The sequence below is a fragment of the Limnohabitans sp. genome (assembly GCF_046052825.1).
GTDB lineage: Bacteria > Pseudomonadota > Gammaproteobacteria > Burkholderiales > Burkholderiaceae_C > Limnohabitans.
The window spans coordinates 1-105,890 of record NZ_JAVLFP010000064.1 but is presented as its reverse complement, the minus strand read 5'-3'; the positions used below and the strand labels follow the sequence as shown (position 1 = coordinate 105,890).

General features: G+C 60.9%; 104 protein-coding genes, 1 pseudogene and 1 riboswitch. Of the genes and pseudogenes, 55 read left to right on the top strand and 50 right to left on the bottom strand.

Annotated features, from left to right (window positions below; genetic code table 11):
- Positions 1 to 213: 213 nt before the first annotated feature.
- The 6 genes from rpsL to ACKWJN_RS11315 form a co-directional block, all read right to left on the bottom strand.
- Positions 214 to 591 carry a 30S ribosomal protein S12 gene (gene rpsL, locus ACKWJN_RS11340; RefSeq protein ID WP_017759704.1) on the bottom strand — a complete coding sequence of 126 codons (378 nt, stop codon included), beginning with the start codon at positions 589 to 591 and terminating at the stop codon, positions 214 to 216.
- A gap of 212 nt (positions 592 to 803) precedes the next feature.
- The gene (locus ACKWJN_RS11335) at positions 804 to 1,946 is read right to left on the bottom strand and encodes a D-alanyl-D-alanine carboxypeptidase family protein (RefSeq protein ID WP_408596967.1); all 1,143 of its coding nucleotides are present in this window, start codon (positions 1,944 to 1,946) and stop codon (positions 804 to 806) included.
- Positions 1,947 to 1,978: 32 nt separating this feature from the next.
- Positions 1,979 to 2,617: an alpha/beta hydrolase gene (locus tag ACKWJN_RS11330; RefSeq protein ID WP_408596965.1), complete on the bottom strand. Its 639-nt coding sequence runs from the start codon at positions 2,615 to 2,617 to the stop codon at positions 1,979 to 1,981.
- 5 nt (positions 2,618 to 2,622) lie between these two features.
- Positions 2,623 to 2,982: a (2Fe-2S) ferredoxin domain-containing protein gene (locus ACKWJN_RS11325; RefSeq protein WP_408596964.1), complete on the bottom strand. Its 360-nt coding sequence runs from the start codon at positions 2,980 to 2,982 to the stop codon at positions 2,623 to 2,625.
- 9 nt (positions 2,983 to 2,991) lie between these two features.
- The gene (locus ACKWJN_RS11320; protein WP_408596962.1) at positions 2,992 to 4,065 is read right to left on the bottom strand and encodes a VanZ family protein; all 1,074 of its coding nucleotides are present in this window, start codon (positions 4,063 to 4,065) and stop codon (positions 2,992 to 2,994) included.
- Between the two features lie 43 nt (positions 4,066 to 4,108).
- Positions 4,109 to 4,537 (bottom strand): CopD family protein, encoded by a 429-nt coding sequence (locus tag ACKWJN_RS11315; RefSeq protein ID WP_408596978.1) that lies wholly within the window; start codon positions 4,535 to 4,537, stop codon positions 4,109 to 4,111.
- A gap of 287 nt (positions 4,538 to 4,824) precedes the next feature.
- On the opposite strand from ACKWJN_RS11315, the gene hemB reads away from it, so the two are divergent.
- Positions 4,825 to 5,826 carry a porphobilinogen synthase gene (gene hemB, locus ACKWJN_RS11310; protein WP_408596961.1) on the top strand — a complete coding sequence of 334 codons (1,002 nt, stop codon included), beginning with the start codon at positions 4,825 to 4,827 and terminating at the stop codon, positions 5,824 to 5,826.
- Between the two features lie 4 nt (positions 5,827 to 5,830).
- On the top strand, positions 5,831 to 6,919 hold the full coding sequence (locus ACKWJN_RS11305; RefSeq protein ID WP_408596959.1) for a magnesium transporter CorA family protein: 1,089 nt from the start codon (positions 5,831 to 5,833) through the stop codon (positions 6,917 to 6,919).
- 33 nt (positions 6,920 to 6,952) lie between these two features.
- Here the strand turns inward: ACKWJN_RS11305 and ACKWJN_RS11300 are convergent, their stop codons facing one another.
- Entirely contained in the window at positions 6,953 to 7,795 is an 843-nt protein-coding gene (locus ACKWJN_RS11300) for an amidohydrolase family protein (RefSeq protein WP_408596976.1), read from the bottom strand.
- A gap of 67 nt (positions 7,796 to 7,862) precedes the next feature.
- Positions 7,863 to 8,546, bottom strand: coding sequence for a dienelactone hydrolase family protein (locus tag ACKWJN_RS11295; RefSeq protein WP_408596958.1), 684 nt, complete (start codon positions 8,544 to 8,546; stop codon positions 7,863 to 7,865).
- On the opposite strand from ACKWJN_RS11295, the gene ACKWJN_RS11290 reads away from it, so the two are divergent.
- The 4 genes from ACKWJN_RS11290 to ACKWJN_RS11275 are packed head-to-tail and all read left to right on the top strand — an operon-like array spanning position 8,545 to position 10,608.
- Positions 8,545 to 8,685 (top strand): hypothetical protein, encoded by a 141-nt coding sequence (locus ACKWJN_RS11290; RefSeq protein ID WP_408596956.1) that lies wholly within the window; start codon positions 8,545 to 8,547, stop codon positions 8,683 to 8,685. The genes ACKWJN_RS11295 and ACKWJN_RS11290 overlap by 2 nt on opposite strands.
- A 41-nt stretch (positions 8,686 to 8,726) precedes the next feature.
- Positions 8,727 to 9,473, top strand: a complete 747-nt coding sequence (locus ACKWJN_RS11285; RefSeq protein ID WP_408596954.1) for an SDR family oxidoreductase — start codon at positions 8,727 to 8,729, stop codon at positions 9,471 to 9,473.
- Positions 9,474 to 9,497: 24 nt separating this feature from the next.
- Positions 9,498 to 9,977 (top strand): MaoC family dehydratase, encoded by a 480-nt coding sequence (locus ACKWJN_RS11280; RefSeq protein ID WP_408596952.1) that lies wholly within the window; start codon positions 9,498 to 9,500, stop codon positions 9,975 to 9,977.
- A gap of 7 nt (positions 9,978 to 9,984) precedes the next feature.
- The gene (locus ACKWJN_RS11275) at positions 9,985 to 10,608 is read left to right on the top strand and encodes a MarC family protein (RefSeq protein WP_408596951.1); all 624 of its coding nucleotides are present in this window, start codon (positions 9,985 to 9,987) and stop codon (positions 10,606 to 10,608) included.
- A 12-nt stretch (positions 10,609 to 10,620) separates the two neighbouring features.
- Here ACKWJN_RS11275 and ACKWJN_RS11270 read toward each other — a convergent pair whose 3' ends face one another.
- From ACKWJN_RS11270 to ACKWJN_RS11250, 5 genes are read right to left on the bottom strand one after another with little or no spacing between them, the layout of a single operon-like run.
- Positions 10,621 to 11,175, bottom strand: a complete 555-nt coding sequence (locus ACKWJN_RS11270; RefSeq protein ID WP_408596949.1) for a Crp/Fnr family transcriptional regulator — start codon at positions 11,173 to 11,175, stop codon at positions 10,621 to 10,623.
- Between the two features lie 16 nt (positions 11,176 to 11,191).
- Positions 11,192 to 11,836 carry an ABC-type transport auxiliary lipoprotein family protein gene (locus ACKWJN_RS11265; protein WP_408596947.1) on the bottom strand — a complete coding sequence of 215 codons (645 nt, stop codon included), beginning with the start codon at positions 11,834 to 11,836 and terminating at the stop codon, positions 11,192 to 11,194.
- Positions 11,833 to 12,810, bottom strand: a complete 978-nt coding sequence (locus tag ACKWJN_RS11260; RefSeq protein WP_408596945.1) for an MlaD family protein — start codon at positions 12,808 to 12,810, stop codon at positions 11,833 to 11,835. Before ACKWJN_RS11260 ends, ACKWJN_RS11265 begins: the two co-directional genes overlap by 4 nt.
- 12 nt (positions 12,811 to 12,822) lie before the next feature.
- On the bottom strand, positions 12,823 to 13,638 hold the full coding sequence (locus ACKWJN_RS11255; protein WP_408596943.1) for an ABC transporter ATP-binding protein: 816 nt from the start codon (positions 13,636 to 13,638) through the stop codon (positions 12,823 to 12,825).
- Complete coding sequence (locus ACKWJN_RS11250; RefSeq protein ID WP_408596975.1) at positions 13,635 to 14,753, bottom strand: MlaE family ABC transporter permease; 1,119 nt, start codon at positions 14,751 to 14,753, stop codon at positions 13,635 to 13,637. Before ACKWJN_RS11250 ends, ACKWJN_RS11255 begins: the two co-directional genes overlap by 4 nt.
- 86 nt (positions 14,754 to 14,839) lie before the next feature.
- Here ACKWJN_RS11250 and ACKWJN_RS11245 point away from each other — a divergent pair, with 86 nt between their 5' ends.
- Positions 14,840 to 15,625, top strand: a complete 786-nt coding sequence (locus ACKWJN_RS11245; protein WP_408596941.1) for an enoyl-CoA hydratase/isomerase family protein — start codon at positions 14,840 to 14,842, stop codon at positions 15,623 to 15,625.
- Positions 15,626 to 15,628: 3 nt separating this feature from the next.
- Entirely contained in the window at positions 15,629 to 17,419 is a 1,791-nt protein-coding gene (locus ACKWJN_RS11240) for an acyclic terpene utilization AtuA family protein (RefSeq protein ID WP_408596939.1), read from the top strand.
- A gap of 4 nt (positions 17,420 to 17,423) precedes the next feature.
- Here the strand turns inward: ACKWJN_RS11240 and ACKWJN_RS11235 are convergent, their stop codons facing one another.
- Both ACKWJN_RS11235 and ACKWJN_RS11230 read right to left on the bottom strand, forming a co-directional pair.
- Positions 17,424 to 18,608 (bottom strand): pyridoxal-phosphate-dependent aminotransferase family protein, encoded by a 1,185-nt coding sequence (locus ACKWJN_RS11235; protein WP_408596938.1) that lies wholly within the window; start codon positions 18,606 to 18,608, stop codon positions 17,424 to 17,426.
- A 48-nt stretch (positions 18,609 to 18,656) separates the two neighbouring features.
- Positions 18,657 to 19,292, bottom strand: coding sequence for a DsbA family protein (locus tag ACKWJN_RS11230; protein WP_408596936.1), 636 nt, complete (start codon positions 19,290 to 19,292; stop codon positions 18,657 to 18,659).
- Positions 19,293 to 19,548: 256 nt separating this feature from the next.
- Here ACKWJN_RS11230 and ACKWJN_RS11225 point away from each other — a divergent pair, with 256 nt between their 5' ends.
- From ACKWJN_RS11225 to ACKWJN_RS11215, 3 genes are all read left to right on the top strand, one after another.
- Positions 19,549 to 21,060: a CoA-acylating methylmalonate-semialdehyde dehydrogenase gene (locus ACKWJN_RS11225; protein WP_408596934.1), complete on the top strand. Its 1,512-nt coding sequence runs from the start codon at positions 19,549 to 19,551 to the stop codon at positions 21,058 to 21,060.
- On the top strand, positions 21,057 to 22,778 hold the full coding sequence (locus ACKWJN_RS11220; protein ID WP_408596932.1) for a GMC family oxidoreductase: 1,722 nt from the start codon (positions 21,057 to 21,059) through the stop codon (positions 22,776 to 22,778). The genes ACKWJN_RS11225 and ACKWJN_RS11220 overlap by 4 nt, the downstream gene beginning before the upstream one ends.
- Positions 22,779 to 23,003: 225 nt before the next feature.
- Positions 23,004 to 23,762 carry a sulfite exporter TauE/SafE family protein gene (locus tag ACKWJN_RS11215; RefSeq protein ID WP_408596930.1) on the top strand — a complete coding sequence of 253 codons (759 nt, stop codon included), beginning with the start codon at positions 23,004 to 23,006 and terminating at the stop codon, positions 23,760 to 23,762.
- Between the two features lie 25 nt (positions 23,763 to 23,787).
- Here ACKWJN_RS11215 and mrdA read toward each other — a convergent pair whose 3' ends face one another.
- Genes mrdA through ACKWJN_RS11195 form a run of 4 tightly spaced genes read right to left on the bottom strand, consistent with a single transcriptional unit; the run spans position 23,788 to position 28,333 of the window.
- The gene (gene mrdA, locus ACKWJN_RS11210; protein ID WP_408596928.1) at positions 23,788 to 25,809 is read right to left on the bottom strand and encodes a penicillin-binding protein 2; all 2,022 of its coding nucleotides are present in this window, start codon (positions 25,807 to 25,809) and stop codon (positions 23,788 to 23,790) included.
- The gene (gene mreD / locus ACKWJN_RS11205; RefSeq protein WP_408596926.1) at positions 25,806 to 26,336 is read right to left on the bottom strand and encodes a rod shape-determining protein MreD; all 531 of its coding nucleotides are present in this window, start codon (positions 26,334 to 26,336) and stop codon (positions 25,806 to 25,808) included. Before mreD ends, mrdA begins: the two co-directional genes overlap by 4 nt.
- The gene (mreC, locus tag ACKWJN_RS11200) at positions 26,333 to 27,253 is read right to left on the bottom strand and encodes a rod shape-determining protein MreC (RefSeq protein WP_408596924.1); all 921 of its coding nucleotides are present in this window, start codon (positions 27,251 to 27,253) and stop codon (positions 26,333 to 26,335) included. Before mreC ends, mreD begins: the two co-directional genes overlap by 4 nt.
- Positions 27,254 to 27,289: 36 nt before the next feature.
- On the bottom strand, positions 27,290 to 28,333 hold the full coding sequence (locus ACKWJN_RS11195) for a rod shape-determining protein (protein WP_100146671.1): 1,044 nt from the start codon (positions 28,331 to 28,333) through the stop codon (positions 27,290 to 27,292).
- Between the two features lie 176 nt (positions 28,334 to 28,509).
- Here ACKWJN_RS11195 and gatC point away from each other — a divergent pair, with 176 nt between their 5' ends.
- The 5 genes from gatC to ACKWJN_RS11170 all read left to right on the top strand — a co-directional run bounded on the left by gatC (position 28,510) and on the right by ACKWJN_RS11170 (position 33,652).
- Positions 28,510 to 28,818 (top strand): Asp-tRNA(Asn)/Glu-tRNA(Gln) amidotransferase subunit GatC, encoded by a 309-nt coding sequence (gene gatC, locus ACKWJN_RS11190; RefSeq protein WP_408596922.1) that lies wholly within the window; start codon positions 28,510 to 28,512, stop codon positions 28,816 to 28,818.
- A gap of 3 nt (positions 28,819 to 28,821) precedes the next feature.
- Positions 28,822 to 30,282, top strand: a complete 1,461-nt coding sequence (gene gatA, locus ACKWJN_RS11185) for an Asp-tRNA(Asn)/Glu-tRNA(Gln) amidotransferase subunit GatA (RefSeq protein WP_408596920.1) — start codon at positions 28,822 to 28,824, stop codon at positions 30,280 to 30,282.
- 5 nt (positions 30,283 to 30,287) lie between these two features.
- Positions 30,288 to 31,799, top strand: coding sequence for an Asp-tRNA(Asn)/Glu-tRNA(Gln) amidotransferase subunit GatB (gene gatB / locus ACKWJN_RS11180; RefSeq protein ID WP_408596918.1), 1,512 nt, complete (start codon positions 30,288 to 30,290; stop codon positions 31,797 to 31,799).
- A 68-nt stretch (positions 31,800 to 31,867) separates the two neighbouring features.
- On the top strand, positions 31,868 to 33,013 hold the full coding sequence (locus ACKWJN_RS11175; RefSeq protein ID WP_408596916.1) for an ATP-binding protein: 1,146 nt from the start codon (positions 31,868 to 31,870) through the stop codon (positions 33,011 to 33,013).
- 15 nt (positions 33,014 to 33,028) lie between these two features.
- Positions 33,029 to 33,652 (top strand): YitT family protein, encoded by a 624-nt coding sequence (locus ACKWJN_RS11170; protein ID WP_408596914.1) that lies wholly within the window; start codon positions 33,029 to 33,031, stop codon positions 33,650 to 33,652.
- Between the two features lie 6 nt (positions 33,653 to 33,658).
- Here the strand turns inward: ACKWJN_RS11170 and pyrE are convergent, their stop codons facing one another.
- The gene (pyrE, locus tag ACKWJN_RS11165; RefSeq protein WP_408596912.1) at positions 33,659 to 34,357 is read right to left on the bottom strand and encodes an orotate phosphoribosyltransferase; all 699 of its coding nucleotides are present in this window, start codon (positions 34,355 to 34,357) and stop codon (positions 33,659 to 33,661) included.
- Here pyrE and ACKWJN_RS11160 point away from each other — a divergent pair.
- The 4 genes from ACKWJN_RS11160 to ACKWJN_RS11145 all read left to right on the top strand — a co-directional run bounded on the left by ACKWJN_RS11160 (position 34,356) and on the right by ACKWJN_RS11145 (position 40,197).
- Positions 34,356 to 35,159 (top strand): exodeoxyribonuclease III, encoded by an 804-nt coding sequence (locus ACKWJN_RS11160; RefSeq protein WP_408596910.1) that lies wholly within the window; start codon positions 34,356 to 34,358, stop codon positions 35,157 to 35,159. The two genes, pyrE and ACKWJN_RS11160, sit on opposite strands and share 2 nt — an antisense overlap.
- 59 nt (positions 35,160 to 35,218) lie before the next feature.
- Entirely contained in the window at positions 35,219 to 36,511 is a 1,293-nt protein-coding gene (locus ACKWJN_RS11155; RefSeq protein ID WP_408596973.1) for a TIGR03862 family flavoprotein, read from the top strand.
- A 34-nt stretch (positions 36,512 to 36,545) separates the two neighbouring features.
- Positions 36,546 to 36,950, top strand: a complete 405-nt coding sequence (gene panD, locus ACKWJN_RS11150) for an aspartate 1-decarboxylase (RefSeq protein ID WP_108359579.1) — start codon at positions 36,546 to 36,548, stop codon at positions 36,948 to 36,950.
- Positions 36,951 to 37,107: 157 nt separating this feature from the next.
- Positions 37,108 to 40,197 (top strand): M12 family metallo-peptidase, encoded by a 3,090-nt coding sequence (locus ACKWJN_RS11145; protein ID WP_408596908.1) that lies wholly within the window; start codon positions 37,108 to 37,110, stop codon positions 40,195 to 40,197.
- On the opposite strand, the gene ACKWJN_RS11140 is transcribed toward ACKWJN_RS11145, so the two are convergent.
- Positions 40,186 to 41,127, bottom strand: coding sequence for a polysaccharide deacetylase family protein (locus ACKWJN_RS11140; protein ID WP_408596906.1), 942 nt, complete (start codon positions 41,125 to 41,127; stop codon positions 40,186 to 40,188). The two genes, ACKWJN_RS11145 and ACKWJN_RS11140, sit on opposite strands and share 12 nt — an antisense overlap.
- Before the next feature lie 300 nt (positions 41,128 to 41,427).
- On the opposite strand from ACKWJN_RS11140, the gene ACKWJN_RS11135 reads away from it, so the two are divergent.
- On the top strand, positions 41,428 to 42,414 hold the full coding sequence (locus tag ACKWJN_RS11135; protein ID WP_408596904.1) for a Bug family tripartite tricarboxylate transporter substrate binding protein: 987 nt from the start codon (positions 41,428 to 41,430) through the stop codon (positions 42,412 to 42,414).
- 29 nt (positions 42,415 to 42,443) lie between these two features.
- Here ACKWJN_RS11135 and ACKWJN_RS11130 read toward each other — a convergent pair whose 3' ends face one another.
- A complete protein-coding gene (locus tag ACKWJN_RS11130) occupies positions 42,444 to 42,644 on the bottom strand; it encodes a hypothetical protein (RefSeq protein ID WP_408596902.1) in 201 nt (66 codons plus the stop codon).
- A gap of 296 nt (positions 42,645 to 42,940) precedes the next feature.
- Between ACKWJN_RS11130 and ACKWJN_RS11125 the strand changes: the two genes are divergently transcribed.
- A complete protein-coding gene (locus ACKWJN_RS11125; protein WP_408596900.1) occupies positions 42,941 to 43,579 on the top strand; it encodes an MBL fold metallo-hydrolase in 639 nt (212 codons plus the stop codon).
- Here ACKWJN_RS11125 and ACKWJN_RS11120 read toward each other — a convergent pair whose 3' ends face one another.
- Complete coding sequence (locus ACKWJN_RS11120; protein ID WP_408596898.1) at positions 43,580 to 44,413, bottom strand: M48 family metallopeptidase; 834 nt, start codon at positions 44,411 to 44,413, stop codon at positions 43,580 to 43,582.
- A gap of 36 nt (positions 44,414 to 44,449) precedes the next feature.
- Here ACKWJN_RS11120 and ACKWJN_RS11115 point away from each other — a divergent pair, with 36 nt between their 5' ends.
- The 3 genes from ACKWJN_RS11115 (at position 44,450) to ACKWJN_RS11105 (ending at position 47,864) form a co-directional block, all read left to right on the top strand.
- Positions 44,450 to 45,826: an AmpG family muropeptide MFS transporter gene (locus tag ACKWJN_RS11115; protein ID WP_408596896.1), complete on the top strand. Its 1,377-nt coding sequence runs from the start codon at positions 44,450 to 44,452 to the stop codon at positions 45,824 to 45,826.
- 63 nt (positions 45,827 to 45,889) lie between these two features.
- Positions 45,890 to 46,603: a response regulator transcription factor gene (locus ACKWJN_RS11110; protein ID WP_408596894.1), complete on the top strand. Its 714-nt coding sequence runs from the start codon at positions 45,890 to 45,892 to the stop codon at positions 46,601 to 46,603.
- 7 nt (positions 46,604 to 46,610) lie between these two features.
- The gene (locus tag ACKWJN_RS11105; RefSeq protein WP_408596892.1) at positions 46,611 to 47,864 is read left to right on the top strand and encodes a sensor histidine kinase; all 1,254 of its coding nucleotides are present in this window, start codon (positions 46,611 to 46,613) and stop codon (positions 47,862 to 47,864) included.
- 41 nt (positions 47,865 to 47,905) lie between these two features.
- Here the strand turns inward: ACKWJN_RS11105 and ACKWJN_RS11100 are convergent, their stop codons facing one another.
- On the bottom strand, positions 47,906 to 49,021 hold the full coding sequence (locus tag ACKWJN_RS11100) for an LLM class flavin-dependent oxidoreductase (RefSeq protein ID WP_408596891.1): 1,116 nt from the start codon (positions 49,019 to 49,021) through the stop codon (positions 47,906 to 47,908).
- A 45-nt stretch (positions 49,022 to 49,066) separates the two neighbouring features.
- A complete protein-coding gene (locus tag ACKWJN_RS11095) occupies positions 49,067 to 50,047 on the bottom strand; it encodes a Bug family tripartite tricarboxylate transporter substrate binding protein (RefSeq protein WP_408596889.1) in 981 nt (326 codons plus the stop codon).
- Positions 50,048 to 50,255: 208 nt separating this feature from the next.
- Between ACKWJN_RS11095 and ACKWJN_RS11090 the strand changes: the two genes are divergently transcribed.
- From ACKWJN_RS11090 to ACKWJN_RS11045, 10 genes are all read left to right on the top strand, one after another.
- A complete protein-coding gene (locus ACKWJN_RS11090) occupies positions 50,256 to 51,236 on the top strand; it encodes a Bug family tripartite tricarboxylate transporter substrate binding protein (protein ID WP_408596887.1) in 981 nt (326 codons plus the stop codon).
- Between the two features lie 33 nt (positions 51,237 to 51,269).
- A complete protein-coding gene (locus tag ACKWJN_RS11085; RefSeq protein WP_408596885.1) occupies positions 51,270 to 52,181 on the top strand; it encodes a polysaccharide deacetylase family protein in 912 nt (303 codons plus the stop codon).
- Between the two features lie 8 nt (positions 52,182 to 52,189).
- Positions 52,190 to 53,650 carry an amidase gene (locus ACKWJN_RS11080; RefSeq protein ID WP_408596884.1) on the top strand — a complete coding sequence of 487 codons (1,461 nt, stop codon included), beginning with the start codon at positions 52,190 to 52,192 and terminating at the stop codon, positions 53,648 to 53,650.
- A complete protein-coding gene (locus ACKWJN_RS11075) occupies positions 53,650 to 54,654 on the top strand; it encodes a Bug family tripartite tricarboxylate transporter substrate binding protein (protein ID WP_408596882.1) in 1,005 nt (334 codons plus the stop codon). The genes ACKWJN_RS11080 and ACKWJN_RS11075 overlap by 1 nt, the downstream gene beginning before the upstream one ends.
- Positions 54,655 to 54,676: 22 nt before the next feature.
- A complete protein-coding gene (locus ACKWJN_RS11070) occupies positions 54,677 to 55,804 on the top strand; it encodes a Bug family tripartite tricarboxylate transporter substrate binding protein (protein WP_408596880.1) in 1,128 nt (375 codons plus the stop codon).
- A complete protein-coding gene (locus ACKWJN_RS11065; RefSeq protein WP_408596878.1) occupies positions 55,801 to 56,736 on the top strand; it encodes an NAD(P)-dependent oxidoreductase in 936 nt (311 codons plus the stop codon). The genes ACKWJN_RS11070 and ACKWJN_RS11065 overlap by 4 nt, the downstream gene beginning before the upstream one ends.
- A 17-nt stretch (positions 56,737 to 56,753) precedes the next feature.
- On the top strand, positions 56,754 to 57,662 hold the full coding sequence (locus ACKWJN_RS11060) for an amidohydrolase family protein (RefSeq protein WP_408596876.1): 909 nt from the start codon (positions 56,754 to 56,756) through the stop codon (positions 57,660 to 57,662).
- Between the two features lie 31 nt (positions 57,663 to 57,693).
- Positions 57,694 to 58,725, top strand: a complete 1,032-nt coding sequence (locus ACKWJN_RS11055) for a tripartite tricarboxylate transporter substrate binding protein (RefSeq protein WP_408596971.1) — start codon at positions 57,694 to 57,696, stop codon at positions 58,723 to 58,725.
- A 24-nt stretch (positions 58,726 to 58,749) separates the two neighbouring features.
- Positions 58,750 to 59,607: a TauD/TfdA dioxygenase family protein gene (locus ACKWJN_RS11050; RefSeq protein WP_408596874.1), complete on the top strand. Its 858-nt coding sequence runs from the start codon at positions 58,750 to 58,752 to the stop codon at positions 59,605 to 59,607.
- 169 nt (positions 59,608 to 59,776) lie between these two features.
- Positions 59,777 to 60,931, top strand: a complete 1,155-nt coding sequence (locus tag ACKWJN_RS11045) for an ATP-binding protein (RefSeq protein WP_408596872.1) — start codon at positions 59,777 to 59,779, stop codon at positions 60,929 to 60,931.
- Positions 60,932 to 61,048: 117 nt separating this feature from the next.
- Here ACKWJN_RS11045 and ACKWJN_RS11040 read toward each other — a convergent pair whose 3' ends face one another.
- The 7 genes from ACKWJN_RS11040 to ACKWJN_RS11010 form a co-directional block, all read right to left on the bottom strand.
- On the bottom strand, positions 61,049 to 61,837 hold the full coding sequence (locus tag ACKWJN_RS11040; protein WP_408596870.1) for a class II aldolase/adducin family protein: 789 nt from the start codon (positions 61,835 to 61,837) through the stop codon (positions 61,049 to 61,051).
- A 14-nt stretch (positions 61,838 to 61,851) separates the two neighbouring features.
- Positions 61,852 to 62,850 carry a lipopolysaccharide heptosyltransferase II gene (gene waaF, locus ACKWJN_RS11035; protein ID WP_408596969.1) on the bottom strand — a complete coding sequence of 333 codons (999 nt, stop codon included), beginning with the start codon at positions 62,848 to 62,850 and terminating at the stop codon, positions 61,852 to 61,854.
- A 43-nt stretch (positions 62,851 to 62,893) separates the two neighbouring features.
- Entirely contained in the window at positions 62,894 to 63,097 is a 204-nt protein-coding gene (locus tag ACKWJN_RS11030) for a zinc-finger domain-containing protein (RefSeq protein WP_408596868.1), read from the bottom strand.
- A gap of 17 nt (positions 63,098 to 63,114) precedes the next feature.
- Complete coding sequence (locus ACKWJN_RS11025) at positions 63,115 to 64,065, bottom strand: branched-chain amino acid transaminase (protein ID WP_408596866.1); 951 nt, start codon at positions 64,063 to 64,065, stop codon at positions 63,115 to 63,117.
- Between the two features lie 99 nt (positions 64,066 to 64,164).
- Positions 64,165 to 64,620: a glycerate kinase gene (locus ACKWJN_RS11020; RefSeq protein ID WP_408596864.1), complete on the bottom strand. Its 456-nt coding sequence runs from the start codon at positions 64,618 to 64,620 to the stop codon at positions 64,165 to 64,167.
- Positions 64,621 to 64,699: 79 nt separating this feature from the next.
- Positions 64,700 to 66,079, bottom strand: a complete 1,380-nt coding sequence (radA, locus tag ACKWJN_RS11015; RefSeq protein WP_408596862.1) for a DNA repair protein RadA — start codon at positions 66,077 to 66,079, stop codon at positions 64,700 to 64,702.
- A gap of 40 nt (positions 66,080 to 66,119) precedes the next feature.
- Complete coding sequence (locus ACKWJN_RS11010) at positions 66,120 to 67,169, bottom strand: NAD(P)H-dependent flavin oxidoreductase (RefSeq protein WP_408596860.1); 1,050 nt, start codon at positions 67,167 to 67,169, stop codon at positions 66,120 to 66,122.
- An 87-nt stretch (positions 67,170 to 67,256) separates the two neighbouring features.
- On the opposite strand from ACKWJN_RS11010, the gene hpaR reads away from it, so the two are divergent.
- Genes hpaR through ACKWJN_RS10965 form a run of 9 tightly spaced genes read left to right on the top strand, consistent with a single transcriptional unit; the run spans position 67,257 to position 74,700 of the window.
- A complete protein-coding gene (gene hpaR / locus ACKWJN_RS11005) occupies positions 67,257 to 67,712 on the top strand; it encodes a homoprotocatechuate degradation operon regulator HpaR (RefSeq protein ID WP_408596858.1) in 456 nt (151 codons plus the stop codon).
- Between the two features lie 34 nt (positions 67,713 to 67,746).
- Positions 67,747 to 68,436: a fumarylacetoacetate hydrolase family protein gene (locus ACKWJN_RS11000; RefSeq protein WP_408596856.1), complete on the top strand. Its 690-nt coding sequence runs from the start codon at positions 67,747 to 67,749 to the stop codon at positions 68,434 to 68,436.
- On the top strand, positions 68,433 to 69,212 hold the full coding sequence (locus ACKWJN_RS10995; RefSeq protein WP_408596854.1) for a fumarylacetoacetate hydrolase family protein: 780 nt from the start codon (positions 68,433 to 68,435) through the stop codon (positions 69,210 to 69,212). Before ACKWJN_RS11000 ends, ACKWJN_RS10995 begins: the two co-directional genes overlap by 4 nt.
- 22 nt (positions 69,213 to 69,234) lie before the next feature.
- Positions 69,235 to 70,707 (top strand): 5-carboxymethyl-2-hydroxymuconate semialdehyde dehydrogenase, encoded by a 1,473-nt coding sequence (gene hpaE, locus ACKWJN_RS10990; protein WP_408596852.1) that lies wholly within the window; start codon positions 69,235 to 69,237, stop codon positions 70,705 to 70,707.
- A complete protein-coding gene (gene hpaD, locus ACKWJN_RS10985) occupies positions 70,707 to 71,630 on the top strand; it encodes a 3,4-dihydroxyphenylacetate 2,3-dioxygenase (protein ID WP_408596850.1) in 924 nt (307 codons plus the stop codon). The genes hpaE and hpaD overlap by 1 nt, the downstream gene beginning before the upstream one ends.
- Before the next feature lie 27 nt (positions 71,631 to 71,657).
- Positions 71,658 to 72,065 (top strand): 5-carboxymethyl-2-hydroxymuconate isomerase, encoded by a 408-nt coding sequence (locus tag ACKWJN_RS10980; RefSeq protein ID WP_408596848.1) that lies wholly within the window; start codon positions 71,658 to 71,660, stop codon positions 72,063 to 72,065.
- A 46-nt stretch (positions 72,066 to 72,111) separates the two neighbouring features.
- Positions 72,112 to 72,933 (top strand): aldolase/citrate lyase family protein, encoded by an 822-nt coding sequence (locus tag ACKWJN_RS10975; protein WP_408596846.1) that lies wholly within the window; start codon positions 72,112 to 72,114, stop codon positions 72,931 to 72,933.
- Between the two features lie 10 nt (positions 72,934 to 72,943).
- A complete protein-coding gene (locus ACKWJN_RS10970) occupies positions 72,944 to 73,702 on the top strand; it encodes a class II aldolase/adducin family protein (RefSeq protein WP_408596844.1) in 759 nt (252 codons plus the stop codon).
- The gene (locus ACKWJN_RS10965; protein ID WP_408596842.1) at positions 73,702 to 74,700 is read left to right on the top strand and encodes a 2-dehydropantoate 2-reductase; all 999 of its coding nucleotides are present in this window, start codon (positions 73,702 to 73,704) and stop codon (positions 74,698 to 74,700) included. Before ACKWJN_RS10970 ends, ACKWJN_RS10965 begins: the two co-directional genes overlap by 1 nt.
- Positions 74,701 to 74,813: 113 nt before the next feature.
- Here ACKWJN_RS10965 and alr read toward each other — a convergent pair whose 3' ends face one another.
- On the bottom strand, positions 74,814 to 75,908 hold the full coding sequence (alr, locus tag ACKWJN_RS10960; protein WP_408596840.1) for an alanine racemase: 1,095 nt from the start codon (positions 75,906 to 75,908) through the stop codon (positions 74,814 to 74,816).
- Positions 75,909 to 76,011: 103 nt separating this feature from the next.
- On the opposite strand from alr, the gene lplT reads away from it, so the two are divergent.
- The 3 genes from lplT to ACKWJN_RS10945 are packed head-to-tail and all read left to right on the top strand — an operon-like array spanning position 76,012 to position 78,754.
- Positions 76,012 to 77,319, top strand: a complete 1,308-nt coding sequence (gene lplT / locus ACKWJN_RS10955; RefSeq protein ID WP_408596838.1) for a lysophospholipid transporter LplT — start codon at positions 76,012 to 76,014, stop codon at positions 77,317 to 77,319.
- Position 77,320: 1 nt separating this feature from the next.
- Positions 77,321 to 78,235, top strand: coding sequence for a DMT family transporter (locus ACKWJN_RS10950; RefSeq protein ID WP_408596836.1), 915 nt, complete (start codon positions 77,321 to 77,323; stop codon positions 78,233 to 78,235).
- A gap of 24 nt (positions 78,236 to 78,259) precedes the next feature.
- Complete coding sequence (locus ACKWJN_RS10945; RefSeq protein WP_408596834.1) at positions 78,260 to 78,754, top strand: glutathione peroxidase; 495 nt, start codon at positions 78,260 to 78,262, stop codon at positions 78,752 to 78,754.
- Between the two features lie 12 nt (positions 78,755 to 78,766).
- Here the strand turns inward: ACKWJN_RS10945 and glcF are convergent, their stop codons facing one another.
- From glcF to ACKWJN_RS10930, 3 genes are read right to left on the bottom strand one after another with little or no spacing between them, the layout of a single operon-like run.
- Positions 78,767 to 79,999, bottom strand: a complete 1,233-nt coding sequence (gene glcF / locus ACKWJN_RS10940) for a glycolate oxidase subunit GlcF (RefSeq protein WP_408596833.1) — start codon at positions 79,997 to 79,999, stop codon at positions 78,767 to 78,769.
- A 16-nt stretch (positions 80,000 to 80,015) separates the two neighbouring features.
- A complete protein-coding gene (gene glcE, locus ACKWJN_RS10935; RefSeq protein WP_408596831.1) occupies positions 80,016 to 81,176 on the bottom strand; it encodes a glycolate oxidase subunit GlcE in 1,161 nt (386 codons plus the stop codon).
- 55 nt (positions 81,177 to 81,231) lie between these two features.
- A complete protein-coding gene (locus ACKWJN_RS10930) occupies positions 81,232 to 81,987 on the bottom strand; it encodes an AraC family transcriptional regulator (protein WP_408596829.1) in 756 nt (251 codons plus the stop codon).
- A gap of 71 nt (positions 81,988 to 82,058) precedes the next feature.
- On the opposite strand from ACKWJN_RS10930, the gene ACKWJN_RS10925 reads away from it, so the two are divergent.
- Entirely contained in the window at positions 82,059 to 82,487 is a 429-nt protein-coding gene (locus ACKWJN_RS10925; protein WP_408596827.1) for a gamma-glutamylcyclotransferase family protein, read from the top strand.
- Between the two features lie 114 nt (positions 82,488 to 82,601).
- Here the strand turns inward: ACKWJN_RS10925 and ACKWJN_RS10920 are convergent, their stop codons facing one another.
- The 3 genes from ACKWJN_RS10920 to ACKWJN_RS10910 are packed head-to-tail and all read right to left on the bottom strand — an operon-like array spanning position 82,602 to position 85,264.
- Entirely contained in the window at positions 82,602 to 84,083 is a 1,482-nt protein-coding gene (locus ACKWJN_RS10920; RefSeq protein ID WP_408596825.1) for an ammonium transporter, read from the bottom strand.
- Between the two features lie 37 nt (positions 84,084 to 84,120).
- Positions 84,121 to 84,459 (bottom strand): P-II family nitrogen regulator, encoded by a 339-nt coding sequence (glnK, locus tag ACKWJN_RS10915; RefSeq protein WP_408596824.1) that lies wholly within the window; start codon positions 84,457 to 84,459, stop codon positions 84,121 to 84,123.
- A 31-nt stretch (positions 84,460 to 84,490) separates the two neighbouring features.
- Positions 84,491 to 85,264 carry a TorF family putative porin gene (locus tag ACKWJN_RS10910; RefSeq protein ID WP_408596822.1) on the bottom strand — a complete coding sequence of 258 codons (774 nt, stop codon included), beginning with the start codon at positions 85,262 to 85,264 and terminating at the stop codon, positions 84,491 to 84,493.
- Between the two features lie 208 nt (positions 85,265 to 85,472).
- On the opposite strand from ACKWJN_RS10910, the gene ACKWJN_RS10905 reads away from it, so the two are divergent.
- Complete coding sequence (locus tag ACKWJN_RS10905) at positions 85,473 to 87,020, top strand: YifB family Mg chelatase-like AAA ATPase (RefSeq protein ID WP_408596820.1); 1,548 nt, start codon at positions 85,473 to 85,475, stop codon at positions 87,018 to 87,020.
- 125 nt (positions 87,021 to 87,145) lie between these two features.
- Entirely contained in the window at positions 87,146 to 87,460 is a 315-nt protein-coding gene (locus ACKWJN_RS10900) for a PsiF family protein (protein WP_408596818.1), read from the top strand.
- Positions 87,461 to 87,538: 78 nt separating this feature from the next.
- On the opposite strand, the gene metH is transcribed toward ACKWJN_RS10900, so the two are convergent.
- The 4 genes from metH to ACKWJN_RS10880 form a co-directional block, all read right to left on the bottom strand.
- Positions 87,539 to 90,286: a methionine synthase gene (metH, locus tag ACKWJN_RS10895; RefSeq protein ID WP_408596816.1), complete on the bottom strand. Its 2,748-nt coding sequence runs from the start codon at positions 90,284 to 90,286 to the stop codon at positions 87,539 to 87,541.
- 24 nt (positions 90,287 to 90,310) lie between these two features.
- A riboswitch (S-adenosyl-L-homocysteine riboswitch) is annotated at positions 90,311 to 90,404 on the bottom strand.
- Between the two features lie 72 nt (positions 90,405 to 90,476).
- Positions 90,477 to 91,046: a hypothetical protein gene (locus ACKWJN_RS10890; protein WP_408596814.1), complete on the bottom strand. Its 570-nt coding sequence runs from the start codon at positions 91,044 to 91,046 to the stop codon at positions 90,477 to 90,479.
- A complete protein-coding gene (locus tag ACKWJN_RS10885; RefSeq protein ID WP_408596813.1) occupies positions 91,018 to 92,310 on the bottom strand; it encodes an amidase in 1,293 nt (430 codons plus the stop codon). The genes ACKWJN_RS10890 and ACKWJN_RS10885 overlap by 29 nt, the downstream gene beginning before the upstream one ends.
- Positions 92,311 to 92,320: 10 nt before the next feature.
- Positions 92,321 to 93,394, bottom strand: coding sequence for a homocysteine S-methyltransferase family protein (locus ACKWJN_RS10880; protein ID WP_408596811.1), 1,074 nt, complete (start codon positions 93,392 to 93,394; stop codon positions 92,321 to 92,323).
- A 34-nt stretch (positions 93,395 to 93,428) separates the two neighbouring features.
- Here ACKWJN_RS10880 and ACKWJN_RS10875 point away from each other — a divergent pair, with 34 nt between their 5' ends.
- From ACKWJN_RS10875 to ACKWJN_RS10855, 5 genes are all read left to right on the top strand, one after another.
- Positions 93,429 to 93,821 (top strand): rhodanese-like domain-containing protein, encoded by a 393-nt coding sequence (locus tag ACKWJN_RS10875; protein WP_408596809.1) that lies wholly within the window; start codon positions 93,429 to 93,431, stop codon positions 93,819 to 93,821.
- On the top strand, positions 93,806 to 95,713 hold the full coding sequence (gene recQ / locus ACKWJN_RS10870) for a DNA helicase RecQ (RefSeq protein ID WP_408596807.1): 1,908 nt from the start codon (positions 93,806 to 93,808) through the stop codon (positions 95,711 to 95,713). Before ACKWJN_RS10875 ends, recQ begins: the two co-directional genes overlap by 16 nt.
- A gap of 59 nt (positions 95,714 to 95,772) precedes the next feature.
- Positions 95,773 to 95,913: a hypothetical protein gene (locus ACKWJN_RS10865; RefSeq protein ID WP_408596806.1), complete on the top strand. Its 141-nt coding sequence runs from the start codon at positions 95,773 to 95,775 to the stop codon at positions 95,911 to 95,913.
- 243 nt (positions 95,914 to 96,156) lie between these two features.
- Positions 96,157 to 97,992: a phosphoenolpyruvate carboxykinase (GTP) gene (locus ACKWJN_RS10860; protein ID WP_408596804.1), complete on the top strand. Its 1,836-nt coding sequence runs from the start codon at positions 96,157 to 96,159 to the stop codon at positions 97,990 to 97,992.
- 108 nt (positions 97,993 to 98,100) lie between these two features.
- Positions 98,101 to 99,279: an ATP-binding protein gene (locus ACKWJN_RS10855; protein ID WP_408596802.1), complete on the top strand. Its 1,179-nt coding sequence runs from the start codon at positions 98,101 to 98,103 to the stop codon at positions 99,277 to 99,279.
- Here ACKWJN_RS10855 and ACKWJN_RS10850 read toward each other — a convergent pair.
- From ACKWJN_RS10850 to ACKWJN_RS10820, 7 genes and pseudogenes are all read right to left on the bottom strand, one after another.
- Positions 99,276 to 99,542 carry an HPr family phosphocarrier protein gene (locus ACKWJN_RS10850; RefSeq protein ID WP_408596800.1) on the bottom strand — a complete coding sequence of 89 codons (267 nt, stop codon included), beginning with the start codon at positions 99,540 to 99,542 and terminating at the stop codon, positions 99,276 to 99,278. The two genes, ACKWJN_RS10855 and ACKWJN_RS10850, sit on opposite strands and share 4 nt — an antisense overlap.
- Positions 99,539 to 101,446: a potassium transporter Kup gene (locus ACKWJN_RS10845; protein ID WP_408596798.1), complete on the bottom strand. Its 1,908-nt coding sequence runs from the start codon at positions 101,444 to 101,446 to the stop codon at positions 99,539 to 99,541. Before ACKWJN_RS10845 ends, ACKWJN_RS10850 begins: the two co-directional genes overlap by 4 nt.
- Positions 101,447 to 101,478: 32 nt before the next feature.
- On the bottom strand, positions 101,479 to 102,231 hold the full coding sequence (locus tag ACKWJN_RS10840) for a response regulator (RefSeq protein ID WP_408596796.1): 753 nt from the start codon (positions 102,229 to 102,231) through the stop codon (positions 101,479 to 101,481).
- The gene (locus ACKWJN_RS10835) at positions 102,228 to 103,796 is read right to left on the bottom strand and encodes an ATP-binding protein (RefSeq protein ID WP_408596794.1); all 1,569 of its coding nucleotides are present in this window, start codon (positions 103,794 to 103,796) and stop codon (positions 102,228 to 102,230) included. Before ACKWJN_RS10835 ends, ACKWJN_RS10840 begins: the two co-directional genes overlap by 4 nt.
- A gap of 22 nt (positions 103,797 to 103,818) precedes the next feature.
- Positions 103,819 to 105,009 carry an amidohydrolase family protein gene (locus ACKWJN_RS10830; protein WP_408596792.1) on the bottom strand — a complete coding sequence of 397 codons (1,191 nt, stop codon included), beginning with the start codon at positions 105,007 to 105,009 and terminating at the stop codon, positions 103,819 to 103,821.
- 34 nt (positions 105,010 to 105,043) lie between these two features.
- Positions 105,044 to 105,757 carry a TetR/AcrR family transcriptional regulator gene (locus tag ACKWJN_RS10825; RefSeq protein ID WP_408596790.1) on the bottom strand — a complete coding sequence of 238 codons (714 nt, stop codon included), beginning with the start codon at positions 105,755 to 105,757 and terminating at the stop codon, positions 105,044 to 105,046.
- 2 nt (positions 105,758 to 105,759) lie between these two features.
- Positions 105,760 to 105,890, bottom strand: a pseudogene (locus ACKWJN_RS10820) (ferredoxin--NADP reductase); the annotation flags it as partial.

Here is a 105,890-nt window from a genome sequence, read left to right as displayed (position 1 = left end):
TTAGGGACTTCGCGACGACGTGGCATTTTTCACCTCAATTTGCTTCAGTTGGCACCTTCACAGGCACCGCGAGAACCATTCTTGGCTCTCACTTACTCGACCCGCCACAACCATTTGTGGGTGGGGCCACTACGTTCAAGACAACCTGCCAGGGCTGACAGAACACCGATCTTTCGCAAGCTTGGAGCCCGATGCCCCAGCCCGCAGGCCGCATCAGGCCTTCTTGGGACGCTTGGCGCCGTACTTGGAACGCGACTGCTTGCGGTCTTTCACGCCTTGCAAGTCAAGCGAGCCACGCACAATGTGGTAACGCACACCCGGCAGATCCTTCACACGACCGCCGCGCACCAGCACCACGGAGTGTTCCTGCAGGTTGTGGCCTTCACCACCGATGTAGGAAATGACCTCGAAACCATTGGTCAGGCGCACCTTGGCGACTTTACGCAGGGCCGAGTTCGGCTTTTTCGGCGTCGTGGTGTACACCCGGGTGCACACGCCGCGACGCTGCGGAGAGTTTTGCATCGCGGGGCTTTTGGATTTGGTCTTTTCGACCTCGCGCCCCTGACGCACTAGTTGATTGATGGTTGGCATTTAAAAAACGTCCCTAAACGTTTGAAGAACAAAAACTCCTCGACCGGAGAGTCGAAAAGCCCTCCAGTATATCCCGCGGCAACGGGACGCGCAATCCCCGCCATGAATTTGTCAGTGCCTGCTAACTTTTAAAGACTTTGATCGAATCAGTCACTTCGGCCTGACAAAGCCTCATCGTGACCGGGCGATTTGCCACTCGTCAATGCACTGCTTCACCGAATCCAAAGCCGAACGGCGTCCCAGGCACGGCCCAATACACCCGCCTGCTCTACCGCCTCCAGCGCCACCAGATTCAGGTTGGCCAGCGGCTGATCGGCCAGCGTCACTTTGAGAACGGCCACGTCCTGCCCTTTGGCAAACGGAGCCACCAAGGGATCTGCCCGGACGATCTGGGTCTTGATCTTGGCCGCGCCGCCCGATGGGACGGCCACGACAATGGCGTCTGGTCGGCCAATTTTCAGTATCGCGCTCTTGCCTTTCCAGACACTGGGACTGACCACCGGTTGGTTGGCGTCGAACAACTTGACGGCGTCAAACGCCGTGTAGCCCCAGTTGAGCAGCTTTTGAGACTCATTGGCACGTGCGTTTTCGCTGGCAGCGCCCAGCACGATGGACAACAGCCGGCGATTTCCCACATTGGGAACATCGCGCTTGGCTGTGGCGATCAGGCAGTAGCCGGCGGCGTCGGTATGCCCGGTCTTGAGCCCATCGACGGAGGGGTCGCGAAACAGCAACAGGTTTCGGTTGCTGTCATTGGCTGCCGGTGTGCCTTCGTAACGGTATTTCTTGATGGCGTAGTAGCCAATGTAGTCGGGGAAATCCTGCATCAGCCGAGTCGCCAGGATGCTCAAATCGCGGGCCGTGGTGGTATGTCCCGACTCGGTCAGTCCTTCGGGATTCTTGTAGCCGGTGGATTTCATGCCCAGCAGTTTGGCCTGCTCGTTCATGAGTTGCACAAACCGCTCCACGGTTCCACCGACACCCTCGGCCAGGGCCACCGTGGCATCGTTGCCCGACTGGACGATCATCCCTTTGATCAAATCCTCCACGGGCACCTGCATCTTGGGGTCGATGAACATGCGTGATCCCGGCATCTTCCAGGCCCGCTCGCTGACGGGGAAAGTTTGCTTGAGGTTGATCTTCTTGCTGCGCAGCGCGTCAAAGACCAGGTAGGCCGTCATCAGCTTCGTGAGGGAGGCGGGCTCCACCGCCGAATCCACGTCTTTTTCAGCCAGCACTTGGTGCGCCGTGACGTCCAAAAGCAGATAGGCACGGGCGGCGATTTCCGGCGGTTGCACAGGCTGGGCCCAGAGCAAGAACGGGAAGCAAAGAAGCACAACGATCAAACGTTTCATCAAAAGAACTCAAAAAGGGGAAAGGGAAGCGCTCAACCTGCATGCAGGTGTCTGACGACGAGGCGCTTGAGCAAGGGCAATTGTCCGTGAAAGAAATGACCGCCCCCAGGCACGACCACCACCGGCAGCAGTTGGGGCCGGGCCCAGTCCAGCACGGCAGCCAAGGCGACGGTGTCATCGTGCTCGCCATGAATCACCAGGGTCTTGTCATGCAGGGCATCAGGAACGGCCGCCACATCAAAACGAGACGCAGCTGTCCCCACGAGCACCACATTGGCCAACTCCCGCTCCGTTTGCAGCGTCGCGACGGCATGCGTCGTCACGAATGCACCAAAGGAAAAGCCTGCGAGCGCGAGCGGTCCCTGGGGCGCCAGCTCGCGGACCAGTGCCAGAAGATCCTGACACTCGCCGGTCCCGTTGTCATGCACACCCTGACTCTGACCCACCCCCCGGAAATTGAATCGCACCGCTTTCCAACCGCAGGTCAGGTAGGCGCGTGCCAGGGTCTGTACCACCTTGTTGTCCATGGTCCCGCCAAACAGCGGGTGAGGGTGCGAAATGAAGACCGTGCCCTTCGGCGCCTCTTCTGTGGCCAAAGGGGGATGGTCGCAGACCACCTCGATCTGCCCCGCCGGTCCCGACAAAAGCAAGCGCTGGGTTGCTGAGTTCACGGTGTTCAGCGCCCGACGTTCGGCGGCGTCATGAGCCGAAGAACAGGTTTTCCATTCTTGAGATGGGATTCAACGATTTCATCAATGTCGTGCAGGTCGACGTACGTGTACCAAACCGCCTCTGGATAGACCACCGCCACTGGGCCAGCCGCACATCGGTCCAGGCAACCGGCCTTGTTGACCCGAACCTTGCCGGGCCCGTTCAAGCCAGCAGCCTTGACCAAGGCCTTGCAGTGATCAAACCCAGCCTGTGCATGATGCTGGGCGCAACTGTCCTCTCCAGACGCACGCTGGTTGGTACAAAAGAAGATGTGGCGCTCGTAGTACGAAGGGCCCGGGGCGATCAACGTGTTGTCTGAAGTCATGTAGAGATTCTAGTTTTCCCTCGAATGCCCAGACAGCAGAACGACGACGTACAAAACGGCCGCAAACGGCCAGACCCAACCCAGCCATTGGGCCAGACCATGAAACCGGATGAATTGACCCTGTTCCCAGTTTTGCAAGGTTTGGCTGAAATAGGCACTGGCAGGGGCCTGGTTCAGAATGCTGAGGTGAATCGCCAAAGCCAGCAACAACAACGCCGCACAAACGCGCCGCGGAAGGAACATGAGCAGCGGCAAGACCATCAATGCTCCCAGCAAGCCGAACTGGACCGGCTGAGTCATCCAAGCCCAGGCATGAGCCGGACCGTAGCTCAGAGCCGCAGACAATGCGCTGGCCAGAACTCCAGTGACCACGGTCAGCAAGGCATAGACCCCGCGCTGCCAGTGTTCACGGATGATGCAGAAGCCGAGCAGGCATGGCACCAGCAGCCCCAATGAAACACATGCCAGCTCTGCAGCCGGCACGAGCGGTTGAAAGTCCATTTCCCGCATGGGAAGCCATTCGAGGAACGGTGTGTTCGACAGAGCCTCCGAAACAGCAGCTTCCACCCGCTCGAATACTTGGCCCAGCCCCAGGGGCACCGCAGCCGGAAACAACAAAGCAAAAGGCCACAGGGCGATCAGCACCAACGCGCCGCGCGCCTCGCGGATGAACCAGCGTGCCCGAAACCGGCTCCAGCGAACCAGCATGCCCCAGCGCTCCAGAGCAACGGCCACCCCCGCTCCGGTCAGCGCGCCAAAGCTGTTCAACGCAAAATCGACGTTGGATGGAACTCGTACCGGCAAGTAGGTCTGCAAGCATTCCATGCTGAAAGATAAAAATGCGGATAGCCCAACAGCCATGGCAGCAGCACTGCCCGACCGTGCGCCCCGCCCATTGCGCAATGCGCCCAGGGCAATCAAAAAGCCCAGCGGGGCGTACCCCGCCAAATTGGACCAGACGTCAAACCAGGTCCAGTAGCGCGGCAGCGGCGCGGCCATGAAGGACCAGGGGGCAATGCCCTGGTCGCGCCAGTCAGAAAAGGGGTAAAGACTGGCGTAGAGCACCAGTCCGGTATAAATCAACGCAAGCGGCCAAGCAGAACTCTTGTGCACCTGCGGAAGGTCTCTAGAAGGGCTTCAACACAACCAGCAAGACTGCAGCCACCATGATCAGTGTCGGAATCTCGTTGAACCAGCGGAACCAGACATGGCTTCGGTGATTGCTGTGATTGGCAAAGGACTTCAGCTGAAACACGCAAGCCACGTGAAACACCACGGCCAGCAGCACCGCCAGCAGCTTGGCATGCATCCAGCCGTTGCCTTCGCCCAGACCAATGCCGTAACCCAGCCAGAGCCACAGGCCCAGACCCAGGGCCGGCAGCACCAGGATGTGCATGAAGCGCAACAGTTTGCCTGCCATGAGCATCAGGCGGGCCCGCTCCGAGACCGAATCAGGCGCGACCATGGCGAGATTGACGAAAATTCGTGGCAAATAGAACAGGCCGGCAAACCAACTGGCCACGAAAACAATGTGAAAGGCTTTGACCCAGAGCATCGACAGAGTGTAGCCGCAGCACCAAAAAAAAGGCCCGGTTACTTGACCGGGCCTGGAAGCCTTTTTGCTGTCACACATTAAGGCACCCGCTCAGGGAGGAAAAGCGGGGAGCGCGATAGCGCCCAAGCAGAATCTAGCAAACTGCAAGAAGGGTTTCAAGCGTTGAAACGACTTTTTGAAGTGACGAGCTTCATATTTTTGTCAGTTTCCTTCCGATTTGCCTTGATCTGTGGATAACCTCAAAAATCCAGCGTCCACCACCCCTTTTCATCGGGCACAATTTCAACATGACTTTGCACGCACCCTACCCCCTGGGTCGGCCCCGCCGACTGCGCCGAGACGAATTCACTCGAAACCTGGTCCGTGAAAATCAGGTCACGGCCCACGATCTCATTTATCCGGTCTTTGTGCTCGATGGGCAGAAACGGCGCGAAGGCATTGCGTCCATGCCGGGCGTCGAGCGCCTGAGTCTCGATTTGCTATTGCCGGTGGCCGAGCAATGCGTGTCACTGGGGATTCCGGTGATGGCCCTTTTTCCGGTCATCGATCCAAGCCTGAAAACGCCCGACGGCCGCGAAGCTTGCAACCCCGAAGGTTTGGTTCCGCGCGTCGTCGCTGCCTTGAAAAGTCATTTTCCTGATTTGGGTGTCATGACCGACGTGGCACTGGACCCGTTCACCTCGCATGGACAGGATGGTTTGCTCGATGACAGTGGTTACATCATCAACGACAGCACAGTCGAAGTTTTGGTGCAGCAGGCACTGACCCAGGCAGCGGCTGGCGTGGATATCGTGGCACCGAGTGACATGATGGACGGGCGCATTGGTGCCATCCGGAAGGCACTGGAAGACCAGGGTCACATTCACACCCGCATCATGGCCTACAGCGCCAAGTACGCCAGCGCCTTTTACGGACCATTCCGCGATGCGGTGGGATCTGCGTCCAACTTGGGCAAGAGCAACAAGAAGGTCTACCAGATGGATCCGGGCAACACCGACGAGGCCTTGCGCGAAGTCGCAATGGACATTGCCGAGGGCGCAGATATGGTCATGGTCAAGCCTGGGATGCCGTACCTGGACGTGGTTCGCCGCGTCAAGGACGAGTTTCATGTTCCCACCTTCGCCTATCAGGTCAGTGGCGAATACGCCATGCTCAAGGCTGCCTCACTGAATGGTTGGCTGGATCACGATCTGGTCATGATGGAAAGCCTGCTGGCCTTCAAGCGTGCCGGGGCCGATGGTGTTCTGACCTATTTCGCCATCGAAGCCGCCAAGAAGCTCAAGGGCTGACCCGATGCGGGTGTTTGCGATCAACGGCGGTGTCGAGGAATCTGACACCCTGCCGTTGCAGATACCAGCCAAAGGCTACATCTGGATTTCCTGCACCCGGGCAGAGTTCGAGGCTCAGCTGGGGCCGATTCAGACCACGCTGCAGAACCTGTGCCACGCCAGCCTGCTGGATCTGCACGTATCCGACCTGCTGAACCGGCAATTGCCTTCGCATTATGACTACACCTCGCTCTATGACATCGTGGTGTTCCGACGTCTTGCCGCCAGCCACAGCGAGCCCTTGTTGCCGGGCCCGGCCGCCAAGCGCAGCGGCCCACCCATCCTGCGCCGAATTGACACCAGTCCCGTGGGATTTGCCGTCTTCGACCAGGTGTTACTGAGCGTGCACCCCAGCGATTGCGCCGTACGTGACAGCTATGCCGCCAAACTGGTCTCTGCCGGTCATGCCGAATCCCCTGCAGGAGGCGTGCGTGCGCCCACCAGTCCTGCCGATCTGATGCTGCGCGTGGTCAACCAGATCGTGGACAGCTACCTCGAATTGCGCCGCGAACTGACTCGTCAGCTTGACCATTGGCAAGCCGAACTGCTCGACCCTGCGACGCGCTTCAACAACTGGACTTCATTGCTGGAGGCGCGTGTCTCGCTGCATCAGCTGGAAGACATCTGCGAAGACCAGCATTCCGCCATTCAGGACTGGATTGAAGCCGTCAAGACTTGGCCGCAAGCCGTTGAGCCCGCTGCACAGCGCGAGCGTGAGCTGTTGCAAGTGCGCAGCCGCGATGTGCTGGAGCACATCGAGCGCGTGGTGCACCATGTGCGTCGCTTGGAGCAGGGTGTGGAAACCGCGGTCCAGATGCATTTCAACGTCCAGGGGAATCGCACCAACGACATCATGCGAACGCTCACCGTGCTCACGGCCATCTTCCTGCCGCTGAACCTCATCGCCGGCATCTTCGGCATGAACTTTGAGTTCATTCCGCTGGTGCATCAGCAAAGCGGTTTCTGGTGGGCCATGGGTGCCATGGTCTTCATCGCGGCTCTACTGGCCTTGATTTTCTGGCGCAAGCGCTATTTGCGCCGCAATTCGCGCTGAAACCAGCTTCGGTGCAGCGCCGGACCCCAGCCGCTAAGGCTGAACACCAAACAACGCCGCCGCGTTGCCCCAGGCAATGCGCGTGGCCACATCGGGAGGCAATTCCCCCAGCCAACGCCGATATTCGTGCATGGTCTCGTCGTAATACTGCCAGCGCTGGTTGATCCAGGTGTCCGAGCCAATGACAAAGCGTCCCGGGTACTTGAGCAGCAGTTCCCGCCAGGCCGGACACAGCTTGCCCTCCTCGCAGGTCAGCCCGGGCCGGTAGGACAACTCGCCCATGAGCAGCGGGTAGCGGGCCATCAGCGCATCCACCCGCGCCACCGATGCCCCGCCAATGCCGGTGTGGGCCCAGATGAGCCGGGTCTTTTTTCCTGCCTCCGGCGTGTGCGCCATCAACAGATCGATGGCCACATCGTCCACATGGGCCAGCACCACCAGCGATCGCTGCGTTGCCAATTGCATCAGCTTGCGCGCCACCGGTCCGTTGGCATTGGCGCTGTCGTAGAGATGGAATTCACCGATGCCGCGGTACGGCCCGGACGGAGTGCCCTGGGCCAATTCAGCCAGCACCATGTCGTAGATGCTGTCGTCACGAAACCAGCTGCCGTAGTCATCGCGGTTGCGATACAGCCGCACAAACGGCACCACGGTGACACCGGCCGCCCGTACCTTGTCTCGTTCGCTGGCAAGCGTCTTGGTTCCGTCGTTAGGCCGGCTGTTGGCCACGATCGCACGCACTGTGTTGCGCTGCATGCGCGCCAGGACATCGCTCAGCGGATGCGCATTCTGGGCCTCGACGTTGTAGTGCAGATGGGCGTCAAACAGCGGACCGGAGTAATCGGCCGCCGCAACCGATCCCCAGAGGCAAACCATCACGGCGAGCCCTGTCCACCCGGCTCTGAAAGCGCGAAGTCCCAACATGGGCCTGGTCCCAGCCAGTTCAGCCGAGATGCTTGGCAAAGAACGCCAGCGTGCGTTCGCGAGCCAGCTGGGCAGCTGCTTCGTTGTAGGAGGCACGCTGATCGCAATTGAAACCGTGGTTGGCGTTGTAGACCTGCACCTCGACACCGGCCTGGGCCTGGCGGAAGGAGTCCACCGTGTCCATGGGAATCCAGTGGTCCTGGTCGCCAAAATGCGCCAGGACCGGGCAATGCGGGCTTCTCGCCGCTTCGGCGGGCGACGTCATGCCGCCGCCATAGTAGGGCGCCGCAGCGCTGACGCCCTTGAGCAGACAGGCACTGCGCCAGGTCAACAGCCCGCCCCAGCAATAGCCCACCACGCCCACCTTGCCGCTATCGGCCAGACGCTCGATGCAGGCCTGAATGTCTTGCAGCACGCCGGGCTCGGGCAGCGCTTCGACCGCCGTCTTGAGCGCAAAGCCGGCGCCCATGTCGTCCTGGGTGTAGCGCAGGTCGACACCGGACTGCACGCGATGAAAGGTGGCCGGCGCCAGCACGTGGTACCCCTGCTCGGCATACCCATCAGCCACCGCCTTGATGTGGGCGTTGACGCCAAAGATCTCCTGCAAAACCACCACGGCGCCCTTGACGGGCCCTGCAGGCCGGGCCTCCCAGGCCGGGAAGACAAAACCGTCGGCCGACTTGATGTCGATGAATGCACCCATGAAACAGCTCCTCGAAATTGGTGATGCGCCGCTTTCCATGGCGGCACGGTTCAATGCGCCGGCCATGTTACGCCGGAAGTCCTGGCGTTGCAGCGCGCTCGACCGGCGCGACAGCGTCTGCGACTTCTTGGTGATGTAATCGCTTGGCGGTCAATCGGCCGCGTTTGCCAGGAGTTGACGATGCAGAAGGTCTTGTTGGTCACCGGCGCGAGTCGGGGCATTGGAGCGGCGGTGGCGGTGCTGGGCGCCCGGTCGGGCTACGCGGTGGTGGTCAACTACGCTGCCAATCGCAGCGCGGCAGACGCGGTGGTTCGCAGCATTGAGCAGCAAGGCGGCACGGCTGTCGCATTCCAGGCCGATGTTGCCCAGGAAGATCAGGTGCTGGCCATGTTCGCGGGCATCGACCAGCGTTTTGGCCGCCTTGATGCGCTGGTCAACAATGCCGGCGTGGTGGATGTCGTGGCCCGGGTCGACGAAATGAGTGTGCAGCGGCTGCGCCGCATGTTCGACATCAATGTGCTGGGAACGTTCATCTGCGCCCGCGAAGCCATTCTGCGCATGAGCACCCGCCACGGCGGTCCGGGAGGCGCCATTGTCAACATCAGCAGCGCGGCAGCGCGCCTGGGCTCGCCCGGCCAGTATGTTGACTACGCATCAGCCAAGGGCGCCATTGATGCCTTCACCATGGGATTGGCCAAGGAGGTTGCGGCGGAAGGCATCCGCGTCAACGCGGTACGGCCGGGGCTGATCGAGACCGAGATCCACGCCTCGGGCGGACTGCCCGACCGGGTGCGCGACCTCGCACACCTGGTGCCCATGAAACGTGGCGGCTCGGCCGAGGAAGTGGCGCAAGCGGTGATCTGGCTGCTGTCCGACGCGGCCAGCTACACCACGATGTCACTCGTCGACGTATCGGGCGGCCGTTGACTCGCCCCTGACCAGGAACTCTCCATGTCATCGCCACAGATCAAGTACTACTGGGAAGACCTGCAACCGGGCGTGATCCGCGAGCTCGGCCAGATCACGCCGACGGCCGAGGACATCAAGGACTTCGCGGGCAAGTTCGACCCTCAGCCCTTTCACCTGGACGAAGACGCGGCACGTCACTCGATTTTTGGGGGCTTGTGCGCCAGCGGCTGGCACACCTGTTCCATGGCCATGCGCCTGATGGTGGACAACTTTCTGAGCCAGGCCGCCAGCCAGGGTTCGCCGGGGCTGGAAACCGTCAAGTGGCTCAAGCCGGTGTTCCCGGGTGACACTCTGAAACTTCATCACAGCATCATGGAAAGCCGCCCTCTGGCCAGCCGCCCCGATGTGGGCCTGGTGCGCACCGCCTGGGACATGTTCAACCAGCATGGCGACAAGGTGCTGCACATGGAGGGCTATGGCATGTTCCGCCGGCGCCACCCTGCAACGTTGACGTCGGATTGACCGCCCCATGGAACTCAAGCCCCTGGTCACGCTGCTGGCCATCGTCAACCCTCTGGCCATCGTGCCGTTTTTCATTCACTACACGCAGGATTTTCCAACCAGCCTGCGCCGACGCACGATCGGCATTTCTTCCTTCAGCGCCTTTGCCGTGATTGCGATCAGCGCCCTGCTCGGGCTCAAGATCCTGGAGTTCTTCAGCATCTCACTGGCCAGCTTCCAGGTCGGTGGCGGCTTGCTGCTGATGACCTCGGCGCTGAGCATGCTCAATGCCCAGCCAGCCGAGGCCCGCTCCAACGCCGCCGAAGTCCAGGACGCCGCAGCGCGCGCCTCGATCGCCGTGGTGCCGCTGACCATTCCGCTGCTGACCGGGCCCGCCACCATCTCCACGGTGGTGATTTACGCCGACAAGGCCAAGACCGTACTTCAGCTGGCGACCCTGGTCGGCTACGGCGTGGTGATCGGCCTGGCCACGGCGCTGTGCTTTTCTCTGGCGCAACCCATCGCGCGCATCCTCGGCAAAACCGGCATCAACGTCATGACACGCCTCATGGGGCTGATCCTGGCGGCTTTGTCAGTCGAGGTGATGGCCGACGGGCTTCACACCCTGTTCCCAGTTCTGGCTGGAAAGTGAACGCAGTTCGCTTCACCCGCCTTGCTCGTGCAAGGCCTTGACCAGCTGGTTGCTGGTGTTGCGCAGGCGCTGGGCCAGCAGTTGCGTGATCTTGACCAGCAGCTTGGCACCCACCCCGGGATGATCGCGAATCAGCTGCCCAATGGCGTGGCGTGTGAGCACGCCGGCCTCCACCGTTTCAATGGCCACGCAGGTGGCATAGCGTGGCTCACCGTCGAGCATGGACATCTCGCCTACGGCAGCACCCGTGCGGATGACCGCCAGGCGTGAGCGCGACTCATGCAATTGCCCGCGTTCGTCACGCCCGACCGGTCGTTTGGTCACGTCGACCGTGCCGCTGAGCAGCAGCAACATCCAGTCGCCGGTTTGCCCTTCTGAAATCAGCACCTGACCAGGTTGCGCGCGCACCAGCAACATGGCCTCGCCCAGCACATCGGCCTCGGCATCGCTGAAGTCCTCCAGCAGCGCTGCGTTGTGCATCAGTTCAGGCCCGCGCGCCGACATGCTGGCGCAACTGCCCAGGACTTCCAGCCCGCTGGCGACGAGTTGCTGCTCCAGAGGGGTCATGATAAAACCGATTCGATCACTGCACCTGCGCCAACCACTGCGCCAGCTCGTCGACGGCAGCATCGGTCGCCGCCGTCAAGGCGCGCACGCCCCCGGCCGCATCGGCACTGCTCGCAGGACGCTGCACCACGAAGCTGCGCTGCGCGCGCAGCTGTTCTGAGCCGCCTTTCTGGTCCCAAAGCGAGGCGCGCCATCGGACCAGCCCCACGCTCTTGCCCGCCGATTCAAACAATTGGCTGAACTCCTCCAGCTCGACGCGAAGCAATTGCGCAGGCACCACTGCGCCCCCTTCACCTGAATTGAGCACGCTGCGCCGCTGCCCCAGGCTCTCTCGCAGGCGCTGACGCACCAGTTGCGCCGGCGGCATGCTCCAGCGCGCCAGGGCATAAGGCCGCAGCTGCTGGGCGTCGGCGTAGGTCAGGCGGTACAACACGGCCGTGCTGTCCAGAGACAGGGGCGCGTCCACCTCGCCCAGCGTGATGGGCGGCAGCAACGCCATGCGGTTGGTCGCTGGCAAGACCAGCATGCCGGGCCCGAAGTCATACACGGCCGGTCGAACCGGCGGCTCGGGCAAGGTGGAACAGGCGGTCAAGGTCAGAGCTGCCGCGAACGCGCCAAGGCGATGCAGCCCTCCCATTCCCACCGGTCGATTGAATCTCATTTGCTTCCCCCTGGTGCGGCAAAGCCCGGCTCGCCGGGCCCGGGCAACGGGTGCCCGGCTCCAAAAATCAAGGCTTGTGGGTTGTCGGCGATTGCGCCCACGGTCCGGTTGACCTGACGTGCGGTGCGGGAAGCCTCTTCACTGATTCGGTTGACGCGCGGCAAGGTCGCACCCTGCAGAGCGGCGACGGTGCCACTGAGCGCGTCCGCTCCCTCGGCCACCTTGTCGAGCGTTCCGCCCTGATCGGTCAGGCGTCGGGCGACCTTGGACAAGTCGTTGGCGGCCTTGGCAAACTCACTCGACGTGGTCGCCAGGGCCTGCAACGCCTTGCTGGCGTCCTGCGCCACCGCCGGGACGCTGGCCAGCGCAGGGTCGAGCTTTTGCTGTACGGTGTTGTCCATGCGCGTGGTCAACGCATTCACGCCATCGGCAGCCTGCCCCAGGTTCTGCAAGGCCTGCATCATGGTTTTCTGGTTGTCAGGCGCCAGCAGCTGGTTGACGCGGCGCGTCACCTCTTCCACCTGCACCAGAATGCCTGCTCCCTGGTCGCTCAGTTTGCTCAGCAGGCTCGGGCGCAGCGGAATGCGCGGCACCTGCTCCCCATTGGCTACCAGCGGCGGGCTGGCCTTGCCGTTGTCGTCGAGCTGCACGAAAGCCAGCCCCGTCACCCCCTGAAAATTCAGGGTCGCAAAGGTGGTGGTGGTGATTGGTGCTGCGTCATCGATGGACATGCGCACCAGCACCTGACCGGTGTTGACGGAGTCAAATCCGATGTCGATCACCTTGCCCACGGCAATGCCCCGGTAACGCACCGACGCCTGGGGCTGCAGCCCGGCCACCGAATCGCGGGTGGTCATTTCGTAGACGCGTCGAACACCAACGTCACGGGTGAGCCAGGCGGCCAGGGCCACCAGCAAGGCGGTGACGGTCAGCACGAACAGACCAGCGGCGAGGGCATGGGCTTTGTTTTCCATTGGGAGGCCTTTCTACACGGCAAACGGGTACTCGCGCAACAACTCCATGGCGCGCTGACCTCGTTCTCCGAGGAAAAAATCGTGAATGAAGGGGTGCGGGTAGGCAATCACGTCCTTGGCCTCGCCGCTGACAATGACGCGTTGATCGGCCAGCACCGCCACCCGGGTGCTGAGCTCGAACAGGGTATCGAGGTCGTGGGTCACCATGACCACCGTCAAACCGAGTTCATGGTGCAGCGAGCGCAGCAAGGCGCAGAAACCGTCCGAGCTGTCAGGGTCCAGTCCGGCCGTGGGTTCATCCAGCAGCAAGAGCGGCGGGTCCATGATGAGCGCGCGCGCCAAAGCCACGCGCTTGACCATGCCGCCGGACAGATCGGACGGCATCTTGTAGGCATCGCTGGCCTTCATGCCGACCATCTGCAACTTCACCATCGCAGCGTCATGGATCAGCTCCTCTGGCAGGGTCTTGAGTTCGCGCAACGGGAATGAGATGTTCTCCAGCACATTGAAGGCCGAGAACAGGGCACCATGCTGAAACAGCATGCCCACCCGGCTCGCGGCCCCCTTTTCCCCCAGGCGCGCCACCGGCTGCCCCAGCACGTCAATAACTCCGCGCGAAGCCGTCTCCAGCCCCAGGATCTGGCGCAGCAAGGTGGTCTTGCCAGTGCCAGAGCCCCCCACCAGCGAAACCACCTCGCCAGCCTGGATGTCCAGATCGAGATCCCGGTGAACAATGGACTCGACCCCCGCCACGTTGAACACTGTCCAGAGTTTGGAGATCCGGACCACCGGTGCTGGAGTCGGACTGTCGAGGCCGTTGGCACTCATATGCCTATGTCCTTGAAGACCACGGCAAACAGCGCATCGACCAGGATCACCACGGTGATCGACGTCACCACCGACGAAGTGGTGCCCTGCCCCAGGCTCTCGGTATTGGGCTTGATGCGCAGCCCATAGTGGCAACCCACCAGCGCAATGAGCGTGCCGAACACCACCGACTTGCCCACGGCAATGCTCAGGTTGGCCACATCCACGGCCTTGGGCAAGGCGTGCAGAAAGAAGGTGGGGGAAATGCCGAGCGCCAGATCGGCCGCCAGCATGCCGCCTCCCAATGCGGCCAGCGTGGTCCAGATGCTGACCAGCGGCATGGCCAAAGCCAGCGCCATGGCACGCGGCATCACCAGCCGATAGCCGTGCGGGATGCCCATCACGCGCATTGCATCGAGTTCTTCCGTCACGCGCATGACGCCGATCTGCGCCGTGATCGCCGAGCCACTGCGCCCGGCCAGCAAAATCGCGGCCAGTACCGGCCCGAGCTCGCGGATCAAGGACAGGCCCAGGATGTCGACGATGAAGGAGTCTGCCCCGAATTGGCGCAGCTGCTGCGCAGTCAGATAGGCCAGCACGACGCCGATGAGAAAACCCACCAGCGCCGTGATGGGCAGTGCCGTGGCACCGATGTGATACAGATGCCCTGACACATCGCGCCAGGGTCCTTCCCGCGGCGCCCGGGCCAGCCGGAACAGGTCGATCGCGAGCTGGCCGATCAGCCGGGTGACACTGGTGAAGTGCTCCAGCACGTGCATGACCAACTCGCCCAGACGCAGAAACAACTGCCACGCAGTGGGACGCTGCTGCTTCGGCGGCAGGGCAGTGAAACGCGCCACGCGCTCCAGTACGGCACGCTGGTCGGCGCTGAGGTGGAGCGCTTGCGGCCAGGCGCGCCCCCAGTGATTCCACAGCACCTGCGCTCCGATATGGTCGAGCCGCTGCACCGCCTTCAGGTCCCATGCCTGCCCGGCGGGAACTTCGCGCAAGTCCTGTTGCAACTGTTCCCACACTTGCGAAGATGTGAACTGTGCCGCCGTCCACAGGCCCTGCGCGCAAGCACAGTCACCCGTGCCCGGGTTGCGGCTGGCCACGCGCGGGCGATCTGGCGGCAAGGAATTCATGCGTGAATGTGTGACAGGAAACTGTTCAATCCTAATGTATAACCCGCCCACATCGAACAGCGACCGGAGACTGCCCCATGAGCCAAGCCCCCAACGACAACCCCGACCTGCGCGTCGAACAGATTGGCCGCGTTCTCTGGCTGACGATCCAGCGCGAAGAGCGGCGCAATGCCATGAGCCCGGCCGTGCTGGCCGGCATTGCTCAGGCCATCGAGAACGCGCAAGGCAATCGGGAGGTGCGCGCCATCGTCATCACCGGCGCCGGGACCAAGGCCTTTTGCGCGGGCGCCGATCTGCAGACCGCCAACACCTTCGGCTCCGACGTCTCGGAACCCTATGGGCACCTGGCCCAGGTGCTGCGCCATGCCAAAGCCAGCAACGTGCCGCTGATCGCGCGCGTCAATGGCGCCTGCATGGCCGGCGGCATGGGCCTGCTGTCCATGTGCGACATGGCCGTGGCGTCGAGCCACGCGGTGTTCGGTCTGCCCGAGGTCAAGGTGGGCGTTTTCCCGGCCCAGGTGCTGGCCGTGCTGCAGGGTCTGATCGGACGCCGCAAGCTCACTGAAATGTGCATCACGGGCGAGCCCATCAGCGCAGCCGTTGCACAGGAGATCGGCCTGATCAACTACGCCGATGACGATCTGGACGGCAAATTGCATTGGCTGCTCGACCGCATGCTCGACAAATCCCCGGCCGCCATCCGTCGCGGGCTCTACACCATGAAGAAAATCGAGACCATGGCCTTCGAAGAGGCCATGTCCTTCACCGAAAGCCAGATCACACTGTTTGCCATGTCCGAAGACGCGCGGGAAGGGCAGAAGGCATTCCAGGAAAAGCGCAAACCCAACTGGCTCGGGAGATAAGCCATGACCAATGCAGCCAACACGGTGGTTCGCATCGGCGGCGCCAGCGGCTTCTGGGGTGACAGCAGCGTGGGCGCACCGCAGCTGGTGCGCTCGGGGCAGATCGATTACCTGGTGTTCGACTACCTGGCAGAACTTACCATGTCCATCCTGGCCGCCGCGCGGGCCAAGAACCCCGAGCTGGGCTATGCCACCGATTTTGTTTCAGTGACCATGAAGAGCCTGCTCAAGGAGATCGTCTCCCGGGGCATCCGTGTCATTAGCAATGCCGGCGGCGTGAACCCGCAGGCCTGCGCGCGTGCCATTGCCGCGCTGGCGGCCGAGCAAGGTGTAGAGGTGCGCATTGGCGTGGTACTCGGCGACGACGTGAGCCCACTGCTGCCCCAATTGCGTGGCGAAGACGTGCGCGAGTTGCAAAGTGGCGCTGCGCTGCCGGAGAAGATACTGACGGCCAACGCCTACTTGGGCGCTCAGCCGATCAAAGCTGCGCTCGACGCTGGCGCGCAGATTGTCATCACTGGCCGTTGTGTCGACAGCGCGGTGACCCTGGGCGCCCTGATGCACGAATTTGGCTGGACGCCCGAGCAGTTCGACCTGCTGGCGCAAGGCAGCCTGGCCGGGCACATCATCGAATGCGGCGCCCAGGCCACCGGTGGCCTGCACACCGACTGGGAAAGCGTGCCCGACTGGGCGCACATTGGCTACCCGGTGATCGAGTGCCATGCCGATGGCCACTTCGTCGTTGGCAAGCCCGAGGGCACCGGCGGGCTGGTGAGTCCGGCCGTGGTCGGCGAGCAGATGCTCTATGAGATCGGCGACCCAGGCAGCTACCTGTTGCCCGATGTGGTGTGCGATTTCCGCCAGGTGCAGATGCGCTCCGTGGGCGTCAACCGAGTCAGAGTCAGCGGCGCACTCGGGCGCGCCCCGAATGAAAACTACAAGGTCTGCGCCACCTACATGGACGGCTTTCGCTGTGACGGGCAGCTCACCATCGTCGGCATGGACGCAGCGCGCAAGGCGCGCCGCACCGCAGAAGCCATCCTGGAGCGCACCCGCGAGCTGTTCCAGGCCCATGGCTGGCCCGACTACAGCCGCACGCACATTGAAATCATGGGCAGCGAGCTCGGCAACTACGGCCCGCAGGCCCGCACGGCGGCAGTGCGCGAGGTGGTGATGCGCGTGAGCGTGATGCACCCGCTCAAAGCTGCGCTGGAGCTGTTTGCTCGCGAGATCGCGCCGGCCGGCACCTCCTGGTCGCCCGGTACCACGGGCGCAGGCGGTGGCCGCCCCAGCCCGTCGCCCTGCATCAAGCAGTTTGCCTTTCTTCTGGGCAAGACGCGCCTGCAACCCCAGCTGCAAATCGACGGTGGGGTTCAGCCGCTGGAGCTTGTGCACGCCACCGAGCCCGCCGGTGCCACGCCAGCTCTGCCCACGGCCAATCCAGCTTCCCAGATGAGCGATCTGGTCGAGGTGGAGCTGATTCGCCTGGCCTGGGCTCGCAGTGGCGACAAAGGCAACACATCCAACATCGGCGTCATTGCGCGCCAGCCGGAATGGCTACCCTGGCTGCGCCAGCAACTCACCGAGCAGCGCGTCGCCGGATGGTTGGCGCACCTGGTCCAAGGGCGGGTCACGCGCTACGACCTGCCCGGCATCCATGCGATGAACTTTGTCTGCGAACAGGCGCTCGACGGCGGTGGCATGGCTTCGCTGCGCAACGACCCGTTGGGCAAGGGAATGGCCCAAATTCTGCTGTCCATGCCGGTTCAGGCGCCACGCGCCTGGCTGGCCTGAAGCCTCAGTCGGCGGCGAGCCGGGCCACCGCACGGGCCACGCCGTCGCGACCAAAGGGAATGCCGAGCACCGTCATCGCCGCTTCGACCCCGGCCAGGCAGCCTAGGATCATCGCCGGGTTGAGGTCCCCCAGGTGCCCGATGCGAAACGCCCGCCCCGCCAGGGGGCCCAGACCGCCGGCCATCGAGACCTGAAAGCGCTCGCGCGCCACCTTGCGCAAGGCCTCCGGGTCGATGCCCGGACCGATCTTGATGGTGGTGACGGAAACCGAACGCGCCTCGGGCACGGTGCAGAAATGATCCAGAGCGCCCGCCGTGCTCCAGGCATCGACGGCCGCGTGCACTGCTGACGACAGCAACCGGTGCCGTGCATGCACCTGATCCAGCCCTTCAAGCTCGATCAGGCCCAGCGCCGCCTGCAGGCCCGCGAGCAGCGTCTGCGGTGCCGTGCCACAGAACTTGCGGTACGACAGCGAGTTGTCGCGCAAACGCCAGTCCCAGTAAAAGCGCGGTGCCGGATTGGCCGTCGCCACGGCCATGGCACGGTCGTCCACCGCCACGATGCCCAGACCCGGCGGCACCATGAGCCCCTTTTGCGAAGCCCCGACGGCCACGTTGACGCCCCACTGGTCCATCTCGAACGGCGCTGCGCCCAGCGAGGCCACCACGTCAACCACGAACAGGGCAGGGTGCGCACAGGCGTCGAGCGTGCGGCGCAATGCCGGCACATCGCTGGTCACGCCGCTGGCGGTGTCGGTGTGGATCACAAACAGTGCCGCGATCTGGTGCTCGCGGTCTTCGCGCAGCACCTGCTCCACGGCCTGTACGTCGATCGGCAAGCCTTCCACCCAGGGGGTGCGCACCACCGGGAACCCCAGCGACTCCGTCTGCAGCGCCCACGAGTCCGAGAAGTGACCCGTGCCCGGAATCAGCACCTTCTTGCCGGGCGGGATGACGTTGGCAATCGTCGCCTCCCAGGCTCCGTGGCCATTGGCGGAAAACATGAGCACCCGGCTTTTCTCGGTCTTCAACACGCGGCGCAAACCCTGCTCGCAGGCCGCAATGGTCTGGTCCACGCGCACATCGGCCAGGTCCATGGGCTGGCGCCGCATGGCGTCCATGACTTCTTCGGGCACATGGGTCGGTCCAGGGGAATGCAGAAAACGTCTGCCGGGAATGCGTGGGTTCATGAGTTGCTCAAAAAGGTGCGAAATGAGGGGTCGGTGGGCGATACGGATTCAGACGGCGTCGGCCAATTGGCGCAAGGCCTGCTCGAACACCTCGACCGGCTGACCACCCTGGATCAGGTGCCGGTCGTTGATGATGACCGCTGGCACGGCGTGGATGCCGTGCGATTGGTAGAACTGCTCGCGCTCGCGCACCTCCTCGGCATAGCGACCGCTGTCGATCACTTCGGCCGCCAGCTGCACGTCCAGCCCGGCCTGCCCGGCAGCGTTCAACAGCACCTGGCGGTCACCGGGATTCTCGCCGCGGCCAAAGTAGGCTTCGAACAGCGCGTGCTTGAGCGCCACCTGCTGGCCCTGCTCCTGGGCCCAGTGCAACAGGCGGTGAGCGTCAAAGGTGTTGTAGATGCGGCTGCGCTTGTCCATGCGGAACTGGAACCCCACCGCCTCGCCGCGCTGGCGGATGTTCTCACGCGCGGCCTCGGCCTGCGCGGGCGTGGAGCCGTATTTCTGCGTCAGGTGCTCGGTGATGTCCTGGCCGCCCGGGGGCATCTGTGGATTGAGCTCAAACGGCTGCAGGTGGAACCGCACCTGCACCGCATCACCGACACGCTCCAACGCGGTTTCAAGCGCTTTGAGGCCAATCGCGCACCAGGGGCACGAAACGTCGGAAACAAAGTCGATCTTCATTGAAGTGCTCACAGCACACCGCCTTCTGGCCGCCGGACGGCAGTGCCCCATGCACCGCGACAGAATCACCGACGAGGGTCCATGCTATGCGAAATCCTGTCCCCCATAACGGCAGCGAATCCGCAATCACCCCTTCTGAGCGGTCGCCGGCGTGACAGCTCGGACACTCGGGCCTCGCAACCCGGGCGCCAGATGAGGCTCATGTGGGCGGGCTTGGAGAATAATCACGCCACTCAGCGCAGAAGGAAAGTACATCATGAGCATTGTCAACATCGACCATTTCATCGCCGGGCGCGTTGCCGCCGGCACTTCGGGCCGTACTCAGGACGTGACCAACCCGGCCACGGGCGCGGTCACCGGACGCGTGGCGCTGGCCAACGCCAGCGAGGTGGACAAGGCGGTCGCTGCGGCCAAGGCGGCGTTCCCGGCGTGGGCCGATCAACCGCCGCTGCGCCGGGCCCGGGTCATGTTCAAGTTCCTGGAATTGCTCAATGCGCGCAAGGACGATCTGGCGCGACTGATCACCGCCGAGCACGGCAAGGTGTTCACCGATGCGCAAGGTGAGGTCACGCGGGGCATTGACATCGTCGAATTCGCCTGTGGCATTCCTCAACTGCTCAAGGGCGACTTCACCGACCAGGTCTCCACCGGCATTGACAACTGGACCCTGCGCCAGCCTTTGGGCGTGGTGGCGGGCATCACGCCGTTCAACTTTCCGGTCATGGTGCCGATGTGGATGTTCCCGGTGGCCATTGCCGCAGGCAACTCCTTCGTGCTCAAGCCAAGTCCGATCGACCCCAGCCCCTCGCTGTTCATTGGAGAGTTGCTGCGCCAGGCCGGCCTGCCCGATGGCGTCTACAACGTGGTGCAGGGTGACAAGGAGGCCGTGGACGCGCTGCTGGTGCATCCGGATGTCAAGGCCATCAGCTTCGTCGGCTCGACGCCGATCGCCAACTACATTTACGAAACCGGAGCCCACCATGGCAAACGGGTGCAGGCCCTGGGCGGCGCCAAGAACCACATGGTGGTGATGCCCGATGCCGACATCGAACAGACCGTGGATGCGCTGATCGGCTCGGCGTACGGCTCGGCCGGCGAGCGTTGCATGGCGATTTCGGTCGCCGTTTTCGTGGGCGATGTTGGCGACAAGATCGTGCCACTGCTGCGTGAGCGCGCCCAGACGCTGAAGGTGAAGAACGGCCTGGAGCTGGACGCCGAGATGGGCCCCATCGTCACCGCCGCAGCACACGGCCGCATCACCGGCTACATCGAGCAAGGCGTCAAGGAAGGCGCCCAATTGCTGGTCGATGGCCGCGGCTTCCAGGGGGCGGCTGCCGGTACGGGCTGCGATCACGGCTTCTGGCTCGGCGGCACGCTGTTTGATCACGTGACGCCCGGGATGTGCATCTACAAGGAAGAGATTTTCGGCCCGGTGTTGTCCTGCGTGCGCGTGAAGGATTTCGCCACCGCCGTGCAACTCATCAATGACCACGAGTTTGGCAACGGTGTCTCGTGTTTCACCCGGGACGGCAACGTGGCACGCGAATTTGGCCGCCGCGTTCAGGTCGGCATGGTCGGCATCAACGTTCCGATTCCCGTGCCCATGGCCTGGCACGGCTTTGGCGGCTGGAAGCGCAGCCTGTTTGGCGACATGCACGCCTACGGCGAAGAGGGCGTGCGTTTTTACACCAAGCAAAAGTCCATCATGCAGCGTTGGCCCGAGAGCATTGGCAAGGGCGCTGAGTTTGTCATGCCCACCTCCAAGTGAACGACACCACCTTCGACTACATCATCGTCGGTGCGGGCACCGCGGGCTGCTTGCTGGCCAACCGCCTGAGCGCCAACGCCAGCAAGCGGGTGCTGTTGGTCGAGGCAGGCCGCCGTGACGATTACCACTGGATCCACATTCCCGTCGGTTACCTCTACTGCATTGGCAACCCACGCACCGACTGGCTCTACAACACCGCAGCAGAAGCTGGGCTGAATGGCCGCAGTTTGCGTTACCCACGCGGCAAGGTGCTGGGCGGCTGCTCCAGCATCAACGGCATGATTTACATGCGCGGCCAAGCGCGTGACTACAACCACTGGGCCGAGCTGACGGGCGACGCACGTTGGCGCTGGGACAACTGTTTGCCGTATTTCAAACTGCACGAGGACCACCACGGTGGGCCAGATGCCCTGCACGGCGCCAAAGGCGTGCGCAGCGAGGTGTTGCTCAACGACCGCACGGTGTATGGCGAAACCCTGCGCCACCACATCGCAGGTGGCGAGTGGCGGGTGGAGCGCCAACGCTTGCGCTGGGACGTGCTCGACGCTTTTGCCCAAGCCGCCGTGCAAGCCGGCATTCCCGCCACCGACGACTTCAACCGGGGCGACAACGAAGGCGTGGGCTATTTCGAAGTCAACCAAAAAAGCGGCTGGCGCTGGAACACGCCCAAAGCCTTTGTGCGCCCCACCTGTTACGCACGGCCCAACTTTGAACTCTGGACGTCCGCCCAAGTCGTCAAACTGCTGATGACCACCGACGCCGACGGCCAAGCGCACTGCACTGGCGCAGAGGTGTGGACAGGCCGCGGCCTTGTCACCGTGACCGCCAAACAAGCCGTGGTCTTGAGTGCTGGCAGCATTGGCACACCGCAGATCTTGCAACTCTCAGGCCTGGGCCCCGCAGACTTGCTCACGCAGCACGGGATTGAGCCCGTCATTGACTTGCCTGGTGTCGGCGCCAACCTGCAAGACCATTTGCAAATTCGATCGGTCTTCAAAGTGCAAGGCGTGACCACCCTCAACACCTTGGCCAACAGTTGGTGGGGCAAGGCCAAGATTGGCTTGGAATACCTGTTCAACCAGAGCGGTCCCATGAGCATGGCCCCCTCGCAACTGGGCGCCTTCACACGCAGCAGCCCCAGCCAGCCTTACCCCAACATCGAATACCACGTGCAACCCCTCAGCCTGGATGCGTTTGGCGAGCCACTGCACAACTTTCCTGCTTTCACGGCCAGCGTGTGCAACCTCAACCCCACCAGCCGGGGTACGGTGAGCATTCAAAGCCCCAACTTTGCAGATGCCCCCCACATCGCACCCAACTACCTCAGTACACCCGAAGACCGCCAAGTCGCTGCCGATTCGCTGCGTGTGACACGGCGCATTGCCGCCCAACCCGCGCTCGCCAAGTACCAACCCGAAGAGTGGAAGCCAGGCGTGCAATACCAAAGTGACGACGACTTGGCCCGCTTGGCTGGCGACATTGCCACCACCATCTTCCACCCGGTAGGCACCGCGCGCATGGGCCGCACCGACGACCCCTTGGCTGTGGTCGACACCGAGTTGCGCGTGCGCGATGGGCGAGGGGGTGTGGTGCGAGGTCTGCGTGTGGTGGACGCCAGCGTGATGCCGACCATCACCAGCGGCAACACCAACAGCCCTACCTTGATGCTGGCTGAAAAAGCAGCGCAATGGCTGGCCCACGAAGCGGCTCAGGGTTGACGCGCACCGGGTAAGCCCGCAAGGGAAACTCCCGAGGATTGGGCCGTGGCAGAGACCGTACATTGTGTTCACTCACAACAGGCCATGCGCCGTTGACAGAGGGTCTGAGGAGACAAACAAACAGCCCTGCTCACAGGGCGTTGATGGAGAAGGCACCGGCACAACCGGTGCCTTTTGCTTTGTGTGCTCGCCGTGCGCCCTTGATCTCAGACCACAATCCCCCCCATGGAACTTTTGATCGCCACCCTCGCCTCTGCGTTGGCTGGTTTTGTGGATTCGATCGTCGGCGGTGGCGGATTGGTTTTGCTGCCCGCCTTGTTTGCCGTGTACCCGACCGCCCCGCCTGCTGCCTTGTTGGGCACCAACAAAAGCGCCTCCGTCTGGGGCACCAGCTTTGCAGCCTGGCAATACAGCCGGCGGGTGTCCATGCGCTGGCGCAGCGTGTTGCCTGCGGCGGCACTGGCCATGGCAGGGTCGTTTGCAGGGGCGTGGTGGGTCACCCTCGTTTCACCCGAATTTTTGCGACGCCTCTTGCCTGTGGTGCTGTGTGCTGTGCTGCTCTATACCTTGGCGCGCAAAGACATGGGGCGGCATCACCAACCCCGCTTTGAAGGGCGTGCCGAAATTTGGGCCACCTGCGCGGTCGGTGTGTCGGTGGGGTTTTACGACGGGTTTTTTGGTCCTGGGACAGGCAGTTTTTTTGTGTTTTTGCTGGTGCGTTGGCTCGGCTACGACTTTTTGAATGCCTCGGTGGCCGCCAAACTGCTCAACCTCTCCAGCAACGCAGCGGCTTTGGTGCTGTTCACGTGGACGGGCCATGTTTGGTGGCACTTGGCGCTGCCCATGGCCATCGCCAACGTGGTGGGCAGCTTGCTGGGCACCCGGATGGCCCTCAAGCACGGCACAGGCTTTGTGCGCGGGGTGTTCTTGGTGGTGGTGAGTGCGCTGATTTGTAAAACCGGCTACAACGCCTTTGTGGGCTGATCCTCCGGACGAATACCGCCACACATCACAGCGCGGGCACAACCGCCTTGGGCTTGAGATCAACGGTCACTTTGTCTGGTGTGACTTCGGGCACATCAGCCGCCTTGGGTGGCCAGGTCACGCTGGCCACCGGCCGGGGTTTGCCAATCGGACGGGTGGCTTGGCCTTTTTGCACCGCCTCGATGTCTTCAAGTGCCGGGTATTGCCCCATGATCACAAAATCAAACACCCGGCGCGCAATGGGCGCAGCATTTTGGGCACCAAAGCCCGCGTTTTCCACCACCATGGCCAATGCCACCTTGGGGTCATCTGCCGGGGCATATGCAATGAACAAAGCGTGGTCACGCATGCGCTCGTCAATGCTTGCGGCGTTGTACTTTTCGTTTTGCTTGATCGTGAAGACCTGGGCTGTCCCGGTCTTGCCTGCACTCACATAGGGGGCGCCCACGAAGCTGCTGGCCGACGTGCCCTCGATGTTCACCCCCACCATACCGCGTTTGATGACTTCCAAATTTTCGGGGCTCAAAGGAAGCTGCCCAATAGGTTCTTTGGCCACCAAAGAGGCCACTTTGGTTTCCACGTCGACCACTTCTCGCACCAAGTGGGGCGTCATCTTCAAGCCGTTGTTGGCCAGGGTGCCGGTGGCATGGGCAATTTGCAACATGGTGAAACTGTTGTAGCCCTGCCCGATGCCCAGAGAAATGGTCTCCCCCGAGTACCAGCGCTGCTGCTCGGGTTTTTTATAGGTGTTGCGCTTCCACTCGGTCGACGGCAACACCCCACGTGACTCACCCAAGATGTCAATGCCGGTGAGTTGACCAAACCCCAGCGGCTTCATTTGCTCGTACATCAAGTCCACGCCCATGTCCCGCGCCAAGGTGTAGTAGTAGGTGTCACACGACTCGACGATCGACTTGTACATGTCCACCATGCCGTGCCCGCCCTCTTTGTCGTCACGGAAACGGTGGTTGCCGAACATGAAATAACCCGGATCCGGAATCAAAGTTTTCTCAGACCGCTTGCCGGTTTGCAATGCAGCCAGCGCCATGAAAGGCTTGTAGGTCGAACCCGGTGGGTAAGTGCCGCGCAGCGCACGGTTGAGCAAGGGCTTGTCGGGCGACTCGTTGAGGGCCTGCCAGTTTTCAAAATCAATGCCGTCGACAAACAAATTGGGGTCAAAGGTGGGCTTGCTCACAAACGCCAAGATTTCGCCCGTCTTGGGGTCCAGCGCCACCAAAGCGCCTCGACGTTTGCCATACAAGTCTTCGACCAGCTTCTGCAACTTGATGTCAATCGACAACACCACACTGTTGCCTGGCACCGCTTGGCTGCTGTTGAGGCGGCGCACCGCGCGTCCTCCGGCCGACGTTTCCATCTGCTGCACGCCGGTGGTCCCATGCAATTGCGCTTCGTAACTTTGTTCAACGCCGAGCTTGCCGATGTAATCCGTGCCACGGTAATTGCCCGAATCCTCCGACTCTTCGATCTTGGCTTTCTCCGCTTGGTTGATGCGTCCGATGTAGCCAATCACATGGCTGGCCAACTCGTTGTAGGGGTAATTGCGAAACAAACGCGCCTTGATCTCGACGCCAGGAAAGCGGTAGCGCTGTGCCGCAAAGCGCGCCACTTCCTCGTCGCTCAATCGGTTGCGAATGGGCACCGACTCAAAGCTCTTGGACTCGTCCAGCTGCTTTTTGAAGCGGCGTTTGTCGCGGCTTTGGATCTCCACCACCGTGGCGAGTTGGTCGATCACTTCCTCCAGCGGAGCCACCAGCTTAGATGGCGTGATCTCCAAGGTGTAAGCCGAGTAATTGGTGGCCAGCACCACGCCGTTGCGGTCCATGATGACGCCACGGTTGGGCACGATGGGGACGATGGCGGTTCGGTTGTTTTCTGCCTGCTCATTCAGGTCGTCGTAGCGGATGACCTGCAAGTAAAACAGGCGCAGCACCAACACCAGAAACGCCACCAAAATGGCGGCCGTGACCACCACCATGCGCGAACGAAAGCGACGCAGGTCACCTTCAATGTTGCGAATCACCCTCATAGGGGTCGCGTCACATCAGGGTCTGGCGCACGCCTTTGCGGCGCCAGCAAAAACACGCTGACCAAGGGCCACAACAAGGCCTCCAGCAACGGGGCGAGCACCGTCCACCAACTGGGAAACACCGAGCCCGACACCATGCGCACCAGCAACTCCAAGGCGCGCGCCGCCACAAACAAAGGCAGCACCTGCATGGCCTGAGAAGGCACGGTAAACCACAGCAAACGGCGATGCACCATGACCGCCAAAAAGCCTAAGGTGGTGTAAGTCAAGGCGTGCTGCCCCAGCAAAGCCGATTGGTGCACATCGGTGATGACACCAAATAAAAATGCCACGCCAATACCCACCAAGCGCGGCTGGTGGACGCACCAAAAAACCAGCACCAAGGCCAGAAAATCAGGCATCCATGCGGCGTTGCCGATCAAGCTCATGTTGACCAGCATATTCACCAGCAAGGCCATCAACAAACTGCCGCCAATGAACCAAGGGCTGGCAGGCAACAACAATTGGTGGCCGCGCGGCATGATCATCGACGACCTCCTTTGAGGTTGCCCAGGGGCTGCGGCTTATCTATTTGAGGCCGAGCAGGCAGCTTGTCGGCCAAAGACTCCAGGATCATCACATGGCGGGCGCCCTGCACATGCCCGACCGGCTCACACAAGATGCGGGCAAATGCCGTTTCAGCACGGCGCTCCACCTTGGTCACTTTGGCCACTGGGATCCCCGGTGGGTACACGCCATCGACGCCACTGGTGGAGAGCAAATCGCCCACGTCAATGTCTGCGTTGGTGGCCATGAATCGCAGCTCCAACAGCGGGGCCCCACCTGCTTCGCCAAACGCCACGCCGCGCGCGCCAGTTCGGGTGTTGAGCACAGGAATAGAGTGTTCGCGATCGGTGACCAAAGTCACCTCACTCACCAGAGGCAGCACACGGGTCACTTGGCCCAAGATGCCATGCTCATCCATCACCGGCGAGCTGGGCTTGATGCCGTGTGTCATCCCCTTGTCCACAATCAACTTTCGGGTGTAGGGATCGGCTGCGTCGTACAGCACCTCGGCCATGACACCCGTGGTGCTCAAGCGTTCGCGCAAGCCCAGCAGTTCACGCAACTGCCTGTTTTCCAGCGCCAGCTGTTCCACTTGGCCCGTGCGTTGCGCCTGCACCAACAGCTGCTGGCGGGCCTGACGTTCTGCAGTTTGCGCATCATCGCGGGCCTGCATGTAGTCGCTGCTGAACTCCACCACCTGCTGAGGGCGCAAGGCCAACCACTGAACCGGGTACAAGGCCACCGACAACGCCGCACGGATGGGTTGCGTCACGCCAAAGCGCACATCGGCCACCATCAGCAGCACCGACAGCGCGCTGAACAACAACAGTTTGGAGATGGCCGAAGGGCCTTGTTTGAAAAAGGCCGGTGGCGATCTGTCCAGCGTGCCTAGTGGCATGAGGTGCCGAGTTAAGTTGGGTGTTGAACGACCAGCTTATTCGCTGGTGAAGATAGAGCCCAAACGCTCCATGCGCTCCAGGGCCAAGCCACAACCACGCACCACGCAGGTCAGCGGGTCTTCGGCCACCAACACCGGCAAGCCGGTTTCTTCGGCCAACAAGCGGTCCAAGTCACGCAACAAAGCACCGCCACCGGTCAACATCATGCCGCGCTCAGCAATGTCGGCGCCCAATTCAGGGGGCGTTTGCTCGAGTGCGTTCTTGACGGCGGACACGATGTTGTTGAGCGGGTCGGTCAATGCTTCCAAAATTTCGTTGGACGAAATCGTGAATGAGCGTGGCACGCCTTCCGACAGGTTGCGTCCTTTGACTTCCATTTCCTTGACCTCAGAGCCAGGGAAGGCCGAACCGATTTTCTTTTTGATCGCTTCAGCCGTAGGCTCGCCAATCAACATGCCGTAGTTGCGGCGGATGTAGTTGATGATGGCCTCGTCAAATTTGTCGCCACCCACGCGCACGCTGCCTTTGTAGACCATGCCACCGAGTGAAATCACGCCCACCTCGGTGGTGCCGCCGCCAATGTCCACCACCATCGAACCCGAAGCGTCCGACACGGGCAAACCCGCGCCAATGGCTGCGGCCATGGGCTCTTCGATCAAATACACCTCTGAAGCCCCTGCACCCAGAGCGGATTCGCGAATGGCGCGACGCTCCACCTGGGTTGAGCCACAAGGCACGCAAATGATGATGCGGGGGCTGGGCTTCAAGACCGAGCGGGGATGCACCATCTTGATGAACTGCTTGAGCATTTGCTCGGTCACCGTGAAGTCGGCGATCACGCCGTCTTTCATGGGGCGAATGGCTTCGATGTTGCCAGGCACTTTGCCCAACATGGCCTTGGCTTCGTGGCCCACGGCTTGGATGGTTTTTTTGCCTTGTGGGCCGCCTTCGTGGCGAATCGACACCACCGAGGGCTCGTCCAACACAATGCCTTTGTCGCGCACATAAATCAGGGTGTTGGCGGTACCCAAGTCAATCGCCAAGTCGGTAGAAAAATACCGACGGAAAGATCCAAACATCACTGTCCTCTCAGGAGACGCGCCGCTGGCGCATCACCACATTGTTCGTGGTGCCCGCGGGCGCGGACACAAAGGCGAGATAATACCGCATCCCCCATAAAACACGGGTTTTTCTCGGGTGGACGCCTGTCGCAAGCGGGCCGTCTGCCCAAGCCACAAACCTGAATTTCACACGTATGTCCCTGACCGACCAAGACATCAGCCGCATCGCCAATTTGGCCCGGCTTGAACTCCAGCCCGACGAACAACAGCGCATGCTGAGCAAAATCAACGATTTTTTTGGCATCGTGGCGCAAATCAGCGCCGTCGACACCACGGGCGTGGTGCCCATGGCCCATCCAGTCGACGCCATGGCCCACTCGGCCGAGATCACGTTGCGGCTGCGCCCTGACGTCGCCAGCGAGCCCAACCAGCGCGACGCCAACCAACGCAGCGCCCCGGCCGTGGAACGCGGCTTGTTTTTGGTCCCCAAAGTGATCGAGTAAGCCATGAGCGATTTGCACACCCTGAGCGTCAAAGCGCTCGCTGAGCGCTTGCACAGCAAAGAAGTCAGTGCCGTAGAGGTGGCGACCCGTTTCTTGGCGCGCACCGGCGGCAATCCGCACAACGCCTTTTTGGACATTGACAGCGAAGTCACCCTGGCCCAAGCCCGCGCCTCGGACGCCAAACTGGCGAACGGCACCGCTGGGCCGCTCGAAGGCGTGCCCGTCGCCCACAAAGACGTGTTTGTGACCCGCGACTTCGCCACCACAGCGGGCTCCAAAATCCTGAGCGGCTACCGCTCACCCTTTGACGCCACTGTGGTGCAGCGCTTGCGCTCAGCCGGCATGGTGAGCTTGGGCAAACTCAATTGCGACGAGTTCGCCATGGGATCGAGCAACGAAAACTCGGCCTACGGCGCAGTCACCAACCCGTGGGACGTCACACGCGTACCCGGTGGCTCATCGGGCGGCAGCGCTGCGGCAGTGGCGGCAGGCCTGACCCCCGCCGCCACCGGCACCGACACCGGAGGCTCCATCCGCCAGCCCGCTGCGTTTTGCGGCGTCACCGGCATCAAGCCCACCTATGGCCGTGCCTCGCGTTACGGCATGATCGCCTACGCGTCTAGCCTGGACCAAGCAGGCCCCATGGCCCGTAGCGCCGAAGACTGCGCGCTGCTGCTGAGCGCCATGTGCGGCCCCGACCTGGACCGTGACGCCACCTCACTCGATGTGCCTGCCGAGAACTTCTCAGCCAAGCTGGGCAACAGTTTGACCGGTGTGCGTGTGGGAATTCCCCAAGAGTTTTTCGGCGATGGTTTGGCCAGCGATGTGCGCAGCGCCATCGATGCAGCGCTCACCCAACTGCAAACCCTGGGTGCCAAGCTGGTGCCCATCAGCTTGCCGCGCACCGAGTTGTCCATTCCGGTGTACTACATCATTGCCCCCGCCGAAGCCAGCTCCAACCTGAGCCGCTTTGACGGCGTGAAGTTTGGCCACCGCAGCCAGGATTACACCGACTTGGTGAGCATGTACAAAAAGACCCGCGCCGAAGGTTTTGGCGAGGAGGTCAAACGCCGCATCATGACGGGCGCCTATGTGCTCTCGCATGGCTACTACGATGCCTACTACCTGCAAGCCCAAAAAATTCGCCGCATGATTGCCGACGACTTTCAACGCGCCTTTGGTGAATGCGACGTCATCGCCGGGCCCGTGGCCCCTACCGTGGCCTGGACACTGGGCAACAACGCCAACGATCCGCTGGCCGACTACCTGGCCGACATCTTCACCTTGCCCGCGTCGCTGGCGGGCTTACCAGGCATGAGCTTGCCCGTGGGTTTTGACCCAGCCGGCATGCCCGTGGGCATGCAACTGATTGGCAACTACCTGCAAGAAGGCCAGCTGCTCCATGTGGCGCACCAGTACCAGTTGTCGACCGATTTCCACCTCCAACAACCTGCGGGGGTTTAAGACCCATGAGCAAACTCGTCCAAGGCTACGAAGTCGTCATTGGCTTTGAAACCCATACCCAGCTCTCCACCCAGAGCAAAATTTTCAGTCGCGCCCCCACCGCCTTTGGCGCCGAACCCAACACACAGGCTTGCGCCGTGGACATGGCGCTGCCGGGCACCTTGCCGGTGATGAACGTGGGCGCAGTAGAGCGGGCCATTGAGTTTGGCTTGGCCGTCAACTCGCACATCGCCGAGCGCAGCATCTTTGCGCGCAAAAACTACTTCTACCCCGACCTACCCAAGGGCTACCAAATCAGCCAATTTGAAATTCCGGTGGTGCAAGGCGGCGAGGTGTCGTTCTTCATGGAAGAAGGCAAAGAAACCGTGCACAAAACCGTGCGCTTGGTGCGTGCGCACCTGGAAGAAGACGCCGGTAAATCGCTGCACGAAGACTCGAGCTTGGGTGCGTCCATTGGAAATGGACGGGGCCATTCCGGCATCGACTTGAACCGTGCAGGCACACCGCTCTTGGAAATCGTCACCGAGCCCGACATGCGCAGCAGCGACGAAGCCGTGGCCTACGCCAAAGAGCTGCACAAAATCGTCACCTGGATTGGCATTTGCGACGGCAACATGCAAGAAGGCAGCTTCCGTTGCGACGCCAACGTGTCGGTACGCAAACCCGGTGCCGAACTGGGCACACGCCGCGAGATCAAAAACTTGAACAGTTTCAAGTTCATGCAGCAAGCCATCGACTACGAAGTGCGCTGGCAGATTGACCAACTCGAAGACGGCCACGCGATCGAACAAGCCACCGTGCTGTTCGACCCCGACACGGGCGAGACCCGTTCCATGCGCACCAAAGAAGACGCCGCCGACTACCGCTACTTCCCCGACCCCGACCTGCCCCCACTGGTGATTGGTCGCGACTGGGTGGAGCGCGTCAAAGCTGAGATGGCCGAGTTGCCGCGTGTGATGGCCGAGCGGTTTGTCACCCAGTACGGCTTGCCTGAATACGATGCGACGCAACTGACACAAAGCAAGGCAACTGCCGCTTACTTTGAAGCCACGGCCAAAGCTTGCGGGCAAGCCAAACTGGCCAGCAACTGGATCATGGGCGAAGTGTCACGCCGCCTGAACACAGGTGACGTGACCTTTGACAACTTGCCTGTGAGCAGCGCGCAGCTGGCCGCGCTCATCACCCGCATCACCGACAACACCATCAGCAACAACGCGGCCAAACAGGTGTTTGATGCGCTGTGGTCAGAAGGCAGCCAAGACGCACATGACGCGACGGCTGGGGCTTCACGTGTAGACGCCATCATCGAAGCCAAAGGCTTGAGGCAGATGAACGACACCGGCGAGTTAGAAAAAATCATCGACGACGTGCTGGCCGCCAACCCCAAAAACGTGGAAGAGTTCAAGGCGGGCAACGTCAAGGCCCTGAACGGCCTGGTGGGCCCGATCATGAAGGCCAGCAAGGGCAAGGCCAACCCGGCGCAGGTGAATGCCTTGTTGCTGAAAAAACTAGCCTGAGCTGTTCTGTTGCCATGAAAATCGGTTATGCCATGACCGATTTTCATGGTGCGTGATACCATCCATAGATGCTTATTGGCCGCATACGACTCTGTCAACAGCTCCGCGAACTGCTTCAGTCCTTTCGGGCTGTTGAGCTGGTCGGCCCGCGACAAGTAGGTAAAACCACCATCGCCAGACAGTTCGTCGACACGAGCAGCGCCAACTACTTTGACCTTGAAGACCCAATTTCTCGGCAACGCTTATCCAACCCGATGACCGCTTTGGCTGAGCTGCAAGGCCTGGTGGTCATTGATGAAGTTCAGCACCTGCCGCACCTGCCAGAAATACTTCGCGTGCTGATGGATCGCCCAGACCGCATCCACCAGCCTGGCCAGTTTTTATTGCTAGGCAGCGCCGCACCGCGTGTCATGCACAAGAGTGAATCGCTGCTGGGGCGGGCGGTGACGCTAGAGATCGGTGGCTTTGATATCAGCGAGACCGGTGTAAGCAACACACGCATGCACCAACTGTGGCTCAGGGGTGGCTTTCCAGCTTCGTTTCTGGCAACTGAAGATCAAGTCAGCTTGCAATGGCGCCAATCCGCCATGCAACGCCATGTCAGTGGTGACTTGGCGTTGCTAGGGATCAATGTGCCCGCGCCAATGATGATGCGCTTTTGGCAAATGCTCGCTCACTACCATGGTCAAACGTGGAATGCAGCCGAACCAGCACGCGCCTTGGGTATTTCAGAGGCCACCGTGCGACGGTACTTGGACCACCTAACCCAAACCTTCATGGTCAGGCAGCTACAGCCTTGGCACGAGAACCTGGCCAAACGCCAGGTCAAAGCGCCCAAGCTCTATTTTCGGGACACGGGTCTGCTGCACGCCATGCTGGGCATACGCCAATTGCCGCAACTGCTGGCCCATCCGTTGTCGGGTGCCAGTTGGGAAGGGTTTGCGCTGGAGCAAGTGTTGCGCATCGCCCAGCCTGATCAGGCCTATTTTTGGGCCACCCACCAAGGCGCAGAACTTGACTTGCTGATGTTCAAAGACCAACGGCGAATCGGTGTCGAGTTCAAACGCAGCGATGCGCCCGGCCTCACGCTGAGCATGCGCATTGCGCTGCAAGATCTCAAACTCGATAGGCTGTATGTGGTCTACCCCGGCAACAGGCGGTACGCGTTGACACCCCAAGTTGAAGTGGTGCCATTGGCGGCGCTGTTGCCTTAAACAGAGCCTTCTTTCATGAACGACAACCTCACCCCTGCCCCCGCGCCCGCTCCCCACAGCGCGTGGGAAGACGCGCAAGGTCTCTTGACGGGCTGCTTGTTTGTGGCCTTGGGGGTATGTTTGTTTCGCGAAGCGGGTCTGTTCACCGGCGGAACCACAGGCGTGGCGTTTTTAGCGCACTACCTGTTGGGCTATTCGCTGGGTGGCGTGTTGTTTGTCATCAACCTGCCGTTTTATGTGTTTGGGTGGCGCAAGCTGGGGCACCTCTTCACCCTCAAAACGTTTGCCGCAGTGGGCTTGCTGTCTGCCTATGTGGAGTTGCTGCCGCGCTGGATTGGGTTTACGCACCTCAACCCCGTATTTGCGGCTGTCATGGCAGGGCTGTTGGCGGGCACCGGTATTTTGATTTTGATTCGTCACGGCGCCAGCCTAGGCGGCGTGACCATCATGGCGGTCTACTTGCAAAAGTCGCGCGGCTGGCGGGCTGGCAACGTGCAAATGGCGGTGGACTTTGCCATTTTGCTGATGGCCTTTGCCTGCACCGATGCCAGCAAAGCGTTGCTGTCGTTGCTCGGTGCTGTGGCGCTGAACCTGGTGATTGGCGTGAACCACCGCAGCGACCGTTACTACGGGGTCTGAAGGTTGTCAGCTCACCCCATATCGGTCCCGATACGCCTGTGTGCGCGCCAAGTGCTCGCCCATGGCGTTGCCGGGTTGGGCATTCAAGTAAGTCAGCAAGTCGCTCAGCTCCGCAATCGCGCAGACCTGCAAGCCCACTTGTTCACGCACATACTGCACCGCGCTGTAGGGCACGTCTTGAATGGTGCCATCGGCTTTTTTCTCGGTGGCCATTTCCTGGCGGTCCAGGGCAATCACCACCGCATGCGGCGTGGCACCCGCAGCCTTGATCAAGGCAATGGACTCACGCGCCGCAGTGCCCGCGCTCATCACGTCATCCACAATCAACACGCGGCCTTTGAGTGGCGCGCCTACCAAGCTGCCGCCTTCGCCGTGGTCTTTGGCTTCTTTGCGGTTGTAGGCAAACGGCACGTTCTTGCCTAAACGGGCCAACTCTATCGCCACCGCAGCACCCAACGGAATGCCCTTGTAGGCGGGGCCAAAAATCATGTCGAATTCAATGCCACTTTGCACCAAGCGCTTGGCGTAAAAACTGGCCAAGTGGCCCAACTTGGCGCCGTCGTCAAACAAGCCCGCGTTGAAAAAGTAAGGCGACATGCGCCCGGCCTTGGTTTTGAACTCCCCAAATTTCAGCACGCCGCAATCCAGCGAGAATTGCACAAACTCTTGCGCCAACGCGTTGTTGGCGGCCGTTCCATCTGTCATGGGAAATTCCTTGTTCAAACTGACCAGCCTCAACCTCAATGGCATCCGTTCCGCCGCCCGCAAAGGCGTTGAAGCTTGGCTCGATAAAGCCAAGCCGGATTGTATTTGCGTGCAAGAAATCAAAGCCCAAGCGTCCGACGTCGAGGGCCAGTTCGATACCTTGGCCGGTTTGAAAGGCCACTTTCAATACGCCGAGAAAAAAGGCTACTCGGGCGTGGGCGTCTACACCCGGCATGAACCCAGCGACGTGGTAGTGGGCTTTGACGGTGGCGAGTTCGATTCTGAGGGCCGCTATGTCGAGCTGCGCTTTGACACACCCACCCAAAAGCTGTCCATCATCAGCAGCTACTTTCCCAGCGGCTCATCGGGCCCTGAGCGCCAAGAGGCCAAGTACCGCTTTTTGGCGGCGCTCTACCCGCACCTCACCGCGCTCAAAGCCGAACGTGAATTTGTGCTGTGCGGTGACGTGAACATTGCGCACCAACAAGCCGACCTGAAGAACTGGCGTGGCAACCAAAAAAACAGCGGCTTCTTGCCCGAAGAGCGCGCTTGGATGACGCAACTCACCACCGAGGCAGGCGTGGTGGACGTGTACCGCCAACTCCACCCCGACACCACCGACGCTTGCTACACCTGGTGGAGCAACCGCGGTCAGGCCTATGCCAACAACGTGGGATGGCGTTTGGACTACCACTTGGCCACACCGGCCCTGGCCGCCAAAGCCCGACGCGCAGAAATTTACAAAGAAGAAAAGTTCTCTGACCACGCGCCCATCACGCTGCACTACGAAGGCATGCTGTGAGCGGCCCACCCATCGCGGCCATCACGGTGGCCATCGTGGGCGCCGGGCCCGCCGGGCTGATGGCCGCTGAGGTGCTGAGTGCCGCCGGCTTGAATGTGCACGTGTACGACGCCATGCCCTCGGTGGGCCGCAAGTTTTTGCTGGCAGGCCTGGGCGGCTTGAACCTCACCCACGCAGAACCCTTTGAACAGTTTGTCACCCGCTTGGGTGAGCGCACCGCCGACTGCACGCCCTGGCTGCAAACCTTTGGCCCCCAAGCCGTGCGCGATTGGGCCCAAGGTTTAGGCATTGACACCTTTGTGGGCACTTCGCAGCGGGTGTTTCCCACCGACATGAAAGCCGCACCCTTGCTGCGTGCGTGGCTGCACCGCTTGCGCCACCCCACGGTGGGCACCCCGGTGACCTTTCACATGCGGCACCGCTGGAATGGGCAGTTGCAACGCGGCACGCCCGAACCCACACCCACACCCGCACCCACGACCACGACCACGCCACAAGCAGAGCCATTCAGCTTGACCTTCGACGCTCCGCACGGCCCGCACACGGCACACGCCGATGTGGTGCTGTTGGCCTTGGGCGGTGGCAGTTGGGCACGCTTGGGGTCTGACGGTGCATGGCAAAGTTGGCTCGCCCAACAGCACATCGATGTCGCGCCGCTGCGACCTTCCAACTGCGGGTTTGACGTGCTGATCGACCAGCGGCAGGGCTGGAGCGAACACTTTGCCAGCCGCTTTGCGGGAGAAGCCTTCAAGTCGGTGCAGCTGTCGTTCACGGATGCGTTGGGTCGTGTGTTCAAGCGCACGGGTGAGTTTGTGGCCACCGCCACCGGCATCGAAGGCAGCTTGGTCTACGCAGCATCTGCCCTATTGCGCGATGAAATCGAACGCGCGGGCCACGCCACCTTTCACCTCAACTTGCGCCCGGAATGGACGCACGAGCGCGTGCTGGCCGAGGTGTCGCACCCGCGAGGCTCTAAATCTCTGTCCAGCCATCTCAAGAGCCGCTTAAACCTCAACAATTTGCAGCTCGGCTTGCTGCATGAGGTGCTGAGCAAAGAAGCCATGCACAACCCCGCCACGCTGGCCCACACCATCCAACACCTGCCGATCTCGGTCCACGCAGCGCGACCCTTGGACGAAGCCATCAGCAGCGCTGGTGGCGTGCGCCTAGAGGCACTCACGCCGGAACTGATGGCACGCGCCCAGCCAGGTGTGTTCTTGGCCGGAGAAATGCTCGACTGGGAAGCCCCCACCGGCGGCTACTTGCTCACGGCCTGCTTGGCCAGTGGACGTGTGGCCGCGCATGGGGTGTTGGCCCATGTGCAGAAGCTGCCGCAGCCAAGCCCACTATGATTCGTGATCTCCGTCACCCGCACACGCTGTCGCCATGTTCCGCACCCTGCTCAAATCCAAAATTCACCGCGTTGCCACCACCCAGTGCGAGCTCCATTACGAAGGCTCGTGTGCGATTGATGAAAACCTGCTGGACGCCGCCAACATTTGTGAGAACGAGCAAGTCCACATCTGGAACATCAACAACGGTGAACGCTTCATCACATACGCCATCAAAGGCGAGCGTGGCTCAGGCATGATTTCGGTCAATGGCTCTGCCGCACGCCGCGCCAGCGTGGGCGACTTGCTGATCATTGCGTCATTCGCGCAAGTGCACGAAGACCAAGTGGCTGGCCATGAACCCCAACTGGTGTTTGTGGATGAGAAGAACCAGCAGGTGGGCTTGCGCCACCATGTGCCCACGCAGGCGGCGCCGGGGCACGGGACGGATGAGTGTTGAATTAACTTCACACTGCATCGTTTTTCTGGATAGCAACGCCCTCTTCGGAGGGTTTTTTTTCGCCCACCCGCAGCTAGGGTTTGAATTGCGCGTCACCGTCAAGTTTCGACCACAACTGCCGATAAGATAATTCTTACAAATCAAGGTGGCTGGCCCCATGACGATCTCTCAGGCGCTCAAAGTAACAAGCAGTCCTAGCAGCTCCTTGTCCACCACACTCAGCACAACAACAAAATCGTTGGGCAGCAGCGGCGCACCCACCAAGAGCACAGCCTCAAATGAATTACAAATATCTACAAAGGCTTTGGCTTTTTACCAAGAACGCATTGCAACTGCGGTGACGCCGACCTACACCGTTGCCAAAGCCCTGACCTTGGCTGCCTCTGCGGGTGCCAGTTCGATTGTGATTGCAGACACTGCAGCCAACATCTCCAAGAGTTTTGACAAACTCGTTGCCATCAGCGGAAAAATCCAGTTGATACAACAAACAGATGCGACAGCTGTCGCCGTCTCAGAAGCTCAGTTCTCTGCCGGACTCCCCTCCGCTGTGAACGATGGATTGCTCAACAAGATCAACAGTGGCGAATTCAAAGTCGCAATTTCTGGCGTGCATACCGCGAACCTAAGTGCAATCGTCAGTTACGGCAGCAAAATTGCTGCCATCACCATAGGTGACAGCAGCAGCAACATCACTTCAAAGCTGCCTGAGATTGCGGCTCTTGGTAGCAAGGTCAGTGCCATCAACCAGACCACCAAATCTGCCCTCACGCTCTCCTATGCCAACACACTTCAATTTGCCAGCGTCCTCAGCAAAATTGACAAAGGAATCTATACGCTCAATCTCACTGACAGTGCGAGCAGCATCAAAACCAACCTTGCCGCGATCACCAAACTCGGCGCCAAGGTGTCGAGCATCAGTCAAACCGACACCTCCGAAGTCATACCGCTCAACATCGCAAGCTTGACGACAAACATAGCCACCCTCAACAAAATCAACAATGGCTCCTTCAAAGTCAACATTGAAGACACCTCCGCCGCAGTCACCAAGTCTTGGTCCACGCTGTCATCCGCTGAAAAGAACATCACCCAACTCAACCTCACGGATACCAAGCCCGCCATCACGCTCTCAGTTGCACAAACAACGGGAGGCGCGGACCTGATCAAGAAAATCTCTAACGCCAACCTCAATCTGACGGTTGCTGACAGCGCCACAGGACTCTCCGCCAATCTGGCTAAGCTCATGGCGCTCTCCGACAAGATCACCAAAATCACTCAAACAGCTGTTGGCAATCTCTCCGTCAGCCAGAGCCAACTCGCGAGCGACTCGCTCATGGCCTTCCTCGGCAAATTCAGCCCGCCCAACTACAGCTTGGCGGTCTCAGGTGCTGACAAATCGAACATTGCCAGCATCCTCGGCAACTCTCATGTCAACGCTGTCAGCCTCAGCGTCTCTGACGGCACACTCACGTCGACAGACGCCGCAACAGCTGCTGCGCTTCAAAGCTCCAAAATCACTGGCATCACCGTCAACAACGTGAACATTGCCAATCTTGGACAACTCAGTGCTGACAAACGTGTCAAATCAATCGCCATCAAAGATAACGCGGCCAACCTCGGCAACAGCAGCAACCTCGCCATCATTGATGACCTGATGAAAAAAAACAAAGGCATCATTTCTGGCATCAACCTTGACACAGACACACATGAGCTTCTCACCGTTGCACAAGCAATGTATGTCAAATACGCAGCTACCGTTTACGCTGCGCCTAAAAACTACGCACTCCAAGTAGACCTTGGTTCGCCCACTGCAGGCGTTGCTCTCACACCCAGTCAAATTCGAACTGCGCTCAAAACCACCGCCAACAGCAATGGTTCGTTTGGCGTTCAAGTGTGGGACTTCACCAAAGGCGTCTACAACAAATCCATCACCCTCAACCCCGGCGTCAGCTTTGTCAAACTCGGCGATACCTCTACCTATTTGGACTCAGGCAACGCAAAACTCAATGCTGTTCTCAACGTTGGCAGCTACAAATGGCAACAAAATCCGGGGCAAGCGACTGCCAACACTTCGAATTACGCGCTGCAACCGAGCGTCTTCTCACTGGGTAGTGGCAGCAGCAATCCCACCATCAGGTACAAATTTCTCACCAACAACGACAAAACGAGCAACACCCTGAGCACCGCAGACAAATATGGTTTTGCGGCCATGAATGCAACCCAACAAGCCCGTGTCACGCAAGCTCTCAACTACATCTCCTCTCTCGTCAATATCAACTTCCAACTCGTGACCAGCGGAAGTTCCGACATTAACTTTGCAACCAATGACCAAGGCTCCACCAGCGGCGGATACGCCACTGGGGCCAACTCTGCACTTGGCGCAGTCAACTTGCTCCTCAACAACAAGTCCAGCGTCAACACCAGCCCACAACCCGGTGACTACGGTTGGGAAACCATCATCCATGAAATAGGCCATACGCTTGGGTTGAAACACCCAGGCGCCTACAACGCAGGCGGTGGTGTTGCGCCTGGCCCTTATCTAACATTGGCCGACGATAACCGTCGCAACACCGTCATGTCCTACAACAATCCGGTTGACGCCGCGATCAACTGGGTCAACAACGGAAGTGGTGGCTACACCAGCGCAGGCGTCAACCCCAGCACCTTCATGCCGTTGGATATTTTGGCGCTGCAATTTCTATACGGCAAAAACCAAACAGGTGTCAGTCTGAGCGACTCCAGCAAAACATTGGCCAACTATCAAACCACCCAGTTCACTTCTGACTGGCTTGGCATGGAAACGCTCAGTTCCACCTCACAAGGCCTGTCACTTGACCTCTCTAGCCTCAGTGCATCCAACATCGTTGACTTGCGTGCCGGAGCGTTCAGTTCCATCAACATCAAAGATGTCAATTACAACGATGGGATTGGCGGCGCTAAGAAACAAAGTTTCTACAACCTCAACAACGTGGGGCTGGCCTATGACGCATCCATCAGTCACCTCACCGGTGGCGCATCCTCTGATGTGATTTACGTGAGCAACAAAGATATTGAAATTGATGGCAATGGCGGCAATGACAAGGTCTACCTTTACGGCAAGGCGTCAGACTGGCAACAAACAAACAGCGCAGATGAAACTGTCTACACCAACGGCAGTGTCACTGCCAAACTTAAAAACATCGAATCGATTGCTTACTATTCGTTAGACAGCAGCCCAATCACCCATTCGCGCATCGATTTATCTGCTTGATTTTTGTTCTTGCTCAAATCCCATTGACATCAGCGCCGCGTGCTCAGCAATGTGGTGAGGTGTTGTCATCCAAATTAAATTTTTGTCGCGGGCCTCGGCGATGTGTTGCAAGGCGCGTCGCAAATGCCTCAAGCGGTAAGGTTGTCCCACGATGTAAGGATGCAGCGCTATCCCCATGACCAGCGGTTGACGCTGTGATTGCTCCAGCATCTCGTCAAACTGGTCAATGATCATTTGCGCAAAATCTTTGCCGTCCATTTGCCTGGCCACGATCATGGGAATGTCGTTGATCTCTTGCGGGTAGGGCACAGACCACAAGGTTTTGCCGCTTCGCGTTTGCATGGGAACGGGTTGGTCATCGTGGCACCAATTCAAGGTGTAGTCATAGCCCGTTTCGGCCAGCAGATCTGGCGTTAATTTGCTTTCACTGATCCAGGGTGACAACCAACCTGACGCGGCTTGTCCGCTTTCTTGCTGAATGCGGTTTTTACACATCGCAAGCAAGCCGGTTTCATCTGCCTCGCTCCACGAACCTTGCCTTTCCGCATTGCTGTGCCCGTGACCGACCAACTCGTCGCCTCGATCCACGCAGGCTTGAATCAGTTCAGGGCAGTGGTCATACAGCGCGGTGTTGATCAAGGCGGCAGACGGCAATTGAAGCTGATCAAACAGTTCCAGGCAACGCCACGCGCCCACGCGGTTGCCGTACTCACGCCAACTGAAATTCAGCACATCGGGCTGAGGCGACGCCGGGCCAATCATGGCCCCTGCGCCCTCACCGAACGCAAAGTGCTCCAAGTTCAAGGCCAAGTAAACCGCCAACCCGGTTTGGTTGGGCCAACGGTAGGTCGGCCTGCGGTGGATGGCGCTGTAGGGGAACCGGCCGTGGTCCGTGAGTGGGCCGAGAAACATGGGGGTTGATAACGACATTCGCTTGTCCTTAGAGCTTGGGGTCTCGATGTGGGGGTGGGTCACGCCGAATTCACGGTTGTGGTGCCCGCTGTGGAGCCTGTGAGGGTTGGATGCATCCAAATGGTTTTTCGGCGCACCACTTAGGCGCGCTCATGAAGACGGACTCGGCACATCAGAGGCACAAAGTGAGTGCCTTAGCTATTGCAAATAGTGTTCCAGGTGATGCCCTTGAATTTGGCATGAAAACTGCAAACGACAAAGCTTGTTCTTGCTTTCTTTTTTTCAACCTTTTCATTCTTGGGCCTCAAAGGAGTTTTCATGAAGCGTCGCCAAATTCTTGCCGCAGCTGGAGCCGCTGTACTTTCTTCGCCGGCCATTGTCCGAGCTCAAAGCGCCACGTGGCCCAGCAAAGCGCCCATCCGATTGATTGCCCAATTTCCCCCTGGCGGATTGGTCGATACCGTCTCTCGGCTGATGGCGCCGCACTTGTCGCAAGCCTTGGGGCAAACCGTGATCGTTGAAAACAAAGCAGGTGCCGGGGGCTTGATTGGCACAGATTACGTCTCCAAGCAAGCCGCCGATGGCTATTGTTTGCTGGTCAGCCATGCCTCGGTGCACATCTACGCCACCGCCACGCGCAACACCATGCCCTTTGATCCCGTAGGAGACTTTTCTCATTTGGCCATGCTGGTTGAAGCGCCCATGGTGATTTTGGTGCGCGCGCAATCGCCCTACAAAACCCTCGCACAGTACCTGGAAGCTGCCAAATCAAATCCGGTGCGATATGGCACTTCTGGCATTGGCTCGGCCAACCATCTGTACGGTGAACTGTTGAAAATAGAAGGCCCAGCGCCAGAGCATGACCATGTGCCGTATCAAGGCAGCGCGCCCGCGATGCAAGACTTGCTCAGTGGTCAGATCGACAGCCTGTTTGACCCCATCACAACCAACGTGGCACAGCTCAAAGCCGGCGCCTTGCGAGCCTTGGTGGTGTCCACGCCGCAACGCTTGCCGGCACTGCCCAACATCCCCACCTTTGCCGAAGCAGGCTTCCCATCGATGACGGGGTCTCAATGGCTTGGCCTGTCTGCACCCAAAAACCTGCCGGCGCCTATTGCCCAAAAACTCACATCGCTGATGCCAGAAATTTTGGCCAAGCCCGACATCATGGCGCGCTTGGAAGAGCTGCAAACGTTGCCACGCAAGTCACCTGTGGTGGGGGATGAGTTTGTGAAGGTCATTCAGTCACAAATCAGCACCTGGACCAAGGTGGCCAAGCGCGCCAAGGTTGAGGTTGTTGTTTGACCCCAGCAGCCAAGTTGGGGGAGCAGCTGTTAAACCGTCACGTCCACCCGCGGTCTTTTTGGATCAGGCACTGGCACACGATGTGGCTCAAAGCGGGTGTACATGAGTTGGCCCACCACCTCATTGGTATGAAAATCTTTGACCTTGACCGTCGCGCCCACGCTGCGCTGCTCGACCGTGTACGAGACGCCTAAGCGCAACGCATCAGGCATCGGTTGGGGCATGGACATCGCAGGGCGTATCGCGGTCATGATGGGGTGGAGCAAGTGCAGATATTTGACTGTTACACCACGGCGCATGAATTTCAAGCGCTTGTGCGATTCATGACTCAAATGTCATTCACAACGTCCAACTGAACGAAAATCATGGATGACAAATTTGACATCGTGGCTTCAGATGTCGTTTTTGTCATTCACCAAGCGATCCATTGCCGTGAACTCTGCTCATTGCGGCAACACCGGATTTCTAACGCCTGTGCTGGCCCCGCTGCTTGTATATTCAATGGCAACAACTTTGGCTCTTGCACATGCTCCATTACGAAACCGTTCCCGTCACCCCGTTTCAGCAAAACTGCTCCATCGTCTGGTGCGATCAAACCAAGCAAGCTGCGGTGATCGACCCCGGTGGTGATTTGGAGGTGTTGCTGGGCGCCGTCCAAGCCCTGGGGGTCAAGCTAGAACAAATCTGGATCACCCACGCCCACATCGACCATGCGGGCGGCACCGCCGAATTGGCTGAGCGGCTGGGGCTGCCCATCGTGGGACCGCAAGAAGACGACCAGTTTTGGATCGATGGTTTGGCGCAAGCTGCAGCGAACTATGGGTTTCCTCCGTCGCGGGCGTTCACACCCACCCGCTGGTTGCACGATGGCGACACCGTCACCTTGGGCGCGCACACCTTGCAAGTGCGCCATTGCCCGGGCCACACCCCAGGGCACGTGGTGTTTTATTCACCCGAGATCAAGCGCGCCTTTGTGGGCGATGTGCTGTTTGCCGGCAGCATTGGGCGCACCGACTTTCCAAGGGGCAATCACCAAGACTTGATTGACAGCATCACCCAACGGCTGTGGCCCATGGGCGACGACACGGTGTTCATCCCCGGCCACGGCCCCGAAAGCACCTTTGGGCGCGAACGGGTGAGCAACCCTTATGTGGGTGGAACCTGATCAGCGGCTGTCTTTGGCGCGCTGGTAGAGCGGCAAGACCTTGGGCAAGTTGGCCTGGATTTCTTCAATCCGTGAGTTGCCAGAGGGGTGGGTGCTGAGCCACTGCGGCGGCGCACCCTTGTTGGCGGCACTCATCTTTTGCCACAGCGTCACGCCAGCGCGCGGGTCGTAGCCTGCACGCGCAGCCAACTCCATGCCCACCAAGTCGGCCTCGGTTTCGTCGTCACGGCTGAACTTGAGGTTGATCAGGTTGGCGCCTTGCTTGGCCACAAAGTCGGTCACATTGGGGTTGATGCCAAAAAACACCGACGCCACGGTGCCCCCAATCGTGGCCAAGCCATTGGTGGCGGCCGACTTGCCCATGCGCTCACGCGCATGCTCGCGCAAAGCGTGGGCGATCTCATGGCCCATCACCATGGCGACTTCGTCGTCGGTCAATTCGAGTTGCTTCAAGATGCCGGTGTAAAAAGCAATCTTGCCGCCAGGCATGCAAAAAGCATTGACCTGGTTGGAGCCAATCAGGTTGACCTCCCATTTCCAGTCACGCGCGCGCGGGTTCCACTCATAGCTGTGCGGAATCAGCTCTTTGGCAATCTGGCGCAAGCGCAGCACTTGCGGGTGGTCTGAGGGCCCCAAGGCATTTTTGTCCGCCGCTTGCTTGAGCATTTGGCTGTACTGCTGAAACGCCGACTGCTCGACCTCACTGGCGGGTACCAGCTTGGCAAAGGCCGACTCTTTGCCCACCTCTACCCCTTCTCGCGCCCACCCAGCCACACTGGGCAAGCCACAAGCCAATACAAGACAAGCATGAAAAACAAAACGGCGGATGTGCATGGGAGTGCTTTGTAGGAAAGCCTGAAAATAAGGGTGATGAACGATACAACAAGTCCCTCGGACACCCCCCCTGTCAAACCCGCACACAGTTGGAAGGATGCCTTTCAGGTTTACCTTCAACCTGCGTCATGGCGCATGCTGTGTCTGGGGTTTTCGGCGGGTTTGCCTTTGTTGCTGGTGCTGGGCACTTTGAGCTTTCGCCTGCGCGAAGCGGGCATTGACCGCAGCACGATTGGTTTTTTGAGCTGGGTGGGCTTAGCCTACGGCTTCAAGTGGGTCTGGTCGCCTTTGGTTGATCGGCTGCCGCTGCCTGGGCTGTGTCGATGGCTGGGGCGGCGCCGCAGCTGGTTGCTGCTGGCACAGTGCGTGGTGATGGCTGGGCTGGTCGGCATGGCCTTGCTGGACCCGCAACAAGCCTTGGAGCCCGTCGTCTGGTGCGCGCTGGTGGTCGCCTTTGGCTCGGCCACGCAAGACATTGCGCTGGATGCCTACCGCATCGAGTCGGCCGACCCGCAACACCAAGCCGCCTTGGCGGCCTGCTACCAAACCGGCTACCGGTTGGCCATGATCTGGGCCGGCGCCGGCGTGCTGTGGGTGGCCGCGCGCGCAGCCGGCACGAACGACAACACCTATCTGCACACCGCATGGCAAACGGCCTACTTGGTGATGGCGGCCTCCATGGGCTTGGGGCTGGTGACCGTGCTGCTGTCTCCCGAGCCTGCACACCGCGAATTGCCAGCCGCACGCAACGCCGCTGAATGGCTGCGGGGCGCCTTGATCGAACCCTTTGCCGAATTCATCCGCCGCTACCGCTGGCAAGCCGCGCTGATCCTGGGCCTGATTGCGGTCTACCGCATCAGCGATGTGGTGATGGGCATCATGGCCAACCCGTTTTATGTGGACATGGGGTACACCAAAGACGAGGTGGCCGCCGTCACCAAAGTATTTGGCGTGGTCATGACACTGCTGGGGGCTTTCATTGGCGGCGTGATGTCGATGCGATGGGGGGTCATGCGCATCTTGATGTGGGGCGCTGTGCTCAGCGCGCTGACCAACTTGCTGTTTGCCTGGTTGGCCACCCGTGGCCATGACCTGACCGCTTTGGTGTGGGTGATCTCGGCCGACAACTTGGCCAGTGGCATCGCCTCGGCCGCCTTCATTGCCTACCTCTCGGGGCTGACCCACGTCAATTACTCGGCCACGCAATACGCCTTGTTCAGCTCGATGATGCTGCTGGCACCCAAATGGCTGGCGGGCTTCTCGGGGGTGTATGTGGACGCTCACGGCTATGAAGCGTTTTTCACCAGCACCGCCTTGTTGGGCGCGCCCGTGTTGGTGTTGGTCTGGTTGGCCTCGCGGGTGCTGCCTGTGGCCATGACGGCCCCGTCGGGGGGTGGCGAACAGGCCGAATGATTTACCCACTCTTTACAGAGCAGCAAGCCCAGCTTGTCGCGCCCCGTCCATGATCGGTTCACGATGAACACACTGCTCATGATCGAAGACGACCACCGCTTGGCACAGATGGTGGCGGCCTACCTGTCGCAATCGGGTTTTGAAGTCCAGCATGCAGCTACAGGCTTGGCGGGTTTGGACCTGCTGCAACACACCCCCCACCCGCCAGAGTTGGTGCTGCTGGACTTGATGTTGCCCGACATCGACGGACTGGAAGTCTGCCGCCGCATCCGCGCTTTGCCCTCGGCGCTGGCACAAACGCCCGTGTTGATGCTGACCGCCAAAGGTGACCCGATGGACCGCATCGTGGGCCTCGAACTCGGGGCAGATGACTACCTGCCCAAACCCTTTGAACCGCGCGAGTTGCTGGCACGCATCCGCGCGGTGCTGCGCCGTCACCACCCTGGCAACGCCACCACGCCGACCCAAGAGCTGCTGAAGTTTGGCTCGTTGGTCCTCGACCGTGACGCGCGCAGCGTGAGCGTGCGTGGGCAAACCTGCGAACTCACCGCTTACCAATTCGACCTGCTATGGGTCTTGGCAGAACGGGCCGGGCGTGTGCTCTCGCGTGACCAAATCATGGAGGCGGTGCGCGGGCGTGAACTCGAAGCCTTTGACCGCTCGATTGATGTGCACATGGGCCGCATCCGCGCAGCCATCGAAGACGATGCCAAAACCCCCAAACGCATCCTGACCGTGCGCGGCGTGGGCTACGTGTTTGCCAAACAACAAGACTGACGCCCCCATGGCCCAACACGCACCGCCCAGCCGCTCATTGCACCTGCCCTTGTATGCGCGCATTTGGTTGGCCGTGGTGTTGGCCGTGGCCTTGCTCACACTGCTGGCGGGCTGGGTGGCCCGCATCAGTGCCGACCCGCCTTTGCGCGAGGTGGTGGTGCGCAATGCAGCAGGCGAGGTGGTGGGGCAAGGGCAACGCCCGGCACACCCACACGAGGGCTCGGGCGCGGAGGGCCTGGCTTCGCCGTCCACGGCAGACGGTGCGACGGCACATCCTCACATGCCCACGCCGCCTGGTCACTTTGGCACTGGGCCTGAGTTCATGGTGCGCATGCAAGACGGCGAGCTGATGCACATCCACTTGCCGCGTCCACCGCGTTCGTTTTGGACCCGTCCCCCGTTTGGTTTTTTTTGGACCTTGGGGCTGGTCGGTTTGGCCGTGGCTTTGGCCACTTACCCCATCGTGCGACGTTTGACGCGCCGACTGGAGCAGTTGCAAAAAGGCGTGGAGCAATGGGGCACAGGCAATTTGTCGGCCCGCGTGGCGGTGCACGGGGGTGACGAAGTGGCGTACCTGGCTGAGCGATTCAACCATGCGGCAGCGCAAGTGGAGCAGCTGGTCAGTTCACACAAGTCGCTGCTGGCCAATGCCTCGCACGAGCTGCGATCTCCCCTGACACGCATCCGCATGGGACTGGAGCTGATGGGCGACACACCCTCACCGGCAATGAAAGAAGAAATCTCGCGCAGCGTGGGCGAACTCGACCAATTGATTGACGAAATTTTGTTGGCCAGCCGCCTCGACACCAAAGAGGCCGACATTGGTTCTGTTGAGAGCGTGGACTTGACGGGCTTGGCCAGCGAAGAATGTGCGCGCGTCAACGCGTCCCTGGAGTTGGGCGATCAAACCCAAAGCCTGGTGGTGCCGGGTGTGCCCAAGTTGCTGCGACGCATGCTGCGCAATCTGTTGGAAAACGCGCGCCGCTATGGCGCGGCCAACATCGAGGTGCAACTCGAACCCAGCGGCGCGAAGGGTGTGGTGTTGCGCGTGTGTGACCGTGGCCCCGGTGTGCCTGCCGCATTGCGCGAGCGCATCTTCGAGCCTTTTTATCGCTTGCCAGGCGCCAGCGAACGCGAAGGTGGCGTGGGACTGGGGTTGTCCTTGGTGCGCTCCATCGTGCAACGCCACGGCGGCCAAGTGCATTGCGAAGACCGTCCAGGTGGCGGCGCCTGCTTTGTGGTGCAACTGCCCAGGGCTTGAGGCGGCCAAGGCGCGCAGCACGCGCCCCAGAGCCCCTCGGATCAGACGTTGATGGCGGAACCCAAGCCCAGGGCTTGGTTGACACGCGGCATCACCTCTTGCGCCATCAGCTCCATCGAGCGGCGGCCCAAGGCCGGGTCCACCAAGTCCATGCCAGCGTACACAATTTCGCCAAAGTCACCGGCCGTCTCGCGCAGCGCCAAGATTTGATCGACCACCTCGTTGACGGTGCCGGTGATCACCAAGTCGCCCATCAAGCGGTCCAAGGTCAACAAGCTGTCGTCTTCGTCGGGTGAGCGTTTGAAGATGACGTGACGGTTGGAGATTTTCATCTTCGTCAACATCTGCTGGTAGTAGTAGCGGTAAGGGCTGTTGGCGTCTTCGTGGCCATAGCGCTTGGCGGTGCTGGCGTCGTCGCTGACAAAAATCGTGCGCGCCACGCGCCAGTCGGCGGCTTTGGCTTGCTGGCCCACCGAGGCCTTGCCTTCGGCGTAGTTGGCCCAATGACTGGGCAACCAGTGCGAGAGCAAAAAGTTGGCCGACATGGGGTGAAAGTCGCGCTGGCCCATGGCGATCACGCCCTTGGAGAACGGTGCCACGACCGTGCCCACCACTTCGGGGTAGGGCTTTTGGAACGGCTTCATCAACTCACCACGGCCAATCGCAGGCACCGCCGTTTGACGGGTGGTGACCTTGAAGCGGTTGTTCTCAAAGTCAATGTCATACGGTGGGTCGCGTTGCCAAATGGCCAAGATCACGTCGATGGCTTCGGCAAACAACTTGTTGCGGTCTTGGTCCAACATGCCCAACGACTCGGCGTCTGATGCCAGGGCACCGGGGCTGATGCCAAAGATGAAACGGCCTTTGGCCAGGTGGTCAAACATGGCCGCTTGCGACGCGATCAAGGTGGGGTGGGCATGCGACAAATTGCTGGTGCCCGAACCGAGTTTGATGTTCTGGGTTTCAAAAATCAGCGTGGCCAAAAACATCAGGCTGTTGGTGACGTTCTCGGCTTTGTCGGTCAAATGCTCGCCCACAAATGCGTCGTAAAAGCCCAAGCGGTCGGCATAGATGATGGTTTGCCGATCTTCGTGCAGCGTTTCTGTGGTGTCCCGGTGCAAGGGGTGCAGGGGCATGGTGAAGTAGCCTAAACGCATGGTGGTTCTCTCTGTGTAGTCAGTGACATTGAAACGAGGGGTCGGTCATTCGGGCTGCACGCCCGCGTCCTTGATGACTTGCGCCCAGCGCGTGATTTCGCTGCCGACAAACTTGGTGTAGTCAGCCCGTGACAACTTGGAAGGCTCCAAGCCCAACTGGTTCAAGCGCGCCAAAAAGGCGTCGTCTTTCAAAGCGGCACTCAACCAACCTTCCATTTTTTTCATCAGCTCAGGTGGGGTGCCTGCGGGTGCGGCGAGGCCCAAGAAGAAACCCAGCTCATAGCCTGGGTAGGTCTCGGCAATGGCGGGCACATTCGGCCAAGCTTTGAAGCGCGTCGGCGCGGTCACGCCCAACGCCAGCACTTTGCCGTTGTCGATTTGTGCCATCGCAGGCAAGTACTCGATGAACATCACTTGCAGCTGTTTGCCATAAAAGTCTTGCAGCGCTGAACCAATGGCCTTGTAGGGCACGCCGGTCATGGGCGCGCCAGTCTTGACGCGAAACATCTCGGCCGTCATTTGCGAAGCCGAGTTGTAGTGGCCAAAAAACATCTTGTCCGGGTTGGCTTTGGCGTAACTCACCAGATCGGCCACCGAGTTGATGCCTGAACCTTTGAGCACCAAAGCCACCGACGCTGCGGTGCCAAACATGCCCACATGGTCCAAGTCTTTGAGTGGGTCGTAGGGCACCTTTTTGTACAAGCTCAAGTTGGCGGCCAGCGTGGTGTTGGTGGTCAGCAACAGGGTGTACCCATCGGCAGGCGCATTCTTCACCGTTTCGGTACCCAAGATGCCGTTGGCACCGGCGCGGTTGTCAATCACCACCGACTGCTTGGTCTGCGCTTCGAGGTACTGCGCAAACGCACGCGCTGTGATGTCGCCCGAACCACCCGGGCCAAAAGGCACCACCAAACGAATCGGTTTGTTGGGGTAGTTCTGGGCCTGTGCGTTGAACCCCGTCAGCACCAACAGGGCACAGGCGACGCAAAAAAGCCATTGCACGAATGGAATACGCAGATGTTTCATGGTGTCTCTGGGTTGGGGCTCGGCGGGAAATTTGCCAGTCTTCAGTGTGCGGCGATTTTGACGGTGCCACAGCCAACGCGACACGCAACCAGGGGGCAGATGTGTAGCCTTTGCGACTCGACGTCTAAGGGTTTGACGCCCATTGCACGTAAAAACGCCACAGCGCATACTGCGCCACCTTTGCCACCCCCCTCTCGCAGGAGCCCCCATGAACATGCGCCCATGGCCCGTCTATGCCTTTCACGCCCTTCTGGCAGCTTGCGCCTTCGCATGGGGCGCAGGTGCACACGCCCAGGCCTATCCCAACCGTCCCATCAAGATGGTGGTGCCGTATGCGGCAGGTGGCTTCTCTGACCAAGCCTCGCGCATCCTGGCCGAAGGCATGTCGCGCGCGCTCGGGCAAGCCATCGTGATTGACAACCGCGCAGGCGGCGGCGGGCGCATTGGCAGCGAAGTGGTCAGCCGCGCCACCCCCGACGGCTACCAGCTGCTGATGACCACCAACGGCACCCACACCTACATGGCAGTGACCGAAAAAAACCTGTCGTATGACCCGGTGGCCGATTTCACGCCCGTCTCTTTGGTGGGCAGCTATGGCTTGCTGATGGTCACCCACCCCTCGGTGCCTGCGCGCAACTTGCAAGAATTCATGGCCTACGCACGCGCCAACCCAGGCAAGGTCAACTACGCCTCCTCGGGCATGGGCAGTGGCTTGCACTTTGCCGGTGAGTTGTTCAACGGCATGGCCAAAACCAACATGGTCCATGTGCCCTACAAAGGCTCCGGCCCGGGCATGCAAGACGTGCTCGCGGGCGTGTGCCAAGTCATTTTTGACGGTGCTGCGAAAACCCAAATCGACGCGGGCAAGGTGCGGTTTTTGGGCACCACCAGCGCCATCCGCGACCCGCGTTTTCCAGACATGCCCACGCTGGCCGAAGCCGGCTTGCCGGGCTATGACTTGACCTACTGGGTTGGCTTGTTTGGCCCCAAGGGCATGGCGCCCGACATCCAAGCCCGCCTGAACGCCGCCGTGCGCACCGTGTTGGCCGAGCCCGAGACCCAACGCAAACTCGCCGCCATGGGCATGACCTTGGTGGGCAGCAGCCCGGAGCAACTGGTGCGTGAAATTCGCACCGAGACCGACAAGCTGCGCCAAATTGCGGCGGCGATTCCGGGTGGCATTCAGTAAATAATCCTTCCTTCACATTTGAAAGCCTGAACCATGTCAGACGAAGAAGCCAACGCTTGGCGCCCGCACGAGCGGCTTGATTTTTCAGCCATCGTGGACCGTCCGCCCCTGCAACTGCCCGGCGGCGCACGTGTGGTGGTGTGGCCGGTGGTCAACATCGAAGAGTGGGACATTTCGCGTCCCATGCCTCGCATGGCCTCGCCCCCGCCCGGTGGGGTGGCGCCAGTGCCCGATGTGCCCAACTGGACTTGGCACGAGTACGGCATGCGGGTGGGCTTTTGGCGCTTGCTCGACGCCTTCAAGCGCTACAACATCCAACCCACGATGTCGATCAACGCCAAGGTCTGCGAGACGCGCCCACGCGTGCCACAAGCAGCACTCGATGCAGGCTGGGAATTCATGGCCCACTGCTACGAACAAATTCCGATTCAAAAAATCACCGACCAGCGCGCCATGATGGAACAGACGCTCGACGTCTTGACCCGCTTCACCGGCCAGCGCCCCAACGGTTGGTTGGGCCCTGGCCGCAGCCAAACCTTTGTCACGCCCGACCTGATCAAAGAACTCGGCATGCAGTGGTTTGGCGACTGGGTGCTCGACGACCAGCCCCAATTCGTCAACACCCGCCATGGCCGCTTGGTGTCGGTGCCCTACACCATCGAGCTCAACGACATCGGCATCATGCTCACCGCCCACCAAGCGTCTGATGCCATGCTCAACCGCACCCGCGATGCCTTTGACCGCCTCTACATGGACTCGGCCAACGGCGCGCGCATTCTGGCCTTTGGGGTGCACCCCTACATCTCGGGCGCTTCACACCGCATCCGCTACTTTGAAGAAATGCTGGAGTACCTGAGCGGACGCGACGACGTGGTGTTTTGGAACGGCCAACAAATCTGCGATTGGTTTGAGCAGCAAGCCCTCCCAGGCACGCCACGCGTTTGATGCCCGCGATGGATGCGCCGCTGCATGCCTTGTCGATCGCGCAAGCGGGTGAGCTGCTGCGCACCCAAGCGCTGACGCCGCTGCAACTGGTACAGGCGTGCTTGGCGCGCACGGATGCGCAAGAGCCTCAGCTTCATGCCTTCATCACCCGCACCGCCGACGCGGCCCTGGCGCAGGCCGAGCTGGCCACGCGCGAGATCGCCGCAGGCCACTGGCGCGGGCCTTTGCACGGCATTCCCATCGCCCACAAAGATGTGTTGCTCACCCGTGGTGTGCGCACCACCGCGCACTCGCGCGCGCTAGAACACTGGGTGCCCGACACCGACGCCGTGGTGGTGCAGCGCTTGGCCCAAGCAGGTGCCATCAGCCTGGGCAAAACCGCCTGCCATGAGTTTGCTTTTGGCTCACCGGCCTCTGACGATGTGTTCCCCCCCGCACGCAACCCGTGGAACCCGCTGCACATGCCGGGCAGCTCCAGCAGCGGCTCGGGCACCGCCGTGTCCGCCGGGTTTTGCCTGGGCGCCACCGGCACCGACACCGGCGGCTCGGTGCGTCACCCCGCAGCCGCCTGCGGCCTGGTGGGCTTCAAGCCCACCCGGGGCCTGCTGCCCCTGGACGGCGTGATTCCGCTGGCGCCGAGCATGGACCACGTGGGCTTGCTCACGCGCAGCGTGGGCGATGCGGTGTTGATGTTTGCCGCCATGCGCGGTGACGCGACACATGCGCCCACCGTGCACACGCCCCACACCCCCCAAACGGCTGGCGCGTCTGGTATGCCCGCGCCACATGCCCGCGCAACCTCAGGCACATCAACGCCACCGCGCACCGCCTTGCCCGGTCTGCGCATTGGCGTGATGCGGCGCCAGTTGCTGGCGCAAGCCCACGACCCCGAAATTTGGCAATGCTTTGAAGACGTGCTGGCACGCTGCCGCGCCAAAGGCGCACACGTCATCGACGTCGAGCTCGAAGGCAGCGACCAAGCCGTGCGCTTGGCCAACACCTTGATTGGCTTTCAGGGCTACCAGCAGTTGCAGCACTGGGTGCGTGACCAACCGCAGTTGCTGGGCCAAGGCTTGCGCCGCCGCTTGGTGAGCGCCGCTGAGGTGACCCCGCCAGACCATTGGCAAGCCTGCGTTGCGCGCTGGCAGCTGGAACAGACGCTCGAACAGATGCTGACCCAACAGGTGGATGTGCTGCTCTCGCCCGGGCGCGAAACGCCGCCCGAAACACTGGATGCCTTGATGCACAACCCCACCGGCCAGCGCAGCAGTTGCAATCGGCTCTACAGCCTCACCGGCCACCCAGCGCTGACCTTGCCCATGGGACTGCACAGCAGTGGCTTGCCCATGGCCTTGCAACTGGCCACCGCCCAGCACAGCGACGACCGGCTGTTGGGCTTGGCGCTGCGGCTGCAAAGCTGCCTGCCGTGGGACCCACTGCACCCGGCCAACCCCCTTTTCAAGCCCTGATGCCACACACCGTCAACACCCACCGTCGCCACTGGCTGCAGGCCAGCCTTGCAGCGGGCGTGGGTGCGCTCACACAGCCTGCCTACGGGCAAGCACAAACAGTCCATTGGCCCAACAAACCGATTCGCTTTGTGGTGCCCTTTGTGCCGGGCGGCACCTCCGACATCGTGGCGCGCACGGTGGCCCAAGAGCTGTCGCGCCAGCTGCCTTTTCCGGTCGTGCTCGACAACAAGGCAGGCGGCGGCGGCGTGCCCGCCATGCAAGAGGTGGCGCGCGCGGCAGGCGATGGCCACACCGTCATCCTGGGCCATGTGGGATCGCTGGCGGTCAACCCCTACATCTTTGCCAACACCGGCTACGACGTGAACCACGACTTCGCCCCCGTGACCTTGCTGGCCAAAGTGCCCAGCTTGTTTGTGGTGCACCCCGACGTCCCGGCCAAAAACCTGCGCGAGTTGGTGGACTACGCCAAACGCCGCCCCGGACAACTCAACTATGCCTCGGCTGGCAACGCCAGTGCGGGCCACTTGGCCATGGAGTACCTCAAGCTCACCACCGGCATGTTCATGACCCACATTCCCTACCGGGGCACGGGCCCAGCCTTGACCGATTTGTTGGCCGGGCGCACGCAAGCGTTTTCTGCGGGTACCCCGGCCTTGTTGCCGCACATCCGCAGTGGTCGGCTGCGCGCCATTGCCACCGGCACGCCGCAGCGGTTGGCTTCGTTGCCCGACTTGCCCACGGTGGCCGAGTCGGGCTACAAAGGTTTTGAGTCGGTGCAGTGGTACGGCCTGATGGCACCCGCCAGCACGCCCAGCGACATCGTCAAACGCTTGCAAGAAGAGTGCAACAAAGCCTTGCACACCGCCACCATTGCCGAGCGCTTTGCCAGCGAAGACGCGCTGGTGGGCGGCGGCCCACCCGCCGAATTTGCCGCCTTGATTGCCCAACAACAACGCCTTTGGAAAGACGTGGTGGCGCGTGCGCGCATCCGCGCCGACTGAAGGCCCACAGGAGACTTCACCCATGACCGCACACACCGCCGCACCACGCGCTGGCTCTGGCTCAAGCCATGGGCCTGGCTTTGCCTCAGCCTCAGCCTCAGCCTCTGCTTCTGGTTTTGGCTTTGCCCCAAGCGCATGGCACAGGGCGCACCAGACTGCACGCAGCGTACGCCTGTGTTGGCGGCTGTCTTTGGGTCTGTGTTTGAGCCTGCTGGCTGCGCACACCGCGCAGGCGCAAAACAACGCCGACACCTTCCCCACCAAGCCCATCAAGGTGATGGTGGGCTACGGCCCCGGCGGCACGGGCGATTTGACGGTGCGTTTGGTGGCGCAAAAAATGGGCGACAAACTGGGCCAGCCCTTGGTGATTGAAAACCGCCCCAGTGCAGGCGGCATCGTGGCCTCACAGACCGTGCAGCAGGCCGCGCCCGATGGCTATACCCTGAACTTCATCGCGGCGGGCAACTTTGCCATGACGCCCTCGCTGTTCAAGTCGCTGCCGTTTGACCCGGTGAAAGACTTTGAGATGGTGTCACTCATTGGCACTTTCGGCTTTGCCTTGGCGGTGGACGGCAACGCCAAATTCAGAGACACGCGCGACTTCATCGAGCAAGCCCGCGCCAACCCGGGCAAGCTGTTCATTGGCACCATCTCGGTGGGCAGTGCGCAGTTTTTGGCGGCCGAAGTTTTCAAATCGATGGCCAAGATCGATGTGACCATCGTCACCTACAAAACCTCGGGCGACGTGATGCGTGCGCTGCGCGGTGGCGATGTGCAGGCGATTTTTGAAACCCTGGCCCCGGTGATTCCGCAGGCCAAGGCGGGCACCGTCAAGGTCTTGGGCGTGACCGAAGAGCAGCGCTTTCCGGGCCTGCCCCAGGTGCCCACGATTGCCGAGAGCGGTGTGCCCGGCTACGCCGTGGCCGGTTGGAACGGCCTGGCCGTGCCCGCCAAAACACCGCGTGAGGTGGTTCAAAAACTCAACGCCGAAGTCAACACGGCGGTGGCGCAACCCGACATCAAACAAAAATTCCTCGACTTGGGCGTGACCGCCAAAGGCAACACCCCCGAACAAATGCAGGCCCTGTTGGTGCGCGACATCCAGTGGTGGCGTGACGTCATTGGCAAAGCCAAGATCGACAAGCAATGAAAAAAATCTACATCCTCGACGCCTTCCACGAAGCGGGCATCGCCCTGGCCAAGGCCCACGCCGAGGTGGTGTGCTGGCCAGACCCGGCGATTGCCGACTGGCCCGAACACGCCGATGGCGTGATGGTGCGCATGCGCCCCATCACCGCCGAGGAGATGGCCCGCGCCCAGCATGTGGAGGTGATTTGCAAGCAAGGCGTGGGCACCGACACCATCGATTTGCAAGCCGCCAAGCAGCATGGCATTGCGGTGTCGCGCACACCGGGTGTCAACAGCGAAGCGGTGGCGGAGTTGGCCTTTGCCTTGTCGCTGTCGGTGACGCGGCGCGTGTCACGCTTTGACCGCTTGTTGCGCGCGGGCGTGCCCATCGTGCGGCCCCAGCATTTGGGCATCGAGATGCAGGGCAAGTCGGTGGGCATTGTGGGCATGGGCAACATCGGCTCCATCGTGGCCAAAAAGTGGCGCGGCGCCTTTGACGCGCAGATCTGGGCCTGCGACCCCTATGTGCCCAGCGACCGCTGGTCCGATCTGCCGCACACCCGCGTGCAACACCTGCACGACATGCTGCCCCATGTGGACCTGCTGACTTTGCACCTGCCTTTGACCGACGAGAGCCGCCACATGATCAGCCATGCCGAGTTGGCCTTGATGAAACCCGATGCGGTGCTCATCAACGTCTCGCGCGGCGGCATTGTGGACGAGGTGGCCTTGGCCGCCGCCCTGCAGCGGGGCCACTTATTTGGTGCCGGTCTGGATGTGTTCGAGGTGGAGCCACCGCCGCCCGACCACCCGCTGCTGGCCTTTGACAACCTGATTGCCACGCCGCACGCCGCCGGTGGCACCCACGACACCCAACGCCGCAGTGCCACCCAAGTGGCCCAACAAGTGATTGACGTGTTGAACGGTGGTCCGGTGGCCCACCGCGTCGTCTGACATTTTTGAAACACCCCATGAACACCTCCCCCCTGACCGTGCTTGGCGTGGCCCACGACGCGCTGGACTTTGCCATGCCCGCCGAGGCCTGCGACTGCCACACCCATGTGTTTGGCCCCAGCGCCAATTACCCCCTGTCGCCCGAGCGCAACTACATGCCGGGCGACGCGCTGGTGAGCGACCTGCTGGCCTTGCACGATGGCTTGCAGATTGCCCGCGTGGTGATTGTTCACCCCAGCCCCTATGGCAGCGACAACGCCTGCACGCTGGACGCGTTGCGGGTGTTGGGTCCGCGTGGACGCGGCGTGGCGGTGATCGACGCCCACACCACCGACACACAGCTGCAGGCCATGCACGCCGTGGGTGTGCGCGGTATTCGCCTCAACCTAGAAACCAGCGGCATCCACGACCCCGACTACGCCGCCCAACAACTGCGCTGGGCCGCCGCCCGCGTGGCACCGCTGGGCTGGCATTTGCAAATGTTCACCAACCTCAGCGTGATGGCGTCTTTGCGCGGGGTGATCGAGACCTTGGACACGCCCGTGGTGTTTGACCACTTCTGTTTGGCCCGGGCCGAGTTGGGCACGTCACAGCCGCACGTTGACACCTTGCTGGCGCTGCTGGCGAGTGGACGTGTGTGGCTCAAACTCTCAGCCCCGCACCGGGTGTCGCAAGACCCCGACGGCGCGGCCATGACCGAGATGGCGCGCGCATTGATTGCCCACCAGCCCGACCGCTTGGTGTGGGGCAGCGACTGGCCGCATCCCGGGGGTCGCCCCGGTCAGCCGCGTCACCGTGACCAAGTCGAAGCGTTCAATGCCATCAACGACGGCCATGCGCTCAACCGCTTGGCCGCGTGGGTGGACGACGCCGCCACGCTGCGCCAAATACTTGCCACCAACCCTGCGCGCTTGTACAACTTCTGAGTCGCCCACCACCCGCCACACCGTGCCGCTTATGTCTTTGCCCCCCACACCTTCTGAGTTGCAAACCACCTGGCACCGCACCGAAGCGGCGGCGTCTCGGCGACGGTTTACCCACTGGCTGCTGGCCTCGTCGCTCGGTGCAGGCGCACTCTGCGAGACACCCAAGGCCTTGGCGCAAGACAACAAACCGCTGCGCATCGTGGTGCCATTTGCGCCCGGGGGCAGCAACGACATCGTGGGGCGCAGCATCGCGCAGCAACTCACGGCCCGCCTCAAGCGCAGCGTGATTGTGGAAAACCGCCCCGGCGCCGGTGGCGCGATGGGCACCGAGATGGTGGCGCGCGCCGAGCCCGACGGCAACACGCTGGTGCTGATCTCGTCGACCTACACCATGAACGCCTCGATCATGAAGCTCAGCTACGACCCGGTGAAGTCGTTCATCCCGGTGGCGATGCTGGGCATGGGTCCGAGCGTGATCGCGGTGGCGGCAGACCTGCCCGTCAACGCCATCAAAGAGTTGGTGGAGTACTCCAAAAAGAACGCGGGTAAGGTGTTTTTTGGCTCGGCAGGCGTGGCCAGTTTTCAGCACTTCGCCATCGAGTTGTTCATGCAACGCAGCGGTGCCGTGCTGAGCGTGGTGCACTACAAAGGCGGCGGGCCAGCCTTGGTGGACTTGGCGGCAGGCCACGTGCAGGTGTCCTTGGGCAGCTTGATTCAGATGCAAACCTTTTTGCGCGCGGGCAAGATCAAACTGCTGGCCGTGGCCGGCCCGAAACGGGTGGACCTGATCCCCAACGTGCCCACGCTGCGCGAGTCGGGCATCGACATGGAAGCCAGCAACTGGTGGGCGCTGCTGGCCCCAGCGGGCACGCCCATGCCCTTGGTGGACGCGCTGCACCGCGAAGTCAATGCGGTGTTGACCACGCCCGAGATGCACCAACGCTTTGCCTCGGAAGGGGCCGAGGCCCTACCACTCAAACGCAGCGAGTTGGAAAAACTCATCGCCGACGACACCGTCAAATGGGCGCAACTGGCCAAACAAACCGGCATCAAAGCCGAGTGAACGCAGACCTTCAGGAGACCTCCGATGACGCTTCATGTGCAAGCCATTCGCGCCGGATTTGGCGCTGAAATTTCAGGCCTGGATTTGACCCAGCCGCAAGATGCCGACACCCGCGCACAGCTCAACGCGCTGTTTGCCACCTACGCCGTGCTGGTGTTTCGCCAGCAACCCCTGACGCCGCCGCAGTTCATGCAAGCCGCCGAAATCTTTGGCCCCTTGACGCCGCAGCAAATCAAAAAGTTTGTGCTGCCCGACTACCCGTTGGTGGGCTACAACTCCACCCACGACTTGCCGCGCAAAAACGGCAAGCTGCAAGTACGTGGCGAGAACTACCACACCGACCACTCCAACGACTTGGCACCGCCCAAAGCCACCACCTTGGTGGCGGTGGAAATTCCGTCCCACGGCGGTGACACCCAGTTTGTCGATGCGCGCCAAGCGTTTGACGATTTGCCCGAGGCCATGAAGCAGCGCATCGTCGGCCTGCGCTCGCTGCATGTGCACCAAAGCAGCCGCAGCCCACGCAGCTTTGCCAAACTCAGCGAGGAAGAGATGGCCCGCATTCCGCGCACGCTGCAGCCCTTGGTGATTCGCCACCCCGACAGCGGACGGGCGGCGCTGTACCTCAACACCGGACGCATGGAAGGCGTTGAAGGCCTGGACGACGAGGCGGGTTACGCCTTGATTGAACAGCTCTACACCCACGCCACCCAGCCGCGCTACGAATACCGCCACCGCTGGCAAGTGGGTGACTTGGTGATTTGGGACAACCGCTCGGTGCTGCACCAAGCCAATGCCGACTACGACCCCGAGGAGTACCGCTACCTGTTGCGCATCATGCTGCAAGGCGCGCCCTTGCAGGCCTACGGCGCCAGCGCTTGAATCCCATGGTTGGACGGCGGGACGGCCAGTCGGGGCGAGGTTCCATGCAAATCGTAAATTGAATTTACGATTTGCATGATATAAACACAGAGCATTGATTTCATTGGGTTTTTTTACATTCAATGATGCCAAACATGTTCAAAGTGAACCCATCCAGAGGATAAGCGCCATGATTCCAAGAGATGCCGCCGCCGAACTGCTGTCGCTGAGCCAAGGCTTTGCGGTGCTGCTGATCACTGGGCCGAGGCAGTCGGGCAAAACCACGCTGGCGCAAATGGTGTTTCCAGACAAGCCGTATTGCAGCCTAGAAAACCCCGAAGTGCGCGAATTTGCACGCACCGACCCACGGCGATTTTTAGGACAATTTGAAGAGCACGGGGCTATCTTGGACGAAGTGCAGCGCGAACCGCAATTGCTGTCTTGGCTGCAAGGCATGGTGGACGCGCGTGCGCGCATGGGAGACTTTGTGCTCACCGGTTCGGCGCAGTTTGATTTGCTGGCGGGTGTCACCCAGTCGCTGGCAGGTCGCGTGGGACGCATTGAGCTGTTGCCGCTGAGTTTACATGAGATGGCACAACACCGTGGCCTGAATGCGCTGCAAGCCCAGGGGCTGGACGCCTTGCTGTGGACCGGCAGTTACCCCAGCTTGTACGGCGAGCGCCAGATCAGCCCCACGCAATGGGCCAGCAACTATGTGGCCACCTACGTCGAGCGCGATGCGCGCCAACTGCTGAACGTGCGCGACTTGAGCCTGTTTCAGCGCTTCATCAAACTCTGCGCTGCGCGCTCGGGCCAAGTCTTGAATGCCGCCGCTTTGGGCGCTGATGCCGGCATCAGCGCCCAAACGGCTAGGCAATGGTTATCGGTGCTGGAGGCGAGCTACCTGGTCAAGCTGGTTGCGCCGTATCACAACAACTTTGGCAAACGCTTGGTCAAAGCGCCCAAGCTGTATTTCTTAGACACCGGCCTGCTGTGCTATTTGCTGGGCATCCACACGCCACAAGCCTTGCACACCCACGCTGCACGCGGCGCGATTTTTGAAACTTGGGTGCTCGCCGAATTACTCAAGCGCGACTACAACCGTGGCCTGACTTCTGCCGTGCATTACTGGCGCACCGTGGCCGAGCGCGAAATAGATTTTGTGCAAGACACCCCACAAGGCCTGCATCTGCTGGAAGTCAAGTCCGGCGAAACCGTGGCCTCAGACTGGTTCAAAGCCCTGCATGCGTTCCCCGGCCCCGTGGCCCAGCGCAGCCTGATTCACGGTGGCGCTCAGCATTACGAACGTGAGGGTGTGCAGGTGCTGCCGTGGTGGGGTGTATGAGGCTGCATGCAGCTGCGATAGGTACCGATCGTGTCATCAGTTTTCGCAAAGCCAATCCCAGAGAGGTCAACAGCGATGAGCAAACGCACCCCACTGTGCGTCAGACCAGCAGCTTGCTCAAATGTCGTAGGGCGGGTAGCCCGAGTTTTTACCCTCGGCTTGCAGCAGGCGAATCATGGCCGGCCACTCCAGCACGCCATAGGGACGGCGTGTGCCGGGTTGGTACAGATGTGCGGTGTGTGCCAACACCTCGGGCGAAGGCAGGGTCAGCTCGGTGCGGGCGGCCATGGCGTCGACCTGCGCACGGCACGACATTTCCAACTGGTACATGGTGTTGAAGGCTTGCTGGATGGTGGCGCCACAGGTGAGCAAGCCGTGGTTGCGCAAGATCATGGCGTCGTGGGCTCCCAGGTCTTGCACCAAGCGCACGCGCTCGGCCAAGTCAATCGCCGGGCCTTCAAAGTCGTGGTAACCGATGTGGCCCACAAAGCGGATGGAGGTTTGCGTCATCGGCAACAAGCCGCATTGCATGCTGGCCACCGCCATGCCCGCACGGGTGTGGGTGTGAATCACACAGCGCACATCGGCACGCGCTTCGTGAATGCAGCCGTGGATCACATAGCCGGACTTGTTGATGCCGTAATCGGTGTCGGGCTGGCTGATGATCTGACCTGAGGCGTCGATTTTCACCAAGCTCGAGGCGGTGATTTCTTTGTAGAGCAAGCCATAAAGGTTGATCAGCAAATGGTCGGTGCCTGGAATGCGCGCCGTGATGTGGTTGTAGATCAGGTCGGTCATGCCGAACTGGTCCATCAAGCGGTAGCAGGCGGCCAGCTCCACACGGGTTTGCCATTCTTCGGGCGACACGCTGTGCTCAAGACAAGGAAAGTCGGTGCTGTAGTTCATGGCGGTGCATGGGGTCAAAGTTCAAGCGCTTGCAACACGCGCTGCGGCGTGATGTCTTCCAGGCAACGGGTGTGGCCCAAGGGGCACACCCGCTCATAGCAGGGAGCGCAAGCCAGAGGGGGGTGGTAGTGGGCGTCCACACGCAGCCACAACACACGGGCTTTGTCGTTCAAAGGCGGCGTGTGCTCCGGGCTGGAGGAGCCATACACCGCCACTTGGCGCACACCAAAGGCGGCCGCGACGTGCATGAGGCCCGAGTCGTTGCTGACCACGCGGTAGGCCAAAGCGATCAAGGCAAAAGCTTGGACCAACGAGGTCTGCCCCGCCAAATTGATGCACTGACCGGGACGCGCCGCATTGGCTGCGCGCGCGATGTCATCGCACAGCGCATGTTCTTTGCTGGAGCCCAACAACAACACGGGCATGTCGAGCTGTGCCGCCAAGTCGGCAAAGTGGTGGGCGGGCCAACGCTTGGCAGGGCCGTACTCGGCACCGGGGGCAAACACCACATAGCTGTTGCGCGCCAGCGTGGGCATGTGGGGCATGCGCCCCACGTGCTCCAGCGCATCGCCGAGTTGGGCGCTGGGAAGTTTGAGCACGGGGCGCAAATCACCCCCCAGCTGCATGGACCCAGAAGTACCCAGCAAACTCAAGGCGGCGTAAAACTCCACCATCGGGGGGCGCACCTCGGCGTCTGGGTTGTCCAAGCGGTCGGTCAGCAGACCGAAACGCATCTCCCCGGTGTAGCCCAAACGTTGGGGGATGCCCGCCAGCCAGGGAATGAGCGCACTCTTGAGGGAATTGGGACACACATAGGCCACGTCAAAACGTGACCTCAATGCGCGGGCCATGGCCCAACGGCCCTGCCATTGCAGGCCACCGTGCTGGAATGGAAATTCAACCACCTCGGCCACGCACGGCATGGCGCGGTAGACCGGGGCCACCCAAGGCAAAGCGCCCACTGTGAGGCGTTCGCCGCGTGCGGCCAAGCGCCGCAGCAAGGGCTCTGTCATCACCGCGTCGCCAATCCATTGCGGCGCGATGACGAGGGCGTTTTTAGTGGTGGCCGCCAACGTGCTCGCCGGCTTTGAGGTGGTACTCGGTACCGCAATAGGGGCACTTGGCTTGGCCCGTTTTGGCCACATCCAAGTACACCTTGGGATGGCTGCTCCAAAGGGTCATGTCGGCTTTGGCGCTGGGGCAAAACACGCCGCCATGGCCATTGAGGTCTTTGGCCAGGAGTTCAACTGAATGTGTCATGTGTTCAGTCCCTCACATCAGACTTGGGTCAACCAATGGGCGTATTTGGGGTTGCGGCCATTGACGATGTCAAAGAACGCGGTTTGGATTTTTTCGGTGATCGGGCCGCGGCTGCCCACATAGCCTTCTTTGCCGAGTTCGATGCGGTCGAGCTCACGAATCGGCGTGACTTCGGCGGCCGTGCCGGTGAAGAAGGCCTCGTCGGCGATGTACACCTCGTCGCGGGTGATGCGCTTTTGCACAATCTCCAGCCCCAGGTCTTTGGCGATGTGGAACACCGTGTTGCGGGTGATGCCGTTGAGGGCACCGGCCGACAAATCGGGGGTGTAGATCACGCCGTCTTTGACCACAAAAATGTTTTCGCCAGCGCCTTCAGACACAAAGCCCGAGGTGTCGAGCAACAGGGCTTCGTCGTAACCCTCGTCGGTGACTTCCATGTTGGCCAAGATCGAGTTGGTGTAGTTGCTCACCGCCTTGGCTTGCGTCATGGTGATGTTGACGTGGTGACGCGTGTAGCTGCTGGTCTTGACGCGGATACCGCGCTTCATGCCTTCTTCGCCCAGGTACGCGCCCCAGGTCCAGGCCGCCACCATCAAGTGGATGGTGTTGCCCTTGGGGCTGACGCCGAGCTTTTTGTCGCCAATCCAAGTCAGCGGACGGATGTAGCCGCTTTCCAGTTTGTTCTCACGCACCACGGCGCGTTGGGCCTCGTTGACCTGTTCTTTGGTGAACGGGATGGCCATGCGCAAAATTTTGGCGCTGTTGAACAAGCGGTCGGTGTGCTCTTGCAAGCGAAAGATCGCCGTGCCTTGGGCGGTTTGGTAAGCCCGCACACCTTCAAACGCACCGCAACCGTAGTGCAGGGTGTGCGACAGCACGTGGATCTTGGCATCGCGCCACTCCACCATCTGGCCATCCATCCAAATCTTGCCGTCACGGTCAGACATTGAGGGGATTACGACGCTCATGGGGTTTCCTTTGGACTTGGGGTGTGGGGGCTGGGCCGATCCAGCCTAGCGTTTGATTTTAGCGAGGGCTTGAACCTCGCTGCGGGGTGGCCCTGCGGCTCACGCCTTGGCGGTCACATCCGTGACCTCTGGGGCTGCCAGTGCTGGCGCGTCATGGCCTGGCTCAGCCTCTGGCCGCGTGAGCACCCAACTTTGCAACTTGCCGTGCAAGAAGGTGCAGCGCACCACCGACTCGGAGCCATCGCGCCAGGCGAAGACTTCGGGTTGGACGTCTTTTTCGGTCTCCAACTGGCCCAGGGCGCGGGTCATGGCGATGGCGTGCATCAAACTCAAACCGGGTTTGAGCTTGGCATTGAGCATGACCGCGCTGTCCACATAGCCGATCGGGCGCTTGCTGGCGCGCTTCATGATTTGCACCAAGCGGGTGAAGTACAAGAGCAACCACATCACGCCACCCGTGAAGACCATGGCCACACCCATCCACTGCATGGATTGCCAAGCCCAGGCGGTCAGGCCCACGGCGCCTATCGGTATCAAATATCGTTGAAAGTTCATGGGCGTATTGTCTCAGGCCCGTGATCAACCGGTCGTCTTTGCCCCCACCGCGCGCACCTGCAGCGCGTTCGGGCCCGCGTCAACCCAGCGAGCGCACCAAGCCAATTGCCTCATCGACACGCTCGACCGGGTGCAGGGTCATGCCCTCGATGGGTTTTTTGGGCATGTTGGCTTTGGGAATGACGGCCACGGTGAAGCCCAGTTTGGCGGCTTCTTTCAAGCGCTCTTGACCGCGCGGTGCCGGACGCACCTCGCCCGCCAAGCCCACCTCGCCAAAGGCTATGAAGCCCTGGGGCAAGGGCTTGCCACGCAAGCTGCTTTGAATAGCCAGCATGACGGCCAAGTCGGCGGCGGGCTCGCTGATGCGCACGCCGCCCACGGCGTTGACGAACACGTCTTGGTCCATGCACGCCACGCCAGCATGGCGGTGCAGCACCGCCAGCAACATGGCCAAACGGTCGCGGTCCAAGCCCACGCTCAAGCGACGTGGCGAGGGCCCGCCGGTGTCGACCAAGGCCTGGATTTCCACCAGCATCGGGCGGGTGCCTTCCAGCGTGACCAACACACAGCTGCCGGGCACGGGCTCGGGGTGTTGGCTCAAGAAAATCGCGCTGGGGTTGCTCACCCCTTTGAGGCCTTTTTCGGTCATGGCGAAGACGCCAATTTCGTTGACCGCGCCAAAGCGGTTTTTGATGGCGCGCACCAGCCGGTAGGTGGAGTGGGTGTCGCCCTCAAAGTACAGCACGGTGTCGACCATGTGTTCCAACACACGCGGCCCAGCCAAGGCGCCTTCTTTGGTGACGTGGCCGACCAACACCACCGCCGTGCCAGTGGACTTGGCCATGCGGGTGAGGTGGGCCGCGCATTCGCGCACCTGCGCCACCGAGCCGGGGGCGCTGGTGAGTTGCTCGGAATACACGGTTTGGATCGAGTCCATCACCACCACCGCAGGCTTGAGTTTGTCGACCGTGGCCAGCACTTTTTCCAGCAGGGTTTCGGCCAACACCTGCACCTGGCTGTGGTCCAGCCCCAAACGGCGCGAGCGCAGCGCGACTTGGGCCGCCGACTCTTCGCCCGTCACATACAAGGTGGCCATGCCGCTGCGCTGCAAGCCGTCCATGGCTTGCAGCAACAAGGTGGATTTGCCAATGCCGGGGTCGCCGCCAATCAGCACCACGCCGCCATCGACCATGCCGCCACCGAGCACCCGGTCCAACTCTTCTTGGCCGGTGGGGGTGCGCGCCACGTCGTGGGCTTCGATGTCAGACAAGGTGGCCACCTCGGCACTGGGCGCGAGTGCAGCCATGCCGGCGTAGCGGTTTTTGCTGCCCGAGCCCGCCGACTCGACCGCGCTCTCCAAGAGGGTGTTCCAGGCGTTGCAGCTGGGGCATTTGCCGAGCCATTTGGGGCTGGTGCCGCCGCATTCGGTGCAGACGTAGTGGGTTTTTTCTTTGGCCATGGTGCGTTCTGAGTTGCCGAGAGTGTGCCTCAAGCCTGGCTCAGCCCTCGCGCCAAGCAGCGATCAAGGCTTGGGTGATGTCGGCAGCGGGCAACGCGCGCGCACCGCTGGCGTTTTGACCTGCCCACAAGGGGCTGAAGTCGCTGCGCTGTTGCGCCTCTGCGGCCGCTCGCAAGGGCGCAATGGCCGCTGTGGCCAAGGGAAACGCAGGTGCGACGCTGCTGAGGGGGCCGATCTCGCGCATCAGGCGGTTCACGATGCCCCGGGCCGGACGGCCACTGAAAAGGTTGGTCAGCGCCGTGTGTTGCGCCTCGGGCGACTGCAAAGCGGCGCGGTGCAAGGCGCTGGTGGTGGCCTCGTCGCTGCACAAATACCCGGTGCCCACTTGCACGGCACTCGCACCCAAGGCCTTGGCAGCCCTCACACTGGCCGCGTCTGGGATGCCGCCCGCAGCGATCACTGGCACACGCACGGCGCGAACAAGGTGAGGCAGTAATGCAAACGTGCCCATCTGACGCGTCAAGTCGTCGCTCAAAAACATGCCCCGGTGGCCGCCTGCCTCGAGACCTTGGGCAATGATGGCGTCCACGCCACGCGCTTGCAACCACAAGGCTTCTTCCACGGTGGTGGCCGTTGACCACACCAGGCCGCCCCAAGCTTGGATGCGTTCAACCATGGGGGCCTGCGGCAAACCAAAATGAAAACTCACCACCGCTGGCTTGAACGCTTCGAGCACATCTGCGGCTTCACTGCCATAGGGCACGCGGCCCGCACCCTCGGGAATCTGGGTCGGATCCAACCCCATCTCTGCGTAATACGGCGCCAGCAGTTGGTGCCAGTGCGCCAGCCGCGTTGCATCAGGCCTGGGTGTGTCGTGGCAAAAAAAGTTGACGTTGTAAGCGCGGCTCGTGGCGCTTTGCAAGGCATGCAATTGAGCCTCTAACTGCTGCGGGGTCAGCATGGCGGCGGGCACCGCACCCAAGCCCCCAGCGTTGCAAACAGCAGCGGCCAATCGGTGGTCTTGCGAACCGGCCATCGGGGCTTGCACGATGGGCGCTTTCAGGTCCAGTCGGTTCATGAAGAAGGTCATCGGCTCACTTTAGTACAGGGTTGCCCCGGTTGACAGCCCCGTTTGATTTATTTAATGTATTAACTAATTTCAACCGCTGTACCCCCCATGCGCCAACCCTTTGTCCATCGCAACCTGCCACGTTTGCTGCTGCAAGCGCGCGAATCGGTGATGGCCCACACCCGCCCCGGCTTGCGCAGCCACGGCTTGAGCGACCAGCAGTGGCGGGTGCTGCGCGTGCTGGGCGAAGACCACGGCAACGGGGGCCAAGGCGTGGAAACCGGACGCATTGGGCGCGAGGCCTTCATCACCGGCCCCAGCCTGAGTGGCGTGCTCACGCGCATGGAGCGCGATGGCTTGGTGCAGCGCCAGCGCGATGCCAGCGACCAACGCCGCACTGTGGTGAGACCCACCGCCTTGGGGCTGCAACGCGTGGACACCTTGTCGCACACCATCGAAGCGCACTACCAAACCATGGAGCAGCACTTGGGCAAAACCAAACTGGCCCAGCTGTATGCCTTGCTCGACGAGGTGATCGCGCTCGACCTGCCGCCCACAGACTGAACGCAACGCCGCCCACCCTTCACACCCCAGACCTATGACCGCCCACATCCCCTCCCCCGACCTGCCCATCCATGGCACGGTCTACGGCGTCTTGCTCAACAGCCAGGCCGAATGGCAAGTGGCCGCCCCCCTGATGAGCAACGCGCCCTACCAAGCGCCGCCCAAAGCGCCGGTGCTTTACATCAAGACCGCCAACACCTGGACCTTGAGCGAACATGCCATCGCCGTGCCCTCTCACGTGAGTGCGGTGGAGATCGGCGCCACGCTCGGCGTGGTGCTCAGCGAGGAAGGCGCGCTGCGCGGCTATGTGTTGCTCAACGACCTGTCGGTGCCGCACAGCGTGGCCGAGCAAGGCTTTTACCGCCCGCCCGTGAAATACAAATGCATCGATGGGTTTTTAGGGGTGGGCGCCCAGCTGTTGCCTGCGGTTGATTTGCCCGCCCCCCACGCCATCACGCTGCAAGTGCGCATCAACGGCACGCTGCGCCAAACGGTGCAGCTCGGCCAGATGCGCCGCCGGTTGCCCCAGCTGTTGGCCGATGTGGGCGAGTTCATGACCTTGCAAGCCGGGGATGTGCTGATGCTGGGCCTAGACATTTGCCACGACGGCCCTGAGTCCGGACACCGACCGCATGCCGTGGTGGGCGACGTGGTGGAAATTGATGCACCCGGCGTGCCGGGCTTAGGCGTCTTGCGCCACCACTTGATCGGAGCTGTGGCATGAAACACGCACGCGTGATCTACCAACACCAGACCCACGACGCCACCGAGCGCGACGGCCAGCTGCTGCTCGACGATGGACGCTGCGTGGCTTTTGACGCGGTGCGCTGGCTGCCGCCCTTGGCCCCGGTGGCGCGCCCGCGCACGGTGCTGGCGCTGGGCTTGAACTATGCCGACCACGCCAAAGAGCTGGCCTTCAAAGAACCACCCAAAGAGCCCTTGGTGTTTGTCAAAGGCGAGGCTGGGTTGATCGGCCACCACGAACACACGCTGCGGCCCAATGAAGTGACGTTCATGCACTACGAGTGCGAGCTGGCGGTGGTGATCGGCAAAACCGCCAAGCGGGTGCGCCGCAGCGATGCCTACGACTTTGTGGGTGGCTACAGCGTGGCCAACGACTACGCCATCCGCGATTACTTAGAGAACTGGTACCGCCCCAACATGCGGGTGAAAAACCGCGACACCTGCACACCGCTGGGGCCGTGGCGGGTCGATGCCACCTCGCTGCACCGTGACCATGGCGACCCGTCGAATTTGGCGCTGCAAACCACGGTGAATGGCCAGGTCACACAACGCGGCAACACCCGCGACATGATTTTTGATGTGCCCACCTTGATCGAATACCTCAGCGAGTTCATGACGCTCTACCCCGGGGACCTGATCTTGACCGGCACGCCCGACGGCGTGGTGGACTGCCAGCCGGGCGATGTGATCGTGACCGAAATCGAAGGCCTTGGCGCGCTCACCAACACCATCGCAGCGGCACCAGCGCGCCTGTAACACCCCATATTTGGAGACAGCCATGAAGACCATCGACCACCTCATCAACGGCCAATCGGTGAGCCACGGCCCGCGCTTTGAAACCCTCAACCCCGCGACCCAAGAGGTGTTGGCCGAAGTGGCCAGCGGGGGCGAGGCCGAAGTCAACGCAGCAGTGGCCGCCGCCAAAGCCGCCTTTCCCAAATGGGCCAACACGCCCGCACCCGAACGCGCCAAGGTGATGCGCCGTTTGGGCGAGCTGATCACCCAGCACGTGCCCGAGATCGCCCAGACCGAAACCCAAGACTGCGGCCAGGTGATTGCCCAAACCGGCAAGCAACTGGTGCCGCGTGCGGCGGACAACTTTTCGTACTTTGCCGAAATGTGCACGCGGGTCGATGGCCACACCTACCCCACCCCGACCCACCTGAACTACACGCTGTTTCACCCGGTGGGCGTGTGCGCGCTGATCAGCCCATGGAACGTGCCCTTCATGACCGCCACCTGGAAGGTGGCGCCGTGTTTGGCGTTTGGCAACACAGCGGTGCTCAAGATGAGCGAGCTCTCGCCCATGAGCGCCGCACGCTTGGGCGAGTTGGCGCTGGAAGCTGGCGTGCCCCCCGGCGTGCTGAACTTGGTCCACGGTTACGGCAAAGATGCGGGCGAACCGCTGGTGGCGCACCCCGATGTGCGCGCCATTTCGTTCACCGGCTCCACCGCCACCGGCAACCGCATTGTGCAAACCGCCGGCCTGAAAAAATTCAGCATGGAGCTGGGCGGCAAGTCGCCCTTTGTGGTGTTTGAAGACGCCGACCTCGAGCGCGCCATGGACGCGGCCGTGTTCATGATCTTCTCCAATAACGGTGAGCGCTGCACGGCGGGCAGCCGCATCTTGGTACAGCAAAGCATCTACGCCGACTTTGTGGCCCAGTTCACCGAACGCGCCAAGCGCATCCGCGTGGGCGACCCGCTGGATGAAGCCACGGTGGTGGGCCCGATGATCAGCCAAGCCCATTTGGCCAAGGTGCGCAGCTACATCGACCTCGGCCCCAAAGAAGGCGCCACACTGCTGTGCGGCGGGCTCGACCGCCCTTCGTATGCGCCTGAACTGCCCGCCCACGTGGCACGCGGCAACTATGTGTGGCCCACGGTGTTTGCCAATGTGGACAACCGCATGAAGATCGCGCAAGACGAAATTTTTGGCCCCGTGGCCTGCCTGATTCCGTTCAAAGACGAAGCGCATGCCATTGCCCTGGCCAACGACATTGCCTACGGCCTGAGCAGCTATGTGTGGACCGAGAACATTGGCCGCGCCCACCGCGTGGCCGCTGCGGTGGAAGCGGGCATGTGCTTTGTGAACAGCCAAAACGTGCGCGATTTGCGCCAGCCCTTTGGGGGCACCAAAGCCAGCGGCACCGGACGCGAAGGCGGCACCTGGAGTTACGAGGTGTTTTGCGAACCCAAAAACGTGGCGGTGTCGATGGGCAGCCACCACATTCCGCATTGGGGCGTGTGATGGGACAGCTCGCCCTCGCCGCCAAGATCACCCACGTGCCCAGCATGTACCTGAGCGAGTTGCCAGGCCCACGCCACGGCACGCGCCAAGACGCCATTGCGGGACACCAAGACATCAGCCGCCGTTGCCGCGCCCTGGGCGTGGACACGCTGGTGGTGTTTGACACCCACTGGTTGGTGAATGCGAATTACCACCTCAACTGCGCGCCCCATTTCAAAGGCCAGTACACCAGCAACGAGTTGCCACACTTCATCAGCAACATGGCCTTTGAGTCGCCCGGCAATCCGGCGTTGGGGCACTTGCTGGCGCGCGTGTGCAACGAGCACGGGGTGGAAACTTTGGCCCACGATGCCACCACCTTGGCCCCTGAATACGGCACGCTGGTGCCGCTGCGCTACATGAATGCCGACCAGCACTTCAAGGTGGTGTCGGTGTCGGCCCTGTGCATGGCGCATTACTTGAATGACAGCGCGCGCCTGGGCTGGGCCATGCGCCAGGCGGTGGAGCAGCACTACGACGGCCGGGTGGCGTTTTTGGCCAGCGGTTCGCTGAGCCACCGCTTCGCACAAAACGGACTGGCGCCTGAGTTCGCTTTCAAAATTTGGAGCCCTCTGTTGGAAAAGCTCGACGCACAAGTCATCCGCATGTGGCAGATGGGCGAATGGGCGGCGTTTTGCGAGATGCTGCCCGAGTACGCGAGCAAAGGCCATGGCGAAGGCTTCATGCACGACACCGCCATGCTGTTGGGTGCCTTGGGTTGGTCGGGCTACGACGGCGCAGCCGAGGTCATCACCCCTTACTTTGGCGCTTCGGGCACGGGGCAAATCAACGCCGTGTTTCCCGTCACCCCCCAAGACGGCTCACGCATCCCCGCCGCACAAGCCAGTGCCGCCCATGCCTACCAAGCGTTTGGCCGTTTGTAAGATCCACCGTCTTTTGTTTGCACGCCCATGCCACACCTCGTCATCCTCTACACCGGCCAACTCGACCACGAGACCGACATGACCCAGCTGTGTCGCCGCTTGGCCGACACCATGCTCACGGTGCGCGACGAAGCGGGCGAGCGCGTGTTTCCGACCGGCGGGGTGCGTGTGTTCGCCTACCCAGCGGCGCATTACGCCGTGGCCGACGGCAGCGGCGACCATGGCTTTGTGTATCTGAACTTGCGCATGGGCAAAGGCCGCAGCGAGGCGGCCCAACACCATGCGGGCCAACTTTTGCTCGCCGCCGCCAAAGCCCACTTTGCCGATCTGTTGACGCGCCGCCATGTGGGCATCACCTTGCAAATCGACGTGGGCCTGCCCGTGTTCGATGGGCGCATTGGCAACCTGCACCCGCTGTTCGCGCCCAGCACTTGAACCCCCCTCACGTCCATCCTTCTTTTCTTCACCTCACAAGGTCACCATGCAAACTCCTACCAACCTTTTCAAACAAGCACTCCACCACAAACAAGCGCAAATTGGGTTGTGGATGGGGCTGGGCAACGCCGTCACCACCGACATCTGCGCAGGTGCCGGTTTTGACTGGCTGGTGATCGATGGCGAGCACGGCCCCAACGACCTGACCACCCTCTTGGCCCAGTTGCAAACCGTGGCGGCCTACCCCAACTCGCACCCGGTGGTGCGCATTCCGCACCACGACCCGGCCTTGATCAAACAAGTGCTGGACTTGGGCGCCACCACGTTGCTGGTGCCCATGGTGGACACCGCAGAACAAGCGGCCGCGATTGTGCAGGCCAGCCGCTACCCACAAGACGATGGCCAAGGTGGCATCCGAGGCATGGCAGGCACGCGCGCCTCGCGCTGGGGGCGCTACCCCAACTACGGCAAAGAAGCCAACGCGCAAATCTGTGTCCTGGTGCAGGCTGAAACGCGCGAAGCGCTCAAGAACCTCGACGCGATTGCCGCCACACCGGGCGTGGATGGGGTGTTCATCGGCCCCGCCGATTTGTCGGCTTCCATGGGGCACATCGGCAACCAAACCCACCCCGACGTGCAAGCCGCCATCGTGGACGCGATCGCGCGCATTCGCCAAGCGGGCAAAGCGCCAGGCATCTTGATGGGTGACGAAACCTTGGCGCGTCAGTACCTGGCACTCGGTGCCTTGTTTGTGGCGGTGGGCGTGGACAGCATGATCTTGGCGCGCCAAACCTCGGCGCTGGTGGCCAAATACAAAGAGGGCTTGGGCGCTGCAGCGCCTGCCAGCACCAAAGGCCAGGTGTACTGAGCGAGCCATCATGAGCCAACGTTTTCACCCCGACGAATGGACCGCCCGCGTCGAGCTGGCGGCTTGCTACCGCGTGTTCGCCATGCTGGGCTGGACCGAGATGATTTACAACCACCTCACCGTGCGCTTGCCGCACAGTGTGAGCGGGGACGACAAGCAGTTTTTGATCAACCCGTTTGGCCTGCACTACAGCGAGGTCACAGCCAGCAACTTGGTGAAGATCAACCTGCAAGGCGAGGTGCTGGACGGCTCCACACACCGCGTCAACCCCGCAGGCTTTGTGGTGCATGCCACCTTGCACGGCGGCATTGACGGCGCGCATTGCGTGATGCACACCCACACCACCGCTGGGGTGGCCGTGGCCAGCTTGCAAGGTGGTCTGTCGCAAAGCAATTTTTATTCGGCGCAGCTGCACGACATGGTGGCGTACCACGACTTTGAAGGCATCACCATCCATGCCGACGAGGGGCCTCGTGTGTTGCACAGCATTGGCCACAAGCAAGCCGTGATTTTGCGCAACCATGGCCTGCTGGCTTGGGGCCACTCAGTGCCCGAAACTTTTGCGATTTTGTGGACGCTGCAACGCGCCTGCGAAATCCAACTCGCCACGCTGAGCATGGGCGCGCCCATTGCCGTGCCCGAAGCCGTGGCCGCCAAGTGCACCCGCGACTCGCTGCAATTCGACCGCCAGCATGGGGGCGCTGGGGTGGATGTGTTTGAGGCCTTGGTGCGTCAGGTGGACCGCATCGACGCGGGGTACCGGCAATGATGTTTTCCAAGGTATGCATGTATGGCGCAGGCGCCATTGGTGGTTGGATTGGCGCACGCGTGGGGCAGCTGCCCGGCGTGCAGTTGTCGGTGGTGGCACGGGGCGACACCCTGCGGGCGCTGCAACAACACGGTCTGCGCTTGCGCAGCGGCGACGCCACCCACACCGTGGCTGCGCAGGTGAGCGCACAGCCTGCTGAATTGGGCGTGCAAGACTTGGTGGTGGTGGCGGTCAAAGCACCGGCCTTGCCCGAGGTGGCGCGTCAGATTGCGCCGCTGATCGGGCCACACACGGTGGTGCTGACGGCCATGAACGGCGTTCCCTGGTGGTTTTTGCAGCAGTTTGGGGGTCGACATGCCAACACACCGCTGGCCAGCGTGGACGCCGATGGCAGCATTGCGCGCGCCATTCCTGCGCCCCACGTCATCGGAGGGGTGGTGCACGGGAGTTGTTCGGTGCCATCGCCGGGGCTGGTGCAACACCATTTTGGCAATGGTTTGATCGTGGGCGAGCCCTCGGGGGCGCTGAGCGAGCGTGCCCAAGCCCTGCAGGCGCTGCTGGCCCAAGCGGGCTTTGATGCGAGTCTGTCGCCTCACATTCAAAAAGACGTTTGGTACAAGCTCTGGGGCAATATGAGCGTGAATCCGGTGAGCGCGCTGACCGGGGCCACCACGGACAAAATTCTGGCGGACCCTCTGGTGCGCCAGTTCATTTCGAGCGTGATGCTGGAGGCCAAAGACATTGGCGCTCAGATAGGCCTGGCCATTGAGCAATCGCCCGACGACCGCCATGCGGTCACGCGCAAACTTGGCGCCTTCAAAACCTCGATGTTGCAAGACGTGCAAGCCCACCGCGCGGTGGAGCTTGATGCACTGGTGGGCGCCGTGCACGAGTTGGGTCAGATCACCGGCGTGGCCACGCCCTTCACCGACGCCCTGATGGGCTTGGCGCGTTTGCAAGCGCAGGGCTTGGGGCTTTACCCAGCCTCTGGTGCGTGACGGGCGCGCCAGCGCGGCCACAACACATTGAGCGCCAAGCCTGCCATCAATCAGTCCCAAACAGCCATTGGCAGCAAGGCCAGCAGCAGGTGACGCAAGGGCACGCGCGTGCCTCAGTCGACTTGAAAACCAACGCGCGCACTCACCGCACACATCAGCTCGTACCCCACGGTGCCTGCGGCCTGGGCCACCTCGTCGATGGGCAGCACGGCGCCACTGGAGGCGCGTCCCCACAAGGTCACTTCGCTGCCAAAGCCTGCTTGCGGGCAAGGCGTGAGATCGACCGCCAACATGTCCATGCTCACGCGCCCCAAGGTGCGGGTGCGCACCCCGTCCACCAACACCGGCGTGCCCGTGAGGCAGTGGCGTGGGTAGCCATCGGCATAACCGCACGCCACCACGCCCATGCGCAATGCCCTGTCCGCTGTGTAGGTGGAGCCATAGCCCACGCTGTCGCCAGCTTGCAAGTCTTGCATCGCAATGACTTGGCTGCGCAAGCTTTGGGTGGGCTGCACATTCCAGTGCGCCAGGTCGTGCTCAGGAAAGTCGGGCGCGCTGCCATAGAGCACGATGCCAGGGCGCACCCAGTCGGCGGCCACTTCAGGCGCATGCGCGTGGCGCAGCGAAGCCGCGCTGTTGGCGGTGCTGCGCTCGCCCGGCAGGTCTTGGGTGGCACGGGCAAAGACCGCCATTTGGTCGGCCACGCCTCGCGGGCCATCGGCATCGCTGAAGTGGGTGACGAAAGAAATTTCTTCCACTTGCGGCAGCTGGTTCAAGCGATTCCACGCCGAACGAAAGCGCAAGGGCGTGAAACCCAAACGGTTCATGCCGCTGTTCATTTTGAGAAAGACCCGGTGCGGCACCTGCGTTTTATGCCGGCTGAGCATGTCGATTTGTTCGTCGCAATGCACCGTGTGCCACACATCCAAGCGCGAACACAGTTCCAAGTCGCGGGCGTCAAAAACGCCTTCTAACAGCCAGACCGGGCCGCGCCAACCCAAAGCGCGCACGCGTTGGGCCTCGTCCAAATCCAGCAGGGCAAAGCCATCCGCACCCCGCAGCCCCTCAAAAACACGCTCAATGCCATGGCCGTAGGCATTGGCTTTGACCACCGCCCAGACCCGCGCATCAGGTGCTGACAAACGCACTTGCTGCAAGTTGTGGCGAAGGGCTTGGGTGTGAACGAAGGCGTGTATCGGGCGGGGCATGGTCAATATTGTGGCACCCGCGTGATATAACCAAAGTGTTGCGAGTTATAAGAAAGAGGAGTTCGCATGCCAAGTGCTTGGGGCACTGGCGTGCACATGTTTCATGAAGCGCGGTTTCTACACCATCATGTCGGCCCAGTTTTTCAGTTCGTTGGCCGACAACGCGTTGTTTGTCACCGCGGTTGAACTCCTCAAGGCCGATGGCGCGGCCGAATGGCAGCGCGCGGCCTTGGTGCCCATGTTTGCGTTGTTTTATGTGGTGCTGGCGCCCTTCGTGGGGGCTTTTGCCGACTCACAGCCCAAAGGCCAGGTGATGCTGATGAGCAACGGCATCAAAGTGATTGGCTGCTTGATGATGTTGGTGGGTGTGCACCCGCTGGCCGCGTATGCCGTGGTGGGCTTGGGCGCTGCCGCTTATTCACCCGCCAAGTACGGCATCTTGACCGAGTTGTTGCCGTCCTCACAATTGGTCAAGGCCAATGGCTGGATCGAGGGCTTGACGATCGCCTCCATCATCTTGGGCGTGCTGTTGGGCGGGCAGTTGGTCGGCCATTCGCTGTCGAGCACCTTGCTGTCCTTGGATGTGCCCTTCATCACCACCGGCATCGACACGCCCGCCGAAGCCGCCATTTGCTTGCTGGTGTTGATTTACGCGCTGGCCGCTTGGTTCAACACCCGCATTCCCTTGACCGGCGCGGCCCTCATGCCCATGCGCCTGGACCCCGAGAAAAGCATGGCACGCAATCTGTGGGCGTTGATCCCAGATTTTTGGCATTGCAACCAACGCCTGTGGCACGACAAGCTGGGCCAAATTTCTCTGGCCACCACCACCTTGTTTTGGGGCGTGAGTGGCAACCTGCGCTACATTGTGCTGGCCTGGAGTGCCGCGGCCTTGGGCTACACCACCACCCAGGCTTCGAGCTTGGTGGGCGTGGTGGCGATTGGCACGGCGGTGGGCGCGGTGGCCGCGTCGATGAAGATGCGTCTGGACCACGCCACCCGCCTGATGCCACTGGGCATCTTGATGGGCGTGTGTGTGATTGCCATGAACTTCATCGACAACTTGTGGGTTGCGGTGCCGTTCTTGATCGTGCTGGGTGGTTTGGGCGGCTTTTTGGTGGTGCCGATGAATGCCTTGTTGCAGCACCGTGGCCACAACCTGATGGGCGCTGGGCGTTCGATTGCGGTGCAAAACCTCAATGAGCAACTCTGCATCTTGATCTTGGGTGGCCTGTACACCTTCTTCACCAGCATGGGTTTGAGCGCCTTTGGTGCGATCACCGCGTTTGGCGTGCTGGTGGCTTATGTGATGTGGCTGATCAAACTCTGGCATGCGTCCAACCACGTCAAACACCGCGAAGAGTTGGCGCGCCTGATGCACATCGCGCGCAACGACGACTTGCACGGCTGAGGTGAACCACCCCCGTCTGCTGCCCGTTTTGGCCCTGGGCTTGAATGCCTTGGTGTGGGGCTTGTCATGGTGGCCTTTGCGTCAATTGCATGCCGACGGATTGCACCCCCTGTGGACCACCGCCTGTGTGTTCACCACCGCTTGGATCGGCATCACGTTGTGGCGGCCCTCGGCTTGGCAAGGCTTCCAACATCACCCCGAACTGTGGTGGCTGCTGGTGGCCTCCGGGCTGACCAATGTCGGCTTCAATTGGGCCGTGACCACGGGCGATGTGGTGCGTGTGGTGTTGCTGTTTTATCTGATGCCCACGTGGTCGCTGTTGTTGGCCTGGTGGTTGTTGGGCGAACGGCCCACGGCGGCGGCGCTGGCACGCATGGTCTTGGCCTTAGGCGGGGTGGTGCTGGTGCTCAAAACACCCGATGCGCCCTGGCCTGTGGTGGAGTCTCTGGCCGATGTGCTGGCTTTGCTGGCTGGTTTGTGCTTTGCCCTGACCAATGTGTTGCTGCTGCGCTTGCAGCACACCCCTGAATCGTCCCGCATGGTGGCGATGTTTGGTGGCGGCGCGCTGATGGCACTGCTGTGTGCAGCAGCAGCGCAATCGACCGGTATCTTGCCAGTGGTGGTGTGGCATGTCGCAGCTTGGTGGCCTTGGGTCTTGCTGCTGACCTTGGCTTTTTTGATCGGCAACTTGGTGCTGCAATATGGCGCCGCCCGCTTGAGTGCGCACACCACCTCGATGGTCATGCTCGCCGAGGTGGTGTTTGCCAGCGTGTCGTCGGTGAGCCTGGGGGCGTCAACGCTGACCTGGCAAGTTGCACTGGGTGGGGGCCTCATCGTGTTGGCGGCTTTGCTCGCGTCCCAAGCCCACAACCCGCACAATGGAGGCTCGCCGTTGCCCAGCGAACCCACGCTGTGAATGGCCTCTTGAAAGGATGCTTCCATGACCCACCCACTGACCCACTTCACTGCCGATCGCATTGACGGCACACCCTTGGCACTGTCTGACTTGCAAGGACGGGTGCTGCTGATCGTCAACACCGCCAGCGCCTGTGGGTTCACCCCACAATTTGCCGGCCTAGAAGCCCTGCACCAACGCTACAAGGACCAGGGGCTGACGGTCCTGGGCTTTCCTTGCAACCAGTTTGGCGCGCAAGACCCAGGCAGCAACACCGAGATTGGAGCTTTTTGCCAAAAGAACTACGGCGTGAGCTTTGACATGATGGCCAAGGTGGAAGTCAACGGTGAGCAAGCGCATCCATTGTTTCAGTGGCTCAAATCACAAGCCCCAGGGTTGTTGGGGAGTGAAGCGATCAAATGGAACTTCACCAAATTTCTGGTCGGTCGCGATGGCCACGTGCTGCAACGCTTTGCGTCCATCGACGCCCCGGCCAAGTTGGCCAACGACATTGAACAAGCGTTGGCTGCCGCCGCATAAGGCAACCCGAGGTCAAGCCAGCGCTTGGTCCAACACCTCGACCCAGTGCTTGACGGGCAGCTCGGTGCCACTTTGCAAATGGGTGATGCATCCGACATTGGCACTCAAGATGGCCTGCGGTTGTAGGGCGTCCAAGTGGCCCAGTTTGCGGTCTCGCAAGGTGTAGGCGAGCTTGGGGTTGAGCACCGAGTAAGTCCCTGCCGAGCCGCAACACAGATGCGATTCAACCGAAGCCACCTGCACCGCAAAGCCCAAATCGGTCAAGTGCTTCTCGACCCCGCCTTTGAGTTGCATGCCATGCTGCAAGGTGCAAGGTGGATGGAACGCTTGCAAGCCCGCCTTGGCCAATGTGGCGGCATTGAGTTTGGGCTTGAGCACAGGCACCAGCTCAGGCAACAGCTCACTCAAGTCGCGGGTGAGCGCGCTGATGCGCAGGGCTTTGTCCGCATAGTCTGGGTCATCGCGCAACACATGGCCGTAGTCTTTCACCATGACGCCGCAGCCCGACGCGTTCATCACAATCGCTTCCACGCCTTGCACCACATAGGGCCACCAAGCATCGATGTTGGCGCGCATGTGGGCTTTGCCGCCTTCGTGGTCGTTGAGGTGGAACTTCACCGCGCCGCAGCAACCCGCTTGGGGTATCACCAGGGTTTGAATGCCCGCTGCATCCAACACGCGTGCCGTGGCACTGTTGATGTTGGGCAACATGGCAGGTTGCACACAGCCTGCCAGCATGAGCACTTGGCGTGCATGGCGCTGCGTGGGCCAGACCCCCGCCGTTTGAGGGGCCGGCACTTTGGCGCGCAGCGCAGCAGGCAAGACGTCGCGCACCGCTTGACCCAGTTTCATGGCGGGCGCAAACAAGGCCGAGGTCAAGCCCTCTTTGAGCACCCAGCGCAGCGCCTGCTCACCCAAGGGGCGGGGCACTTTGGCGTCGACCAGCTGGCGGCCGATGTCCACCAAATGGCCGTATTGCACGCCACTGGGACAGGTGCTTTCGCAGTTGCGGCAGGTCAAGCAACGGTCCAAGTGCAGCTGAGTTTTGCGGGTGGGCGTTGCGCCCTCCAACACTTGTTTCATCAGGTAGATGCGCCCCCGAGGGCCATCCAACTCATCGCCGAGCAATTGGTAGGTGGGACAGGTGGCGGTGCAAAAACCGCAATGCACGCATTTGCGCAAAATCGCTTCGGCCTCACGACCTTCTGGCGTGTCTTGGTATTCGGGGGCAAGGTGGGTTTGCATGGTGGATGGCCCGCTTTCAGATGCGCCCGGGGTTCAAGATACCCGCTGGATCAAATTGTTTTTTGAGTTGGTTTTGGACGCGCTGTTGCACCGCGTCCAGCGGAGAAAACACGCCCACGGCTTTGTCTGCGTCACCGTGCAAGGTGCTGGTTCTGAACAACACCGCGTGGCCGCCCAACGGGTGCGCCAAAGCCCGCAAGGCCCCCGCCTGCGACGCACGGGCCCACAACCAGCGTTGTGCGCCATGCCACTCGATGTAGAAGCGGTCTTGAATGCCCAGCGAGGTCACGTCCAGTACGGGCGCTGTTTGCGGCACCGACAGACGCCACAAGCACAGGTCGGGCGCAGGACGCAACGTGAAGAATGGCAAAGTTTGCTCGCCACTGGCCCGCCAATCGGCTGCGGCTTGGGCCTTGTCCAAGCGCGTGACGGTCGCACCCAAGGCTTGCACTTGCGCCGTCATCTTGAGCACCGCCGCCTCAACCGCCGCCACGGCGCCACGCAGGCGGACATACAAACAATCTTGTGCCGGTTCGAGCGTGTCATCACGCACCCAAGCGCTGGCATTGAGCGGCAAGGGCTGTCCGCCCCATTGGTTGAGCAAGCCCAAGGCTTGGGCCTGTGTCACGCCGGCACACTGCAGCGTGGCTTCGCCGGGCGCCACAGGCAACACTTTCAAGGACACCTCGGTGATCAAGCCCAACTGCCCCAAGCTCCCCGCCAACAAGCGCGACACGTCATAGCCGGCCACGTTCTTCATCACTTGGCCGCCAAACGTCAGGTCTTGCCCTTGGCCATTGAGCATGCGCAGGCCCAGCACAAAGTCGCGCACCGTGCCCACACTGGCGCGGGCGGGACCGGCCAACCCCGAAGCCACCATGCCACCCACGGTGGACGCGCCAAATTGCGGGGGTTCAAACGGCAGGCACTGCCCTTGTTCGGCCAAGGCGGCCTGCACTTCAACCATCGGTGTACCGGCACGCACGGTGATCACCAACTCGCTGGGCTCGTAGCTCAAGATGCCACGGTAAGCGCGGGTGTCCAGCACCTCACCTTGCAGCGTTTGGCCATAAAAGTCTTTGCTGCCACCCCCGCGAAGGCGCAGCGGCGCGGCGTTGCTGGATGCGCTGCGTAAGCGCTCGGAGAAATAGTGCAGGGTCGCTTGCATGGCTGGCATGTTAGCGGCAGGCTGCACGCGAGGGTTTGAATTTTTTACACAAGGTCATCAAAAATCAGCCATGCCCATGTTTGCCCTGTTCTACGAATTGGGTGGGGGTACATCCCACGACTTCTTTGAATGCGGCTATGTAGGCCGAAGCATTCGCAAAGCCGGCCAGGACCGCGAGTTGTTTGACGGGGTCACCCGTCACCAAGCGATCCAAAGTACCCACAATGCGCGCCCTTTGACGCCATTGTCGAAAACTGCAGCCCACCTCAGTCCTGAAATGCCGTGTGAAGCTGCGTTCGCTCATGCCAACCTGGGCTGCAACTGTCATCAGCGGCGCGTCCCACTGACGGTGGTTCATCAGCCTTGCAGCTGCCTTCATGAGTTTGGGGTCGCGCGGCAAAGGGAGGTAGCAGCGAGGCTCTTCACAGCTGGCCACCAGCTGGTGCAGAAGTTGGGCCATCAATTCCTGTGTTGCGGCAAGGTGCTGGGGGTCGAACAGCGCCAAGATCAGCGCGCGTGTCAATTCACTTGTGAGGACCAGATGCACTTGGTCCGTATCCAACACACACACGTGGTGCGAAAAATAAACTGTCCGCATTTCAGTGTCCGAGAGCGCCGTCACAGCGTGCGCCACGCCAGCTTGAATCCAAAGTGCGCGCAGAGGTGGGACCGTCCATTGACCCTCATCCGTGGTCACTTGCATCACCCCTTGGGTGGCAAATAGCAGCTGGTTCTTGCTGTGCGTGTGTTGAGCCAACACACGACCGCGCCAGTGCGTTTTGGCGAGCACCTTCCACGTGAGTGTCGTTTGGCGTGACATCGACATTGATTGGCGGTTGGGATAGATCGGGACTTCTTAGGATAGCGCGACATCCACTCATGGGGCTGTTCATGTCAAGTTTGGTTTCTGTTTTCTTTTACGGTAGCTTCATGCGCCCGGATGTCTTGGCAAAGTCCGACGTTCATCCTGCAACGTTCGAAGTTGCGACATTGAATGGCTACGACATTGCACTCGATCCGCATGCCAATCTTTATCCGCATCCCTTCGCTTGTGTGTATGGCATATTGATCCGTGCTTCACACGCACAACTTGATCGCTTGTACGGCGCCAACGGCGTGGGTGTTTTCTTACCTGAAGCGGTTTTGTTAACAGTGAATGATTCGCGCTGGTTGCCTGCCTTGTGCTTCATCCCCCCGAGTCGGAGAAACCAGCGTCCTGACCCCGCTTACCTTGAGCGCTTGATCGAAGCAGCGCACCTACGCGGATTGCCGCCACACTACATCGCGCGTCTTGAAAAGTTCAGAGCAGATGACGCTTGACCATGGAGGGCCATTCCATGCCCTGATAGACCCCGCTTTTGAGACGCCATAAAAAAAGCCCGCCGGGTAGGCGGGCTCAAAGTCCAAGGAAAACTTGAAATAAACCTGGATGGATTAACGGTGGTAGGCCGTTTCGCCGTGTGAGCTGATGTCCAAGCCTTCGCGCTCTTCTTCTTCAGAGACACGCAGACCCAAGACCAAGTCCACCAATTTGTAGGCGATGTAAGACACCACAGCCGACCACACGATGGTGGTGATCACGGCTTGGAACTGAATCCACACCTGACCTGAGATCGAGTACTCAGGGCTCACCGCATTGGCCACGTAGTCGAAGATGCCCGTGCCGCCCAAAGAAGGCGCAGCAAACACACCGGTCAACAAAGCACCCACGATACCGCCCACGCCGTGGACGCCAAACACGTCGAGCGAGTCGTCCGCACCGAGCATGCGCTTGAGGCCATTGACACCCCACAGGCACAAGAAGCCAGCCAGCAAACCGATCACGATGGCGCCCATGGGGCCCACGAAACCGCACGCTGGGGTGATGGCCACCAAACCGGCCACAGCACCAGACGCAGCACCCAACATGGAGGCTTTGCCTTTGGACAAGGACTCACCGGTGATCCAGCTCAAGGTGGCAGCAGCAGTTGCCACCAAGGTGTTCATGAAGGCCAGAGCGGTCACGCCGTTGGCTTCCAGGTTAGAACCTGCGTTGAAGCCGAACCAACCCACCCACAGTAGCGATGCGCCCACCATGGTCAAGGTCAGGCTGTGAGGTGCCATCGACTCTTTGCCATAACCCGTGCGCTTGCCGATCACATAAGCGCCCACCAAGCCAGCCACAGCGGCGTTGATGTGCACCACCGTACCGCCTGCGAAGTCGAGTGCGCCTTTGGCCCACAACCAGCCAGCAGCAGCCGTCACGGTTTCCAAAGAAGCAGCGTCAGTGATCGCATCGGGGCCGTCCCAATACCAAACCATGTGGGCCACTGGCATGTAGCTGAAGGTGAACCACAAAGCGCAGAACAACAACACAGCAGAGAAGCGGGCGCGCTCAGCGAAAGCACCCACGATCAAGGTGCAGGTGATGGCCGCAAAGGTGGCTTGGAAGGCAGCGAAGGTCAACTCAGGAATCACGACGCCTTTGCTGAACGTGGCAGCAATGGAGTCAGGCGTGATGCCTTTGAAGAACAACTTGTCCAAGCTGCCAATGAAGGGGTTGCCCGCCGAGAAGGTCAAGCTGTAACCGTAGATCACCCACAAGACGTAAATCAAGGAGGTCACCACAAACACCTGCATCAGCACGGACAGCATGTTCTTGCTGCGGACCAAACCGCCATAGAACAAAGCCAAGCCAGGAATGGTCATCAAAATCACGAGCACGGTGGCCACGGTCATCCAAGCGGTGTCGCCTTTGTTGGGCACAGGTGCAGGAGCCGCTTCAGCCGCTGCGGGGGCAGCAGCCGTGGCAGCCGCAGGCGCCGTGGCCTTGGCTTCAGCAACGGGGGCAGCAGGTGCTGCGGTTTGTGCCATGACGGCAGAGCCGCCAAGCAGCAGGCCCAGCCCAAGGGCGAGGGAGGCAAGCAGTTTTTTCATGATGGGGTCTTTCAAAAAGGGCGTCTGTGCGACACGATCAAAGGGCTTCAGGACCGGTTTCGCCGGTGCGGATGCGAACCACTTGTTCGAGGTCATAGACAAAAATCTTGCCGTCGCCGATCTTGCCGGTGCGGGCTGAGGCCTCGATGGCTTCGATGGCACGGTCGACGTGCTCCGAAGCCACAGCGGCTTCGATCTTGACCTTGGGCAAGAAGTCAACCACGTACTCGGCACCGCGGTACAACTCGGTGTGGCCTTTTTGACGGCCGAAGCCTTTGACTTCTGTGACAGTGATACCTTGCACGCCAATTTGCGACAAGGCCTCACGGACCTCGTCCAACTTGAACGGCTTGATGATGGCGGTGATGAGTTTCATGGTTGCTCCTAGAGAAGACGACGCGCTGGGTTTAGAAGCTGTATTTCACGCCCAGAACGACGGCGTTCTTAGCGGTGTTGTAGCTGCTGGCAGAACTCAGGAAGTAGGCGTTCTTGCTCACGTTGGTGCTGATGGCAGAAGCCGAAGCAGACAAACCATCACCCAAGTCTTTGTTCAAGGTCAAAGCCAAGTCGGTGTAGCTTGCACCTGTGATGTTTTTCACAGTTTGACGCCCTGCATGCGGCACCAATGAGTAACCTTCACCCAGATCAAAAGTGGCGCTCAAGTCCAAATAGCCGCTGCCCTTGGAGCTTTTTTTGTTTGTCGCGTCATAAGCGCCAAACAGATCGGAGAACGCATAAGAATACTTAGCTGTGAAGACGCCTGCTGTCACCGCACCATAGATCTCGTCTGTGTTGGCATTCTTCGTGGAAACTTTGTCATAGCTGTTGTTGACATATTGGTAACGCAGGTAACCCACGTCATAAGCCAAGCCAGCCGCTTCAAATTTATAGCCGCCGTACAAGTCCAGTTCCACAGGGCCCGATGCATTGCTGCCCGAATCTTTGATCCACTTGATGGTGGAGGCCCAAGCGCCCAAGTAGTAACCGCTGGCATCGGCGTAATCCACGCCACCTTGCAAAGCCGCATCACCCTTGGTTTGGGCAAGACCGCGGTAACGGTATTCCGTGACCACGCCCACGTTGTAGCCAAGGGTCGACTCAGGCTCGGCAGGTGCAGTTTGAGCGAAAGCGGCGGAAGAGGTGGCCAAGAGGGCCAGCAAAAGTTTGGACTTGAAGTTCATTTGATTTTCTCCGTTTGAAAAATAAATACACATTTTTTATAAGCAGAGTCCGTGCCAGTGCATGGACATACAAAAGTGTTCACTGCCGCTCACCCAAAACCCAAAGTGATGCAGTAGCCTGAACACGCACAGATTTTGACGCACTTAATTAGTGCGCTTCGCGTCAAATATTGCACCGTAATGGCGCTTATTCATCAGAAAGATCACCATGTCCCTGGCTTTGGTTCACAGTCGCGCGTTGTTGGGTCTGCGCGCACCTTCCGTGACGGTTGAGGTGCATTTGGCCAACGGCCTGCCCAGTTTCACCTTGGTGGGTTTGGCCGATACCGAGGTCAAAGAGGCGCGCGAGCGCGTGCGCTGTGCGATTCAAAACTCAGGCTTGGACTTCCCCAGCAACAAGCGCATCACCGTGAATTTGGCGCCGGCCGACCTGCCCAAAGACTCCGGCCGTTTTGACTTGCCCATTGCGTTGGGCATCTTGTCCGCCCATGGGCTGCTCGATGCACAAGCCTTGGCTTTGCATGAGTTCGCGGGCGAGTTGTCGCTCTCTGGCGAATTGCGCCCGGTGCGTGGCGCCTTGGCCATGGGCTTGGCCTTGCACGCCACCGGGGTGCGCACCCGCTTGGTGTTGCCACCAGGCAGTGCAGAAGAGGCGGCCTTGGTGCCCACCGCAGAGGTGTACCGCGTCCAACATTTGAAAGATGTGGTGGCGCACTTTGCCAAACCAGACGCCTTGCCACCCAGCATCGCCGGTGACGACGACCAAGGCTGGGCCCGGCTTTCGCCACAGCCCAACCGCACTACCCAGCAAGCGCACGGACCTGATTTGGCAGACGTCAAAGGCCAAGCCGTGCCGAGACGCGCGTTAGAGATCGCGGCAGCAGGTGGCCATTCACTGCTGCTGATTGGGCCACCGGGCACCGGCAAGTCCATGCTGGCTCAGCGGTTTGCCGCCTTGCTGCCAGAGATGAACTTGGATCAGGCCTTGGAGAGTGCCGCCATGGCCAGCTTGGCCGGGCGCTTCGAGCTCAGCCAGTGGTTGCAACGCCCGACACGCAGCCCCCACCACACCGCCACCTCGGTGGCTTTGGTTGGAGGCGGCTCACCGCCGCGACCCGGTGAAATCTCGCTTGCGCACCATGGCGTGTTGTTTTTGGATGAGCTGCCCGAATTTCCAAGGCGTGCCCTCGAGGCCTTGCGCGAACCTCTGGAGAGTGGGCGCATCACCTTGTCACGCGCGGCCACCCAAGCGGAGTTTCCCGCGCAATTTCAGTTGATTGCCGCCATGAACCCCTGCCCCTGTGGACACTTGGGCTCCAGGGTTAAAGCCTGTCGCTGCACGCCCGATCAGGTGGCCCGCTACCAAGCCAAGCTCAGTGGACCGCTGATGGACCGGATTGATTTGCAAGTCGATGTGCCCGCATTGGCGCCCGAGGTGCTGATGCACGCCAGCGCCAGCGAAAGCACCGCTGAGGTCAGGCTGCGTTGTGTGAATGCCCATGCACGCGCACTCGACCGCCAAGGAGTTGCCAACCAAGCCTTGCAGGGCCAGTCCTTGGAAGCCCATGTGCAACTCCATGCCAGCGCCGCCGAGTTTTTACACACGGCCGCCAACAAATTGGGTTGGTCCAGTCGCAGCACCCATCGGGTGTTGCGGGTGGCCCGCACCATCGCCGATTTGGCCGACAGCAATGCCGTGCAGATGACCCATGTGGCGGAGGCCGTGCAATACCGCAGGGTGTTGTCAACGCACTGAGCCGCGAGTCTGGCTTACGTTAAATCTGCGTGACAAACGCACCCGTGGGTCGTGAGGCTGATTGAATTTATCTTCCCTTGCAGTGGTTGCACGAGGAATTCACTTTCAACACATGGAGACACCCAATGAACAAACCTCTGATCTGGACAAGTCTGGCGGTTGCGCTGACCCTCAGTCATTTTCTGAGTCCCGCCCATGCCAACGACGACAAACCGACCAAGCCCAACAAAATGGCCACGTGTAACAAAGAAGCCGAAGGCAAGAAAGGGGATGAGCGCAAAGCTTTCATGAAAGAGTGCTTGAGCGCCAAAGCCCCCGCAGCAGAAGCGCCCAAGAACACAGGCTCACAACAAAACAAAATGAAACGCTGCAATGAGGAGGCCACAGGCCTCAAAGGCGACGAGCGCAAACAAAAAATGAGTGCCTGCTTGAAGTCTTGATGGCATCGGGTCCAACACAAAGGGCGCTCCTAGAGCGCCCTTTGTGTTTTGCAAACGTGTTGCAGACGTTGCCGCTGTTTACAAATTGGGTGCCAACAAACGTGTCAGGTCTTTCACCGCCACGCCTTGGCGTTGCGCCAAGTCTTGCACCTGGTCATCGCCCACGCGGCCCACGTTGAAGTAAGTCGCCTCGGGGTGCGCCAAGTAAAACCCGCTCACACTGGCGGCAGGCGTCATCGCCAAGCTCTCGGTCACGCCCATGCCAATGTCGGCGCATTGCAAGAGATCAAACATGTCTTTTTTGGCGCTGTGGTCAGGGCACGCCGGGTAGCCCGGTGCGGGTCGGATGCCTTGGTATTTTTCTTGTATGAGTTCGGCGTTGCTCAAGGCCTCGTTGGCGGCATAGCCCCACAAGTCAGTCCGCACGCGCTGGTGCATGCATTCGGCAAAAGCCTCGGCCAAGCGGTCAGCCAGCGCTTTGAACAAAATGGCGGAGTAGTCGTCGTGTGCGTCGATGAATCGCTTTTCTTGCTTCTCGGCACCCAGGCCTGCCGTCACCGCAAACAAGCCCACGTAGTCAGCGGCTTGGGTTTGGTCGGCCACAAAATCGGCCAGGCAACGGTTAGGTCGGCCTTGTGGCTTGACGGTTTGCTGGCGCAAGCCGTGCCAGGTCATCACCGCTTGCTGACGGGTCTCGTCGGCATACAACACGATGTCGTCACCCACGCGCTGCGCGGGGTACAAGCCCACCACCGCGTTGGCGGTGAGCCAACGGTTGGAGATGATTTTTTTCAACATCGCTTGGCCGTCGGCGTACACCTTTTTCGCTTCTACCCCGACCACCGTGTCTTCCAAGATGGCGGGAAAAGGTCCTGCCAAATCCCAGGTCTGAAAGAACGGCGCCCAGTCGATGAATTTTTCCAACTCGGCCAAGTCAAAGTTTTTGAACACACGCCGCCCGATGAATTTGGGTTGGGCTGGTTTGTACGCGTCCCAGTGGATGGGCGTGGCGTTGGCACGTGCTTGCGCGAGCGTGACCAAGGGCGTTTGCTTTTTGTTGGCGTGCTGTTCGCGCACCTTGACATAGTCAGCGTTCAACTCAGCGACGTACTTGGCCGCTTGATCCGACAACAAACCTTGCGCCACACTCACGCTGCGCGAGGCATCGGGCACATAGACCACCGGGCCTTCGTAGTGGGGCGCAATTTTCACGGCGGTGTGCACACGGCTGGTGGTGGCGCCACCAATCATCAGCGGCATCATGCGGCTGCGGAAGTAGTCGTCTTTTTGCATCTCGCCCGCAACGTACTGCATCTCTTCCAGCGAGGGCGTGATCAGGCCCGACAGGCCAATGATGTCGGCGTTTTCTTCTTTGGCCTTGGCCAAAATTTCATGGCAAGGCACCATCACGCCCATGTTCACCACCTCGTAGTTGTTGCATTGCAAAACCACGGTGACGATGTTTTTGCCAATGTCGTGCACGTCGCCTTTGACGGTGGCCATGACGATCTTGCCCTTGGCTTTGACGTCTTCGCCCGCAGCGGCCTGCAAGCGTTTTTCTTCTTCGATGTAGGGCACCAAGTGCGCCACGGCTTGCTTCATCACGCGCGCGCTCTTGACCACTTGCGGCAAGAACATCTTGCCTTGACCAAACAAGTCGCCCACCACATTCATGCCGTCCATCAACGGGCCTTCGATCACGTGCAAGGGTCGTCCGCCCTTGGCCAAAATGCCGCGGTAGGCCTCTTCGGTGTCGTCGTTGATGAACTCGGTGATGCCATGCACCAGCGCGTGGCTCAGGCGATGTTCCACGCTGGCGGGCGCTTCGGGTGTGCCGCGCCAAGCCAACTTTTGGCTGTCGTCTTTGGCTGCGCCCTTGGCGGTTTCGGCCACCTCAATGAGGCGCTCGCCTGGGGTCAGGCGGGCTTCGCCGTCTTTGTACTTGGGTGTGCGGTTCAACACCACGTCTTCCACCCGTTCGCGCAGTGTGGGTTCCAAGTCGTCGTACACGCCCACCATGCCAGCGTTGACGATGCCCATGTCCATGCCGGCTTTGATCGCGTGGTACAGAAACACCGTATGAATGGCTTCACGCACCGGGTCGTTGCCACGAAAGCTGAACGACACATTGGACACGCCACCACTCACCTTGGCACCGGGCAAGTTGTGCTTGATCCAGCGTGTGGCTTCGATGAAGTCCACCGCGTAGTTGTCGTGCTCTTCGATGCCGGTGGCAATGGCAAAAATATTGGGGTCAAAAATGATGTCTTCGGGAGGGAAGCCCACCTCGTCCACCAACAGTCGATAGGCACGCTCGCAAATTTCGATCTTGCGCGCATAGGTATCGGCCTGGCCTTTTTCATCAAACGCCATCACCACGGCGGCAGCGCCATAGCGCTTGACCAAGGTGGCTTGGCGTTTGAATTCGTCCACGCCTTCTTTCATGCTGATCGAGTTGACGATCCCCTTGCCTTGGATGCAACGCAAGCCCGCCTCGATGACCGACCACTTGCTCGAATCCACCATCACCGGCACGCGGGCAATGTCGGGCTCACCCGCCATGAGGTTCAAAAAACGCACCATCGCGGCCTGGCTGTCCAACATGGCTTCGTCCATGTTGACGTCAATCACCTGCGCACCGTTCTCCACCTGTTGGCGCGCCACAGCCAAGGCTTGCTCGTACTCGCCGTTCAGGATCATGCGGGCAAAGGCTTTGGAGCCCGTCACATTGGTGCGCTCTCCGACGTTGACAAACAAGGCGTCCGTGCCAATCGAGACCGGCTCCAAGCCGGACAGTTTCATGGGGGGAACAGCAACAGAATTCATGGGGGATCTCACCTGGGGTCATCGTTCAGGTGAGCGTCGTTGCAAAAGTACGGCCCCAAGCCTGACTTCACGCACGATCCGCACAGGGATGGGTGAAGCTGCAACGCTCCTTGGGGAGGCTGAATTTTAACGTGCCCCGTCTGACACCGACCTCAGGGCTGGTTTTGTGCAACGGAGTTGCAGACACGCATCACCGAAAGGACGCGGATTGAGGCTCAAAACAATCCAACAAATCTGCGGGAATTCCTGGGGCTTGTGCGCCCAAGTACCGCCGAATATGGGGCGCGGCCACCCAGGGCAAGGTGAAGCCACTCCAAATGGCATGGGGCACGATGGCCGAGCCGGTGTCGGTGGTGTGGATCACCACCACGGCGGGGAGCAATTGCTTGAACTCGGTTTCCGCCACGGTCCACGCACCTGTGGTCCACACACTGGCCAACTGGGCAGACTGCGAATGGGGTGGGCTGTAGGCTTTGATCAACTCTTGGGCCTGTTGGTAGGCCGGGTCTTGCGCGCTGAGTTTGGCCACCTGGTCACAGCGTCGGGTCCATCGGACCCAGCTGTTCTTGGCTTGTCCTTGGATGTCGATCTCTCGCCCATCCACCACCCACACAGTCCCGTTGTCTTTTTTCACCCAGGACACATGGGTCGCCATGACGCCCACCATCACCAGCCCAAGCACCGTGAGCGACACCTTTTTGTTCATGCGCACCTGTGCCGTTGTGCTGACGTCATGCAGCCAAGCACTGATGCAAGGCATGCGCCGCAGCCAGGGTGAACGCGTCGCTCCCCACGGGCCCGACCACTTGCAGGCCCACCGGCATGCCGTTGGGCGCCAGGCCTGCCGGAATGTTGACCGCAGGGGTGTGCAGCACGGTCCAGATGCGGCAAAACAGCGGGTCGCCCGTGTTGTCCAGGCCCAGCGGCGCCGACCCTGCTGCGCTGGGCGCCAGCAGCACATCGACGTCTTGGAACACATCGGCCAGCTGCGCGCGGCAACGCGCCACCAGCGCTTGCGCTTGGTCGTATTGGGCCAGCGTCACGGCCAGACCGGCATTCATGATGCCCTGCAAACGCGGGCTCAAACGGTCAAAGTGCTGCAAGCGTTCATGCGCCAAACACCGGGCTTGCTCGGCCAGTTGAATGTGGATTTGGGCTTGCGCCAATTGTTCATAGTCCACCGGCAAACGCAGGTCGTGCAGCGTCATCGCGCCAGACGCTTGAACACGCGCGGCCGCTTGCTGCATGGCTGAGTGCGTCTCTGGCAGGGCTTGTGGCCACTCGTAGGTTTGGCACAGGCCCACGCGCAAGGGGCGGGCGAGGTGCTCGCCCACAGGGCGCACCAACCAGTCCTGGCGACCGCTCAAGGCGGCGGCAAAAAGCGCCGCATCGGGCACATCACGGGCCAAAGTGCCCACGGTGTCGAGCGTGTCTGACAGTGGTTTGGCGCCCGCGCGGTTGATGCCGCCAAAGCTCGGCTTGAACGCCACAACCCCGCAATAAGCGGCGGGGCGTATCAACGAGCCCGCGGTTTGCGTGCCCAGCGCCAGCGGCACCATGCCATCGGCCACCGCAGCGGCCGACCCCGACGACGAGCCCCCGGGCGTGTGCGCGGTGTTGTGCGGATTGCGGGTTTGGTTGGGTTGGAAGGTGGCGAACTCGGTGGTCACGGTTTTACCCAAGACCACCGCACCTGCTGCGCGCGCCAAGGCGACGCAACTGGCGTCATTCGCGGGTTGGTGTCCGGCATAAATGGGCGAACCGTAGGTGGTGGGCATGTCAGCCGTGGCCATCAAGTCTTTGACGCCAATGGGCAGGCCATGCAACAGACCTTGGTGTGCCCCTAGGTCGAGTGCGCGCGCACGGGCCAGGGCAGCGTCTCGTGCCAGATGGCTCCAGGCTTGTACCTCGGCCTCCCGTGCATCGATGCGGGCCAGACAATCGCGCACCAAGTCTTCGGCGCGCAGTGTGCGTTGGGCCAGTTGCTTGGCAGCCTCACAGGCGCTCAATCGGTGATGTGACATGGGGTATGCCTCAGGCAGCTTCGCGGTAGAAAGGGCCTGCACTCACAGCACGGGCATGTTGGTCGGACACCGCTTGGCCAATGGCGGCGATGTGCTCAGGGGTGGTGCCGCAGCAGCCGCCCACAATGTTGACCAAGCCCTCGGCCGCAAACTCGTGCAGCAAGCGGCTGGTCACGTCCGGTGTTTCGTCAAAGCCGGTGTCGCTCATGGGGTTGGGCAGGCCCGCGTTGGGGTAGCAGCTGATGAAGGTGTCGCCCGCCACGCGCGCCAATTCTTGGATGTAGGGGCGCATCAAGGTAGCACCCAGTGCGCAGTTGAGCCCCACCGCCAGCGGTTGGGCGTGGCGCACGCTGTGCCAAAACGCCGTCACGGTTTGGCCACTCAAGATGCGGCCCGAGGCATCGGTCACGGTGCCACTGATGATCAAAGGCAAGCGCTCGCCGCTGGCCGCAAAGTACTCGTCAATCGCAAACAAGGCGGCTTTGGCGTTGAGGGTGTCAAAGATGGTTTCGACCATCAGCACATCGGCGCCGCCTTCCACCAAGGCTTGCACCTGTTCGTAATACGCTGCGCGCAGCTGTTCAAAGTCCACGTTGCGCGCGCCGGGGTCGTTCACATCGGGGCTGATGCTGGCGGTCTTGGGTGTCGGCCCCAAGGCGCCCACCACATACCGTGGTTTGTCGGGCGTGCTGTATTTGTCGCAGGCGGCGCGCGCAATTTGGGCCGACCGCAGGTTCATCTCGCGGGCCAGGTCGGCCATGTCGTAGTCGGCCTGGGCAATGGTGGTGGCGCCAAAGGTGTTGGTTTCAATCAGGTCTGCGCCGGCCGCAAGATAGCGCTCATGGATGTCGCGAATCACATCGGGTCGGGTCAGGCTGAGCAACTCGTTGTTGCCTTTGACGTCTTTGTGGAAATCTTTGAAGCGTGCGTACTGTGCATCGGGGCCGGTGTAGCCCTCGCCCCGGTATTGGGCCTCGCTCAGCTTGAAACGCTGAATCATGGTGCCCATGGCGCCGTCCAAGATGGCGATGCGTTGGGCCAGCAGGGCGGGCAAAGTTTGGGCGCGGGTGTAGGACTGGGTCATGGGGAGATTGTAAGAAGAGGGACAATCACGCCCCATGCGAAACCTGCTTCCCTCCGACACCTGGGCCCTGATGCAAGCCCATCCCGATGCGCTGATGGTCGACATCCGCATGGAGATTGAGTTCATGTACGTGGGTCGCCCGCCGGGAGCGGTGCATGTTTCTTGGTATGAATACCCCGAGTTCACCCCAGATGCACCCGCTTTTTGCGCTGCCGTGCTGGACGAAGCGCGCCGCAAAGACCGCACGGTCGTGCTGTTGTGCCGCAGTGGTCAGCGTTCGGTCGAGGCGGGTCGCGCCTTGGAGGCCGCCGGCTTCACCGATGTGGTGAATGTGCTGCACGGCTTCGAAGGCGACTTGAACGCCAACTTCCAGCGCTCTAGCCTCAATGGCTGGCGCTTTGATGGGCTGCCGTGGGAACAAATGTAAGCACGCACGACATCCTGCGCGAGGTTTTTGGTTACAACGCATTCCGCGGCCCGCAAGAAGCCATCGTGCAGCACGTGTGCGCAGGCGGGGACGCGCTGGTGCTCATGCCCACGGGCGGCGGCAAATCGCTGTGCTACCAAATACCAGCCATCGCTCGCCAGCGCATGGGGCACGGCATCGCCATCGTGGTGTCGCCCCTCATCGCCCTCATGCACGACCAAGTGGGTGCGCTGCACGAAGCCGGGGTAGAGGCGGCCTTTCTCAACTCCAGCCTGAGCGGCGAGGAAGCCTATGCGGTGGAGCAACGGCTGCGCCGGGGCGACATCACCTTGCTGTACGCCGCGCCAGAGCGCGTCACCACGCCGCGCTTTTTGGCGCAACTCGACGCGCTCTATGCCCAAGGACAACTCAGCCTGTTCGCCATTGACGAAGCGCATTGCGTGAGCCAGTGGGGCCACGACTTTCGCCCCGAGTACCGCGCCCTCACCGTGCTGCACGAACGCTACGCAGGTGTGCCGCGCTTGGCGCTCACCGCCACTGCCGATGCCCTCACCCGGGCCGACATCGTGGAGCGTTTGCAGTTAGAGGACGCCCAACAGTTTGTCAGCAGCTTTGACCGCCCCAACATCCGCTACACCATCGTTGAGAAAAAAGACGCGTCTCTGCAGCTGCTGCGCTTCATCCAGCGCGAACACACGGGGGCCTACGGCCAAGACAGTGGCATCGTCTACTGCCAGTCACGTCGCCGCGTCGAAGAGGTGGCCAAACTCCTGTGCGACGCTGGCATTGCCGCGCTGCCCTACCACGCAGGCTTGGACGGGGCGGTGCGCCAGCGCCACCAAAACCGCTTCTTGCGTGAAGAAGGCCTGGTGATGGTGGCCACCATTGCGTTTGGCATGGGCATCGACAAACCCGATGTGCGCTTTGTGGCGCACCTGGACATGCCCAAGAACATCGAGGGCTACTACCAAGAAACCGGACGCGCCGGACGCGATGGACAAGCCGCCCATGCCTGGATGGCCTATGGCTTGAACGATGTGGTCAACCAGCGCCGCATGATCGACGAGAGCCCCGCCGCAGAAGACTTCAAACAAGCCATGCGCGGCAAGCTCGACGCCCTGCTCGCCCTGGCCGAAGCCACCGACTGCCGCCGCGTGCGGCTGCTGCGCTACTTCGGCGAAACCTACAACCCCGACACGCCCCTACCAAGCGTGGGGGCACTTCAGTATTTTTGCGGCAACTGCGACAACTGCCTTCAGCCCCCAGAAATTTGGGACGGCACCGAAGCCGCACGCATGCTGCTGTCCACCATTTACCGCGTGCAGCAGCAAAGCGGTATTTCGTTTGGCGCAGGCCATTTGATGGACATCTTGCGCGGCAAATCGACCGAAAAAGTTCAGCAATACGGCCACCAAGCCTTGAGCACCTTTGGCATTGGCGCGCATTTCACCGAGGTTCAATTGCGTGGCGTGTTGCGCCAACTCATTGCCATCGGCGCCTTGGGGGTGGATGCGCAAGCCTTCAGCACGCTGTATTTGACCGAGGCCTCCCGCGCGGTGCTCAAAGGCGATGTGACAGTGCGCTTGCGCGCCTCGGTGTCCAGCCCGGCAGACCGCAAAGCCAAACGCGGCGCAAGTACTGCCGCCAAACCCGCGCCGGTGGAGCTCGATGCGCAGGGCCAACTCCGCTACGCCGCCCTCAAAGCTTGGCGCGCCGAAGTGGCCAAGGCCCACAACCTGCCGGCTTATGTGATTTTTCACGACGCCACCCTAGGCGCCATCGCGCAAGCTGGGCCCGACAGCTTGGAAGCCTTGCAAGGCATTGCCGGCATCGGCGCCAAGAAACTCGAAGCCTATGGCCAAGAGGTCTTGCGTGTGGTGAACCATGCGTGATCTCCGTCCATGCCGCGGCTGATTTAGAATTTGGCCATTCACCGATTGAGGAATCCCCCATGTCACACGACCACCACACCCACCATGACGGCGAGCAAGACGTTGTGGAATCCATCGTTCCGCTGATGCCCATCGTGCTGCCTTTGGGTGGAGCCATCCTGATTTTCTTGTTGGCTTTCATCGCCGTCTTCATGGCTTGATGCCCTCCACCTGTCGCCAAGGTGGCACAGGAACCTAAAAAAGCGCCTTTTCAGGCGCTTTTTTGTATTCTTTTGGGCTCATTCCTGTCTTATTTGTCACAGATGCAAGTTGAGATGAAGGCATCCATTCTTAGAATGTGCGACCTTTTGTCATCAAGATGAAATTGTCTGAGGTCAGGGCTTCGTACACCGACACGCTGGGTCGGAGTCCTGACCTCAACAATTTTTGACTTAGGAGCTTTTATGAACTCACCTGCTTATGTGAAGAACCCCAAGCTGATTGCTTGGGTGGCCGAAATGGCCGCTTTGTGCAAACCCGCCAAGATCCATTGGTGTGATGGCAGCGAAGAGGAATACAACGCCTTGTGCCAACAGCTGGTGGATGCCGGCACCTTCAAAAAGCTCAACCCAGCCAAGCGCCCCAACTCGTTTTTGGCCTGCTCCGACCCCACCGATGTGGCCCGCGTCGAAGACCGCACCTACATTTGTTCTGAGAAAAAAGAGAACGCCGGCCCCACCAACAACTGGGTCGCGCCCGCCGAGATGCGTGCCACCTTGCAGCCCCTGTTTGATGGCTGCATGCAAGGCCGCACCATGTACGTGATTCCGTTCAGCATGGGCCCGCTGGGCTCACACATTGCGCACGTGGGCATTGAGCTGTCAGACAGCCCCTATGTGGCGGTGAGCCAAAAGATCATGACCCGCATGGGCAAAGCCGTGTACGACGTGATCGGCACCGACGGTGCTTTTGTGCCTTGCGTGCACACCGTGGGGGCGCCGCTGGCCGCGGGTCAAGCCGATGTGACATGGCCTTGCAACAAGACCAAATACATCGTGCATTACCCAGAAACACGTGAAATCTGGTCTTACGGTTCGGGTTACGGCGGCAACGCGCTGCTGGGCAAAAAGTGCTTTGCACTGCGCATTGCGTCCAACATGGGCCGCGACCAAGGCTGGTTGGCCGAGCACATGCTGATTCTGGGTGTGACCAACCCTCAGGGTAAGAAATACCACGTGGCAGCGGCCTTCCCCAGCGCCTGTGGCAAGACCAACTTTTCCATGTTGGTGCCCCCCGCAGGCTTTGACGGCTGGAAAGTCACCACCATCGGCGACGACATTGCCTGGATCAAGCCGCACGACGACGGCAAGCTCTACGCCATCAACCCTGAAGCCGGTTACTTTGGCGTCGCGCCTGGCACCAACTTCCACACCAACCCCAACTGCATGGCCAGCTTGGACAAGAACGTGATCTACACCAACGTCGCTCTGACCGACGACGGCGATGTGTGGTGGGAAGGCATGGAGAAAGACACCGGCAAGTTGCCCGACCACCTGATCGACTGGCAAGGCAAAGACTGGACCCCCCAAATCGCCAAAGAAACTGGCGCCAAAGCGGCCCACCCCAATGCACGCTTCACGGTGGGCGCCACCAACAACCCCGCCCTCGACCCCGCTTGGGACGATCCTGCAGGCGTGGTGATCGACGCCTTCATCTTTGGCGGCCGCCGCTCCACCACCGTGCCCTTGGTCACCGAAGCACGCAACTGGACCGAAGGGGTCTACATGGCCGCGACCATGGGTTCAGAGACCACCGCCGCTGCCGCCGGTCAACAAGGCGTGGTGCGCCGCGACCCGTTTGCCATGCTGCCCTTCACCGGCTACAACATGAGCGACTATTTCCAACACTGGCTCGACATGGGCCACAAGCTGGCCCAATCCAAAGCCAAGTTGCCCTCGATCTACTGCGTCAATTGGTTCCGCAAGGGCGAAGACGGCAAGTTTGTGTGGCCTGGCTACGGCGAGAACATGCGCGTGCTCAAGTGGATGATCGACCGCATCGAAGGCAACGCCCAAGGCGCAGAGAACGTGTTTGGCATCAGCCCTGCGTACAACGAACTCAACTGGACCGGCCTGGACTTCACGGCCGACCAATTCAAGACCGTCACCCACGTCGACAAAGCCGCTTGGGTGGAAGAGTTGAAGTTGCACGAAGAGCTGTTCACCCAACTGGCCTACCACCTGCCCGCTGAGATGACAGCCACCAAAGCAGCCTTGGAAGAGCGCTTGGCCACCGCCTGAACATAACCCGGCGCGCTGTGGCACTTTGGGCGGCACAGGTTCGCCGCCCAAAACCTGTTAATTCAAAGTCTGATTTTGAATTAACAGGTTTTTGCTAAACTTCTGCGCATGATCAGGCGCAACATTGAACCCCTTCTTCGCCAGTTGGCCGGGCAGTACCCCATCGTCACGCTGGTGGGGCCACGCCAAAGCGGCAAGACCACGCTGGCGCGCATGGTATTTCCAGACAAGCCCTATGTGTCGCTGGAAGACCCCGATGTACGCCGCTTCGCCATTGAAGACCCGCGCAGCTTTTTGTCTGCCTACAAGGGCGGCGCAGTTTTCGACGAAATTCAGCGCGCGCCAGAGCTGCCCTCTTACTTGCAATCGATGGTGGATCACCACCCTGAAGCTGGACAGTTCATTCTCACGGGCAGTCAGCAGTTTGAATTGATGACGCAAGTCAGCCAATCATTGGCTGGGCGCACGGCGTTGCTGCGGTTGTTGCCATTGACGCTGTCTGAACTAGAGTTGCTTCGCTCCATCGATTCGCAAGCGCCACTGGCGCTGCCCTCGTGTTTGCTCAACGGGTTTTACCCGCGTGTGCACGACCAAAACTTGCACGCCTCACAGGCCATGGGCGACTACTTCGCCACCTATGTCGAGCGCGATTTGCGGCAACTCGCTGCCGTGCAAGACCTGCGCTTGTTCGAGCGCTTTGTGCGTTTGTGCGCAGGACGCACCGGGCAGCTGCTCAACCTCAACAGCTTGGCCAATGACGCGGGCGTATCGCAACCCACGGCACGCGCCTGGATAGATCTGCTCCAAAGCAGTTTCATCGTCCATTTGCTGCCGCCTTGGTTTGTGAACACAGGCAAGCGCTTGATCAAAACGCCCAAACTTTATTTTTACGACACCGGCTTGGCCTGCTGGCTCTTGGGTTTGCGCACGCCGGAGCAGGTGCAGCGTGACCCGCTGTGGGGCGCATTGTTTGAAAATTTTGTGGTGGCCGAAGCCTTGAAAGACCGTTTCAACCAGGGCGAAAACAGCGCGCTGTATTTTTACCGAGACTCGGAAGGCAACGAGGTGGACTTGCTCATGCCCGTAGGGCGACAACTGCACGCCATTGAAATCAAAGCCGGTGGCACCGTCAACCCCGACTACTTCAAAGGCCTCAAGCGCTTCGATGCACACCACCCGCACACGCTGATCAGCGGCTGCGTGGTGTTTGGTGGCGAGATGCCGCAGGCGCGTGAGCCCTGGCCCGTGCATTCGTGGCTGCAACTGCGCCACCCACCGGCGGGCTAGGGGCGCTGAATCACAGCAATCAAGGCGTTCACCGCTTGCTGCGCCTGCTCGCCATTGGCAGACAAGTCCACCAAGTCATCATGCATGGCACCTAAGGACATCACCTCCGCCACCGACTTCGCGTTCACCACATGCCCATGGCAAGCCAAGGTGATGTCGCAATTGAAATGTGAGGCTTGCATCGCCAGCAACGCAGATGCCCTGGGGTCCAAGCCACATTTACCCGTGAGCTTGAGTGTGATGGGTAATGTGTGTTCGCTCATATTTGCACCCTGGTTCCAAGTTCAACCACCGAGTTGTCTGGCAGGTGGAAAAACTCCACCACACCACCCGAATTGCGCGTCATCGCAGAGAACAGTTTTTCTCGCCACTGCGCCATGCCGCCACCCGGCGTAGAAATCACCGTTTCGCGACTTAAGAAATACGTGGTCTCGAACACCGGTATGTCCAGGCCCAAAGCTTCGCAATGCTTCAGGGCTTTGGGAACATCCGGCGTGTTCATGAAACCAAAATGAACCCACACTTGCCAGAAGTGCTCACTCAGCCGCTCCACGCGAACACGTTGCCGCTCAGACACCCAAGGCACGTTGTCAAAGGTCACCGTCAAGATGATGTTTTTCTCATGCAACACCTGGTTGTGCTTCATGTTGTGCAACAGCGCTTGTGGCACCGTTTCAGGATTGGCCACGGCATACACCGCCGTGCGTTTGACCAAGTGGGTGTGTCCTGAATCGATGTGTTGTATGAAACCATTCAGATCCAAACCATCCCGGCGAATGGTTTCAACCACCAACTCACGCCCACGCGACCACGTGGTCATCACCCCATACAAAGTCAGGCCCATGGCCAATGGCAGCCAACCCCCATCAAAGAACTTGATGATGCAACCGGAAAATAAAAATACATCAATGCTCAGGAAGAACAACGTTGCCAGCATCGCCAAAGGCGCAGGCATCTTCCATGCGTCATGCACCACGAAGAAGGTCATCACCGTGGTGATGACCATCGTCAGCGTCACCGCGATACCGTAAGCCCCTGCCAATGCCGATGAGCTTTTGAAGGCCAATACCGCCATCACCACACCCGCCAACAAAATCCAATTCACAGCGGGCATGTAGATTTGTCCCACCTCTTGCTCAGAGGTGTACTTGATGTCCATGCGCGGCAAAAAACCCAACAAAATGGCTTGCTTGGTCATCGAGTAAGCGCCTGAAATCACAGCTTGAGACGCAATGATCGCCGCCACCGTGGCCAACACCACCGCAGGCAGCAACCAATCTTCAGGAAACATGTGAAAGAAGGGGTTGTCAATCGCGCTGGGGTCGCGCATCAACAAAGCGCCTTGGCCCATGTAATGCAAAGCCAAACTTGGCATGACCAAGCCCATCCAAGCCAGCTGAATCGGCTTGCGACCAAAATGGCCCATGTCCGCGTACAAGGCCTCAGCACCCGTCAGCGCCAGCACCACAGCACCCACAGCGGCGAAGATGAAAGGTCCGCGTTCTAGCAAAAATGTGGCCGCATGAAGCGGGTTCAAGGCTTGCAAGATCTCAGGCGTTTGCGCAATTTGCACCAGTCCTGTGGCGCCCAAAATGACAAACCACACCACGATGATGGGGCCAAAAAATTTGCCCACAAAGTTGGTGCCCCAGCGCTGCATCACAAACAACAAAACCAACACCGACAACGAAATAGGCACCACATAAGGCTGCAACAGCGGTGTCACCACCTCAAGCCCTTCCACGGCACCGAGCACCGAGATGGCGGGGGTGATCACACTGTCACCATAAAACAAGGTGGCGCCAAACAGCCCCAACAGCAAAAGGAAATGGCGCAAGCGCGGCCGAGACTTCACGGCGTTGGCGGCCAATGCGGTCAAGGCCAGTGCCCCGCCCTCACCGCGGTTGTCAGCGCGCAAAATCAAAATCACATACTTCAGGGTCACGATCAGCATCAAAGCCCAAAAAATGGTGGAGACCGCGCCAACCAAGTTCTCAGCCGTCAACGCCACACCTGTGGCGGGTAAGAACACCTCTTTGACGGTGTACAGCGGACTGGTGCCAATGTCGCCATACACCACGCCAATCGCGGCCAAGGTCAGGGCCGCCGTGGACTGTCGTTTGATGTGGGCGGAAGGGTTGTCTGAATCTATCGTGGCAACTGTCATGGGCTCTCCTGTATGAAGTGCCCCGAGCTTGCCTAAGTTCGCGTTAGGAACGCATAAGTATCCGATCCGTCCTCGTCAGGTTCTGACAAGCGGTAGCCCACCCCGGGTTCGGTCAACAACATTTGCGGCTCCGTGGGGTTGTGCTCTAACTTTGCACGCAATTGCCCCATGTACAAGCGCAGGTAGTGGGTGTGTTCCAGGTACTCAGCGCCCCACACATCCAACAGCAGTTGGCGGTGTGTCACCACTTGTCCGACCTGACGCACCAAGCGCGCCAAGAGCTTGAACTCGGTCGGCGTCAAATGCACCAGCGCCATGCCCATGCGCACCTCGTGCTTGGCCAAGTCCACCGTGAGGTCGCCCCGGCGGTAATGCGTTTGGGGTGCCTGCACCGCCGTGCCCCGGTGGCGCAAGGTCACACGCATGCGGGCTAATAACTCGCCCATGTTGAAGGGCTTGACCAAGTAATCATCCGCACCCGCGTCGAGCAAATGCACTTTGTTGTCGTCGTCGTGGCGGGCCGAGATGATCAGCACGGGCAGGTTGTAGTGGGCACGCACCGCGTGCAGCACTTCAGCCCCGTCGCCATCGGGCAAACCCAAATCCAAAATCAACAAATCCAGCGGCTCGGGCGACGGCATGCTGTGCCGCAACACAGCCTGGGCATCCGCAGAACTGCCACTGAGCAGCACCTCATAGCCCTCAATCATCAAAGCGTCACGCAAGGTCCGGCGCAACTCACGGTCATCTTCCACCAACAGCACGCGCAAAGCCATGTCTGTCAAACCTCCGAGCTGGGGCTGTTCATGTCGGGTTGCACGTCCACAGGCCAGGCCACGCACACCGTTGCGCCGTGAGGGCGCGTGTCTTCAATCCAAATCTTGGCACCATGCACCTTGGCAATGGCTTGGCAGACCGCCAAGCCAACACCCACGCCACGGCGCAGTTGCGTCTCATCCGATGCATCCGCTTGCGCCGCCTCTGGATGCATGCGTTCAAAGGCTTGAAAGACTTTGGATTTCCAAACATCGGGAATGCCAGGACCATGGTCGATCACCCGCAACTCGATGGTGTCGCCTTGCCCTTGTGCATGAAGTTGGATGAAAGAATCGTCCGGGCTGTATTTGATGGCGTTTTCGACCAAGTTGTCCAACAACTGCACCAACAACATGGCGTCACAAAAAATCAGCGGCAACCCCGCAGGCAGGACCACGTCGATCTGGCGCAGCGGATAACGCATGCGCGTTTTGGACAACACCGCGCCCACCACCTCTTGCAAAGACTCCCAGTCCTTGTGCACCTGCAACGCAGCGGCGTCCAGCCTTGCCAGCTGCAAGGTGTTGGTGGTCATGCGGTTGAGGTGCTGGGCCTCCAGCATCACCGTGTGTGCCAGATTTGTGATCTGCTCTGGGCTCAAGCGCGCGCCCTGATCGTGGATCACGGATGCCGCCCCCATGAGGTTGGCCAAGGGGGTTCTGTAGTCATGTGAGATCGACGTCAACAAGGTGTTTCGCAAGCTCTGACTCTGGGCCTCTTCCTTGGCATGCTGTGCCTGTTGCAAGGTGTGGGCGCGTTCGAGCTCTAAGCCCAACACATCACACATCTGCTGCACCGTGTGCCGAGTCAATGCCGTCAAGGCAAGCCATGACACACCGTGAAGGGCTACCGCCCCCCAGGCACACGATGGGCCACGCAACGGTAAAAACAAGGTGGCCTGGTTTTCGTAACGCCCGGTCCCAGGCCCGATGGCCGCAAACTGTTTGACACAGGCCCACAAGCCTTGTGTGTCTTGTGCGTCGGGGTGTCCTGTCAGATGGCTCGCAGCAGGGCGGGTGCTCGGCGCGTCGGGCTCTCGCAGCAACAACACCGACACTGTGTCGTGCACACGCGTCTGCAGCACCGACTGCAACAGGCGACCTTGCGCTGATAGATCCAAGCCTTCGCGAAACTGTTCGCTCAAGGCCCGCAGCTGTTGCGCTGCCTGCGCATGTTGGCTCTCTTGTTCGGCGGCCGAGCGCAAACGTGCCATCAAATAGCTCACCATCACACTCACGCCCAACATGGTGACCAACAGCAGCAAATCTTGGTGCAAATGCACATGGAAGGTGAAGCGCGGTGGCACAAACCACCAGTTGAACCCCAGCACCGACAAGGCACTGAGCACCACCGAGGCCGTGGCCGACAACCACGTGCCTGCCATGGCACTGGCCAAAACCAGCAACAACGCGAGGTTCCCCAGGTTGAGCACGCCATCGCACAGCCACAGCAAAACCCAAGCCGTCAACCAAATGACCAAGCCTGGCCAGCGAATTTCAATCTTCGGAAAGCGGTGACGGTTCGGGTGTGACACCGTGGCAGGCTATCACAGCCGATCAGTGCACCACCACCGGCACCTCAGTGGCAGGTGGTGTGTTGCGGCTGCGGGTGCAGCGCACCAAGCCGTCGATCATCACCATGCCAATGCCAGGAATGTCGCCCAGCTGCACGCTCTCCAGCAAGGTTTTGCCTGCGGTGTGTTGGGCGCGGTCCATGAACACAAAGTCGGCGGCACGGCCCACTTCGATCAAGCCACAGTTCAGGTTGCGAATGCGCGCCGTGTTGCCGGTGGCAAAACAAAACACCAACTCGGCGGGGATGTTGGCCAAACTCGACAGCAAGGCCACCATGCGCAGCATGCCCAAGGGCTGCACGCCCGAGCCAGCCGGGCCATCGGTACCCAAGATCACGCGGTGCGGACACTTCAGCTCCAGCGCCGCTTTGGCAGCGGCAATGGCCACGCGCTCGTTGCCGTTGTGGACGATTTCAATCGCGCGGCTCGACTTCTCGCACAACTCACACACATGCGCCTCTGGCAACGCGGTGTGGCCGCCGTTGATGTGGCCAATCACATCGGCATCGGCTTCGAGCACCACGTCTTTGTCAATCAAGCCCGAGCCTGGAATGGACGGCCCCCCGGTGTGGATGGTGCTTTGGATGCCGTACTTGCGCGCCCAGGCCACCATCTCTTTGGCCTCATAGCCCGCCTTCACCGAACCCAAACCCACCTCGCCCAGCAGCGTCACGCCGGCTGCTGCCAGCTCTTGAAAGTCATGTTCGGTCATGCCTTTTTCAATGATGGGCGCACCCGCGATCACCTTCACACCGCCGGGGCGAAAGTTGTCAAAGGCACGTTGCGCGGTGATGGCCAGGGCTTTGAGGCCCACGATGTCTTTGGGGCGTCCGGGCAAGTGCACTTCACCGGCAGAAATCATGGTGGTGACGCCGCCGTGCATGGTGGAGTCGATCCAACCGATTTGGTTTTGTCGTGGCGTCCAGTCACCAAACACCGGGTGCACGTGGCTGTCGATCAAGCCCGGGGCCACACAGGTCTGGCGCACATCGATGGTGGTCTTGGCCTCGGAAATGTCGCAGTCTTTTTCTCGCCCGACTGCGGTGATCACACCATCGTGAATGACGATGGTGTCGGCATCCAAAATGGGCTGGTCAATGTCGCCTGAGAGCAGCAGCCCGATATTGCGCAAAACGACTTTGCCTGATTTTTCTTCAACAGCAGCGGTGGCCATGGGGTTCTCCAGTAAGAGCGAAAGGTTGGGGGAGTCAGCGTTTCACGGTGCGCAACACCGTGTCGGTCACAAAGTCTTGCCACTGTTGCACCGCCTCGGGCGTTTGCAAATCTTCGCCCATGAAAGCCGACAAGGTGTATCGGTTGGACATGAAGAAGTACCCGGTGGACACGATGAGCAAATACACATCGCGCGCCACCAAGTCTTGGCGAAACAGTTTTTTGCGCACCCCGGTCTCCAAGATGCGTCGGATCACATCAATCGCCGGCGACGAGTACTGCGCCGCCCGGTCTGACTTGGTGATGTGACGCCCCAAGTGCAAGTTCTCGGTGTTGAGCAAGGTCACAAACTCGGGGTTGCGGCGGTAGTAATTCAGCACAAAGGCGATCACGTCTTTGAGCGCTTGCACGGGCTCGTCGGTGTTGAGGTCGAGTTGCGACTCGGCCTCGTTCATGCGGCGGTAAATGTCTTCGATCACCTCGATGAACAAGCCCTCTTTGTTGCCGAAGTAGTAATACAACATGCGGTCGACCGACTTGGCCGCTTTGGAAATTTTTTCCACGCTGCCACCCTCGAAACCGTATTTGGCAAACACCCGCGTCGCCGCTTTCAAAATGCTCTCACGCGTGGCCTGAGCCGACAACTCGCGCACGCCCGTTTTACGCTGCGGGGCCACACGCTTGGCCACACGCACGCCCGTCACCGTGCGCTTGGAAGCGGCTGTGGCTGGGGTACGGGCGCTGGCCATGGTCACTGCTCAGCGAACGCGCGCTCGATCACAAAGTCACCGGGCTTGGTGGTGTTGCCCTCTTTGAAGCCACGCTCTTCGAGCATGCGCTTCAAATCCTTGAGCATTTGTGGGCCGCCACAAATCATCACGC

Coding starts and splice junctions, on each gene's coding strand:
- ACKWJN_RS11280 (WP_408596952.1), top strand. CDS start 9,498: ATGTCATCGCCACAGATCAAGTACTACTGGGAAGACCTGCAACCGGGC.
- ACKWJN_RS11195 (WP_100146671.1), bottom strand. CDS start 28,333: ATGTTTGGATCTTTCCGTCGGTATTTTTCTACCGACTTGGCGATTGAC.
- hpaE (WP_408596852.1), top strand. CDS start 69,235: ATGAAGACCATCGACCACCTCATCAACGGCCAATCGGTGAGCCACGGC.
- ACKWJN_RS11090 (WP_408596887.1), top strand. CDS start 50,256: ATGAACATGCGCCCATGGCCCGTCTATGCCTTTCACGCCCTTCTGGCA.
- waaF (WP_408596969.1), bottom strand. CDS start 62,850: ATGACAGAGCCCTTGCTGCGGCGCTTGGCCGCACGCGGCGAACGCCTC.
- ACKWJN_RS11225 (WP_408596934.1), top strand. CDS start 19,549: ATGAGCATTGTCAACATCGACCATTTCATCGCCGGGCGCGTTGCCGCC.
- ACKWJN_RS11140 (WP_408596906.1), bottom strand. CDS start 41,127: ATGTCGTTATCAACCCCCATGTTTCTCGGCCCACTCACGGACCACGGC.
- hpaR (WP_408596858.1), top strand. CDS start 67,257: ATGCGCCAACCCTTTGTCCATCGCAACCTGCCACGTTTGCTGCTGCAA.
- ACKWJN_RS10865 (WP_408596806.1), top strand. CDS start 95,773: ATGTCACACGACCACCACACCCACCATGACGGCGAGCAAGACGTTGTG.
- ACKWJN_RS10965 (WP_408596842.1), top strand. CDS start 73,702: ATGTTTTCCAAGGTATGCATGTATGGCGCAGGCGCCATTGGTGGTTGG.
- ACKWJN_RS11145 (WP_408596908.1), top strand. CDS start 37,108: ATGACGATCTCTCAGGCGCTCAAAGTAACAAGCAGTCCTAGCAGCTCC.
- hpaD (WP_408596850.1), top strand. CDS start 70,707: ATGGGACAGCTCGCCCTCGCCGCCAAGATCACCCACGTGCCCAGCATG.
- ACKWJN_RS11160 (WP_408596910.1), top strand. CDS start 34,356: ATGGGAAATTCCTTGTTCAAACTGACCAGCCTCAACCTCAATGGCATC.
- ACKWJN_RS11040 (WP_408596870.1), bottom strand. CDS start 61,837: ATGAACTACAGCACCGACTTTCCTTGTCTTGAGCACAGCGTGTCGCCC.
- ACKWJN_RS11080 (WP_408596884.1), top strand. CDS start 52,190: ATGGATGCGCCGCTGCATGCCTTGTCGATCGCGCAAGCGGGTGAGCTG.
- ACKWJN_RS11305 (WP_408596959.1), top strand. CDS start 5,831: ATGCGGGTGTTTGCGATCAACGGCGGTGTCGAGGAATCTGACACCCTG.
- ACKWJN_RS11085 (WP_408596885.1), top strand. CDS start 51,270: ATGTCAGACGAAGAAGCCAACGCTTGGCGCCCGCACGAGCGGCTTGAT.
- ACKWJN_RS11135 (WP_408596904.1), top strand. CDS start 41,428: ATGAAGCGTCGCCAAATTCTTGCCGCAGCTGGAGCCGCTGTACTTTCT.
- ACKWJN_RS11270 (WP_408596949.1), bottom strand. CDS start 11,175: ATGACCCCTCTGGAGCAGCAACTCGTCGCCAGCGGGCTGGAAGTCCTG.
- ACKWJN_RS11275 (WP_408596951.1), top strand. CDS start 9,985: ATGGAACTCAAGCCCCTGGTCACGCTGCTGGCCATCGTCAACCCTCTG.
- metH (WP_408596816.1), bottom strand. CDS start 90,286: ATGAATTCTGTTGCTGTTCCCCCCATGAAACTGTCCGGCTTGGAGCCG.
- ACKWJN_RS10845 (WP_408596798.1), bottom strand. CDS start 101,446: ATGACAGTTGCCACGATAGATTCAGACAACCCTTCCGCCCACATCAAA.
- ACKWJN_RS10880 (WP_408596811.1), bottom strand. CDS start 93,394: ATGACCCAGTCCTACACCCGCGCCCAAACTTTGCCCGCCCTGCTGGCC.
- ACKWJN_RS11155 (WP_408596973.1), top strand. CDS start 35,219: ATGGCCGCTGAGGTGCTGAGTGCCGCCGGCTTGAATGTGCACGTGTAC.
- alr (WP_408596840.1), bottom strand. CDS start 75,908: ATGCCCCGCCCGATACACGCCTTCGTTCACACCCAAGCCCTTCGCCAC.
- ACKWJN_RS10860 (WP_408596804.1), top strand. CDS start 96,157: ATGAACTCACCTGCTTATGTGAAGAACCCCAAGCTGATTGCTTGGGTG.
- ACKWJN_RS11245 (WP_408596941.1), top strand. CDS start 14,840: ATGAGCCAAGCCCCCAACGACAACCCCGACCTGCGCGTCGAACAGATT.
- pyrE (WP_408596912.1), bottom strand. CDS start 34,357: ATGACAGATGGAACGGCCGCCAACAACGCGTTGGCGCAAGAGTTTGTG.
- ACKWJN_RS11055 (WP_408596971.1), top strand. CDS start 57,694: ATGTCTTTGCCCCCCACACCTTCTGAGTTGCAAACCACCTGGCACCGC.
- ACKWJN_RS11095 (WP_408596889.1), bottom strand. CDS start 50,047: ATGAAACATCTGCGTATTCCATTCGTGCAATGGCTTTTTTGCGTCGCC.
- ACKWJN_RS11215 (WP_408596930.1), top strand. CDS start 23,004: ATGGAACTTTTGATCGCCACCCTCGCCTCTGCGTTGGCTGGTTTTGTG.
- ACKWJN_RS11110 (WP_408596894.1), top strand. CDS start 45,890: ATGAACACACTGCTCATGATCGAAGACGACCACCGCTTGGCACAGATG.
- ACKWJN_RS11010 (WP_408596860.1), bottom strand. CDS start 67,169: ATGACCTTCTTCATGAACCGACTGGACCTGAAAGCGCCCATCGTGCAA.
- ACKWJN_RS11120 (WP_408596898.1), bottom strand. CDS start 44,413: ATGCACATCCGCCGTTTTGTTTTTCATGCTTGTCTTGTATTGGCTTGT.
- glcE (WP_408596831.1), bottom strand. CDS start 81,176: ATGCCAGCCATGCAAGCGACCCTGCACTATTTCTCCGAGCGCTTACGC.
- ACKWJN_RS11260 (WP_408596945.1), bottom strand. CDS start 12,810: ATGGAAAACAAAGCCCATGCCCTCGCCGCTGGTCTGTTCGTGCTGACC.
- mreC (WP_408596924.1), bottom strand. CDS start 27,253: ATGCCACTAGGCACGCTGGACAGATCGCCACCGGCCTTTTTCAAACAA.
- glnK (WP_408596824.1), bottom strand. CDS start 84,459: ATGAAACTCATCACCGCCATCATCAAGCCGTTCAAGTTGGACGAGGTC.
- ACKWJN_RS11295 (WP_408596958.1), bottom strand. CDS start 8,546: ATGGGTGCATTCATCGACATCAAGTCGGCCGACGGTTTTGTCTTCCCG.
- ACKWJN_RS10875 (WP_408596809.1), top strand. CDS start 93,429: ATGCGAAACCTGCTTCCCTCCGACACCTGGGCCCTGATGCAAGCCCAT.
- ACKWJN_RS10830 (WP_408596792.1), bottom strand. CDS start 105,009: ATGGCCACCGCTGCTGTTGAAGAAAAATCAGGCAAAGTCGTTTTGCGC.
- ACKWJN_RS11290 (WP_408596956.1), top strand. CDS start 8,545: ATGAAACAGCTCCTCGAAATTGGTGATGCGCCGCTTTCCATGGCGGCA.
- ACKWJN_RS10920 (WP_408596825.1), bottom strand. CDS start 84,083: ATGAAAAAACTGCTTGCCTCCCTCGCCCTTGGGCTGGGCCTGCTGCTT.
- mreD (WP_408596926.1), bottom strand. CDS start 26,336: ATGATCATGCCGCGCGGCCACCAATTGTTGTTGCCTGCCAGCCCTTGG.
- ACKWJN_RS11130 (WP_408596902.1), bottom strand. CDS start 42,644: ATGTCCATGCCCCAACCGATGCCTGATGCGTTGCGCTTAGGCGTCTCG.
- ACKWJN_RS11050 (WP_408596874.1), top strand. CDS start 58,750: ATGACGCTTCATGTGCAAGCCATTCGCGCCGGATTTGGCGCTGAAATT.
- ACKWJN_RS11325 (WP_408596964.1), bottom strand. CDS start 2,982: ATGACTTCAGACAACACGTTGATCGCCCCGGGCCCTTCGTACTACGAG.
- ACKWJN_RS10980 (WP_408596848.1), top strand. CDS start 71,658: ATGCCACACCTCGTCATCCTCTACACCGGCCAACTCGACCACGAGACC.
- ACKWJN_RS10925 (WP_408596827.1), top strand. CDS start 82,059: ATGTCAAGTTTGGTTTCTGTTTTCTTTTACGGTAGCTTCATGCGCCCG.
- gatA (WP_408596920.1), top strand. CDS start 28,822: ATGAGCGATTTGCACACCCTGAGCGTCAAAGCGCTCGCTGAGCGCTTG.
- ACKWJN_RS10850 (WP_408596800.1), bottom strand. CDS start 99,542: ATGAGCGAACACACATTACCCATCACACTCAAGCTCACGGGTAAATGT.
- ACKWJN_RS10970 (WP_408596844.1), top strand. CDS start 72,944: ATGAGCCAACGTTTTCACCCCGACGAATGGACCGCCCGCGTCGAGCTG.
- ACKWJN_RS11125 (WP_408596900.1), top strand. CDS start 42,941: ATGCTCCATTACGAAACCGTTCCCGTCACCCCGTTTCAGCAAAACTGC.
- panD (WP_108359579.1), top strand. CDS start 36,546: ATGTTCCGCACCCTGCTCAAATCCAAAATTCACCGCGTTGCCACCACC.
- hemB (WP_408596961.1), top strand. CDS start 4,825: ATGACTTTGCACGCACCCTACCCCCTGGGTCGGCCCCGCCGACTGCGC.
- ACKWJN_RS11115 (WP_408596896.1), top strand. CDS start 44,450: ATGAACGATACAACAAGTCCCTCGGACACCCCCCCTGTCAAACCCGCA.
- ACKWJN_RS10945 (WP_408596834.1), top strand. CDS start 78,260: ATGACCCACCCACTGACCCACTTCACTGCCGATCGCATTGACGGCACA.
- ACKWJN_RS10905 (WP_408596820.1), top strand. CDS start 85,473: ATGTCCCTGGCTTTGGTTCACAGTCGCGCGTTGTTGGGTCTGCGCGCA.
- ACKWJN_RS11105 (WP_408596892.1), top strand. CDS start 46,611: ATGGCCCAACACGCACCGCCCAGCCGCTCATTGCACCTGCCCTTGTAT.
- ACKWJN_RS10890 (WP_408596814.1), bottom strand. CDS start 91,046: ATGCCTTGCATCAGTGCTTGGCTGCATGACGTCAGCACAACGGCACAG.
- ACKWJN_RS11025 (WP_408596866.1), bottom strand. CDS start 64,065: ATGAGCGTCGTAATCCCCTCAATGTCTGACCGTGACGGCAAGATTTGG.
- ACKWJN_RS11100 (WP_408596891.1), bottom strand. CDS start 49,021: ATGCGTTTAGGCTACTTCACCATGCCCCTGCACCCCTTGCACCGGGAC.
- ACKWJN_RS11000 (WP_408596856.1), top strand. CDS start 67,747: ATGACCGCCCACATCCCCTCCCCCGACCTGCCCATCCATGGCACGGTC.
- ACKWJN_RS11235 (WP_408596938.1), bottom strand. CDS start 18,608: ATGAACCCACGCATTCCCGGCAGACGTTTTCTGCATTCCCCTGGACCG.
- ACKWJN_RS11070 (WP_408596880.1), top strand. CDS start 54,677: ATGACCGCACACACCGCCGCACCACGCGCTGGCTCTGGCTCAAGCCAT.
- ACKWJN_RS11285 (WP_408596954.1), top strand. CDS start 8,727: ATGCAGAAGGTCTTGTTGGTCACCGGCGCGAGTCGGGGCATTGGAGCG.
- ACKWJN_RS11060 (WP_408596876.1), top strand. CDS start 56,754: ATGAACACCTCCCCCCTGACCGTGCTTGGCGTGGCCCACGACGCGCTG.
- ACKWJN_RS11045 (WP_408596872.1), top strand. CDS start 59,777: ATGATTCCAAGAGATGCCGCCGCCGAACTGCTGTCGCTGAGCCAAGGC.
- ACKWJN_RS11170 (WP_408596914.1), top strand. CDS start 33,029: ATGAACGACAACCTCACCCCTGCCCCCGCGCCCGCTCCCCACAGCGCG.
- ACKWJN_RS11020 (WP_408596864.1), bottom strand. CDS start 64,620: ATGAACTTTCAACGATATTTGATACCGATAGGCGCCGTGGGCCTGACC.
- gatB (WP_408596918.1), top strand. CDS start 30,288: ATGAGCAAACTCGTCCAAGGCTACGAAGTCGTCATTGGCTTTGAAACC.
- rpsL (WP_017759704.1), bottom strand. CDS start 591: ATGCCAACCATCAATCAACTAGTGCGTCAGGGGCGCGAGGTCGAAAAG.
- glcF (WP_408596833.1), bottom strand. CDS start 79,999: ATGCAAACCCACCTTGCCCCCGAATACCAAGACACGCCAGAAGGTCGT.
- ACKWJN_RS11240 (WP_408596939.1), top strand. CDS start 15,629: ATGACCAATGCAGCCAACACGGTGGTTCGCATCGGCGGCGCCAGCGGC.
- ACKWJN_RS10900 (WP_408596818.1), top strand. CDS start 87,146: ATGAACAAACCTCTGATCTGGACAAGTCTGGCGGTTGCGCTGACCCTC.
- mrdA (WP_408596928.1), bottom strand. CDS start 25,809: ATGAGGGTGATTCGCAACATTGAAGGTGACCTGCGTCGCTTTCGTTCG.
- gatC (WP_408596922.1), top strand. CDS start 28,510: ATGTCCCTGACCGACCAAGACATCAGCCGCATCGCCAATTTGGCCCGG.
- ACKWJN_RS10910 (WP_408596822.1), bottom strand. CDS start 85,264: ATGAACTTCAAGTCCAAACTTTTGCTGGCCCTCTTGGCCACCTCTTCC.
- ACKWJN_RS10855 (WP_408596802.1), top strand. CDS start 98,101: ATGATCAGGCGCAACATTGAACCCCTTCTTCGCCAGTTGGCCGGGCAG.
- ACKWJN_RS10885 (WP_408596813.1), bottom strand. CDS start 92,310: ATGTCACATCACCGATTGAGCGCCTGTGAGGCTGCCAAGCAACTGGCC.
- ACKWJN_RS11230 (WP_408596936.1), bottom strand. CDS start 19,292: ATGAAGATCGACTTTGTTTCCGACGTTTCGTGCCCCTGGTGCGCGATT.
- ACKWJN_RS11175 (WP_408596916.1), top strand. CDS start 31,868: ATGCTTATTGGCCGCATACGACTCTGTCAACAGCTCCGCGAACTGCTT.
- ACKWJN_RS10995 (WP_408596854.1), top strand. CDS start 68,433: ATGAAACACGCACGCGTGATCTACCAACACCAGACCCACGACGCCACC.
- ACKWJN_RS11030 (WP_408596868.1), bottom strand. CDS start 63,097: ATGACACATTCAGTTGAACTCCTGGCCAAAGACCTCAATGGCCATGGC.
- ACKWJN_RS10930 (WP_408596829.1), bottom strand. CDS start 81,987: ATGTCACGCCAAACGACACTCACGTGGAAGGTGCTCGCCAAAACGCAC.
- ACKWJN_RS11315 (WP_408596978.1), bottom strand. CDS start 4,537: ATGCTCTGGGTCAAAGCCTTTCACATTGTTTTCGTGGCCAGTTGGTTT.
- ACKWJN_RS11265 (WP_408596947.1), bottom strand. CDS start 11,836: ATGAGATTCAATCGACCGGTGGGAATGGGAGGGCTGCATCGCCTTGGC.
- radA (WP_408596862.1), bottom strand. CDS start 66,079: ATGGCCAAAGAAAAAACCCACTACGTCTGCACCGAATGCGGCGGCACC.
- lplT (WP_408596838.1), top strand. CDS start 76,012: ATGAAGCGCGGTTTCTACACCATCATGTCGGCCCAGTTTTTCAGTTCG.
- ACKWJN_RS10825 (WP_408596790.1), bottom strand. CDS start 105,757: ATGGCCAGCGCCCGTACCCCAGCCACAGCCGCTTCCAAGCGCACGGTG.
- ACKWJN_RS11255 (WP_408596943.1), bottom strand. CDS start 13,638: ATGAGTGCCAACGGCCTCGACAGTCCGACTCCAGCACCGGTGGTCCGG.
- ACKWJN_RS10975 (WP_408596846.1), top strand. CDS start 72,112: ATGCAAACTCCTACCAACCTTTTCAAACAAGCACTCCACCACAAACAA.
- ACKWJN_RS11335 (WP_408596967.1), bottom strand. CDS start 1,946: ATGAAACGTTTGATCGTTGTGCTTCTTTGCTTCCCGTTCTTGCTCTGG.
- ACKWJN_RS11075 (WP_408596882.1), top strand. CDS start 53,650: ATGCCACACACCGTCAACACCCACCGTCGCCACTGGCTGCAGGCCAGC.
- ACKWJN_RS11300 (WP_408596976.1), bottom strand. CDS start 7,795: ATGGTTTGCCTCTGGGGATCGGTTGCGGCGGCCGATTACTCCGGTCCG.
- ACKWJN_RS11065 (WP_408596878.1), top strand. CDS start 55,801: ATGAAAAAAATCTACATCCTCGACGCCTTCCACGAAGCGGGCATCGCC.